The organism is Bacillus sp. 3255 (assembly GCF_031456485.1).
In the GTDB taxonomy this organism is placed as follows: Bacteria; Bacillota; Bacilli; order Paenibacillales; family NBRC-103111; genus Paenibacillus_E.
Genome location: NZ_JAVDUS010000031.1, coordinates 1 through 88,021, shown reverse-complemented (window position 1 = coordinate 88,021; position 88,021 = coordinate 1). Strand labels below are relative to the sequence as shown.

Here is an 88,021-nt window from a genome sequence, read left to right as displayed (position 1 = left end):
AGTTGAACGATTGCTCGCTCATTTATTGAAAGCTGAATAGCTCAATTGACTTGCTAGCGAGATTATTAATCTCATGTTTGAACGATTGCTCGTTCATGTATACTCACTCGTTGTTCAGTTTTCAAAGATCAATGTCTTCCTTATTAATCCATCGCCTTCAAAAGCGACTTGATCAATATACCACATCGGCCTACCCGATTGCAAGAACTTTTTTTAAATCATTTTGTTCTTTTGTTCGACCGCCGAAGCGACAAGAAATAATATAACAAAATCGCAAAGGCATTGCAAGCATTTCGCCTTTTGTAAAATATGGAATAGAAAAAAACTCCGGTGCCTCAACCTCAAGCACCGGAGCTTCAACGAATTAACCTTCACTTCCAATAAAGATGTAGCGCGCTAGGATCAGAACCGCCAGCACCCACATGAGCCAGTGAACCGAATAGCGTTTCTCGCTTTTGCCGCCCAGATTAGCAGCAGTAGCCAGAACAACGTAAGTTACGATGCCGAAGGAAATCCCGTTGGCAATGTTATACGTGAAAGGCATCAAGACAATAGTCAGGAACGCCGGAATCGCAATAACGAAGTCTTGGAAATCAATTTCACGAATCGATTGTACCATTAGAACGCCAACTACGATCAACGCTGCCGCTGTCGCGGAGCCAGGAATCAGCATCGCAATCGGAGCCAGGAACAGTGCCAGTAAGAAACATACGCCTGTCGTTACGGCTGTCAAACCTGTACGTCCGCCCTCAGCTACACCCGCAGCGCTTTCTACGAAAGCCGTAACAGTGCTTGTCCCTACCAGCGCACCGCCGCTAACGCCTACGGCATCAACGAACATGGCTTTACCTACGCGCTTGTTGCCTTCTTCCTTGTTCTTCATAATACCTGCACGGTTCGCTGTACCGACCATCGTTCCGAACGTATCGAACAGCTCAACGAATGTAAAGGTTGCGATAACCGAAACGATACCAGTCGTCATAATGCCCGCGAAATCGAAATCGGCAAAACGCAGCTTGGACAAATCCGGAACCCATGTCGTGTCTTTACTGGTCAGCGTGCCGAGATCAACCATACCCATGAAGTACCCGATCACCGTCGTGGCCAAAATTCCGAACAAGATAGCGCCGCGAACACGAAGCACCATGAGAATGGAGATAACCAAAATACCTACGATAGTTAAAATAACACCTTTATTTTCTAGCGATCCCATGTGAAACACAGTTTCAAATGAAAGAACGTCTGTAAACTGATGAGCTTTAATGTCTTGGCCGCTCTCAACCGCAACGGTCAAAATCCCGCTGTTCTTGAAGCCGATCATCGCGATAAACAATCCGATCCCGACCGTGATCGCATGCTTCAAGCCATCCGGAACGGCGACAAGGAGCATCTGACGAATTTTCGTAACGGTCAAAATAATAAAGATGATCCCCGAGATAAACACGGCAGTTAAAGCCATGGAGAACGTAAACTTGCCTTGCGAGGTTAAAATAATCGTTGCGAAATACGCGTTCAATCCCATTCCCGGCGCAAGCGCAACAGGAAAGTTAACGAATAATCCCATTGCGATCGTCATGACGCCCGCAGCAATGGCCGTTGCCAAGAAAATCGAAGTCCAGTCACCGCCGGTAGCCCCCGATTTGAACGCGCTCAGCACGTCCGGGTTAACCGCAAGGATGTAAGCCATCGTCATGAACGTCGTGATCCCCGCCATGATTTCCGTTCTTACTGTCGTGCCGTTTTGTTTCAACTTGAAAAAGCGATCCATTTTTCCTACTCCTCCTATTGAATGGTGGGGAACAGCAAAAAACCCGGAATCGATGTTGCCTGATTCCGGGTACGAAAAAGGAGCTTCCATATGAGAGGCCGCCCCTTCTATGCATAGCACAAAAAGTCGTAGTAACCCATATAGATTCCGTTCCTTTTTTTCGTAGCCAGATCATTTGCGGTGATCTCGTAGAAACTCTCGGGCCAATCCCCAAGATTATACGAAAAACTGTTATCCAACTCACATTTTAGTGCGGAACTAACCCTTTGTCAAATAAAAAAGACGAACATTAACGGGTTAAATTTTCCCATAATGTTCGTCTTTTCCATTTATGCTATTCCCACTCAATCGTAGCAGGCGGTTTAGACGTAATATCGTACACAATCCGGTTCACGTTCTCAACTTCATTGACGATACGAACGGAGATTTTCTCGAGCACATCCCACGGAATACGCGCCCAGTCGGCGGTCATGCCGTCGATGGAAGTAACCGCACGGATGCCGACGGTGTAGGAGTAAGTTCTTGCATCGCCCATTACGCCTACGCTTTTCATACCAGGCAGCGCCGTGAAGTACTGCCAAATTTCGCGGTCCAGACCGGCTTTGGCAATCTCGTCGCGAAGGATTGCATCGGATTCACGAACGATATGCAGCTTGTCCTCCGTCACTTCGCCCAATACGCGAATCGCCAGACCAGGACCTGGGAACGGCTGTCTCCATACGATAGCCGCAGGCAGTCCGCACTCCTCGCCGACTTTGCGCACTTCGTCCTTGAAGAGCGTTTTGAGCGGCTCCACGAGCTTGAACTTCATATCTTCCGGCAGACCGCCGACGTTGTGATGCGATTTGATCGTTTGCGCCGTCGCCGTACCGCTCTCTACGATATCCGTATAAAGCGTCCCTTGCGCCAGGAAAGTGAAATCATCGAACTTGCCGGACTCTTCTTCGAACACGCGAATGAATTCCGTGCCGATAATTTTCCGTTTTTGCTCCGGATCGTCCACACCGGCCAACTTGCCGAGGAAACGCTCGCGGGCATCGATTTTCACCACGTGCATATCGAATTTGCCGACGAAAGTATCCATGACGCTCTCCGCTTCGCCTTTGCGCAGCAAGCCGTGATCAATAAACATACAAGTAAGTTGATCTCCGATCGCTTTATGCAGCAGAATGGCAACCACGGAGGAATCTACGCCGCCGCTGAGTGCGCAAAGCACTTTCTTGTCGCCGACTTCTTCGCGAAGCTCCTTCACCATATCTTCAACGAAGGAAGACATCGTCCAGTCGCCGTGACAGCCGCACACACCGTAGATGAAGTTGTTGATCATTTCATTCCCTTGAACGGAATGGCGAACCTCCGGGTGGAACTGAACCGCATGGATATTGCGATCGCGATTGCTCATCGCAGCAATTTCCAGCGAATCGGTGCTTCCCTCGATGACGAAGCCTTCAGGCAGCACGGCAACGTGGTCGCCATGGCTCATCCATACCGTTTGTTTCGCGTCCAAGCCTTTGACAAGCGGGCTTTCATTCGTGAAGGAAAGATCAGCTTTCCCGTATTCACGCGTATGAGCGCGCTCTACTTTTCCGTTCAATTGGTGGGCAATCAACTGCATACCGTAGCAAATGCCCAAAATTGGAATACCCAAATCATAAATTTTCGGATCAACAGCTGGAGCTCCCTCACCGTACACGCTCGACGGACCGCCCGAGAACACAATACCTTTCGGCTGAAGCTCACGAATTTTCTCGACCGTCGTATTGAACGGCAGCAATTCGCTGTATACGCCCAAATCACGAATTCGTCTAGCAATCAGCTGGTTGTACTGGCCTCCAAAATCTAAAACGACGATCATTTCACTCGGTTTACTCATTATCCGACCTCCTAGTTTCATAGCGATTAAGGTGCTTAGGGGTCCCTTGTCCGCTTACCGCTATTTATAGGTACTAATTTTAAACATTAGGTACCTAGGATGTAAAGGGGTTTAATGTGTCTTTTGGATGGCTTTCCAAATCGCCGCAATTTCCCGCTTCGTGTAGGGTGCCGAACCCGCCGTGTCATAGCGGATGCTTTCATACATTAAGGCGAATTGAAGCAGCGCTTGTTTCTGGGCGTGCTGTCTGAGATTCAGTCCGGTCACGTAGTCCCGCACGGTTTGGTCTTTGGGCTTGGCGCCATGCTTGCGAAACAGCTGCAGCCACAGCCGGTCCATGTAAGGGACAAGCGGGTGTGCGTTGCGATCGCGGTAAAACGGTACCAGCGCAGTTCTAGCCATAAACCCTTTGCGTTTCAAATAGAGAAGAACACCGGCCGCCATAGCCATAATCCCTGCCAGAATTATCATAAGGTTGCGATTGGCCCGCGCATAGTCAAGCGCTTTGTCTTTCGCAGCCTGCAGCCACTCGCCGGTATGACCCGCAAAGCCGCCAGGCAGCGGGACGTTCATCAGCGAAGCCGTCATGGCGGATTGCTCCATCGCCGCCGTCGTCAAGGTTTCACGCGGATGGTCGGAAGAAATCCCCGAGAAACCCGGCGTTGGCTCGAACGGAACCCAGCCCATAGACGGGAAATAAACTTCAACCCACGAATGCGCATCCTGGTTGCGAACGAGCACTTCTTGCAGCGGCTCTATACCGCCGTCATCCGCTTGAAGCGTTCCCGGCGCGAACCCTTTCACCCACCGGGCCGGCACACCGACGGAACGCAGCATCACGACCATCGCCGTGGAGAAATGATCGCAGTAGCCGGTCTTATCCACGAACAGAAAGTGGCTGACGAAATCCTCGCTGCGGCTCGGACGCGTCGGCTTTTCCAGACTGTATGTATACGTATGGCTCAAATACTGCTCCACCGCGACCGCTTTGGCATAAGGCGTCGCCCGGTTCGCCGTCACCTGCTCAGCCAAGCTGCGGACAGAACGGGGCAATGCATCCGGCAGCTGCAAATAATCGCGGGCGATCTCCTCCGGGTAACCTCCCCTATCCGCATTCAGCAAGGCGGGATCTTCCTTGAGGGGTTGAACGGTGATTTTGTAATACGATAACGGATCTGCAATTTCGGGCAAAGTCAATTTGCCTGTGAACGGAGAGCCCAGCAGTTGACTGGGTGACAACGGTTTCCCTTTGTCCGTCAGAAGCGTGTCCACACCTATTAGATTTCCACCTGCAAACAGCTGCTTATTCGGAGATTTGTCATTCCATAAAACTTCTTGCGTAACCGTCGAGCCCGAAGGGTTCGACAGCGGAAGTACAAAAGGCTCCAGCGCTTGATTCGTCTGGGTCCAGCCTTTGCCGTCGTAGAAGTTTTTGGACTCTCCGCGCCAATAGGTCAGCTCGGAGGTCTTGGCCGTAAATGCAGGGGTCGTATCTACCTGGAGAGGACCTCCCAGGGCAGTGTCATTGTTGCCATAGCCTGATTTGGCCGCCCCTGCAACGGCACCTCCGCCGGAAGCATAATCTTCGTTATACAGCTCGAACAAGCGGTCGGACAAATAATCCCAGCTGACCGGTTTCATCAGCGGCTGCGGATCCGCCTCCTTGGCCGAATACCAGGCCGCCCCTGCCAATAAGCCCACCAGAGCGGCAGTTGCAGCCATCCACTGCACAGACCGGCCCGGGCGGACCGGCGCAAAGCCGTACGTTTGCTCGATGCGGGCAAGATTAAGCAGCGCCAGCAGCAGCAGCCCATATCCTAGTGTGCGTATGATCCCGTGTGCCGTATCCGCGCCCAACACCAGCTGCAGAACGACCAAATAGATCAGCGTAGCACCGACGAACCAGAGGCTGTGCTGCCTCTGCAGCATAAGTACCTGAATGACGGATATGAGCAGCGACCATCCCAACAGGAAGAACAGCGTCCTTAACTCGCCGCTGACGAGCTCGAAACGCCCCTGGGTCAGATGCCCCGCATCCTGAGCGAAGGCGCGCACCACGTCAAGGACCCATGCCCCGGACATGAAGCTCTCACGGTTAAACATGAACCCGATGAACAGCAGAATGAGCGCCGCTTTGGCGGACCAGCCCCATGCGTAAGGCACTTTGAAGCAATCGATCGCGATGCATATGGCGAAGACAACAAGAACAGGCCCTGTAGCAAGCGACGCGTCGGCCATCCAGGCCAGGGGATGAAGCCACTCGGAGACAAGCAGGAAGAGCAGAAGTGAAGTAAGGATGTCCCGGACAAAGGTCGTCTGCTGATGCAGCGATATCGATGACGGCGATAGCGGCGCCGCGCCGGATATCCTGCTTTTATGAATTACGAGGCCGGACGGGGGAACGCCACCGGACTCGGACGGTATCAACAAGCGCGATTCGCGCCTTGGTTCAAGCGGTTGCATCCGCAACACCTCCTTGCTTCGGCCACAGGCGAACGGGATGCGGCACCTCGGTGAAGCTGCATCCTGCGGCCTGCAGCTGCGATGCCCCCTCTCGTTCGGCGACCGAGAGAGAAGGCTTGGCGTGCACGTAGATCACGTGCACGGACCGGCGCCTGGTGCGCGCATCCGCGACCGCGCGCACCAGCGCCACATCCAGCGTCGATGTGATGCACAGCATCGACGCATCCGGCGGCAAGGCCGCCGCCTCTTTCCTGACGAGGTCAGGAAAGGTCATGGCGGGCTTGCCGCCCACGCTCGCGAGCACCTCGTACGCGAGCGTCAGATCAGGGCGAATCGTCGGAGCGATTCGCCTGCCGCCGGAGCTGCTGGCGAAGCCGCAGCTCTCGCGCCCGCCGGCGGCGGCTTCGAAGAAGCCGGCCGCGAGGGCGACGCCCTTCTCCAGCAGCGGCTGTGCCGCTTCGGCTGGGCCCGCCGCGGGCGCGGCGTCGAGCAGCACCATCCGCTTCGCGGAGACGGCCTGCTCGGGTTCCTTGGTCATCAGCCGGTTCAGCCGGGCGGATGATTTCCAATGGATGCGGTGATACGGATCGCCGCTGACATAGTCGCGGACTCCGCCGATAAGCGGAGTCTCGGTTCTCGGACCGCGGGCGGCTGAAATGTCTCCGTCGTCCGCGTGGAACGTCATGCCGGAGTGGCTGAGCGTATCCGGCTTCGGAAATACGACGCACCGGTGAAGCTCATCGCGATGCGTGCGGCGCACGGCGAAGCCGAAGAGATCCCCGGCAACCGCCTCGCAGCCGGCGAACCGGTACACGCCGCGGAGCAGTGCCGTGATTTTGTAATCAATAGCGATAGCGGATTTAAACCACGGGAACAACAGCTTGCTGTACACCAGCTTGGCACCGCTTCCTTCGTGAATCCACGTTTCTTTGAGCACCAGCCAGGGCAGGGGCAATCGGGCGGGATGGCTGACAGCCAAAGAGACCCTCAAGTCTTCTCCCGACACGAACACTTCGGCCGACAGCTGCCGGCTGATCGTCAGCCCCCGCAGCGCAAAAACATAAAACAATCCGGCTTGCAGCCAGATCAGAGTCAAACAAATGCCTAAATACCAAGCGGCATATCCGCCTTGCCGGTAGGCCAGCAGGACGGACAGCAAGCAGCCTGCGAAGAGCAGCGACGTTTTACCCCAGCTTTTCATGAGTAAGCCCCCTACTTCGTTGAAACATAACGGAGCACGGGAGTTTGCTGGGCGGCTAGCAAATCGGCCAAAAGCCGCTCCGCCGTCTTGCCGGTCATCCGGGCTTCGGATGTCAGGATGAGCCGGTGACTCCATACCGGGAGCACCAGATCTTTGATATCGTCCGGTACGACGAAGCTTCTGCCTTTTATGTAAGCCGAGGTTTGCGCAGCGCGCATAAGCGCGTGGGAAGCTCTCGGGCTGGCGCCGAGGTACAGATCGGGATGTTCCCGCGTCGCCAGGGCCAAGCGGACGATGAAATCCTTGAGCGTATTATCGACATGAATCATAGCGGCTTCCCTTTGCAATTGCACGAATTCGTCCTGCACGATGACGGGCTTCACCCCCTCGATCGGATGGCGCTCTTGCAGCCGGTCCAGCATCAAAATCTCTTGATCCGGCGTCGGGTAGCCCAGCGACAGCTTCATGAGGAACCGGTCCATCTGCGCTTCGGGCAGCGCGTACGTCCCCTCGTAATCCACCGGGTTTTGCGTAGCCAACAGAACGAACGGTTTAGGCAGCTCATAGCCTACGCCATCCACGGTCACCCGTTTCTCTTCCATCGCCTCCAGGAAGGCGGACTGTGTCTTGGGCGAAGTGCGGTTGCACTCGTCCGCCAAGACGATCGGGGTCATTAGCGGCCCGGGGCGAAACTCGAATTCGCCGGTTTTGGCATTATACACCGACACCCCCGTCACATCCGAAGGCAGCAAATCCGGCGTACACTGAATTCTTTTAAACTCGCAACCAATCGTTCTGGCCAAGGCGCGTACAAGCATCGTTTTCCCTACGCCCGGCACGTCTTCCAAAAGGAGATGACCACCGCTCAGCATCGCGATAAACGCCTGCTCGATCGTCTCTCTTTTGCCTACGATGACTTTCTCTACGTTCATGATCATCCGTTCCACGAGAGGCTGCGGCTGATCGAATATTCGCGTCTTCGACTGCATAGTCAAGAAGCCTCCTTATATAAGGGTATGCTTCTAGTTTTTCCATTCTTCTACTCTTTTAGACATTAACCTGCTAGGGCAAATAGAGAGTTTCTCAGGAGACTATTATTTTCCCGCAGCATATAGATCTGCTTGAACGCCATCGACACCTCGCGTCTGCCCGATTCCATGACGGAGGAGGTAATTCTACCGCCGAGTTCATCTACCGTTTTGCGCAGCGGAACGATCATCACGCCGTCATGCAGCTTCATGTCCGCCAAATGGTAGGTTGCAGTGCTTTGGCCTAAAGCATAAATGCGAATCGTTCTCGCAGCCAAATCATAGTCAATATCATAAATGCCGTAGTGTGCACTCGCCGTTTTGGTATTGTCCCGCCATTGCACTTGGCCGCCTATTCGCTCAATCAGGGAACGCAGCGGAAGCTCGATACGGCCCGCACGCAATTCGTAGTCCGCAGGCTGCAGCGTGAAGCTGCTTCCCGGAGCAACGTTCACCTGCAGCGGCACCGCCGGCTGCGCAGACAGAATCTGCACCTCTTCCTCTGCAGACGCCAGTTTATCCTGCTGCTTGTTGTCCTGCTGTTTGTCACCCTGCAGCTTATCCGGCTGATCGCTCGTATTCCCCGGCGCTTCCTCTTGAGCGGGCTGTACCAGGTGGTTGTGAGCCACAGCATATTGCTTCGTTTCAGCAAGTAAGCGCTGGAACTCTCCCTGGTTCATACTTCGGGACCATTTCGGTTTCCCCACCTTGAACTGACTGGGCTTCACCTCGGCCGTCAGAGGCGCGAACGTATAGCCTAAATTTTTGTAGTAGGCAATAACCTTCGGCAGCACTTCTACCGTCGATTCGTGCCCTGTGCCGTCATGAAACAGTACCGTTAGCTCATGCTCCAGACGCGAGCTTTTCACCGTTTGCCAAATCTCGTTCGCAGGCACATGAAGGCGCTTGGAGTCTCCGCTGTCGACATTCCAGTCCACGACCGTATAGCCGGCCTGCTCCAATAAGTAGTAGTAATAGGCGTCAAAGTTCGTATAGGTTCCTCCGGGAGCCCGCACCAGACCCGGACGTACGTCTGCGATTTCGGCAAACACATCCTCGCTGCGCTGTATTTGATCCCAGAACGTTTGGAAACTGCTATAAAGCTCTTTATAAACATGATTATAAGAATGATTGCCCAAAACATGGCCTTCCTTCACGATTCTTGCAACGAGCTCGGGATGCTCCTTGGCCTGCTCGCCAAGCGCAAAAAATGTAGCTTTCACGCCCTCTTCTGCTAAAATATCTAAAACCTTCGGGGTCAATTTGCTAGGACCGTCGTCAAAGGTCAAATACACGGTTGGCTGCTCAGGTGTCACATAGGTCTTCTCTTCCTGCAGACGCTGGCCGGACTTCAGCTTCTGATAGATGTCTTGCTCGTCTTGGGCGGAGGAGCTTCCGTCCTCCCCTGACGCATGGACGGGCATAGCAGAGAGGAATAGCGAAACTAGTAACAGGATGATCATGATCAGTCGGCTTATCTTCCGGTTGTGGGGTGCTGATTGAAGTTGAAAGCGCATGCTAATAATCCCTCCGCTTTGTTCTATCATTTTGTTGACTGATAGAGTATATGGGAGAAAGCGGCGGAGTATGTCACTTGCTTAGCGCCATTTTGAGAGGAGTTCCAACCACGGCCGCAGAATCCACACCTTACAGCAATCCGACAAAGTTCGGCATATCAGACGGGGGATGACGATGAATTTTTCGACAACGTTCAACAATCAGAACAAGAGCAGCGAGATGCAGGCTTCAATACGGGACAGAGATGTCATCCGGCGAAATTTCGTTGTGTTTCTAGCCATTTGTGCAACCGCTTTACTTATGTATTTGAGTGTGCTGGCTTTAGGCGTGGGTACGATGGACTCCAGCATGAAGTTTACGCTCATTTTCGAAACGACCATTTTGTTAACCTATGCCTACTTGCATTTCAGCAGAAAGTTCATTCATTATTTATGCTATTTCGCTGTCATCACCAGCGGAATCTCTACCACCGTACAGCTTATCGGCAAACCCGATATTACGAACGTATTCTCCGTGTACTACACGATGATTATGGCGCTTATTTTCATGAAAATGGTGCCTTGGCTCATCTCCGCCGCCTGGGGATTGTTCCAGATGGCCTATCTATTCTTCGTCCAGAAAGACGTACTTCAGCTGGATCCAAAAACAATGCCGACCTACATCATTTACTTTATCCTGATCAGCGTACTCATGTTCGCAGCTCTGAAAGTATCCGGTTATATGAACAAAAGCATGGCGGAAGCCCGCTCGCAAGCCGAGCAGTTCCTTGTCCTTCAGCAGGAGCAGCGCGAACTGGCCGCCAAGCAAATCACGCTGGTTACAGAGCACTTGAATTCCATTACGAAGTCCGGAGAAGAGGACAACGCCTCGTTCGATGAAATGAACAACGCCTTCCAGGATATTGCTACAGGCGCAGGCGATCAAGTCGACTCGACGCTGTCGATCAACGAGTCCGTCACTCATATGAATGATTTGATCAAACAGATGTCCGACTCCATCCACACCTTACTCGGCAAAACGACCGAGGCCGCCTCGCTATCCGATCAAGGACGCGGCCGTATGGAGCAGCTGTCGGATACGTTCACCGCTTTCACCAAAGATATCGAGGCGGTGTCGCAGGATACGGTCTCCCTGATCGAGCGCTTGAATGAAACGAGCCAGTTCAGCGACACGATTCAAGATATCGCCAACCAGACGAACCTCCTCTCCCTCAATGCCAGCATTGAAGCGGCAAGAGCAGGCGAGCACGGCAAGGGCTTCGCCGTCGTGGCGAACGAAATTCGCAAGCTCGCCGATATGACGGCGAAGTCCGCCATCCGCATCTCCGAGCAGCTGCAGGAATTCACGACGTTATCCAATCAGACACGCGCCCGGATGGATCAGGTTTCCCTGCGTATGCAGCAGAGCAATGAGATTACCGGCCAAACGAAGCAAGCCTTCGAATCCATCACCGACTCCGTCACGATGCTTAAGGTGCTCTCCACGAGCTACGGCGAGCTCATGGACCGGATCAGCTCCTCCTCGGTGACGATTAGCGATTCCACGAACAACCTGGCCGCCATCTCCGAAGAAGCATCCGCGACATTGGAAGAGCTGTCGGCTACGTTGCAATCTCTCCTGCTCAACAACCGCAAAAACTTGGAGCGCATTAAAGAAGCGGAGCAGAATTTGCGTATCGTGACGGAATAATGTGCAAAAAGCTATCCACCCGGATTAGGGGGATAGCTTTTTTCTTGGTCATGCGGCACGTGGTGAGCCCGCCTAAGCCTTAACGGACACAGCAGCCGTTAAAAGCGTTAGTTGCGCTGCTAATCGGTTCTAACGGTCACAGATAATTGGGCAATACTGGAAAACAAACCGCTAGAAGTATCCGGTAATGCGCCTCGCTCCCCTCGAAGCACCCCTTAGGTTCTATGCAAACCTACTGGTGTTTCGCAGCTCAATCAGCAAAATAACGCATCTTATTTCCGCTTCGGCGGCCATTAGCCCTCGTTATACTGAAATAAGGGCCTGTATTTCCGTCCGCTCCCCGCCGCCAAGCTTCCCACCCGAATCTACCTGCCAACACGGTAAGAACTCCCTCCTCGCACCCTTGAGAGCCTGTTCCTTCAATGTCGCCACATCCACCTAACAAGCTGCCGCGCCAGAATGACCTCGCTACTCCTTATTGCCTAATAACCGCACGTGTTCCCGCCTCGGAAAACTATGGCCAAAGGACCCTCACGCCAGCGGAAATACAGTTCGCTAATACGGCTGAATTAGCGGTTCTGGAAGGTAAAGCGGAAATACAATGCGTTATCCATGCTGAATTTGGTTGTTTCGCAGCTCAATCAGCATAATAACGCATCTTATTTCCGCTTCGGCGGCTATTGGCCCTCGTTATACTGAAATAAGGGCCTGTATTTCCGTTCCGCTCCCGCGCCGCGCCGCCAAGCTTCCCAATCGAAGCATGTCTAAGCCGGTTAGATTTTGGAGATTTTCGTACCGGGATACGAGACACCTATATTTAACGAATGTTAGGTTTTATGCAAACCTATTGACGAAATCAGCACAAAATGAGCAATTAACGGCGCTTGTGTCCATTGCATGCTCAAATCAACTTTATTTGACGCGCTAGCGAGGCAGAGGATGGATGCCAATTCCCCAGGCATAAGCCCGCCGGCCGTTCGGCCAAAGCAAATTTGCTCTTTGGTTGAACGGCTTCATGCGGCTCGGAACGCAGCCCGCTTCCGTCACGGCATTGCTGCTGCCGCATCCACCACCGATTGGACGTGGTTCTTAATCCGCACCTTGCTCCATTCCTTCACGATGTATCCTTCCTCATCGATCAGGAAGGTGGAACGCACGATGCCCATATACTCACGGCCGTAGAGCTTCTTAAGCGCCCACACGCCATACTTCTCCGCGACCTGATGGTCGGAGTCGGAGAGCAGCAGGAACGGCAGCTCATATTTCGCGATGAATTGATGATGCTTGTTCAACTCATCGGGGCTAATGCCGATCACTTCGACGCCGAGTTCGGCGAACTTGCCGTTATAGTCCCGGAAGTCGCAGGACTGCTGGGTACAAGTCGGTGTGTTGTCTTGCGGGTAGAAGTAGATGACGACCTTCTTCCCTCTATAATCACGGAGCGATACGGCGCTGCCGTTCGATGCGGGCAATGTGAAATCGGGGGCAAGCCGCCTGACCGTTTCCGGTTCTTTTTTCTTCGTCATACGAATGAACTCTCCTCTATCCAAGCTTCTATTCTCCCTATTATGAGGGATTTCGCGCAGTACATCAAACCACAATGACCAAAACTAGCAATCTAATGATAAAATATGGTAATTTTAATAGAGTCCTATAATTTCAAAGGAGTGAAGAACCGTCATGATACCTATCCAACGCAAAACGCTAATCTCCATTCTAGGATTAACCCTTGCTGTTCCAGCGCTTTCCGTCTCTGCCGCAACGCCGAATGACAGCGAGTTAATTACGCGAGGACAATTCATTCAACAAATCGCCGATGAATTGAAGCTGGTGCCGACGAATGCGCTGACCGAGCTGCCTGCGGATGTCGGTGCGGACTCTCCTTATGCCGATACCGTACGCGTCATGCGCGAACGCCAAATTATCGAAGGCTACTCCGACGGCACTTTCCGCCTGGACCAAACCGTCACCCCTGCCGAAGCGGCGCTCATTCTCGGACGCTTCCTCGGTGCTAGTGACAGCCAGGCCGCCAAAGCGCTGCAGAGCGATTTCGGTATCAATTTCAGCAGCCACAGCTCCGGCATTCCACGCCTAACTGCCGCTGATGCCATCAAGAAAGCGTTAGCTAACGATTCGTCCGTGACCGCTTGGTTGACGCCGGATCCGGCCTCCCCGCAGCTGCTGAATACATTCCGCGCCAAGATGGACATGAATATGCAGATTGCCTTCGCGCCAAGCGCCGGATTTCCAGGTAACAGTCTGCAATCAAGCCTTAGCTCCGACGTCGCCTTCAACAAGGCTCAAGGCATCCATCAATCGATTACGACGAAGACGCCGGGCTCGGATATGAAGGAAAGATCGATTACCGTAGAACAGTACATGGTCAAGCAAGGCATCTTCATGAGTATGCCTAATAGTACCGGAAACGGCCTAGAGTGGTACGATATGTCCAAACAAGTTCCTTTCACCTTCGAACAGCTGATAGAGCTGCAGGAGAAAAGTCTGGATCTTAACAAAACGTTGGTCACTCCGTATTTCTTCTATAAGGATCTCGGGACAACGGAGAGTGACGGGAAGAAGCTCCGTAAGCTATCCGTTCGCGGCAAGGTGACGAACACCGCCGATATCGTCAACATGTTGAGCGGACTTGGCAGCGGCCAAGATGCGTTCAAGGACGTTCTGAACTCCCCGGCGATCTCGGGAATGAGCGTTTCTCTGTCCGCCGTCCTGACGATAGACGAGCAGACGAAGCTGCCGGCCGGCATGAATGGCGAGTACCACATCCAGTATGGCGAAGATCCGAATGTGCCGATCGACCATATGGATATGAGTATGTCCATGACTTACAAGGATGTAAACCAACCGGTGGATATTATTCTGCCAGAGGATGCGAAGAAAGCGAAGCCGCTTACTATCCCCGCACTGCCTGCGGAACCCGCAGAACCTGCAATGCCTGCAGTGCCTCCAGTACATGCAACACCTGAAGTACCTGCAACACCACCTGCGGTACCTGCAGTACCAGCAACACCTGAAGTACCTGCGCAATCATAAGGAAGAGCCTTAATGCCCGCCTGCCGGCGGGTTTGAGGCTCTTTTCCATGCAGGACCGAAACCGGTCATTCGCACATGCCGCTCGAATCCATTACAATGGGTGTTAGATATATTTGATTTAAGCAGGTGAACCAGATGTTCAAATTACTATTGATCGAAGATGACGCGACACTCTTCGCCGAGGTCAAGGACCGTCTCTCGCAGTGGTCTTATGATGTCCATGGCATCACGGACTTCGGGCGGGTAATCGAAACATTCGCGGCGCTCAAACCGGATCTTGTCATTATTGACATTCAATTGCCCAAATTCGACGGCTTCCATTGGTGCCGCATGATTCGGGCTCACTCCAATGTGCCTATTGTCTTCCTGTCCTCGCGCGATCATCCGACCGACATGGTCATGTCGATGCAGTTGGGCGCGGATGACTTCATTCAGAAGCCGTTTCACTTCGAGGTCCTTATTGCCAAAATCCAGGCGATACTCCGCCGCGTCTATAACTACAGCACGGAGCCTCTCAAGCTGAAAACGTGGTGCGGAGCAACGATTGATTACGAGAAAAATACGGTGACGCACGAAGCCGGCACAATCGATTTGACGAAGAATGAAATGTTCATTCTGAAGCTGCTCATCGAACGCAAGAATACGATCGTGAGCCGGGAAGTCATCATCAACAGTCTGTGGGATGACGAAAGGTTCGTCAGCGACAACACGTTAACGGTCAATGTGAATCGGCTGCGCAAAAGACTGGACGAGCTCGGACTGGGCCGCTTCATCGAAACGAAGGTCGGACAAGGATATATGGCCGCAGAAGAGGCGCATTATCATGATTAGACGCTATCTCCTTGAGAGAAGGAGCTGGCTCCTCTTCGTTCTGTGCGTGCAGGCGCTTTTGCTGCTGGTCGCCTTGCTCGACCGGGCCATCCCCTTCACGCCGGTTCTCTATATCGTTTTTCTGTCCACCACTTTATTTCTTGTTTTTGTAGTTATGCGCTATCACAAAGAAACCCGCTTCTATAAGCAGCTCGAAGAACGGGATAACAACCTGGACCTCTCCACCATCGAGGGCGCGGACAGTCCCTTCGAGGAGATCGTGGAAACGAGTATGACGAATCTCGCTAATGAGCTTCGTCAGTCCGCCTCCACGCATCAGGTTGCACTGGAGCAGGAGAAGGACGATCTGCTGGCGTGGATTCATGAAGTGAAAACGCCGCTCACCGCGATGCGCCTCATGATCGACCGGCTGCAGGACGAGACGATGAAGTCATCGCTTACCTACGAATGGCTGCGGATTCATCTGCTTCTGGACCGGCAGCTTCATCAGAAGCGGCTGCCTTTCATGGAGACCGACCTGTATATTGAACAGGTTGATTTGGCATCCTTGACGTATGCGGAGATTAAGACGCTGAAGACGTGGTGTATTCAAAAAGGCATCGGCTTCGATGCCGACTTCGAAGTGGCGGAAGTGCTGAGCGACGCCAAGTGGCTCGCCTTCATCCTCCGGCAGCTGGTGACGAACGCCGTGAAGTACAGCGGCCAGCATGCCGCCGATATCATCATCCGCAGCCGCCGCTCCGGAGAGCGGACCGTGCTGGAAGTGATCGATCACGGCCGGGGGATCGATCCGCGGGATCTGCCGCGCATCTTCGACAGAGGCTTCACCTCCACCGCCTGGCATCAGGACAGCGCCGCTACAGGGATGGGCCTCTATTTGGCGAAGAAGGCCGCAGATAGCCTGCTCATTCAATTGGCTGCGGAATCCCGGCCGGGCGGCGGCGCCACCTTCACCCTTACCTTTCCCCTGCCGAATGAGGCCGTGCGCATCACGGGCATGTGACAACATTGTCACATGCCTTTCTTCTTTGTTCGCCCGATCGAGGGAAAAGCGGAGCGGAGCTTTTTATAATAGAGCTATCGAATAAAGGAGTGAGAACGCATGACAATTTTGGAAGCAGCCAAAATCCATAAAAGCTACGGCAACAAATTCAACAAACAAGAGGTGCTGAAAGGTCTCGATCTTTCCATTGCGAAGGGGGAGTTCGTCAGCATCATGGGCGCATCCGGCTCTGGCAAGACCACCCTGCTCAACGTGCTTTCCTCCATTGACAAGGTCAGCCAAGGCTCGATTCAAATCGAGGGCATGGAAATCACAGCCTTGAAAGAGAAGCAATTGGCCGAGTTTCGCAAGCGGCATTTGGGCTTTATTTTCCAAGATTACAATCTGCTCGATACGTTAACGGTGAAAGAAAACATCCTGCTCCCGCTGTCCATTACCCGAACCTCGCGGCCGGAAGCCGAGAGCAAGTTCCAAGCGGTGGCGAGCGAGCTCGGCATCTACGACATCAAGGACAAATATCCGAACGAAATATCCGGGGGCCAGAAGCAGCGGACCTCCGCAGCCCGGGCTTTCGTCCATGAGCCCGGCATCATCTTCGCCGACGAACCGACCGGGGCGCTCGACTCCAAGTCCGCCTCCGATCTGCTGCATAAGCTGAGCGAGATGAATCAGCAGCGGAAGGCGACCATCGTCATGGTCACCCACGATTCCGTCGCAGCCAGCTACGGCAGCCGGGTCATTTTCATCAAGGACGGGCAAATCTATACGCAGCTCTACAAAGGCCAGGAGTCCAGACAGACGTTCTTCCAGGACATCATGAAAACTCAGGCGGTTCTAGGCGGTGTGCAGAATGAGCGTTAACCAGCTGATCCTTCAAAATTTGAAGGCGAATCTCAAGCATTACTATCTCTACGTGTTCGCCTTAATGTTCAGTGTGGCGCTGTATTTCGCCTTCGTTACCTTGCAGTACGATCCGGCGCTGGACCCGACGAAAGGCTCGATCAAAGGCGCAGCCGCCCTCAGATCCGCTTCGGTGCTGCTGGTGGCGATCGTCGCCATTTTCAACCTGTACGCAAACAATATTTTCGTCAAAAGGCGCAGTAAAGAAATCGGCCTGTTGCAATTGATCGGGATGACGAAAACAGAAATATTCCGCATTCTAAGCGCGGAGAACTTCATGCTGTACTTCGGCTCCCTGCTGGCGGGAAGCTTCATCGGCTTCTCGGTCTCCAAGCTGATCCAGATGGTTTTGTTCCGCATTACGGGGGTTGGCGCTATTGCAACGCTGCACTTCTCCATGCCGGCAATGATCCAAACGTTCATCGTTTTCGGCGCCATCTATGTGTTCATCATGCTCGTCAATTATGTGTTCATCCGCAGGCAAACGATTCTCTCGCTATTCCGCGTTTCTTCTTCGACGGAGATCAAGGTCAAGCGCATGTCGCTCGCCGAAGCCGCTATCGGCTTCATCGGCATCGCCCTGATCCTGATGGGCTACTATGTGTCCTCGAAGCTGTTCAGCGGCGATTTCACAACGATGGTCGAGCTGTTCTCCGCCATGATCTTTATTCTGGCATCCGTCATCATCGGCTCTTATCTCTTTTATAAAGGGTCCGTCCGATTGATCCTTAACGTCATCCGCAAGAGAAAGAACGGCTATCTGCATGTACGCGAAGTACTCTCGCTTTCGTCCATCATGTTTCGCATGAAATCCAATGCGCTGCTGTTGACGGTTATTACGACCGTATCCGCGCTAGCCATCGGCCTGCTGTCGCTTTGCTACATTTCGTATTACTCGGCAGAGAAAATGGCGGAAAACGACGTTCCGGCCCATTTCTCCATCACGCAAGCGGCGGATGCCGATCAATTCAAGGCGGCACTGGATGCCCGGCACATCGCACATCAAGACACGACGATTGAAGTGCTGCAAATGGTTGTCAATATCAAGGGAATCCTTGCCTCCGATCTGAACGGGCTGCTGGTCGACCCGTCCAAGATGACAATTGCTGTAATCAGCGATAAAAATACGCCGGCATACGATTTAACGCCCGAGCAAACCTTGTTTGCAGGCACCAATGATCTGCTAATCAAATTTATGAAATTCAAAGATTCAGGCCGCGTCGCGTTCATCGGTAAACAGAACACCATCGAGCAAACTTATATAGGTTCGAAGAAGCAATCCTTCGTTTCCTCCTATTTCGCTGTTGGAACTGCGCCGGTGGCGATTGTCGACGACTCTGTCTTTGAACGGATGAAGCTGGATCTGGATCCTGCCCTTCGCAGGCAAGCCTCCACTTATCGGGGAATCGATATTGTAAAGCAAGAGGAGCTGCAAGCAGCCAATCTCATTTTCAAAGAATTGGGCTTTGACCGTAAAGATCAATATGACTCTAGGCTGGAAAGATCGTATACCCAAAAAAACAGAATGGGTCTCATCATGTTCATCGTCGGCTTCCTCGGACTTGCGTTCCTGATTACGTCGGGCTGCATTCTGTATTTCAAACAGATGGACGAGAGCGCCGATGAGAAGCCGACTTATACGATTCTGCGCAAGCTCGGCTATTCGCAGGACGATTTGATGAAAGGCATCCGGCGCAAGCAGCTCTTCAGCTTCGGCATTCCGCTTGTCGTCGGGCTGCTGCACAGCTACTTCGCCGTTCAATCCGGCTGGTTCTTGTTCGGGGCGGAGCTGTGGACGCCGATGATGCTGGTCATGGCGCTCTATACCGTCTTGTACTCGGTCTTCGGCTTCCTATCCGTCCAGCATTACAAGAAGGTCGTCCGCAGATCGCTTGGATGATTGCGAAGAAGAGCTGTCCCGCGGGGACAGCTCTTCTTATTGTTCTATATCGGCGATATGCCGCAGCTTATCCGGATTTACAACCAAATACACGGCCGCAATGCGTCCATCTGCAATATGAAAGGTCGTCACCGTGTTCGGATGTCCATCCTGATAGGACACGATGCCCAATTGTCCGTTGACCGTCGACAGCGTGTAGCTGAAGCCGGCCGGCGCTTTGGCCATCACCCCGAACAGGAACATCGCGATACGCTCCGCACCTTCTATTGGCCGTACGGCCGCTCTCACCTTGCCTCCGCCGTCCGAGTACAGCACGGCATCCGCTTTGACGATGCTGAGCAGCTTCGTCATATTGCCCGAAGCGAGCGCCTGCACGAATTGCTCGACGAGAGCGCCGGTCTGCTCACTGACTTGCGGCCTCTGCGGCAAATCCCCTGCGCTTTCTTCTCTGCCGCCGGAGCTAGCGCTGATTGCGCTCTTCGCTCTATGGAAGATTTGCCGGCAGTTCACGCTGTTTTTGCCCACGATATCGGCGATTTCCTCATATTCATATTGGAGCACCTCACGGAGCAGGAACACCGCGCGCTCCACCCAGGATAGCTGCTGCAGCAGCAGCAGATAGGCCGTAGACAGCGACTCCTTATGGGAATAGGAGTATTCCGGCGCGTCCTTTTGGCCCTCCCCCGGTTCCATCAGCGGTTCCGGCAGCCACGGACCGACATACACTTCGCGCGTTTTGCTCGCGGATCGCAGCTTGTCGATGCAGCGGTTCGTTACCATTTTGCATAAATATGCTTTAGGATGCATAATCCCCTGCGGGTTCTTCTCACTCATGTACAGGAACGCTTCCTGCACGATATCTTCCGCATCCATCACGCTTCCCAGCATTCGATAAGCTAAAGAAAACAACAGCGTTTTATACGCGGTATACACCTGTCCGGCATCTCCGGCTATGTCCATGGTCCGCACCTCCTACTCATTGCCATTTTACGCCAGACGGTCCGACTTGAAAATAGCGTCTGCCGCCCGTTTGGCGCTCGCCGCGGAAGCGTCTGCGAGCATTTCTCCGTGGGTGACCCAGTCCCCGGCCACATAGAGACCGCGAACCCCTTCGACGGTTGGGCCTGTGACACGGCTTGATCTGGCAATGTTCAAAGTGTCATGAACAACCGTTATATTGGGCAGGAACTGGCGGGCAACCACTTCCTGCTCCCATCCCGGATGCAGGGTGCTCATCGCTTCGGTCAGCAAGCGCTCGTCGGCCTGAGGGTCCCCCCCGCCGGGTCCGTTGTATTTGATCAGATGCACAACCAGCGTCCCATTATCGCTTAATCGCGCATTGACCGTATGGTGTGAGAAGAAGATCGGCTGATCCAGTCCGAGAGCGATGTCCCGCCCTTTGACCGGCAGCTTCCGAAGGCCCAGATCCAGACAAGCCGCCATGGCAGGCCGGGCTTCGTCCTTCCACCGCTTCAGGATCGTCCGCTCCGCCCCATCCACGAGCTTGTAGGTCTCGGCAGGGGAAGCCGTGCTGATAACGTGCGCTGTCTCGATATAGCCGTCGTCCGACAGCTTTAGCCCTCGCACGCGGCCCTCCTCTTGCACGATTTCCTTCACGTCCCGGCCGCTCACGATGTGCACGCCCGCTCGTACCGCTTGATCCTGGAGCTGGTCGACGATGCTCTGCCAGCCGCCGTGCAGATAGAGCACGCCCTTCAGAGAACGCTGCACCTGCGCCAGAACGTCCCCGGCCAGCTGGTAATCCGGATCCTTCGCATAGGACGCCGTACGGCACAGGGAATATAGCATGTGCCGCACCATCGGATCCGACAGCTCCGCCTCCGCCCATGCACGGAGGCTCATGTCCGGGATGCGGCTGGCGTCCATCTTCGCCAGCTTCATCATAACCTTCATCAGCTGCATTTTACCGGACCATGACAGCAGCTTTGAAGACATCATCGTGCCGAGCGTAGCCGGCATAGGCACGACCTGGTTGTTCCACAGCGCGCCAAATTTGGGGGATGGAGCGCCTCCCTCCAGCCGGAGCCCGAGCTCCTTCAGAATCGCGTACGCCGCTCCCGCACGATAGAGCGCATGCCCGCCCAAGTTGAGCAGCGCGCCGTTCTTGTTATTCGTTATGGCCCGGCCGCCCATGCGGCTCGACTTCTCCAAGAGGACCACCGACCGGGCCCCCCTTGCCAATTCAATGGCCGCGATAAGTCCCGCCAAGCCTCCGCCAATGATCGCTGCATCCCATTTGGTTCTCTCCATCCGTCATCGCCCTCCGTTATCTCATTTCACTGCATATGGCGAATGAGGTTCGCGTTCTGTGACAACAACGCACCAAAAAACGTCAGGAAAATCTTCCTGACGTTCGTTTGCATACACCGAACCCTTATGATCCGGCGCCGCGATACCGCTTCACGCCGATATTCCAGATCGTAATGCCGATAAAGCTGAAAACAATGCCCATCACCGGCGTCAGCAGCGCGAACCACTTCCAATTCTCCGGATCGATGAAATACGCTGCAGGGTAGAACCCGACGAACGCGAACGGTAAGATCCACGTCAAAATGCTGCGCAGCAGCTTGTTATAAATCGTCGCCGGATAACGCCCATAGTTCTGAATGTTCCAGATCAGCGGCAGAATCCCCGTCGGAGCATCGGAGAAGAAAGACAGCGCCGTCAACGAAATGTACACGCCCGCATAGATCAGGATGGAGCCTACGACCATCAAGATGAAGATGAGCGGATCGTGCCAGTGAAACGGAAGCTCCAGCTTCACCCACGAGTACACCATGACGATCATTCCCGCCAGCGCGCTAAAGAGCGAAGACGGACTGAGATTCTCGATCATCAGCTGCCATAAGTTGTAAGCCGGACGGGTCAGGATACGATCCATTTCCCCTTTGATAATATACCTTTCACTGAATCCCCACAGGTTAAAAAAAGTGATGAATATGCCGTACGGAATCATAAAATAACCGTAAATGAACAAGATTTGTTCTTGATTCCAGCCGCCGAGCGATTGCGTTTGCAAAAATACGACGAGAATGAAGAATAAGTTGAGCCCATTGAACATCAAATCGGACAGCACTTCAATCCAGAAGTCGGAACGGTAGGTGAGGCGGGTTTTCATGTAGTTTTTCAAATAGTCGACAACTAGGGAGACATAGAACATTGTGTGTTAACCCCCCTGTACGAATAAACGGGTTCTGGATTTAACCCAAAGGACAACCATCGGCAGCAGCAGAACCCCGAACCACAGCACTTGGACGCCAAGAGTTTGGTAAATCGCGGATCCCGTAATTTTCCCGGTAAATACGGCGCTGGGCAGATACGTGATCGCTTGGAACGGCAGCCATTGCAGAATACCTTCGGCCCATCCGGGGAAGAAGGAAATCGGAATGATCAGGCCGGAGAACAGATCGACGGCAACACGCTTCATGCGCATCAAGCCTTCGTTATTTTCCAGGAAGAACGCGAACAGTCCCGTAATGATATTCAACTGCGTATTTATTAAAAATGCGAAAAACAACATCACGAAGTAGATCAGCCATAGGCCCGGATCGCTTGGAAATTCAATCGGCAGCAGGAGCCAGATGAGAATCATGCCCGGCGTTGTAAACAGCAGCAAACGGAAGACTCCTTCGCCGAGACCTTGCATCATTTTCACAAAAACGTAATTATACGGGCGAATGAACTGAATCGCTACACTGCCGTCGCGAATTTCGTTGGCGATCTCCCTGTCCAAGTTATTAAAATAGAAGGCGCGGCCCATCCAGGAAACCGCCACATACGTCGTCATTTGTCCCAAGGTCATGCCGCTGATCATCGCTTGGCCGCCATAAATCGCTTTATAGACGAAGTAGTAAGAACCGATATTGAGCGCATAGATCAGAATGCCGCTGTAGTAATTCACCCGGTAAGCGAGCATCATGAGGAACCGCATGCGAATGACTTCCATATAAGCACTAAGCATGGGTGGCGACTCCCTCCGGCTGCTTCGCCTCTTCCGGATGTTTCACTTCGGCCGAACCTGCTTTATAAATTTCACGTACGATGTCATCCGTATTCGTCTCATTAATTTTGATGTCCTGAATCTGCTCCACACCGACGACGCGGCTCAGCACTTCCGACACATTCGCACGCTCGTAAGGGATGAATACCTTGGCGCACAGCTCGTTCTCCAGCTGCCAAGCTACATCAAGCCCCTGCGTGAGCTGCTGCAGACGCGGCAGCGTGATCGGATGCTCGAACTGAAGCACCACTTCCTTGCCCTTGCCCCACTTGGCTTTCAGCTCTTCCAAGCCGCCGTCATAAATAATCCGGCCGTCATCGAGCATAATAACACGCGAACATAGCGCCTCAATGTCCTGCAGGTCATGCGTCGTTAGCAGAATCGTCGTCTCGTACCGCTGATTGAGCGATTTGAGAAATTCGCGAATCTCGGTTTTCACGACAATATCCAGACCGATGGTCGGTTCGTCAAGGAACAGGATCGCCGGATTGTGAATGAGCGATGCCGCAAGCTCGCAGCGCATCCGCTGCCCCAAGCTTAACTTACGGACAGGTCGCGATAACAAATCAGACAGCTGCAGGCGATCGACAAGCTCGTCAAGGCGTTTCTTGTAGTCCGCTTCGGATACACGGTATACCTTCTTCAATAATTGAAAAGATTCGACGACACCGATATCCCACCAGAGCTGGCTGCGCTGGCCGAACACGACGCCGATCCCGGCGACGAATTTCTCCCGTTCCTTGAACGGAACGAACCCATTGACCTTGATATGGCCGGATGTCGGCACGAGAATGCCCGTCAGCATCTTGATCGTCGTCGATTTACCGGCGCCATTTTCACCGATATATCCGCAAATTTCGCCCTTTGGAATCTGAAAGCTGATGTCTTTCACGGCTGTAATTTGCTTGTACTCTCTATGAAATAAATCTTGGAAGGCACCTTTTAAGCCTCCGCGGCTCTGCTGAACTTGAAATTCCTTGCGAAGATTCTCTACATCAATGGCTAACATGAACTTCCCTCCTGTCCTTATAGACTCGGCTACATATAACGGCAAAATTCGCCGTAACTTGCTATCGAAGTTTCGTAGCATCTATAATATGGATCATAAAGCAGTAATGTAAAACTTTTGCACCAAACTATGATACATGAATTCTGTAAGAAAAAAAAGTACAGATTATCTTAAACAAAGAAAGGAGCGCTGAACCTTGAGAATTATTAAACGTACCTTGCTCCTGATCGGCTTGCTTCTGATGGTGGTAGCTGGTTATTATTCCTATTCCTTTTACCATTTCGCGAGTAATATTTCCAATAAATCGGACACGGCTCTGAATAATGGCAGCACATCTCTTATCGCCCAGACTGTGAAGGACAAGGGTGATAAATATACGCCGCCCAAATGGGAGGGCAAGCAGCGGGTCAACATTTTGCTCTTAGGCGGGGATTCCCGCGGCATGGCGAAGAACGAGCTTCCGCGGTCGGACAGCATTATGCTCGCTTCCATTGATCCGGTGACGAAGAAAGCTCACCTGTTCTCCATCCTTCGCGACACGTATGTCAAAATTCCCGGCGAAGGCGAAGACCGCATCAACACGGCCATCACGACGGGAGGTCCGAATCTGGCAATGAAAACGGTCAGCGACCTGCTCGGCATCCCCGTGCAGTACTACGTTTATACGGATTTCAAAGGCTTCATAGCCCTTATTGATGCGATTGGCGGAATTGAGATTGATGTCGAGAAAGACATGAAATATACCGATTCCGAAGATGACCATGTCTACGATATTAACTTGAAGAAAGGGCTCCAGCATCTCGACGGCAAAACCGCTCTGCAGTATGTGCGCTTCCGGCATGATGCCCTGTCCGACTTCTCGCGCACAGAGCGTCAGCGGAAATTCCTGACGGCCGTCGCTCAGAAGATGCAAACCACATCTTCCCTGATCAAGCTGCCCAAAATTTTGAATGCGATGGATCCTTACATCGATACGAATCTAAGCGTAACGGATATGCTGAAGCTCGCTTCCTTGGGCTTCGAGGCCAAAGCCGACGGCATCGTCTCCTCCCAACTGCCGCCGACCGATCTGCTGGTCGAACGCAATGTGCGCGGAGCCGCGGTCATCACCGCCGACAAGACGAAGCTGCAGAAATATGTGAAAGATTTATTTGCCGGCACCGCGGAAGCGGACACAGGGCCGACGAAGCCGTCGCCTTCTCCGACACCCAAGTCTTCGGTGAAAACAACCGCGAAGTAACATAACACGCCTCTGCTTGAAGGGTCTGCCCTGCAAGCAGAGGCTTTTTGTAAGACCAAGACCTGTACATACCAAATTCAGCACAAAGGACTGATTCTATCTATGGAACGTAAAAATTCCGAACAGCTCTATCAAGAAGCGCTGCAGCACATCGTCGGCGGGGTCAACTCCCCCTCCCGTTCCTTCAAGGCCGTCGGCGGCGGCGCCCCCGTCTTCATGAAGCGCGCGCAAGGCGCGCACTTCTGGGACGTGGACGACAACCGCTATATCGACTACCTCGCCGCCTACGGCCCGATCATTACCGGTCACGCGCATCCGCACGTGACCGAAGCGATTTGCCGCGCCGCACAGAACGGCACGCTGTACGGCACCCCGACCGAACTCGAGATCGAGTTCGCCAGAATGCTGAAGTCCGCGATTCCGTCGCTGGACAAAGTGCGCTTCGTCAACTCCGGCACCGAGGCCGTGATGACGACGATCCGCGTGGCGCGCGCCTACACCGGGCGCACCAAAATCATTAAGTTTGCCGGATGCTATCATGGCCACTCCGATCTCGTGCTCGTGGCGGCCGGCTCCGGGCCGTCCACGCTGGGCACGCCGGACAGCGCCGGCGTGCCGTCCAGCATCGCGCAAGAGGTCATCACCGTGCCGTTCAACGACATTCCGGCACTCGAGGACGCGCTTGCGCGTTGGGGTGAAGACATCGCCGCGGTGATGGTCGAGCCCATCGTCGGCAACTTCGGCATGGTCATGCCCCATGCCGGCTACCTCGAGCAGCTCTGCGCGGCTGCTCGCAGGTACGGGGCCCTCGTCATCTACGACGAGGTCATCACGGCGTTCCGCTTCCATTATGGAGCGGCACAGACGTACCCCGGCCTCCCGCTAGCGGAGGCCGCGGAAGCGGCGGCGCGCTTCGCCGCCGTCGAACCGGACCTGACGGCCCTGGGCAAGGTGATCGGCGGCGGTCTGCCGATCGGGGCCTATGGGGGCCGCAAAGCCGTGATGGAGCAGGTCGCTCCGCTCGGACCTGCGTATCAGGCCGGCACGATGGCGGGGAACCCCGCCTCCATCTCGGCCGGCATCGCCTGCCTGGAGGTGCTCCAGCAGGCAGGCGTTTATGCCAAGCTCGAGCAGCTTGGCGCGGCGCTTGCGGACGGCATTGCCGAGTCCGCCGCAAGGCACGGCATCGCCTTGACGCTGAACCGCATCGGCGGCGCTTTCTCCACTCACTTCTGCGATCATCCCGTCACGAACTATGACGAAGCGCAGGATACGGACGGCGAACGCTTCGCAGACTTCTTCCGGCTTATGCTGGAGCAAGGAATTAATCTTGCACCATCCAAATATGAGGCGTGGTTCATGACCATCGCGCATACGGAAGACGATGTTGCACGAACACTGGATGCGGTCGACAATGCCTTTCGAACGATGAAAACCCGTTAAAAATCATTAAAGCTGCCAAGCTGCATGGATTTGCCACGATTATATGTACACAAAGCTAACATCATTGACGGCTTGGCAGCTCATGATTTGCATTTCTTAAATTTTATCAAACCTCGCAACGGACGCGTCTTGTTCAAGGTTGGCGAATTTTTCAAAAAATACAGGCAATTTCGCCAAAAAAAGCAGCCATACCGCCTTTTTTCAATCGCTTTATTCTTCCAGTTCTTCTAATCGACTTGTCCTAGAAACGAACTATGATCCTATGATGATCTTAGTTCGTTCGTATTTTATGAGCCCCCCACCCACCAAAAGAATTACCTTTATTCACCATTATACACGAAAGGTAACGCTTACATTTTTGTTTTCGCTCCGCAACTATTGTCGGATGAACTTTTTCATGCTATTCTAAGATTACTTTTACCCTTTTCACGAAAAGTCTTGTTTTCGTAGTATTTTCCTAGAAAGTTAGGGCATGATTTACAAATTTGCGTTCGTTTTTTGTGTTTGATGCCTTACTTTATGACGGGTCGATTTTTGACTGATTTCAAGGGAGCCATGTCCTCGAAATTGGCATGCTATTCAGTTAAATTGCATTTTTATTCAGAAGCCTGCATATTTCGTTTTTGGCCGCTTTACGGTCATACATCGAAAATACTGTAGGTAACGGGATCATTAGTGCCGAAATGCAAGAGTGTAAGTAGGAAGAGGAGTTTAAATATGTATGGGAGGTGACGGTCAGGCGACTGACCTGAGCAATGAATGAAATTATGCGTAATGAAGGCCGTTTTCAAGATCTACTAGGCACCGAACACGACAGCTGCGGTATTATTTGTATTATTGAAAAGAACGGTCATCCTACCCGTGATAACATCCAAAAAACGATTGATGCCCTTGTAAAAATGGAACATCGTTCAGGTTTTATTAACGGTGAAGGCGACGGTTGCGGTATTTTAACTGACATTCCACGTGCTCTTTGGGAACAGAAATTAACGGACGCTGGTCTTGACGGCAAGCTTGCCTATGACAACCGTTTTTCTGTTGGACATATTTTTGTTCCACGCAAACTGGACCTGACCGTTACCGAGATTCAGAATGGCATCCGTGAGCTTTTTGCAGCCCACGACGTATCCATCATTCTCGAGCAAGAGAATCAAGTTGATAGTTCCGTTCTTGGTCCTAACGGATTGAACGATGAGCCGACGTTCTGGCAAATCGCCGGGATCAGCAACAAAACGGAAGGCCAAGTGGCCGATCACCTTTTTGAGCTGCATATCGCGATCGAAGACCGTTATAACGTTCACGTAGCGACCCTAAGCAATGTAACTTCCGCTTACAAGGTATTGGGTGCGGCAAGCATTCTGCCAAAATATTTTAACGACACACGGGATCCGCTCTTCGCTTCCCAAGTGACAATCGGTCACAACCGTTATTCCACGAACACGTTGTCCAGCTTCTTCCGTGTTCAACCGTTCTCCCTGCTGGGTCACAACGGCGAAATCAACACGGTTAAGAAGCTTCGCATCGAAGCTGACATGGTTGGCGTTCCGCTCGTTAGCGGCGGTTCTGACTCCCAAGACATGAATAGAACGATCGAAACGTTCATTCACCGTTTTGGCTTATCCCTTTTCGAAGCCATGGAAATGGTATTCCCTCCTATTATTAATGAAATGAAACAGTTCCGTCCGGAGCTGCAAGATCTGTATGTGTACTACCGTCAAGTATGGGGTCACTTCGCACAAGGTCCTGCAGGTATCGTTTCCCGTTACGGCAACGAATGTATTTTCAGCGTGGATGCGCTTGGTCTCCGTCCGGTATGGATGGTTGAGAGCGACTCATCCCTATACTTCTCTTCCGAGCAAGGTGTTATCACAGTAGGCGAAATGGTCGCTGATCCGAAGCCGATCGCTCCAGGCGAGAAAGTCGGCGTCGTGCTGACTCCAGGCGAACACGTCCAAGTTATTCCTTATCATGAAGTACAATCTCTCGTCTACGAGCGCGCAAGCAAGCGTCTGAATATTAGCGGTCTTCGCAAATATCTGAACCCTGTGAAAACAGATACGCAGGCTGAGCTTAACGAGAACATTGTGGCGACAGACCAACTATACAGCGCATTCGGTTGGGACCGCGACGGTATCTCCCATATCGAGACAATGTCCGAAACAGGCGCAGAGCCGATCCGTTCCTTGGGTCACGATTCCCCTCATGCCGCTATCGCATGGGAACGTCAAAATGTGCCTGACTTCATTAAAGAGAGCGTAGCGGTTGTTACGAACCCGGCGATCGACCGTGACCGTGAAATGGAACATTTCTCGACGCGTGTCATTGCAGGCTCCCGTACTCCGGTGTATGCACAGGTTGATGACAAACTGCGGATTGAGCTTCTGGCTCCGCTTGTACTGGAAGGTACGAACGGCGTAGACAGTGAAGAGCATTTGTCCCAGCCATCCCTTGAGCAATTAATTGCCTTGTTCCGTGCCCAAGGTGACAACAAAGTAGCCGTGCTCTCCGCGACATTCGCAAGAGGAACTTCCTTGAGCGCCGGGTTGGACGCTTTGGCTGCTGACGCTATTGCCGCTGCCCGCGCTGGTGCTTCCCTGATCGTCCTTGACGATGCGGAAGCTCACCAGAACGATCGCTTGTGGCTGGAGCCGCACCTGGCCGTATCCAAAATCGATATCGCGCTTCGTGCAGAAAAGCTTACATTCGGTGACAACCTGCGCCGTCATGTTACATTAATTCTGCGTTCCGCTGCCATTCGCAACCTGCATGACATCGCAGTTGCCTGCGGATTGGGCGCTGACGTGATCTCGCCTTACCTGTTGTTCTCCACAGCTTCCGACAAAGACGGCAGCGCGGCGGCAGCTCGTAAAGTATACGCAGCCCTGACCAAAGGTCTGGAGAAAGTCATCTCCACGATCGGTACGCATGAGCTTCGCGGCTATACACGCTTCTTCTCCTCCATCGGCTTCCATCCGGAAGTGGCAGAAGTGCTTGATATCGTGAACTACCTGGGTAGTGAGAAAGGTGGAACAGGCTTTGCTCAGCTCGAAGCTGAAGCAGAGGCTCGTTACAACGACTTCACCAACCCGAAAGCGAAAGCAGCGAAAAACTTCCGCTTCTTCCAACGCATGTGGAAGGCATTGGGCGATGCCGCATCCGGCGCTGCATCTTATGCCGACTACCGCGACAAACTGCGTGAAGAAGAGAAGAAGAACCCGATTTCCATTCGTCATATCGCTGGATTCAACGTGGAGAAAGCGCTGGCCGAAGGCCGCAAACCGCTTGACCCGTCGAAGGTTGATATCTCCATTGGCGGTCATTCCTTGCCGATGCTGATTTCCTCCATGTCCTTCGGTTCTCAGAACGAAACAGCTTTCCGTGCCTACGCTGAAGCCGGCGAACGCCTGAACATGGTAACCATGAACGGCGAGGGCGGAGAGATTAAAGATATGCTTGGCCGTTACAAAAAGACGCGCGGCGCGCAAGTAGCCTCCGGACGCTTCGGTGTGAACGTAGAGCTTGCTAACGCAGTAGCTTTCCTTGAGATCAAAATCGGTCAAGGCGCTAAACCGGGCGAAGGCGGTCACTTGCCAGGCTCCAAAGTAACAGCGAAAATCGCGGCTGCTCGTAATGCAACGATCGGCTCCGACCTGATCTCGCCATCCAACAACCACGATATCTACTCGATCGAGGATTTGGCGCAAATCATTTCCGAGTTGAAAGAAGCTAGCGGACGCAAAGCGAAAATTATTGTTAAAATCCCGGTTGTTCCGGGTATCGGTACAATTGCGGTTGGTGTAGCCAAAGCTGGCGCTGACGTTATTACCCTTTCCGGTTTTGACGGCGGTACAGGTGCGGCTCGTATCCACTCCTTGACACACGTAGGTCTTCCTACCGAGATCGGTACGAAACTTGCTCACGTCGCTCTGATTGAAGCTGGTCTTCGTCACCGCGTTGAGCTATGGTCTGATGGTGGTCTGAAATCAGGCGCCGACGTTGTTAAAATGGTTATGCTCGGTGCCAACCGTGCAGGCTTCGGAAGTATCGCCATGCAATCGATCGGTTGTACAACTTGCCGCGGCTGTCACTTGGACACTTGCCATGTAGGTATCGCAACCCAAATCGATTCCATGGAAGAAGCCGAAGAGAAAGGTCTTCGCCGCTTCGTGCCTCGTCAGTACGACGTTGCTGTAGACAGCTTGGTTCGTTTGTTCGGCGGTATTGGCGAAGAAGTGCGTGAAGTTGTCGCTTCCCTCGGATTCTCGAGCCTGCAAGACCTTGTAGGTCGTTCCGACCTGCTTGAGCAAGTCAGCCACTTGGATCGCATTGATCTGTCCGATATCCTTCGTCCGGCTCCGCTTCAGTTCGTATCCGATGCAGAGAGAGCGATGGAAGAAGCGGCCGTATCCTCCGACATCCGTATTGCGGCTGGCGCAGAAGGTCTGGAATTCTTCCCTGAGTCCGTGGCATTCGACGCTCCTGTCGTTCGCAACTGGTCCAAAGTGGATGCAGAGTCCCGTATTCTCGGAACTCGTTACTCCAGCCACCGCGTAAGAGACCGTTTCGACGGCAGCTACGATGAGCTTCCTGCGGTTGCTTTGAACCTTGTTGACGGTTCCGTTCCAGGTAACGGTCTGGCAGCCTTCAATGCCCGCGGCGTCGACATCACCGTTCAAGGTGGTGCCGAGGACGGTCTTGGTAAAATGGCGTTCGGCGGTAAAGTCGCCATCGTCAAAGCGCTTGGCAAAAACAACACCTTCATCAACGGCAGCGTGGGTAAATCCTTCGGTTACGGTGCTCAAAAAGGCTTGTTCTTGATCCAAGGCAGCGCAGATACTCGTGCATGTATCCGATTCTCCGGTGCAGACGTCGTATTCGGCGGCGAAATTACAACGCCATTGCAAGATGAGCTTGGCGGACTTGCGGCTCGTGCGAACCTCAAAGGCTTCGCGTTCGAGTACATGACGAACGGCCGTGCCGTTGTTATGGGAGATCCAGGTCCATGGATCTGCGCAGGTATGACAGGCGGCGTGATCTACCAACGCCTTGTACCTGAAATGGGTCTCGATCAAGCAGCAATCGAACGTCGTATCGCCAAAGGCGCGAAAGTAAAAATCGAGTCTGTCGGCGTTCAAAGCAAAAAAGATCTGAACGAATTGCTCACAGCTTACCGTACAGAGCTTGCGAACTCCGGCCAGCCGGAAGCAGCAGCCAAAATCGACGGTCTGCTCAGCAATCTGGAAGCTAACTTCATCCGTATCTCCCCGGTCAACATGCAAGCTGACCAATCCGTTGCAACGGAATAGTATAACGAAAGCTCCACAGGACTCTGCCGAGTCTTGTGGAGCTTTTTTGTCGCCTTGCATAAAACAGCCACGCAAATCACAATTTATTAAGGCAACACCAATCCGCATACCATAGGAGGTTTTCTGCTATGAGCCACTCGAAGCGCCGCGATGAAGCAGCATGGAAAAGCCGCAAACAAGCTAGACATCCACATGGTAAGGTGAAGTCTCTGGCCGAATTCGCCAGTGAGTACGACGCGGAACACAACCAATAACGCACCACCCCTCTCCTACATCAGTCGAGGGACCAACTCAAAGCAACCCGCCGATCCCGTCTCCCCCGAACATGGGATTGGCGGGTTCTTTGATTTAACGTACCATAAACGTTCGTACCGTACCTGCCCCCATATACCTGGTCACCGCGCCTTGAAGCACTATCCCCTTCGCTCAGTTCTTCCTCCTCGGCACTGCCTCTTGCGGCACTATCCCTTCCACTCAGTTCTTCCTCGGCCCTGCCTCTTATGGCACTATCCCTTTCGCTCAGTTCTTCCTCGGCCTTGCCTCTTGCCGCACTATCCCCTTCGCTCAGTTCTTCCTCTGTCCTGCCTCTTGCGGCACTATCCCTTTCGCTCAGTTCTTCCTCAGCCATGCCTCTTGCGGCACTATCCCTTTCCCTCAGTTCTTCCTCGGATCTGCCTCTTGCGGCACTTTCCCCTTCGCTCAGTTCCACCTCGGCACTGCCTCTTGCACTATCCCTTCCACTCAGTTCTTCCTCGGACCTACCTCTTGCAGCACTATCCCTTCTCCTCAGTTATCCAGACTCATGGGGATAATACTCATAGGCGAGCATTCCTCGCACCTCACACCCCTGAGCCTATGGGATAGTGGTCATAGGCAAGCTTTCCCCGCATCTCACACCCCTGAGCCTATGGGATAGTGGCCATAAGGCGAGCATTCCCCTGCATCTCACACCCTGAGCCAATGGGATAGTGGTCATAGGCGGGCATTCCTCGCATCTCACACCCTGAGCCTATGAGATAGTGGTCATAGGCGGACATTGCTCACATCTCACACCCTGAGCCAATGGGATAGTGGTCATAGGCGGACATTGCTCACATCTCACACCCTGAGCCAATGGGATAGTGGTCATAGGCGGGCATCCTCGCATCTCACACCCTGAGCCAATGGGATAGTGGTCATAAGGCGAGCATTCCCCGCATCTCACACCCTGAGCCAATGGGATAGTAGGCATAAAGCGGCCCGCACTGAGTTCTCCACCCCAATATGTCTGTCTCCTTCAAGTAGCGAGCCCTAGCACGTTATCCTTCCACATTGACATAAGTATCGCGTGGTTGACTCGTTATAAACTGGCTTGGTTCACCTAAAGTGAAGATGCACAATTCATGCATCGCCCGTGTGCAAGCCGTGTAAAACAGCTTGCGCTCATTCTCACGGCCGTACTGATGATGGGAACCATCATAGATGAGTACGGCATCGAATTCGACCCCCTTCGCAAGATACGAAGGGATGACGAGGACGCCAGGCTCAAAGGTCGGGCTGTCTTTGGTGATAAGCCCCGGCGCTGCCTGCAGCAGGGGCGTAAGGGCTTGATGCGCGAGTGCACTCTCGCTCGCGGTTTTGGTTATGATCGCGATTGAGGCATAGCCCTCCCCGAGCAGCCGGTTCACCTCGGCTGCGAGTCCGCTATGCAGCGATCCGCGATCGCTGGCGACCACCACCCGCGGCAAGGCGCCGTCGCGGGTGAATGGCTTTATGGCATCGCCGCCCGGCACGATGCCGCGGGTGAACTCCACGATCTCGCGCGTGGAGCGATAACTGCGGAACAAACGGATCACTTCCGTTTGTTCCGGCCCGTACAGGGCGGCGATCGGATCGATTTCGCTGTACGCGGAAGCGTGCGAGAAGATCGCCTGGTTGAGGTCGCCCAGCGCTGTCATGCGGCTGCGTGGAAAGAGCCGTTTCAGATAGGCCAACTGAAATGGAGAATAGTCCTGCGCTTCGTCGATGATGACGTGACGCACGGAGGCGTTCGTCCGGAAGCCGAGAACGGCTTCCATCATGTAAAGAAACGGCGTCGTGTCCTCGTACGGCAGTCTGGAATGCGCCAACTCCTCCAACGTCCGCTTGCAGATTTGCGGCCAGAAGGCCGGCATATCCGCCATCTCCGTTGTTGCTTCCACTTCCACTCTCGCTTCTGCTGCTGCATCTGCTTCCGCTCCTGCTTCTGTTCCTCCATCTACTCCTACTCTTGCTCCTGCTCCTACTCCTAGTCCTGTTCCTACTGCTCCCCCTTCTACTGCCTCTGCTTCCACTCCATCCTCCGCCCGAAGCCCGAAAAGCTGCCCGTACAGCCCGACCAGATCCACGAACTCAAGCCGCTTGACTGCGCTTCGTACGGGTTTTAAGTGCTCCTTCATGACGACTTGGGCCAGCAGATGTCTTTCCTGCTCATAATCATCGAATGAGGCGTTGAGGCCGCCTTCCATTTTGCGGAGCTTCATGTATGCTTTGTGATAGTCTTCGTTGCTGAGAAGCTCGATCTCCTCATCGATCCAGGGTTCTTCCATCTCCTGCTCGGCAAAGCTTTCCAACTGCTCCACAATCCATCCTTTCATCAATTCCAAACGGTTCGGCAGTCTAATCGACGGATCGAAGCTATAGAAACGTGCTGTCAGGCGATCTGCGCCCAGCACTTCCTTCTCCTGAAACCGAATAGGGTGAAACCGCATGCCGGCATGCTCCAAACGCTTTTTATAGGCTTCAATAACCTCCAGAAACGATGTGGAAGACTTATATTGTATTCCGCTTATCCTGGCTGCGTATGCCTCCTCCAGCAACTCCGGAGCCCCTTCGTAGTCAGCCCGCTCTTGCCCCTGCGTCAATACGTATTCCAGCTGCATGTACGCGTCTTCCACGTCGAACATAGCGCCCAGCCGGTGCTCCAGATAGGCTTGATAGGTCGTTTGCTGCATGTTCTCCTCCCCTAACTCCGGGAGTACGTTAGATACGTAATGGTTGAACAGCGGATTGGGTGAAAACAAAACCATCTGATCGGCACTGAGCGTTTCCCGATGTTTGTAGAGCAGGTAGGCCACTCTTTGCAGTGCCGCCGATGTTTTGCCGCTGCCGGCAGCGCCTTGCACGATCAGCATACGGGCTTGATCGTTGCGGATAATCCGGTTCTGCTCGCTTTGGATCGTAGCGACAATGGTTTTCATGTGCGCATCGGAGCTTTTGGAGAGCACCTGCTTCAGCAGCTCATCTCCAATGGTCACGCCGGTATCGAACATGAGACGTATTTGCCCGTCGCGGATGACGTACTGCCGCTTCAGCTCCATGCGGCCCTCAACGGTGCCCCCCGGTGTCGTAAACGCAACCTCTCCAGGCGCATAGTCGTAATACAAGCTCGAGATAGGTGCTCGCCAATCATACACGAGATACAGTCCCTCCTCCTCATCCAGAAAAGAAGCAATGCCCAAGTAGACCGCCTCCGCCGTCTGATCTCCCCGCTCGATAAAATCAATACGGCCAAAATAAGGCGAACTCACCAGCCGCTTCAAATTACCCAATGTCTTAGATGCTTGACGGTGCGTACGTTCCCGTTCAGCCAGCACCTCCGATTGCTGCCTCATGCTAGCAATGGATTCCATCGCATCTTCCGTCGTACTCATATCCATCGTCACTTCGTCCCAATAATGCTTGCGAATTTCTACGACATCGGATTGAACGAGACCGACCTGCTCCGTAAGTTCTGTTATTTTGACACTCATTTGTGCTGTTACTTCTTCCACTCTTCGCTTTTCTGCCGCCCAATCCTGATCTGTCAGACTCATAACAACGCCTCTTTTCTCGCTAAATGAATTGCGGTTTGACATTGATCTTGTCTTCATGCTATAATTATATTAGGATAATAATGTTATTTATCCTAAATATTGTATCACTCTATATCTTAGCAGATTAATCGCCCATAATCAATAAACCCTAGGTCACTTTTCTGACCTAGGGTTTTCTGTATGCTTATCCTGTTTGCCCAGTAATTATGTTACCTTCTTAACAATTATGCAGCTCGCGAATCCTCTGCACCGTTCGGATGTGATGCAGCGCGTGGCCTGCCATCATTTTCAACAGTTTCGCCACTGTTTCCTCGCGATCTTGAGTGATCACCGAGCGCTGTAAGGCGTCCGGCAAATGCTCGCACAAGCCCAGGATATGCTCCCGCATAGCTCGGAACAGCAGGAGCTCTGCACGGATCGGCCTGTTGCGGTAATCAAGCCCTGCGCACCAGTCGTCCTGGGAGAAGCTGTTGCCTTGGAACGTACGGCCTGGCTCAGCCAGGGCATATTTCACTTTATGCATGGCGACTTGCTCCAAGTCCACCACATGCAGCACATGCTCGCGTATCGTCCACTTACCCGGTTCGATGGATAAGCCCAACTGCCCGGCCGTCAAGCCGGCTACCACACGTTCCAGCTCTCCCGGTCCGTCTGCATACATAGCTGCTATTTCCTCATCCGTTGCGGCAAGTTCTTCCCAATACACCCATGTATACCCGTTGAGATCCGGTACGATTAGTTTGCGAATATGGCCGGGATCTTCTTCTTTTTTTAGCTCCCCGAAGTCCTTGTCTAGCAGGTCTCGCTCCACTTCGTTAACAGAAGGAACGCCCAGGTAGATCAAGTCGCCGGGCTTCGGAGCGGTATATTTAGGCAGCAGCCAGCTCCCGGCCGGTTGACCGCGTTCGATTAATACCGCTCGATAATCGTTAAGGATATGCATCAGCGCCGCATGGCCGGCCGCCCCGGTTTCCAACAGTGTCCAGCCAAGCCGGGCTGTATAATAAGCTATCGACGCTTGCAGGTCGTCCACTTGCAAAAGCAGTCTCGCCCCTTCATGACCCAATGCGATCCCTCCCACAAAAAAAAGCGCTCCGTCATCCATTCGACGGAGCGCATCCAAATCCTACTTCTTGGCCGCTTGGTAGGCCTCGATATATTGGGCAGCCTTCTTAGCGACAAGGCTGTAATTGCCGGTTTTGACCGCTTCGCTGGTCAAATCGGAGCCGATGCCGACGGCTACGGCGCCGGCTTGGATCCATTCGCCGAGGTTGCTCAGCGAGACCCCGCCGGTTGGCATAATGTTCGCCTGCGGCAGCGGACCTTTAATGGCTTTAATCATCGCCGGGGAATAGAGGTTACCCGGGAACAGCTTCACGATATCGACGCCAAGCTCCAGCGCCGTTTGAATTTCCTGGATCGTCATGCACCCTGGCATGACGGGCACGCGGTAACGGTTGCACAGTGCAACCGTGCCGGGGTTCAGCGACGGGCCGACGACGAACTCGGCACCGCTCAGAATCGCAGCACGCGCTGTTTCCGGGTCGAGGGCCGTGCCCACGCCGATGATCGCGTATTTGGATGCGTCCTGCGTAGTGCTCGAGTAGCGCTTCGCAAGCTCCTCGATGGCGCGCAGCGCGAATGGCACCGTCATTGTGACCTCGATGACTTTGATGCCCCCTGCAATAGCTTGATTCGCCATTTCTACGACTTCTTCCGGCGTTTCGCCACGGAGGACGGCTACGACGCCTTCATTTGATATTTGCTGAACAAGTTTCAATTTCTTCAACGGAATCTTCTCCTTCTTTTGCAAGCATGCATTTAGCGTTCTATATGTTTAACATCGTTAAGAATGGCATCCACTTGCTCCCAAGTAGGAGCGCCTTCCCAGTCGCCCTCGGTTTGCACGATCAGAGAGCCTACCAGATTGCCGATACGCACCGCTTCGGTGTACTCGTATCCTTTGGACAAGCCTACCAGAAACCCTGCACAAAAGCCATCTCCTGCGCCAACCGTATCGACCACTTGCTCCGCCTTGAAATAAGGGACGGCCGTGACGGCGTCCTTCGTGACGACATACGTTTCGTTCTCTCCGCCTTTGACTATGGAGATTGCCGACAGCTCACGCAGCTTGCTTACGATCACATCCCAGTCTTCCGTCTGGTACAGAAGCTTCAGCTCATCCAGCCCCGGCAGGAAAATATCGCACAGGCCGGCCAACTCCAGCAGCACAGGTCGCGCTTCGTCGATGCTCCATAGCTTCAGCCGCAGATTAGGGTCAAAGCTGACTTTGACGCCATGCTTGCGGGCGATGCGGACGGCTTCGAAAGCGGCCTCTTTGCAAGATTCGCTTAACGCCGGCGTGATGCCTGTCAGGTGCAGCATTTTCGCTCCGGCGATATAGGTCTCGTCCAGGTGCTGCACGCTCATACGGCTGGCGGCCGAATTTTTGCGGTAATAGTAGACGGACGTTTTGCCCATGATGACTTCGCGCATCATCAGGCCTGTGGGAGCTTCCGCCGTCAATTCAGCGCGGGAGACGTCGACGCCTTCGCCGCGGATTTTTTTGTAAATCAGACGGCCCATCGGATCTTTGCCTAGACGTCCGAACCAGCCCGCGCTGCCGCCCAGACGGGAGATACCGATCGCCACGTTGCTTTCCGCGCCGCCGAATAAACTGTGAAGCTCGGATGAATACTCGAGCCCCTTCCCGTTAGATGGCATGAGCAGCGCCATTGTTTCTCCGAAAGTGATAATGTCAGGTGACGCTAGCGATTGAGCTTGTGTGTTCATTGTCATGAATAGTCTCCATCCATTCTCTGAATGTTAATTGAAACGTTTAAACTATGATTATACCTCATATTATAGTGCATTAACGCCCTATTGCCAACAAAAAAGAGCCGCCATCGCGGCTCCTCTGTCACTATCTAAAACCCGGTCGCTTGCGCTTGCGCCAGCTCCTGCCGCAGCTCATCATGGATATGTCCATTCGTTGCCAGCACATTGCGCACGGCCAAATTGTATGGCCTTCCTTCCGTATCCGTCACTTGTCCGCCGGACTCCTGAATCAATAAGGCTCCCGCCGCGATATCCCAAGCGTTCAGGCCAACTTCCCAGAAGCCGCTCAGTCTGCCTGTCGCGACATAAGCCAGATGCAAGGCTGCCGAACCGGCTACGCGCAGGTTGCGCACTTTGGGCGCCAGCGCCTGCACGCCCTTCAGGTTAATCGGCAGAGCCCCGTTGCGGTCAGCCGGGAACCCTGTTGCCACCAGAGAGCTCGACAATCGGTCTTCCTCGGATACGAGCGCCTTTTTGCCGTGCATGTAAGCCCCTTTGCCTTTCTCGGCAACGAACAGTTCGTCACGGGAAGGGTCATACACGACGCCTACAATGATCTCGCCTTTGTGAGCCAGTGCGATCGAGACGGAGAAGAACGGAAAGCCGTGAACGAAGTTGGTCGTGCCGTCAATCGGATCCACGATCCAGAGGTATTCCTCTTCGATCATCGCTTGCAGCGCCCTTGCCGAAGCTTCCGGTCCCGGTTCTACGCCCTCTTCCCCCAGAATCGAATGATTCGGGAAATGCGTCATAATCAAATTGCGGATAAGCTTCTCAGAGCCCTTATCCACTTCCGTCACCAGGTCCTGCGGTGAGTATTTCGTGTCGATGCGATTGATATCTCCCATCTTGCTCTTAATCCATTCACCTGCTTTGGCCGCCGTGTTAATAGCCACTGCCGTGAAGCTTTTACTCCCGATTACATAAGGTTCCGCGCCACTATTTGCCATTTATATCAACTCTTTCTTATTAATTGAATTTATAAGTAAATTAAGTATAGTAAATTATACGTTTGTAATACTAGTACGTTTCATCCCAAAATATTCGTACAATCATACATATCGCAAAAATAAAAATCCGCACTGCCGGCTTAGGGCAATACGGACCGTTTCTTATATCAACGAATCTTATTAAACGCCGACGATATGGTATCCGCCGTCCACATAAATCACTTCGCCCGTGATGCCGCGGGACAGGTTGCTCATTAAGAACATCGCCGTGTCGCCTACTTCGGCTGTTTCGGTCGTTTTGCGCAGCGGGGCTTTCTCTTCCACTTGACGCAGGATGGAGTTGAAATCTTTGATGCCTTTGGCAGCCAGCGTACGGATCGGCCCTGCGGAAATGCCGTTCACGCGAATGCCGAATTGGCCGAGATCAGCCGCCAGGTAGCGTACGGAAGCTTCCAATGCCGCTTTGGCCACGCCCATGACGTTGTAGTTCTTCATCGCGCGTTCTGCGCCGAGGTAGGTCATCGTCATGATGCTGCCGCCTTCCGTCATCAGCGGATAAATGCGCTTGGACACCGCGACGAGCGAGTACGCGGAGATGTCGTGCGCCAAGGCGAAACCATCGCGGGAGGTGTCGACGAACAAGCCGTCCAGCTCTTCCGTTCTGGCAAAAGCAATGCTATGTACAAGTCCATGAACAACGCCGAGCTTGTCCTTCAGCGTCTCAGCCAGCGTATCGATCTCGGCATCCACCGTAACGTTGCAAGGCATCAGCGTAGCACCCGGGATCGTGTCGGCCAGCTTGCGCACGCGTTCCTCAACGCGCTCGTTCTCATACGTAAACACCAGATTAGCGCCTTGTGCCGCTAAGGATTGCGCAATCGCCCATGCGATGCTGCGGTCGTTGGCAACACCCATGACAAGTATATTTTTTCCTGCTAACAGTTGACTCATGGTCGCGGAAAACCCCTCTCAACATTGGATTATGCGTACTATTACCCATTCTCCAAAGTACCCCATTTTGCCAAACAATTCAAGAAATAAATACGGAATTACTACAGCTCGACGGATGCTTGGTCCCTGACCGTGACTCCTTCCTGGAGCTTGAAGTCCTCCATGAGGCGAAATAGCGCTTCGTCCTTCATTTTGGCTTCAATCATGATGTCCAATCTTGGTGTTGTCGGCGCTATGGCGCGAAGGAATGTCATCAGGGGACCGATCTCAACATAATCGGCATGGCTTCTCGGGTCGGATTCGCTCTTGGGACTGGAAACGTGTATTTTGGGCGGAAGCGCCTCTTCAGGCGAAGGCAGGCTGATCTCCGGTCTTAACCACGTGCGCTGAATGCGCGGCCACATCTCGGCGGCGTCCTCTCCCTCGTTATTGACGGCGTGGTGATGAACGTCCAGAACCATGGGCACTCCGACGGTTTCCGCAATCTCCAGCGTCTCTCCGGCGGTGAACGTCTTATCATCATTCTCGAGCGTAATTCTGTGCCGGATCTCGGGACGGAGCGCTGCGAAATTCTGAATAAACCGTTTCGCGGCCTTCTGCTTATCCCCGTACGAACCCCCGACATGAATGTTGTACATGGCTTCAGGGCCGAACCCCATCGCGTCCAGCATCGCATTATGCCGCTCCAGATCGGCGACGGACTTCTGCAGCACATCGGCCTTCGGCGTACTAAGCACGGTGAAGTGGTCCGGGTGAAAGCTCACGCGCATGCCCCACTGCCTGGCGTAGGCGCCAAGCTCTTCGAATTCGGCGGAGAGCACGGGTATCGGATCCCAGTCTCCGAGCATCTCATGCCCGATAAGGGGAATGAACCTGGAGGAGAAGCGGAAAACCATGATGTCATGCGCCCGGTTATGGCGCAGCAGCCGGAGCGTATTATGAAGGTTTTCCGCGCCTATGCGCTCCAGCTTCCGTATCGCGGCCTCACGGTCCGCCAGCTTGCTGAAGTTGGTGGCTGTCATTGTTTTGGACGGCGAGGCGTTCTTGACGACCGTCGACATCGCCACATACCCGAGGCGAATCATCATGCCTGTGAACCTCCAAGAAGTCATGGTAAAAAATACTGTCTTAGGTTACCCAGGGTTCAGAAGCGCCATACCTTGAAGGTTCGCTTCCTTCACGTGGTTAGCGCCATGATGATCTTGAAGCTGCAAAAAGCCGCGACGCCGATCGGCAAAGGGCTTAGCGCCAGCATCCCCAGCATGGTTCCGCGGTCCTCTTTGCGCAGGATGATTATATTCCCGATCAACCATACAAGAATATATAGGGTTAAGGCTGCCGCGGCGACATACTTATCCTGCGTCGAAGATGGCGACATGAAGCCGTAAAAGCCAAATATCAGAAAGATGACGACATAGGGCGTCGGGATACCGAAAAGGATATTAAAAAGCCAGTAGGCGCGAAATTTTCTCAATACACTCATTCCTTCCGTGTTGCTAAATGCATCTACAGACTATTGTAGCTCTGCCGGACCGGGAGAATAAGTACTAACTTCTTGTAGTACCGCTTGCAGTACCACGGTATAAAAAAGACACCGTCCATCCGGACGATGTCTTCTTCTATTAAGCTTGCTCTCCGAAAAACATTTCGTGGGCGAGCTTCGTTTGGACGGTTGCCTCTTCTTCCGTCAGCCGGCGAACCAGCTCCATCTCCACCTGCGTCACTTCTTCGCCTTGGAAGTTGATTTCCGCGATGGAGGCCAGAATTTTGACAATTGCGATCGCCTGATTGTCAGGAGTATACGCAATCACCTTCTGCCCTGTCGGGAAGACGCGGAAGCCGCTTTTGACCATTTTGCCGCGGCCGTATTCCAACAGCTCGAACAACTCCTGCGCGGACTTGAATTTACAGACCGAATTGAATTCCGTTTGAAATCCCATGAGCATCTACTCCACATCAAAAGTATATTGGATATTTTGCTTCGCCGTATGCCGGTCAATAGCCAGACGAATCAGATCGTCCAGCAGCTCTGCGTAGGGTTTGCCCGATTCCTGCCATAACAGCGGGTACATACTGAAAGGCGTAAAGCCAGGCATCGTATTGATTTCGTTGATATAAACCTTCTGATCGGCTTTGCCCAGGAAGAAGTCAACACGGGATAAGCCGCTGCCGTCGATCGCCTGGAAAGCTTTAATCGCCAGCTCTCTGATGCGCTCTGATATCTCCGTCGGAATCTCCGCCGGAATGACCATCGCCGATTTGCCGTCTACATATTTCGCTTTGTAATCGTAGAATTCGTTCGAGGACACGATTTCACCGGCAACGGAAGCTTGCGGCTCGTCATTGCCAAGAACAGCGACTTCGATCTCCCGGGCATCGATATTTTCTTCAATAATCACCTTGCGGTCGTATTGGAAGGCGAAATTAACCGCCTGAATAAGCTCCTCTTGATTTCTAGCTTTGGAAATTCCAACGCTGGAGCCCAGGTTCGCCGGCTTTACGAAGCAAGGGTAGCCGATCGCCGTCTCGAGTTCAACGAGGTGATAGGCACGATTTCTCTCCCACTCCGCCCGTGTGAAATGACGGAAAATACATTGCGGAAGCCCTTCTTGCGCAAAGATCTTCTTCATCATGACTTTATCCATGCCGACGGCGGAAGCAAGCACCCCTGCTCCTACGTAAGGAACGTTCGCCATTTCCAATAATCCTTGGATCGTCCCGTCTTCGCCGAACGTACCGTGCAGCAGCGGGAAAATCACATCCAACCCTGCATCTTTCGTTCCAGCCTGCGCCGCTGCAGCGATTGCGACATCGCCTTTTTGCTGGACAGCGCCGAAAATAGGTGCCAAAGCATTAGAAACAGGTGCGTTGGCAGCATCTCCGCTGCTGAAGGTCAGCACCTCTTTCGATGTTATGGGAGCGAGTAGTGGAGCGCCGCTTCTCCATTCGCCACTTTTGGAGATATAAAACGGGATCACTTCATATTTCGTGAAGTCCACGGCTTTCATAACGGCCATAGCTGTCTGCAAGGACACGTCATGCTCTCCTGATTTCCCCCCATAGATGAGTCCAACCTTAATTTTGCCGCTCATTGCGTACCTCCGTCTAGTCGTTCTATTCCTTCATTCTTCATTAAAAACAGATCACATTTCATCAGCAACCCGAACGAAAACGTACTTGGTGCGCTCCGTCCAGGCAGGCGAATCTTTATAAGCCCAATAACGATTGCGGCTGTTATAGGTGTGCGCGTTGACGAGCGGCATGCCGTTGGCATCCTTGCCCGTCACAATTACATTGTGCTGGTACCGGCCATCGCCGTCCCAGTCATAAGAGATCGTGTCGCCCGGCTCAAGCTCGCGGGGATCTTCGACAGCATGGCCCTGCAGCCCTTTGCGGCTGTGCGCGAGAAAGCTTTGCAAGCTGTTGGCGACCGCCCAGGAGAAGCTCCAGAGCTCTTGATTGCCTCTTCGGCCCGCATACCACCAGCCCAAATCCCTTTTCCCAGTATAGTCCATTGGAGCCCCGCCTGCAAAGAGGCATTGCGAGACAAAATTCGTGCAATCGACTTCAAATTCCTCATACTTCGGATTGGGCGTTTGCCACCACGTTTCCGCATATTGGACGGCTTTGGGACGGTTATAAATGATTTTGCGGGAAACGAATTCCTGAGCTCCGCTGTTGAGTATACTATGGTTGATATACGGGAGGGACGGCGCCCTCCGGACCCCCTCCGATAATTGTTCCTGCTCAGGCAAAAAGACGCCCCGCTTGCCCGGGAACGATCGTTCCCCTTGCAGGGACTCCGTCGTTCTAACGAGCCAACGATTCGCCGTACTGTCGATGACGACGCGTTCCGACTCCATCCGCTCTTCGAGATGCGCAGCCGATCCGATCCGGTAGTGCAGCTGCCGGTGAAGCTGGATGTCCGCTATGATCCCATACGCGGTTTCCCGGACACCGGTGAGACGCAGCTTGGTCTCTCCTCGCAGCAGCTTGGCATCGCGTTCCCGAAAGCTTTCCAGGAGCCTGCGGGCCCTGATATCCTGCTTTCTTACAGAAGCGCTATCTGAGATATAGGCTTCTAGCGGCGCTGCGGAGCCTTCGAGCTCCGCTTGATTTTTGGCATGAACATAATGATAGAGCGCTGTTTTCCAGGACATCGGGGTAACCCTCCCAAAAAGTTTTTTTGCATGACAAAATGGCTGCGCAGTCGCTTGCTGGATAGGAATCATTCATTTATGGAAATTACGCTATGCGGCAAAATAACTGTTATCGTAGGACGAGCCCGATTTGCTTTGAATTGATTCAATATATGACATTTAAACGGTAAAAATGATTGAAATAAATCTTTACTCAATCACAGCGAAACGCTATACTTGAGATAGGGGATTAATGAAATTGGATTTCACTAGATGAAACACAATGGATGAAGATATTTAAAGGAGGAATAACCCATGTCCAATAAGGACACTTTTTCTGTGCGTAAGCAGTTAACTGTTGGAACGAAATCATTCCAGTACTACAGTCTTCCTGACTTCGAAAGCCAAGGTCACGGAACGATCAGCAATCTTCCTGTTTCCATTCGCGTATTGCTCGAAGCTGCGATCCGTCAATTCGACGGCCGCGCGATTACAAGCGACCACGTCAAACAAATCGCTGGCTGGGCTGAAGGCCGCGATGACAACAAAGAAATTCCTTTCATTCCAGCTCGTATCGTTCTTCAGGACTTCACAGGCGTTCCTGTCGTCGTTGACCTTGCGGCAATGCGTGCGACAATGGCTCGTGAAGGCGGAGACCCTAAACGGATCAACCCGCTTGTTCCTGTAGACCTTGTTATCGACCACTCTGTCATGGTTGACGCTTTCGGATCCCCGGATGCGCTCGACACGAACATTAACTTAGAATTCGAAAGAAACGAAGAGCGTTACCGTTTCCTTCGTTGGGCGCAAACTGCGTTCGATAATTTCCGTGCGGTTCCTCCGTCAACAGGTATTGTTCACCAAGTAAACTTGGAGTACTTGGCATCTGTTGCAGCTACCAAAACAATCGACGGCGAAACTGTCGTATATCCGGATTCCTTGGTTGGTACGGACTCCCATACAACGATGATCAACGGTCTTGGCGTTGTAGGTTGGGGCGTCGGCGGTATCGAAGCTGAAGCCGGTATGCTTGGCCAACCGTTGTACTTCGTTGCACCGGACGTTGTAGGTTTCAAATTGACTGGCCACTTGGCAGAAGGCGCTACGGCAACGGACTTGGCTCTGACTGTAACGCAAATTTTGCGTAAAAAAGGCGTAGTCGGCAAATTCGTCGAGTTCTTCGGTCCTGGTCTGAGCAACATCTCCCTGGCTGACCGTGCAACTGTAGCGAACATGGCTCCTGAGTACGGCGCAACCATCGGCTTCTTCCCAGTTGACCAAGAAACGCTGAACTACCTCAGAGGCACTGGCCGCGACGAAGAGCAAATCGCCCTCGTAGAAGCTTATTACAAAGCGCAAGGCATGTTCCGTACGGACGCTACGCCAGATCCTGTGTTCACGGATGTCCTTGAGCTTGATCTCGGTTCCGTCGTACCAAGCTTGGCTGGTCCTAAGCGTCCGCAAGACCGCGTTGAGCTTACGAACATGAAGGAGTCCTTCAACTCCATCATCCGTACGCCAATCGACAAAGGCGGATACGGTCTGTCTGAAGAGAAAATCAACGAGCAAGTCGATGTGGTCTATCCGAACGGCGATACTGTGAAAATGACGACAGGTTCCGTTGTTATCGCAGCGATCACTTCCTGTACGAACACATCCAACCCAAGCGTTATGCTGGGTGCAGGTCTTGTGGCGAAGAAAGCCGTAGCTCGCGGTTTGAGAAAACCGGCATTCGTGAAAAGCTCCCTGACACCTGGTTCCTTGGTTGTTACCGAGTACCTGGTGAAAGCAGGCTTGCTTGAGCCGCTGGAAGCTCTGGGCTTCCACGTTGCAGGTTACGGCTGCGCAACTTGTATCGGTAACTCCGGTCCGCTTCCGGATGAAGTTAGCAAAGCGATCGCTGACAACGATATGACGGTAGCTGCTGTTATTTCCGGTAACCGTAACTTCGAAGGCCGCGTTCATGCTCAAGTGAAAGCGAACTACCTGGGATCCCCTCCACTCGTTGTTGCCTATGCTCTTGCAGGTACAGTGAACATTGATTTGGCTAACGATCCGATCGGCTACGACCAAAGCAATCAACCAGTTTACCTCAAAGACATCTGGCCAACGAACCAAGAGATTCAAGAAGCTCTTGGCGTAGCGATGAGCGCAGACATGTTCCGCGACAAATACAGCAACGTATTCCGTGCGAATGAGCGTTTCAACCAAATCGCTATTCCGGAAGGCGACCTGTACGAGTTCGACACGAACTCCACTTACATTCAAGAGCCTCCGTTCTTCACGGATCTGGGTACGGTTCTGGATGATATCGCTGATATCCGCGGCGCGAAAACTTTGGCACTCATGGGCGATTCCGTTACAACGGACCACATCTCCCCTGCAGGTAACATCAAAGTTGACAGCCCGGCTGGCAAATACTTGATCGATCATGGTGTAAAAAGAGAAGACTTCAACTCCTACGGTTCCCGCCGCGGTAACCACGAAGTGATGATGCGCGGAACGTTCGCGAACATCCGTATTCGTAACCAAGTGGCACCAGGAACAGAAGGCGGCGTAACGACTTACCTGCCAACTGGCGAAGTGGAGTCCATCTACGATGCATCCATGAAATATCAAGAGAACGGCCAGAACCTCGTCGTTATCGCTGGTAAAGAGTACGGAACCGGAAGCTCCCGTGACTGGGCGGCAAAAGGTACGTTCCTGCTCGGCGTGAAAGCCGTTATCGCTGAAAGCTTCGAGCGTATTCACCGCAGTAACCTTGTCGGTATGGGCGTTCTTCCGCTGCAGTTCCTTGACGGAACTAGCTGGAAAACACTCGGTATCACAGGCCGCGAAACGTTCGATATCACAGGTCTGAGCAACGACGTTCAACCAGGTTCGACTGTAAAAGTAACGGCAACTCGCGAAGACGGAACAACCTTCGACTTCAACGTGCTTGTTCGTCTGGACAGCTTGGTTGATGTGGACTACTACCGTAACGGCGGTATTCTGCAAACTGTTCTTCGCCAAATCTTGGCTGAGAAGAACTAATAGCATAAGGATAACCGACAGGGCGATTCGCTCTGTCGGTTTTTTTGCGTTTGGGGCGGGCGCAGCGGCCTGCACACATAACAAGCGTAGCAGCGGCTCTCTGCCTCGGTGCGGTTCAGCAAGCTCAACTGCTTCGTGTAGGGCTTGCTGGGTTCATCCGCGAGGCTGCATGCCAGTCTCGGTACACCATTACCGAACACGAACTCTCATCCGTTTCCGCGAGAATTGCCGAGCTCTCTTCGGCTAGGCTGCCGTAAATGGAAATACTCCAGCTATTCCATCGATTCTTCGGCTCCTGAGGCTAATAGCGGGAATAACTCCAGTTAAAATAACTGTTGAAACGGCTAGCACGCCACTTTTCTCAGAAATAACTGGAGTATTTCCCGTTATCATGCCCACAGGGGCCCTATCTCGCTGAATTAACTGGAGGAATTCCTGTTACGGCTTGCTCGAGAGGAGGTTTGCCCCGTTTCAGTACCGCGGCGGTGGAATCCTGCAAAAACGCCAAGCGTCAAATGGAATCTCAGGGGCGTATTTCCAGTCCCCCATCCATACGGACAGATTGCTTTCGGCCCCCCACACTTCCATCCATTCCCAAAAGAAGTGTTAACGAGCAACCATGAATCCGCTTTCAAAAAGTCCGATAAACCCAGTCGTACCGCATGTTTGGGACACATTTCCAATAAATGTGGGTTGAGCCCCCTACAATCCCGTGCCTATAATTAGGAAAGCGAAAGGAGAGATGATGATGAAATCATTACAAAAGTTCATCCTCGTCATGCTGTTCGCGGCAATTGGTGTTACTTCTGCACTTGGCAGTTATACGCAAACCACCTACGCGGCAACAGCGGTTTTAAAACGAGGAAGCCAAAATGGGGATGTATGGGATCTTCAATTCCGTCTGAAAATGCTCGGCTACTATTCCAAGCCGATGGATGGCATATATGGGGAAAGCACGACGCAAGCTGTTCGAAATTTCCAAAGCAACTACGGATTAACGCCGGATGGCATTACCGGTTTAGATACATGGAACGCCCTGTACGACTTCTCGGCGAACCGGGCAGAGCTTGATATTCTCGCGAAACTCATCTATAGCGAAGCACGCGGGGAATCTTATGAAGGGCAAGTTGCCGTCGGTGCCGTTATTATGAACCGGCTTCAATCTTCACAGTTTCCGAATACGATTAAGGAAATCGCTTTTCAACCTGGTGCCTTTACCGCGGTGGACGATGGCCAGTATTGGCTAACGCCGGACAGAACCGCTTACCTGGCAGCCCAGGACGCTGTGAGAGGCTGGGATCCGACCAAAGGCGCTCTGTACTACTTCAACCCGCAAACAGCGACAAGCTCGTGGATCTGGTCGCGTCCGCAGACCGTGCAGATCGGGAATCATATTTTCGCGAAATAAGACATCACATCAGCAATCCCCCCAAACCCCAAACAAAGAGGCAGCCTGATCTTCGGATCAGTGCAGCCTCTTTTCTTCGTCAGAGCCCTCCATGGCTGAGGAGGAAGCCGCAGAGTCGGGGTTGGAGCTTGGGCTGGACCTTGGATTGGGGCCGGGGCTGGAGCTTGGGCCGAGGCTTGGGCTGAGGCCGGGACCGGAGCCTGCTTGCGGATCACCATCCGCATACCAAGGATTGAAATGCACGAGCACCTCATCCACCTCGGAATGAGCGCTCATAATTTTGTGCTTGATCAGACGGGAAATATCATGCCCTTCCTGAATCGTCAGCCTGCCGGGGACGCCGAGTCTGGCATCGACCAGGATATAGTGACCGTGCTCGCGTGCCCGCAAACGGTCGATGCGCTTAATCTCCGGGACGGACCGAATCTGCGTCTCATACTGCCGGATTTGCTCCATATTCACGCTGCGCTCCATTAGAATATCGAACGATTCGCGGCCCATTTCGTACGCCAGCTTCAGCACCAGGAAGGACACGATAATCCCGGCGACAGGATCCCCGTAAGCCAGGAACCCGTACCCCCAGCGGTCGCCGATCAGCGCTAAGCCAATCCCGACCGAAGCAGCGATGGAGGCATACACATCGGCCAAATGATCGTAAGCCGTGGCGATTAATCCTTTGCTGTTAAGGCGGCGTCCGACGCGCATGGTGTACACATAAAGGATTTGCTTGGAGATAAGGGATATGAGAGCCGCGATAAATGCAATCAAATGCGCCTCGCCCGCAGGCTCGAAAAGCGCATGAATCGAATGATACCCCATATAAATCGCAGCCCCGGCCAAAATGATCGCCACGATGAAGGCGCCGAGCACCTCGGCTTTCCCGTGGCCGTAGGGATGCTCGACATCCGCCGGCTTATTCGATACGCGCATGGAGCTGTACGCCGTCGCCGTCGCGATGACGTCGCCGGCATTGTGAATGCCGTCAGCGACAAGCACCTGGCTGTTGAATAAAAGGCCTACCGCAATCTTGATCGCTGTAAGCACAATATTGCTGGCGAGACTAATCCAGATCGCCAGCATCGAGGCTGTCTTCTTCATACGCGCCACTCCCTTCCGTCTTCTAGTATGAGCCTCCGGGAAGCAAAAAATCCCCTATCCATGACCCGGATAGGGGTGATTCTGCAACGATGCTGCCCTAACGCAGCATCGTGCCCATGCGCCGCGCCGCCTCCATAATGAGAGGCGCCTGCGCTTGCATTTCCTCCAGCGTCAGCCGGTTCGCTGGACCGGAAACCGCGAGAGCGGCGACAAGCCGGCCGCCGTGGTCCAAGATCGGTGCGGCCACCGCCGCCGCACCGGGCTCGCGCTCTTCCACGCTCGTAGCGAAGCCGGCGCGTTTCGTTTCGCTGAGCTGCAGCAGGAACGCCTGCTGGTCAAGCCCGGTCGGCCAATCGGCCGAGGCCAGCAGCTGCTGCTGCAGCGAGGGTTCCGCGAAGGCGACGAGCACCTTGCTCGAGGCGCCGACGTAGAGCGGCATTCGCGCCCCGACAGGGGCGACGCGGCGAATGGCGTGCGTGCTCTGCACGGCTTGGATGCGAATCCGCTCCAGGCCGTCCTGCACATACAACGAGATCGTCTCGCCGAGGAGATCGCGCAGCCGTTCCATTTCCGGCAGCAGGATGATGCCGGGGTCGCCCTCCTTGGAGAGGTTGGCGGACAGCTCCCATAGACGATAACCGAGCCGGTACTTATCCGTGGCGGCGTCGCGCATCACGAAGCCCTTGCCTTCCAGCGAAGCCAAGAGGCGGTGCACCGTACTTTTATGTAACTCCACACGGCTTGCAATCTCCGTCAATGTCAGCTCGGTCGCCCCGGTAAAACAGAGCATAATATCTAAAGCACGCTCAACTGCACGTACGGTCAGCTTGCTATCTTCCATGACTACCACCACTTTCACTGTATGTTTCCAGCCATGTAAACCTATATGATGTTTCACTATATGAAACCCAGTTATATCTAGTATAACCAAACTACATACGGGCGTAAAGGTCAAACATCTGTTTCTTCCATTGTTACAGAACGATTACAAGGGCTTTACATTTCCCGCACCCTCATTGACTTGAAAGCGCATTCAGAATAAGATAAAGATAATACATTACTTATCTGAATTTTTAGATAATTTTAACATTCTCCCGATATCACCCCAGAGCAGCTGATTTAACCACACTAATTCTATGGAGGGAGGGTGCTGCGATGCCATCAACATCTCTATCCCCTGGCTCAATTCAACCTACATTAGATCAGGTCGTTACCCGTCCGATTGTACGCAAAAGAAGGCTGATTCTCACCATCCTGATCTCAATCTTAACCTTATGCATGTCGCTGCTGCTTGCCTTTCATGCCTATATTGCGTGGACGCTGGCGCGGCCGCATATCGATCCGCTGCATTCCGATCCGATGCGAGCTGTCGGGCTTCCGTACAGCAGTATCACGTTCCCTAGCTTGAACGGCACTTCCCATTTGGACGGTTGGTTTATTCCAGCCCAATCCAATAAGACCGTCATTTTCTCCCACGGTTACGGAGGCAATCGCGAAGAGCTATGGGTTCCGCTCTACAATTTGGCCCGCGAGCTTCATATGCAGAGCTATAATGTGCTCATGTTCGATTACGGCTATGTCCAGCCGGGCAACGAACGGATCATGACCGGCGGCATCCAGGAATCGCAAGAGCTGCTGGGCGCCATCCAATATGTGAAGCACTTATCCGACGGACCGATCTATATCTGGGGCTTCTCCATGGGAGCAGGAACTGCGCTTCAAGCCGCTCTCCAACAAGGATCCGATATTTCAGGGATGATTCTGGACAGCACCTTCATGCTGAATCCGGATACGCTCTATCACAATATGAAGCAAGTCGTGAACGTACCGAAATTCCCGTCTCTCCCGCTCGTTCGCTTATTCTTTCCGCTATTGAACGGCGTGAGCTTGCGCGAAGTTCCGTATAAGAAGGTGACATCAACCGATTACTCCATGCCCATCTATTTCATTCATGGGACCGAGGATTCCAAGGCTCCTTACGAAATGGTAGAGGACATTTTCAAAGTACAGCATGATGCGCAGTCGAAGCTGTGGATCATTCCCAAAGCGCAGCATGAGCTGCTGTACCGCGCAGAACCGAAGAAATATGTAAGCACGACGCTCAGCTTCCTGAACGGGTTATCGACGCCAGCCCCGGCTGCCGTCCATTCATCCGGTATTCCCTCCTCCCTATAAAATCGACCCCTTGCGGGGTCGATATTTTTTTGCGGACATCCGATTCCGCCCTTTAGTCCATTTCATAAATCGAACCCGACTTGCTCGCGAACAGCTCCGCATACACCTTCTCCGCATAGGCGTCAGTCATGCCGGAGATATAATCGGCGACGAAGCGCGGCCAGCTCCAACTGCCCTTACGGCGTTCGTAGCTGTCGATCCAATCCGGCGGAATGATCCACATGCCGCGATCCTGATCGATGAAGCTTTCCCATAAGCGTTCGACGATGATCTCGCTGCGTTTCTGCAGACGCAGGACTCGGAAATCCTTGATCAACGTAACCCACGCCAGCTTCTTCAAAATTTCCATCGTCCGCAGCAGATTCATATCCTCCGCACCGTCTTTCACGAGCGCGACCTTCTTCCAGCCCCGTTCGGCATCGTCGAGAATGTCCAGCCGGCTGGCGAAGGAGCTTACCCAGCGCGCCTTCATCTCCCTGCGCGTGCGGGACTCCTCCCGGTTGCACTCAGCAAAAATTTGCTGCCATTGCTCGAGGTAATCCGTCAGCACTTGCCGGACCATCTTCTCGATATCGATCTGTTCCCAACCGAATTTGTGCTTGTTGGGGTCGTTCAGAATTTCCATCACCAAATGCCGGATGAGCCTCTGATCCTCAAAGAATGTAGCGTTCATCTGGATTTTGCCCGCGCGGATCCCGTCTTCGATGTCATGCGTCGAGTATGCGATATCGTCGCATAAATCCATCAGCTGTGCTTCCAGCGTAGAGCAGCCCTCAGGCATCTGCCACTGGTGCCGAAGCTCGCGGATGATCTCCCATTCGGAAGCATAGACCCCCTTGAGCCTTCCTTCCTCTTCCAGCAGGAACGGATACTTGTTAATGCCGAGCAGCACGGCGGCCGTGAGATCGAGCCCGCTTTCGCTGCCCGCCCGCTTCTCGAGGAACATCAAGATGCGGAAGTTCTGCGCGTTGCCCTCATATTTCAATCCGTGGTCCTTCATCAGAATATGGTTGAGTACTTCTTCCCCTTTGTGCCCGAATGGCGGATGTCCGAAGTCGTGGGCAATGGACGCGCATTCCACCACGGTAGGGTCAATGATAAGTCCCGGATGCTCTCTCTTTTGCAGAAAAGGGTTCGTCCGCTCCAGTCGCTTCGCTACTTCCCTGGCAATTTGGGCCACCTCCAGCGAATGCGTCAGCCGTGTCCGGTAATAGTCGCCGGAGCCGGCGCCAAACACTTGCGACTTGCCTTGAAGACGCCGAAACGTCGGAGATTGGATCAGCCTGGCGTAATCCCGTTCAAATTCATCCCGTTCTTCGCTCACTTTAGAGGAAGCGGCCTCGCCGGGCCGGTATTTTCGTATGTTGTTCATTCGCTTGCCCCCTCATCGTGCTCTTGCTGGCTTCTTTGATTATGTATCGTATATAGCTGGTTAATAAGCCGCTGCATTCCTTCAGCCGTTATTATCAGTTTATGCTACAGCATGTACGCCAGTTACCAGCAGCATTTTTTATTTATAAAAGAATACTATAACTATCCATCCCTCAACAAGTCACCTTGCCGCTTTCCATGCAAAAAAGGGATGATGCACAAGACCTTTGTCTTCATGCACATCCCCTTAACAATGAACTCATCGATTGATCAAAGAAAGGAACTCGGAGCGAAGCGTTGAGTCTGTCCGGAACGAGCCGCGCACAGCCGAGGTGATCGTCTCGCTGCCGTACTTCTTGACTCCTCTGGAGCACATGCACATATGCTCTCCTTCGACGACAACCATCACGCCGTGCGGCTTCAGCACTTCATCCAGGATGTCGGCGATCTCCGAAGTAATTCTCTCCTGCACCTGCAGCTTGCGGGTCACGACGTCGACCAGACGGGCGAACTTGCTCAATCCCGCTACTTTGCCGCTGGGCAGGTACCCAACGTGCACTTTCCCGAAGAAGGGCGCCATATGGTGCTCGCACTGACTGTAATAAATGATATCTTTGATAATGACCAGCTCTTCATGCTGCTCGTCGAACGTAACGCCAAGCACGTCGCGAGGATTCGCTTCATAGCCGGCGAAGATTTCCTCATACATCCGTGTAACGCGCGCAGGCGTGTCCAGCAAGCCCTCCCGGTCCACATCCTCGCCGATCAACCGCAGAATCTCCCTCACATGATGCTCAATCTGTTCGCGATTCTCAGCAACTCTCGTATTTTTGTATTCAATAGATGCCATCTTCTCTCCACTCCTCTTCTCATATCCTCTTCTCATAAACCTCAGCCCATGCACACCGTTAACACCTTGATCCCGTCCCTCATCGCCTTGCTGTCCTTGTGCGTTTTGGCCAACAGCATGCCGCCTTCCAGCAAGGAAACGATCGGCGTCGCCAGCTCCACCGGGGTCAATCCCTGCAGCGACAGCTCCCCCTGCTTACGTCCTTCCTGCAGGCAAGCTTCCACCTCTGCCGCCAGCTCGCTGAAGAAACCGCTAAGCGGCTTACGCAGCTCCTCCGAGCTGTCGCTCAGCTCCAGCGCCAAGTTGCCGAAGAAGCAGCCTTTGCGGCATTCATGCTGCTCGCAGAAGGTGATCATACGTTCGAATAAGGCCAGCACGCGCTGCTTCGGCGAAAGCTTGCTATTCCCCAGGCTCGGCTCCATAACGGACTGTCTCATTTCTTGCACCTTGCGCTCAATGACCCTTATGCCCAGTTCTTCTTTGCTTTTGAAATGATAATAAAAATTACTTTTGCATACTCCGCTGCTCGACAAAATATCCTCTAGTCCCGTCCCCTGAAAGCCATGATCATGAAATAGTTCCATCGCGGCCTCCAAGATGCGGTCTTTGTTGCTTGCCATCGACTAGCCACCTCTGAATCGTACTGGTATGTCCTAATTTCATGCTGTCCGGCCATAATAGGAAGGGCTCGTACTGCCCGCCGGTCGAACGGTTGGTCAGCAAAGCCCTCTGGAGTAGTTATCGCTCTTGTATTATTTCCACTTTTGGTTTTTCATCATTTGCTGCGCCTTGTTGATTTGCTGTTTATTCATGTTATAGCCCATTTGCTTGGCCATCTTGGCCAGCATTTCCGGATTGCTTTGCATCGCTTCCAGCTGTCTCTTCAAATAGAAGACGCCGATGAAAAATCCGCCCACTAAGCCCACAATCAACGTGAGAATGGGAATGATGTAACTCCACATAAGTATGCCCCCTGCAAGTGTAAATGGTGTATAGATTGCTTGCTTTATCATATCATTTCTGCCGAATAGTTTACAAATGGCTTGGCTGCATTTTACAGCACTTGCTCAATGAACAACGTCGTATGCTTCGCCAGATCGAGCTCCTTGATTTCCAGCTGGTTATCCGACTGGTCCTGCTTCACAATGCGTACGATCGGACGGCTCGGCAGCCCGCGATGCTGGCCGACAACGACCCCGGTCTCCCGGTTCGACAACCGTACGGAAGCTCCCGTCGGGTAGATGGACACGGTTTTCAGAAATTGAATGAGAACCTCCCGGTCCAGCTTCGTGCCCGCCAAAGCCATCATATGCTCGCAAGCCTCATACGGCAGCAAACGCCGCCCTTCCGAATCTCCGGATAGCAGATTGTCGTACATATTCGCAACTGCCGTTATTTTCGCATAAAGATGAATCTCATCGCTGGTCAACCCTCTCGGTATGCCGCCGCCGTCTAACGCTTCATGATGTTGGAATGCGACATGGGCGATGAGCAGACTGAACTCGCGTTTGTTCTTCAGGAGCTCAAACCCCCGCCAAGTATGGTGCTTCCGCTCATCCGGCGATTCGTCGTCATAGGTTAATTCAACCTTGCCGATGTCGTGCAGGAGTGCGCCGATGGCCAGTTCTTTCAGCTGCGTCACGTTAAAGCCCATATTGATCCCTATGAGAACGGACATCATACAGACGTTCGTCGCATGAACGTACTTCTCGTTATCTTTCGTCCGGATATCGGTCAACTGGACGAGCACGTCACGGTTCTTCATCACTTCATCCAGCAGCGTGTCGATCGAAATGCTCATGGCACGGGAATTGAATTCCTTGCCCGAGCGGATCGCGGCGAAGGTCTGCCCCATCTGCTGCATGACGATGCGTTTCGTCTCCTCCGAAAGGAGCTCCGGAATCTCCACATCTTCCAGATTGGGATCCTTGATATACACCATCGTAATGCCGATCCGGTTCAACGTATTAATCATGAAGACCGTCAGCTGCACACCTTCGGAAAGCAGAATCGATCCATTGCCGGCGAAAATGGTGCGCCCCAAATATTGCCCCGGCTCCACGGTATCCAGATGTACGTATTTCATAGGCTCCCCCTGCCCGCTTCGGTCCTGGCCACAGGCCGTTCCAGATCCAACAGCTTCACTTTGATGTCCAGACCGCCGCCGTAACCGACCAGATCCCCGCCGGCGCCAATGATCCGGTGACACGGAATCATGACGGGAATCGGATTCTTATTGTTCGCACCGCCGACCGCTCGGACCGCTTTCGGAGATTGAATGGCTTCGGCAATATCTTTGTAGGAAGCCGTCGTACCGTAAGGAATATCGCACAAGGCCGCCCATACTTTTTTCTGAAAATCCGTCCCCCGCAAATCCATCTCCCCGTCAAAACGCAGGCGTTCCCCGCTGAAATATTGCTCCAGCTGCCGGACTGCCGGCGACAGCCGGGACGCTTGCTCTTGCAGCTCATAGCCGCCGTACCAGCGGTCCGCCCATTGCCACAGCTCGTCTTGGTTATCTGCGAATGATCCGAAAGCGATCCGGCAGAGCCCCTTGGAGCTTGCTACCAGCAGGAGCGTGCCTATCGGGGAATTAATCTCCGTATAGTAAAGGACGTTCGAATCCGCTTGCTGTCGTGATGTCATGTCGATTCCATCTCCCTTGAACTTGCTGCAACCGCTGCGATCGCTTTCTCAATATCTTCCCGTACGGCCGGCTCCCTCTCGTCCTGCTGCGCCTTCTCCAAGGCCGCAGCCGCGTCTTCGCCGCCGATCCGCCCGAGCGCCCATGCCGCCGTCGCTCGGATCTCAGGCCGCGGATCGGCCTGCAGCAGCTCGTTGAGGACCGGCACTGCCGTACGGTCCTTGAAATTCCCAAGCGCGATGATGGCGTTGCGCTGGATCGGCCTCTTGCCCCGCCAAGACGCCGCGATGCGGCCGTATTGTTCTTTGAAGTCCTTGTTGGACATTGTCAGCAAGGGGATCAAGAGCGGCTTGACCTTCTCCGGGTCAGGCTCGAATTCCGGATGATGCGTCCAGTTCATCCCCTTGTTCTTGGGGCAGACGATCTGGCACGTATCGCAGCCATAGAGGCGGTTGCCGATCTTCAGCTTGAACTCGTCCTCCACATATCCCTTCGTCTGCGTGATGAAGGAGATGCAGCGGGATGAGTTCAGCTGCCCTGGGCCGACGATCGCCCCGGTGGGACACGCATCGATACAGATCGTGCAATCGCCGCATTGGTCCATCATCGGGGTATCTGCTGCGAACGGGATATCTGTAATCATCTCGCCGAGATATACCCACGATCCCCACTCGGGGGTGATCACGGCGCAGTTCTTGCCGGACCAGCCGATCCCGGCCCGTTCGGCAACGGCCCGGTCGACCAGCGCGCCTGTGTCGACCATGCTCTGCAGCCTCGCGTCAGGCATCCGTTCCGCGATGAAAGCCTCCAGCTTCGCAAGCCGGTCGCGAAGCACATCGTGGTAATCTCGCCCCCATGAGGCGCGCGAGATGATCCCCCGGTACGCGCCGGGCTCCGAGCGCGGCGGGTTCGCCAGCTTCGACGGGTACGCCACCGCGATGGAGATGATCGACCGCGGCGCCTCCATGCTCAGCTCGGGGCGCACCCGCTTCTCTATATCCGGCTCTTCGAAGCCGGATTCAAACCCCTTCTCACGGTGACGGAGAAGGATGTCTTTCAATTCCGTGAACGGCTCCGCCGTTGTGAAGCCGATCTTATCAATACCGAGGGACGGCGCGGCTTCCACGATCTCTTGCTGTAGTCTGCTGATATCTGCTTTCGTTGCTGTCTCCATGGAAAGAGCCATTCGCCCCCACCTCTCTTCTATAGGTTTAATCCAGCTTGGCGGCCATGGCGAAGGGCCATAGCACGTACTCCGCACGGCCTTGAATCATGCTGGCCGGAACGTCCCCGAACCTGCGGCTGTCAGCGCTAGCCGACGCATGGCGGTTATCGCCCATCACGAAGACATGGCCGTCCCTGACACGCGCCGGACCGAAATCGCCGTCTTCGATAAGCGAGTTCGTGTACGGCTCTTCGAGCTTCCGTCCGTTCACATAGAGCGCCCCGTCGATGCCCTGCACTTCGTCGCCTCCGACGGCGACGACCCTTTTGACCAGGAAGGCATGCTGCGTGAAGGCATGCTCCTCGTTCTCTTTGAGGATCACAATCTCCCCGCGCCCAGGAGCTTTCAAGTACGTAACCGCCCGATTCACGAACAGCCATTCACCCTCCTGCAGCGTAGGGTCCATCGAGTGGCCGCGAACCGTGGACAGGTTGAATCCGTACTGATGCACGAGAATAACGACAAGAAGAGCTACGAGAATGGATTTCGTCCAATCCCACAGCTCATGGGTCAAGCTTCTGGTTTCCGTCTGCTTCCCGGTTCCAGAACTGGAAGCTGCTTTATTCGATTCATTGCGCCCTACAAAGAAGCTCATTCAGGCTCCTCCGTTCCTATGCTTTTCCCACTCTTCGTAGTAATGCATGACCCACTCGTCCTGAAAAGGCGGCTTGTCCGTGCCCGCCAGCGCCAGAATGGCAGCCAGCCCTTCCTTCACTTTGGATTCTACAAGCGCAGAATAGTGATAATTCAGTTTATGGCGCTCATATTCATCCTGATCCACAACGTGAACGGAACCGTCGGGCATTCGAATGACATCCAAATCGTAATCGATATAAGTCAGCACCTGCTGAGTCACGTACATGGGAGAGGCCACATTGCAGTAGTACCTCACCCCTGTTTCCTCAATGAGTGCAACAATGTTGAACCACATCTTGGGGATGAAAAAAGATACGCCCGGAATACGGCTGACCCATTCCTTGCCGTCCGCTTCTTGTATTTTGGTCTGGCTATTGATGAATACCATCATCCCTTGCTGGAGGTGCTCGGCATGCAGGATGCTCGGCGGTACCCGCCAATTCGTGAGCCACATCCGGTGTAGATGTCCGTCATGTTTGAAGCTTTTTATCACATAAGGCGTGAAAATATCCATGTCTCAAAGCTCCTCTGTTGATAGCTGCCGATAAGTTCCCCTATTATATAGAAAAGCATATCTGACCCCCAAATGCAATGGCGGCACCGATATGCTTTCCTCAACTTGCTTCTATGCAATTTCTTCCGTTCGAACAAGCTTATACGCTGATCTTTTTCACGATGCTCAGACGGTGCGCAGCACGGGAAAAATCGTTGGAGCTATAGCCTGCCGACTCGTATACAGGGAGTACAACTTCATTATGGACGTCGACCGTTACCATAATTTTGTTCACGTTCCGGTGGAGGAACCTTTGCTTCATTGCTTCGATCAATGCTTTGCCGATACCCTTGCGCTGATATTCTGCGGCAACTGCAATGCGATAGAAATAGCCGTTGTTGTTATCGATGGTGCCGATGATCATGCCCACGATTTCTGATTCTTCTTGTGCGACAAGCACAAGCTCCGTATCCCAAGAAAGCTGGCGAGCAAAAGCTTCCATCGTTTCTTCATAGCAAGTTTCCGACAAAACATCTTCTAAGAGTGCTGTCACCGAAGACGTATCACTAAGCTGAAATGAACGAACATGCATACGGTTCTCTCCCAATCCTCTATGAATTTGTTAGGACTTTTTTTGTGGTAAATTAGTAAATACGACAAAAAAGTACGGAATCCTGCTGAAAATGTGTTAAAATTCACAAAAATCTTTGTTTTTTTCTAAAATTCTCGTGAAAGCGCTTAAATGCAAGCGTTTTCAACAAATTGCGCGCGAAATAGCGTTTTCTTCGGCGATCATTTCCCCACCGACAAGGTCGCACTTGCTCCGGTCATACACTTGCTCCGCTCTCCGAATTCATCCCCCGCTCTGCTCACGCGTTGAATCCGCTCGTTGAAGCCGACGCCCCTGCCCGGTTCTAGCGGACACAGCGGACGCTATTTCCACGATAAGCGGCGACTTCCACTTCTTACGGACACCAGCGTACTTATTCGCCGATTTATCCGCTCAATCAAGCCCATTTGAGCAAAATAGCGGCTTCGGTGTCCGTTGCATTCATAAAGAGGCCCCTTTGCCTCAAATAAGGGCCTCCCTGTCTGTTAGCGCAGCGCGGACCTCGCTAACACCGCAAAGCTGGCATGCCCACAGAACGGAGTGGTGCATAACAAACTTGTTGCCGACGCCCTGCCCGGTTCTAACGGACACAGCGGACGCTATTTCCACGATAAGCGGCGACTTCCACTTCTTACGGACACCAGCGTACTTATTCGCCGATTTATCCGCTCAATCAAGCCCATTTGAGCAAAATAGCGGCTTCGGTGTCCGTTGCATTCATAAAGAGGCCCCTTTGCCTCAAATAAGGGCCTCCCTGTCCGTTAGCGCAGCGCGGAACTCGCTAACAACGCAAAGCTGGCATGCCCACAGAACGGAGTGGTGCATAACAAGCTTGTTGCCGACGCCCTGCCCGGTTCTAACGGACACAGCGGACGCTATTTCCACGATAAGCGGCGCCTTCCACTTCTAACGGACACCAGCGTCCTTATTCGCCGTATTCGACGCTCAATCAAGCCCGTTTGAGCAAAATAGCGGCTCCGGTGTCCGTTGCATTCATAAAGAGGCCCCTTTGCCTCAAATAAGGGCCTCCCTGTCCGTTACCGCAGCACGGACCTCGCTAACACAGCCTGCCTAACAAGCCGGCAGGCAGACGCAAAAAAAGAGTAAGCATCCGCTTACCCTTTTGCCGTAATAACATCCGCGACAGGCTGCTTAGGCCCGCGATATTTATAGTAGAAGGCCAGCCCGATCAGCGCCAGGCCATTCAACGCGAAAACCAATGGAATGCCGATCCACCCGCCCAGGAAGCCGCCGATCATCGGTCCGGTCATCGTGCCTAACTGCGTGGCGGATTGGTTCAATGAGAACGCCCTGCCTCGAAAGCCGGCATCCGTGAACTTCACGATAAGTGCGTTCAACGCCGGATACACAGCGGCAAAAAACAGCCCGTAGCTGAATCTCAAGATCCCGAACGCAATTAGACTATGCGTGGTAAGCTGCAGCAAGTTGCCGATCCCGCCGCCGATAAGTCCGATGAACAGCGTTCGGGAGTAGGTCAGCTTCTGCCCCAGCTTGCCCCACCTCGGCGCAGCAATGACCGTCGCTACGCCGACAGCCGAGAAGATGATCCCTGAGCTCAGCGACGCAGAGCTTTGGCTGCCGCCGAGCTGCAGCACATAGATCGTAAGCAGCGGCTCTACGATCATAACCGAAGTCGCCACCAGCATGGTGATGCCGAGGATGACCATGAAAGACCGGTTATGCCCGGCCGACTTCAAGTCTTCCCACACGCTGGACCGTTCCGCCGAACGGTTGAAGTTCTTCTCCTTGGCGCCGAACAGCCCGATGAAAGCGGCCACCAGAACGACACAGCCGGAGACGAGGAACGACTCCCTGTTTCCCACCCAGTGGGAGACGAACCCGCCCACCAGCGGTCCGATGACGCTGCCGGCAGCGCCGGCCGTGGACATGACGCCCAGCGCATACCCGACCTCTTTCTCCGGCGTGTTCGTGGCGACCAGCGCAATCGACGCGGGAACGAATCCCGCCAGCAGTCCCTGAAGAATACGCACGACCAGGAACAGATAAGGATCGTGAACGAAAAAGGTCGCAAAATAAAGAACGCTTAAACTGAACCCCGATCGAATGAGCATCGGTTTGCGACCGTATTTGTCGGCAAGCGATCCCCAATAGGGTGCAATTAAAGCGCTAGCTAGAAAGGTGATGCCGAATGTGATGCCTGACCAGGCTTCCAGCCCCTTCTCAATCCCAAGCTCCGTGTGCAGGAAGATTGGTAGAAAAGGAATTGAAATGGTATACGCCATCCCGCAAAAAAATACGCCGATCCACAATGTAACAAGATTTCGTTTCCATGAAAATTCCATGTGCTTCCCCTCCGTTGCCTTCCCATCACCTTATTTTATCATCTTTGCGGCTATTCGAGAAATTTTAAATCGCCTGCACGCCAAAAAGCCACCTCTCAGTGGCTTTCCAATGTTTCCTCATGCAGCAATTTCCGGGTCAAATGATAGACCAAGATGTACATCACAAATACGACAACATAGACAAAAGGGGAGTACCCCAGCTTCCAGCCCTTGAACTTGAAAACTCCGCATAACACAGCCAACCACTCGAAGAACACCGAAAGCCCCGAGTACAGAACCACATACAAGACGCGCCATACGCCTTTGAGCTGCCATTTGTCATAGAAATACATAAAGAAATACGTATAGGGCGGATAGTTGACGTAATAAATAACGGCATCGATGATTTCATATTTCGAACTGTCGCTGACATCATAGAGATCGAACGGTTTCACGGCAATCAGCGAATCCACGGATTGGGACAGGAACACGGTGAATACGCAGTAGACCGTTATAGCGGCCGGGGAGAACCGTTTCGGAAGCAGAAACGCAATGATTAAAGTAACCGCCAGTGAAATCAACGTGAACCACTCGTTCAGATCAAAACGCTCAGGTGGATAGAGGATCACGGGCATCACGCTTTCCAAGCAATTTTCTAAACACAAGACTGAAGCAGTAAGACTCCAACAGAACGGCGTACCACACGACGATCGCATAGCCGATATTCCAACCGGTCAGTTTCAGAACATGTAAGGCCTGAAAGAGGTGATACGAACCGGTAAGCGCTGAGAACCACAAGCAAATGTATAGCAATTTGAGCGGAAACTTTATATTCGGTTTATAAAACGAGACGAGCAGCCAAAGCGTAACGATCGGGTAAAGGATCATCTGGTTTATTTTGAAAAATACAAACGCTCCAAGTGTCGGAGTAAATTCAAGCAATTTTAAATTGTCTAGAACCGCTGAATGCAGCTGCTCAATGGCGACGACGATAGCCATATAATACACCAGCTTTTCGATGCTTCTGAAGCATGGGGGAATCCATCGGATGGAATATAGAGCCCATACGGATACAAGGCATGCGCAAGCATTGTATAAAAACACAAAACAGCCTCCTGCGGGGAAGAAGATTTTACCTTACTATGCCCCATTGGAGACTCCATATGCACTTATTAGCCGATCGTAATTTTACCCTCGGGGTAGCGGAAATGCTCTTTCTCCGGCGAAGGAATCAAAATGTAGGCTAGCGTAACGGGACCAAGCCGTCCGACGAACATGAGAACGACGAGGAACACTTTACCGAACTCCGTCAGCTGCGACGTTAATCCGAGTGACATCCCCGCCGTGGCGTAAGCCGAGGTCACTTCGAACAGCACTCCGAGGAAAGGATAGCTCTCCGAAATAGTGAGAGCGATGGTGGAGATGACGATCAAAATAAAGGACAGTAACGTAAACGTAATCGCCTTATAAATCCGGTCCTTCGAAATGCGTCGGCGGAACAGCACGATCTCTTCGTTCCCCCGCATCATGGCTATTACTGCGCCCACGAGGATAACGAACGTCGTCACTTTAATACCGCCGCCGGAAGAACCGGGCGCCGCTCCGATAAACATCATAATAATGATAAAAAATTGCGTAGCCTGCCGCATGGACGGAATATCGATCGTATTGACCCCGGCCGAACGGGCGGACACCGATTGAAGCAGCGCGCTGAGCGTTTTCCCTAAGGGAGACAGCGGCTGCAGCGTATTCGCATTCGTAAACTCGAATACGAGAATAACCAAGGCACCGACGAAAATCAACGCGCCGGATGCGCTGAGCACAACTTTGCTGTGTAGGGTAAGCTTCTTGTTCTTGGGATACGTCAGCAAGTCGGAAATCACGATAAACCCGATCCCGCCGAGAACGATCAGGATCATCGAGACCAGGTTCACGAACGGATCCTCGACATAATGCATCAGGGAGCCCGGCCGGTCAGGCAAGCTGCCGAACAGGTCGAACCCGGCATTGTTGAAGATCGAGATGCTGTGGAAAATGCCGAAATAGACGGCTTGTCCGACCGGCAGCTCGAAGGACCAGCGAACCGCGAGCAGCAGCGCTCCGGCGAGCTCGATACAAAGCGCGTAGATCAGAACTTTGCGGACAAGCCGGACGATCCCTTCCGTCGATTCATGGTTCATCGCCTCCTGCAGGATCAGACGTTCCTGGAACGAGATCCGGCGGCGCAGGACGAGCGCGATGAGCGTGGACATCGTCATGAAACCGAGTCCGCCGATTTGGACGAGCACAAGGAGCACGATTTCGCCGAAGGCGGAGAGATGTGCGCCTGTATTGACGACGGACAGGCCGGTCACACAGGTGGCGGAGGTCGCCATGAACAAGGCATCGATCCAGCTCAACTTGCCTTCCCCTGCTAAGGCGGCAGGCAGCGACAGCAGGAAGGATCCCGTCAGGATCATCAGGACGAAGCCGAGCGACAAGACCTTAGGCGGGCTTAGACGAAATTTTTTATTGGCATTCATTGGCATAATGGAAGCTCCGTGCGATTTATGATTTGCTGCAATTGTATAATTTCACTCTGGCAATGTAAAGAACTCACAATCTTTTTGAGCAACTGTTACAAATAGTCCTTTATACCTAACTAATAAGTTATTGCAGGCAGGAATACGGGAGCGTCTGGTAGAAAAGCAACCTCAAAGGAATCTTGGGTCCAGCCCACACCGGAGGTCATTCTGCAGCATGTCCATCGATCAGAGATTGGTAAATGAATCTTTATTTACACAAGCCTTCAAGTATGTGCCTATTGGAATGGTGCTCGTCGCACCGAACGGACACATTCTCAAAGCGAATCCTGCCTTCTGCACCTTTTTGGGATATTCAGAGACGGAATTGTCCGAGTTAAGCATTCAGCAGCTCACTCATCCGGAAGATCTGACATTTGACCTGCAGATGATGACCGATCTGCTGACACGTCAACGCGACTCCTATCAAATGGAGAAAAAATATTTTCATAAGAACGGGCATATCGTCTGGGCTTCTTTAGCTGTGTCACTTGTCCGTGGCGAAGACAATCAGACTTCCTTTTTTATTTCACAAGTTAGGGATATTACAGAGCGTGTTCATATTGAAGAGAAGCTGCGGGAATCCCAAGAGCTGTACCGCATTGTTTCGGATAATGTTCTGGAAATCATCACCGTCGCTACACCGGATGGCGTCACGCGCCATATTTCGCCGGCTGTCCGCACGCTGCTCGGTTATGAGATGGATGAAGTTATCGGTCATAAAATGATTGATCTATGGCACCCGGATGATGTAGCCCTTTTCAATGATAGCTGCCTTTTCCAGAATGCCCTCGACCATATTTTTACTTGCCGGGTGCGCCATAAACAGGGACACTACGTATGGTTCGAGACGACGGTTAAGATGATTCCCGAAGAGAACGGAGCCCTCGCCAAAGTCATCGCCGTCGGCCGGGACATTACGAAGCGCAAGCTGGCGGAAGACGAGCTGTATACGACCAAAGAGCGGTTGGAATCGTTTGTTACGAACAACGGTGACGCGATTTGGGTCATTGACCGGGAGGGCACCGTCCTGGAAGTCAACCCATCCTTCGAGAAGCTGTTCCAATGGCAAGCGGAGGAAATCATTCAGCGCGAGCTGCCGATCACCCCCCTCCATCTCACCTACCAGACGAGAGCCCTTCACGGGCAAGTGCTGTCCGGCAATTCGGTGACGGGCTATGAAACGGTCAGGCAGCGCAAAGACGGCAGCCTGGTCGATGTCAGCACAACGCTATCCCCTATCCGTGACAGAACGGGGGAGATCATCGGCATCGCCGGTACGTGCCACGACATCACCGAGAAGAAGCAGGCTCAGCGGAAGTTGAAGGCGAGCAAGGAACAGCTGGAATCGTTCATCGTGCATCATATCGATCCCGTCCTTATCATCGATACCGATTACCGGGTCGTTCGGATCAACCACGCGTTCGAAGAAACATTCGGTTGGAAATCTGCGGAGATCGTCGGAACCCCCGTGTTCGAGCTTTCGCTCATCCCGGGCAGCGATAAACTGAGCAGCATTACGGCGCTGGAGAAAATGGAACCCTATTCCGTAGAAGCAGTCGGCATGCACAAGGGCGGCATGGAGATGCCGGTCATCCTCTCGCTATTCACGCTCCGGGACGAGGCGGGGCAGCGTTCAGGCTGGGCATTGACAATGCGGGATCTCACCGCCTACAAGCAAGCCGAGCAATTGCTGATCAATTCGGAGAAATTAACGGTGGCCGGTCAATTGGCTGCAGGCATCGCACACGAGATCCGCAATCCGATCACAGCGATCAAAGGCTTCACACAGCTCATGCGCTCAGGCGCCTCCGAGAAAAAGCTGTATTACGATATCATGGCATCCGAGATCGAACGTATCGAAATGATTCTGAGCGAGCTGCTCATTCTGGCCAAGCCTCAGATGGTCCACACCGACCGCCAAGATATTCGCCACTTGCTCGCTCAGGTTATGCCTTTGCTGGAATCTCAAGCGATCTTGAACAATGTGGAGATTGTTACGGACTATGAGCCTGGCCTCTCCCCTATCGTGTGCGATGAGAACCAATTGAAGCAAGTGTGTATCAATTTCATCAAGAACGCCATCGAGGCTATGCCGCAAGGGGGAACACTCGTCATCCAAGCCAAGTGCGTCAATAGCCAGCAGCTGCTTCTGCGATTCATCGACCATGGCTGCGGCATCCCTGAGCATATTCTGAGCAGGCTTGGACAGCCTTTCTATACCACGAAGGAGAAAGGGACCGGGCTCGGATTCATGGTCAGCAAAAAAATTATTGAAAATCACAATGGCACCGTAAGCGTGTTCAGCAAAGAAAATGAAGGGACTACGATAGATGTTTACCTGCCTACTGTGGGGTAAATGCAGGAGTTACCGGTCGCTCTACCATTTGGTAGGGCGTTTTTTTGTTTTGAACCCCAAATAATGTCATCCATGTATAAAATCCAGCCATTTATCGGATTGTATAGAGGAATGCTTATCCCAACTGCGAGGTGAAACTATTGTCCGATCAAGAGAAACTCTACAAAGACTATCCGCGGCAAATTCGCGATTTCCAAGTGCTGAGCACCATGAAGCCCAGTGAATGGACGGAAATCGAGCTCCAGGCGAGTCACAGGCAAATGAGCGATTTAGCTCCTTGGCTGAACGAGCAAGGCACCCACATTCACAATCAGATCATTCAGGAAATCGAACGGCGCGGCGTCTGACTTAGTAAACATACATGTTGCTTTATTACGGCAATTCCTTCATAATGAAGAGGTTGAAACTACATAATTTTAGGAGGTATTTATCCATGGCACATCAACTACCAGCTCTGCCGTACGCTAACGACGCGCTTGAGCCGCACATCGACGCAAAAACAATGGAAATCCACCACGACCGTCACCACAACGCTTATGTGACGAACTTGAACGCAGCTTTGGACAAACATCCAGCTCTGCACGATAAATCCTTGAACGACCTGATCGCTGACCTGAACAGCCTTCCGGAAGACATCCGTACAGCTGTTCGCAACAACGGCGGCGGACACGCGAACCACTCCCTGTTCTGGGAAGTTATCGGGCCAAACGGCGGCGGAGCACCTACAGGCGCTCTTGCAGCAGCTATCGAGAGCGAGCTTGGCGGCTTCGAGAAATTCAAAGCTGACTTCTCCGCTGCAGCAACAACACGCTTCGGTTCCGGCTGGTCCTTCCTGGCTGTTGACAAAGCGGGCAAATTGAAAGTATACAGCTTGCCTAACCAAGACAGCCCGATCATGGAAGGCGAAACGCCGATCCTTGGTCTTGACGTTTGGGAGCATGCTTACTACCTGAACTACCAAAACAAACGCCCTGACTACATCGCAGCGTTCTGGAACGTTGTGAACTGGGCGGAAGTCGGCAAGCGTTACGACGCTGCGAAATAAGCTTCCTTGTATAGCAAGACATCCACACTGCCATGCAGTTTGGATGTCTTTTTCTTATTTCCGGGACTGCCGGCCCAGACCCGAACTTCATCTCCTTTTTATCAAATCTTTGCCGAAATTTTACTTCCAACTGTTACCTTTTTCACAGAAATTAGCGACCATAGTATGCCATAATGATCGACGTAGCACTAAATCATCCGTCCAATGACATGATTTCATGAGTCTCTAGACTCATTTTATATGTGCAAGTTAAAGAAAAAGGCAGGTCGTTATACGATGCGAATGATTCCAACAATGAAATGTCAGCCCGGGATGAGACTGGGCAAAGCCATTTTTAACAATGACGGGCAAGTGCTGGTCGGATACCGGGTGGAGCTTACCTCAACCATGCTGAAGAAGCTCAGTGGGCTGGGCATCGACCATTTATATATTGAAGATCCGAGGACCGATGACATTCACATTGAAGACCCGATTCAAGAAGAAACAAGGCTGCTGCTGCGCAGCTCGCTCGGCAAAGTGTTCGAGAGATTCAGTCCGACCGTTAAGCTCGGAACCGATAACCTCCTCCCGCTCAGCAAGCTGTTTCTGGAGGCGATGTCCCGGGTCATCCATGATCTTCAGTACCGCAGGAAGGATGCCGTCATGCTGACGACCCTGAACACGATGCCGGCGGCGAACATGGAGCAGCACTTCTGCCAGAACGCGATGAATGTCTGCATCTACGCCACGAAACTGGCGATCCAGCAAGGCACTTACACCTACGATGATCTGATGACGATCGGACTTGGCGCCCTCCTTCACGATGTCGGAAGCGTGCAAATTCCGCTGCAATTATTACAGAAACAAGCCCGGCTTACGCCGAACGAATTCTTGGAAATTCAGAAGCATGCGCTATACGGCTTTCAGATGCTGAAGGATGAAGCCGGAATCCCTCTTCTGTCCGCAAGGTGCGCCCTGCAGCACCACGAACGCCTCGACGGCAGTGGTTATCCATTCAATTTGAAAGGCGACCAAATTCATCCCTATGCCAGGTTGATCGGCATTCTCGATTCCTACGACGCTATGGTTCATACCCGCAATTACCGCAAAGCCATTCCACCGCATCATGCGTTAGAAGTTCTTTACGCCAACGCTGGAAAACTGTACGATATAGATATGGTCAAGCTGTTTCGCAATAACGTCGCCATTTATCCTCTAGGTCTAGGCGTTTCCCTCAGCACAGGAGAATCCGGAATCGTCTCCCGCTTAAACACCCACAGTATGCAGCGCCCCATTGTCCGCATACTTAGAACCGCATCAGGCATCGAGCTCAAAGACCCCTACGAAGTCGATCTGTCGCGCACTTTGAACGTGATGATCGAAGAAATCGGCGAACAGCTGGTCGTTTAATTATGACCGAAACGAGATGAACAACGATGAAAACCATCATTTCTTTACTCCACAATGTCCCCTTATTTCAACAGCTCACCGAAGAAGATTTGCAGGGCATCGCCCCTTTATTTACGGAGAAACGAGTGAAGAAAGGCAGCATATTGTTCCTCGAAGGCGATGAAGGCGGCGAGTTCTTCCTGATCAAATCCGGTGTGGTCAAAATATACAGATTGGACGAGTCCAAAGAAATCATCCTGGCCTTATTCCGCGACGGCGATTTCTTCGGCGAAATGTCTCTGATCGGTAACAGTCAGACCCGTTCGGCAACCGCAGAGACGCTGGATCCCTGTACGCTGTATGTGTTGAAGCGATCCGTGTTCAGCCAGTACTTGGAGAAGAGCCCGAAGCTGCTGCTCAAGCTGCTGGAAACGACGATGGATCGGCTCCGCCAGGCGAACGAGCAAATCTATGACCTGACGTTCCTGGGCGTCCGCTCCCGGATCATCAAGACGATCATCCGGTTGTCCGAGCAGCACGGTATTCCTACGCAGGACGGCCTGCTGATCAACGTCAAATTGACCCATCAACAAATCGCTAATATGGTCGGCACCGTGCGCGAATCTGTCACCAAGGTTCTGCAGGAGCTGCTCGACGATGAATATATTCAAATTGAGAAAAAGCTGATTACACTACGCAACATAGAAGCTATTAAAGGCGAAATTCGGTGAAAACACGAAAAGCTGCCGGCCATGTATGTCCCCCATACAGGCCGGCAGCTTATTTTATTGCGGCAGCTGGTCCTGCCACTCGTTCATAATCCGAATGAACACATTCGGGAAAGCATACTGCCCAAGCTCCTCCGGCCCAACCCAGCGATAATGAAACGGAACCCATTCGCCTCCGCCGTCCGGACGGTTCATATCGCCCAGCTTGGCGCGAAACACCTTCATTTTCCACACGATATGGCTGAAAACGTGCTCCGTATCCATGAACCACTCGCCGGGCCGGATCGCGATCTGCTCCTGTTCGGCGAGCGCCCGGCGCAAGAGCGCCTTGCCGTCCTCGTCGGCGGGCCACTCCGCTGCTTCATACGCGACATGCGGCAGCTCCCACATCCGGGCGAGCAAGCCTTCCTGCGGACGCTGCCGGATGAGCCATTTCCCCTCTTGTTCGCCCGTGCCCTCGATCAAAGCGACGGCCCGCAGCTCGGGACGAGGCGGCTTCGCTTTCTTCTTGACGGGCAGCGCTTCCTCCATGCCGGCTTCCCGTGCGGAGCAATGTGCCATCACCGGGCACGTCAAGCAGTGCGGAGACCGTGGCGTGCACACCATAGCGCCAAGCTCCATGAGCGCCTGATTGAAATCGCTCGCCGTCCCTTCCAGAATGAGCTCGCGCGCGAGCTTCTCCATGCGAGTCCGGGTTGCGGGCTTCATAATATCCTCTTCGATGAGGAAATAACGCGATAGCACCCGCATAACATTGCCGTCTACCGCCGGTTCGGGCTTATTATAGGCGATGCTGAGCACAGCTCCGGACGTATAAGGTCCGACACCCTTCAACGACGAGATCTCTTCCTTCGTCTGCGGAACAATGCCGCCATAACGCTCGTGCACTTCTCTTACGGCGCTTTGGAGATTCCTCGCACGCGAATAATAACCGAGTCCTTCCCATGCCTTCAGGACGTTCTCCTCCGGAGCCGTCGCCAGCGCCTCGACCGTCGGGAACTGCTCGATGAACCGGTGGAAATACGGAATCACCGTATCCACGCGGGTTTGCTGCAGCATAACTTCGGAAATCCATATATAATAAGGGTTTTTGCTCCTGCGCCAGGGCAGGTCTCTCTTATGCGTATGATACCAATCCAGCAAATTTCGGGAAAAATATAGCATTTGTTCTTGGCTGTACATGAGCTCTCCTTCTCTACGGGGCAGGTTCCAGTTATAATGAATGAATGGACATCCTCCATTATACGAGAAGTATGGAACATAAAACTAGAGGTGAAAGTATGCAAAAAGGCAATAGGGATAATAGAGAATTGCTGAATTCCAAGAATACGGAGCTCGCTCATAAAAGAAAAATGTGGATCGACCAGGCCCGCCCGCTCCTTCCCCTGCTCTTCATATGGGGCGCGGAGTGGATCTTCAGCGCGTTGGTCGATGTCGCCGTCTATTGGCGCGATTTGGAATGGCTGAAACAAGCCGCGCTTATCACCGCCGTCGTGGCGAGCTTGATTCAGCTCTGGAGCCTGCGGAAAGGTTTCAGCGCTGCGGATGAGAACGCGGGCCGGGGCTTGGCGGACCGCAGCGGCTGGGGGCATCCGGCGCTTCTGCTGCTGCCGGGCATGATGCTCATTGCCGCCGTCGCCACGCTCGAGGCTATCGGCGCCATCGGGCCTTTGTTCATCCCTGTGCTGCGAGCGTTCCTCCTTGCGGTCGGCTTCGTGCAGGTCGGGCTGCTGCTTGGCCGCCCTATGATGTACTTAGGGCTCTGGCTGTTCGTATTTACTGCCATCATGAGCGTATGGTACCTGGGGTACTCCGGCGTCGTGCTGGAAGGCATGGGTGGGCTTAGCCTTATGGCCGGCGGGTATATGCTGCGGGTTTGGGGACGAGAGGGCTGAGGGCTCTCCAAGAATCAGCCCCGCAATAGCTCGAATAGGGAATTGGCCGAATAATCGGTAATGAAACAAAACACGACGCAAGTGCATAGTGTTGGATGTACTTTCTAGAGGAGGAGGAAACACGTTATGAGGCCACAACCACAAGCCATGCTGCGTCCAGCATGGCGAAGAACGATCTGCGCGCTCATCGCAGCGCCGGCGGTGCTCGCACTCGCGGCGTGCGGCGGGGCATCCGGCGGCGGAACCGCCTCGAAGCCTCCGGCCGCTACTGCGGCTGCCGAGACCGCGCCTGCTTACGTGAAGGCGCAGGAGCTTTTCACAGCGAACAAGTGCATCTCCTGCCACGGTGTAGATCTGTCCGGTAAAGTTGGCGCCAAGACGAACTTGCAGAAGGTCGGCGCCAAAATGACCGAAGAGCAGATTGCCAAACAGATCCGAGACGGCGGAGGCGGCATGCCCGCGTATGGAACCAAGCTGTCCGAAGAAGACATCGGACTGTTGAGCAACTGGCTCAGCTCCAAGAAATGAGCAGCCTACAGCTGCTCTACAATGGCATAAGCAGCAGCCATCGATTCCGTATGCGTGATAGAGATATGGATGCGGGGGCTGCCTGTTAAGCCTGCCCGCTGCAGCGCTTCTTCGCGCACCGTGCACACCGGCTTGCCCCATGCGTCCGGCAGCACCTCCACATCTTGAAAGCCGATCTGCTTGCCAATCCCGCAGCCGATCGCTTTGACAATCGCTTCCTTCGCCGCAAAACGCCCGGCTGCGAATTCCGCCAGCCTCCCCCGGCGCTGCTGCGCCAACTCCCGCTCACGGGGCGTCAAGATCCGCTCCAGAAACCGCTCGCTCGTTGACCCTTCGAGCATCTTGCGCAGTCGCGCAATCTCCACCAAGTCCGTTCCAACACCAATAATCATCGTCGTTTGCCAGCCCCGCTTCTCTTGAGCATTTTGCGTTCAATGTACACGATTCGGAGGTTACGGTCAAGCGAGCTCGCTTGCCTTCGCTTACTTCCAGGTAAGTAAGTTACCCTATTTTCAGCTCTTCTGCCTGGTCCGAACAAGGGGTATACTGGACATAGACCAAATGCAGGGAGGCAATCATACATGAGAATTATGCCACTGGAGAAACGTGGAATATCGAACAGCCGCGTCGTTTTCGGATGCATGGGACTAGGAGGAGATTGGACCGCTGCGCCAATTACCAAAGAAGACGCTGTCATCGCCGAGAAGGCCGTCGAAGCAGCTCTTTCCATCGGCATCACGATGTTCGACCATGCGGACATTTATAAAAGAGGCAAGGCCGAGACCGTTTTTGGCGATATCCTCAAAAAAAGACCGGATCTGCGCGACCAGATCATCCTGCAATCCAAAGTGGGCATCCGCTTCCAGGACGATGTGAACCCGCAGCGTTTCGATTTCAGCAAAAGCCATATCATCCCGTCTGTCGACGGTATCCTTAGCCGTCTCGGTGTCGAGCACCTGGACGTTCTGCTGCTTCACCGCCCGGACCCGCTTATGGAGCCGGAGGAAATTGCTGAAGCTTTCAACATTTTGCGTTCGGCCGGCAAAGTGCGCCACTTCGGCGTATCCAACATGACCGCCGCTCAAATGCGCTTCATTCAGAATTCCTTGCCGGAGCCGCTCGTCGTGAACCAGCTGGAGATGAGTCTGGCCCGCCTCGATTGGATCGAACAGGGCATCCTGGTCAATCAAAAGGCAGGCGTAGGCGTTAACTTTGCAGACGGCATCCTGGAGCACTGCCAGATGGCGGACATTCAGATCCAAGCTTGGGGCCCTCTGGCTCAAGGCAAATTCTCCGGGCGCGCCATCCCCGATGCGCCGGACAATATCGTCAAGACGGCGGCCCTCGTGCAGAAGCTGGCCGCCGAGCAAGAAACGACGCCGGAGGCCATCGTCCTCGGCTGGTTGATGAAGCATCCGGCTCGTATTCAGCCGGTTATCGGCACTTCCTCGGCGGAGCGCGTGCTCGCATGCCGGGATGCCGTGCGCGTCTCGGAGAACCTGACGCGCGAAGAGTGGTACACGCTGCTCGAGAGCTCTCGCGGCGTGCGTGTGCCCTAGGTTTTTGCAATGTAGAAAGGTTGAGGATAGGTGTCCTCAACCTTTCTTGCGTTATTATGCAAATCCATCGTCCCAAAAGTTAGCGGTAGTTCTTTGGTTATACCGTTGCTCCACACAGTATTACGGGTGCGGAAGCAGCTCAAGCGAAAGCGCGGGAGTTGGTTTAACTGGAATTCTTCCTTTTATTTGTGCTGCTCAATCAACTTGCGGAAGGAATAACAGGAATTACTCCCGTTAAAACGGCGAAGATCGGCCTCGTGCGGCACTTTTGCTCTGAATTAACAGGAGATTTTCCAGTTATCCCGTTCACATGGGCTCCATACAACAGAATTAACAGGAGTAATTCCTGTTACCGGCGCTAATCGTTCCAGAATCTTCTCCTGCCAAGCCAAAACCAACTCACCTTAGCCTGGTTTCGATGCGCTTCTAGGCTAATATTTCATTGCAATGCTCGTTCCCTGACCCCTCCGCGTTTCGCAGCGCTGCCTGTCGAACTCCCACCTCAGACGCCCATAATTAAAAGGAAAAACTCCCGCTATTCCAACGGTCAATCCGCCTATGGAAGAATAACAGGAATTACTCCCGTTAAAACGGCGAAGAACAGCCTCGTGCGGCACTTTTGCTCTGAATTAACAGGAGGTTTTCCAGCTATCCTGTCCGCATGTGCTTCATTCAACAGAATTAACAGGAGAAATTCCTGTTATCGTGCACTTTAGGCTAAGAAGCTCCCACGCTCCTTCGGCCAGTCACTCCCGCTCCTTAGCCCATAACCGCCTCCGCCTCCCGCCCCCCCCTCACACGCACAAAATACCCCCAACCACATCAGGTCGGGGGGATTTTTTATATACCCGGAATCGGGATCCGTTTATGCTCCGTTTTGAGATACTGCTTCTCCAATTTCTCTTGGACCGCAGGATCGATTTGCTTGCCTTCCAGGTAGTCGCTGTTGTCGCCGTATGTAATGCCAAGCTCGTTCTCGTCCGTCTGTCCGTCCCACAGGCCGGCCGTCGGCGCCTTATCGAGCACGCTCTGCGGTACGCCGAGCTTCGCTGCAAGCGCACGCACTTGCCGCTTGTTCAGCGTGCTAAGCGGCGTAATGTCGACCGCACCGTCGCCATACTTGGTGAAGAAGCCCGTGATCGCCTCGGAGGCATGGTCGGTGCCCACTACGATCAAGCCCAGTTCGAACGCAAGCGCATACTGCATCACCATGCGCGTCCGCGCCTTGATGTTGCCTTTGCCGCCGCGGCTTACATGCTGGTGAACGCCGATATGCTTGAGTCCGTACTCAACTTCAATCGCGATTTCGTCGACAGCCTCTTCGATATTGTTCTCGATTTGGTATTTCAAGTCGAACGCTTTGGCTACCGCATAGCTGTCTTCGATGTCCACTTGCTGGCCATAAGGCTGGAACACGCCGACTGTCTTGTACTCGGTGCCCTTCTCTGCGGTCAGCTCATCCGTCGCTTGCTTGCATAACCCCGTCGCTACGGCGCTGTCGATCCCGCCGCTTATCGCAATCAGCAGGCCGTTCGCTTTGGCGCCGAGCACATAATCTTTCAAGAAATCCACGCGCTTGCGAATTTCCTGATCAACATCGATTTCCGGCTTCACGCCGAGCTTTGCGATAATTTCCGCTTGCAAACTCATGCCTCTCTCCACCTTTTCTCTTTAAGTAGTGAACCAAACCTCTTTGAAATCTAGTATAGACGCTTGACCATCAAAATTAAAGGACAACCGCAACATTTTCGCCCACAAAAAGGAAAAGACCCGCATTGCCAAATGCGCAATCGCGAGTCGTACCGATAGGTTTATGCCGTTAATTATTTGCAATATTGATTGAAAGCACCGATCAAATCGCCGGCGATCATATCAGCGGAGCGGTCTTCAATTTGGTGACGTTGGATGAAATGCGCCAGCTCACCGTTCTTGAACAAAGCGATGGATGGGGAAGAAGGCGGGTAAGGCGCCAAATATTCGCGCGCTTTGGCCGTTGCTTCTTTCTCTTGACCTGCGAACACTGTATATGTGTAAGTCGGCAGCGTATCGTTCTGCAGCGCTTTAGCCACGCCCGGACGGCATTGACCTGCTGCGCAGCCGCACACCGAGTTGATGACGAGCAGCATCGTGCCGTCTTTGGACTTCTCCATTGCTTCCTCGACTTGCTCCGGAGTCAGAAGCTCCGTAACGCCCAGACGAGTCAAATCTTCTCTCATCGGTTTAACCATATCTTTCATGTAGGAATCAAAAGACATTGCCATATGTGCCACCCCTTAGGATTTAATAGTTACTCTCAAAACGTAATCGTTACAGCTTATATTATACATCCGAATACGATGAATGCAAAGTCTTTTAGCCTTGCCTGTCCCAACAGAAATAAAGCGAAAGCTATTAAGCTTCCGCCTCATCCTTCCTGCGAGTACTCGAAATTTCACCCGGCTCGTACGAAACATCTTTGTCCGGATGCGTATAAATACCGCTTTGCGGCACGATTCCTTTTTCAAAGTAATCGCGATTCTCAGCGCTATGGAACCCAATATCCTTATACGGATGAACCCATTCGTCTCCGGCCATGACCGTAGGGTCGGTCTCCTCCGTCCACTGTTCCAGCGGAGAGTTCGGGGACGAATATTCATGGTCGCCGATAACGACGCCGTGTTCGTTGACGAACGCTTCTCGCGGGCCGCGTCCCTGCTCGAATTGCGGCAGGAAATTAATCTCGAACGGGTCAAGATTGTCCGATTTCGCAGCGGCCTTAGCCGGTTTCTTCGGATCTTGACTCATGTCGATGGCCGGTTAGGTCCGTCCAGCTTTTTATCGACGAACCCCTCTTTACCGGAAGATGCGTTCTTTTCGCGCTCTTTGTTTTGCTGTTCTTGCTGGATTTGGGTTTTGGAATCGTTCTGATTCATTGCACTCAGCTCCCTTCTGCCTGTATTATGTGCCAAAGCAGGGAGGAGCATTCCAACGGTAAGCATGAAAAGAAAGACGAGCTGCGCCAAACTCAAATACATCGCCACCGGTTTAACCGCCGCAAAGAAGCTGGCCAGCATCCCGGCAGCCCCGCCATAGATCAGCGAGTACTTCCATAGGAGACCGCTCCCGAAACTCACCTTCCTAGCGGCATAAACAAGCTGCCACACAAGCAATGGCACCAGCAGCAGCGCCGCATAAACCCCATAAGGATGAAAGCGGGAGACGGTACCCTGTGCGCCGACTCCCCAAGGCAGCTCCGTCGGCAATCCGTATGCCGGAACCAACGCATTGTACAGCAAGATTGAAGCCGTCGCACCGGCCGCACATAAATCAAGAAATAAGTATACCGGGATACGAAGTTTCCGCAAATGAACGTACATGTAGCCGCCTGCCAGCAGGCCTCCCCAGATGATTTCCGTTCCGGAGCCCGTCACCATCAGCAGCTTCAGCGGACTTGTCCATAGGAGCCAAGGCTGCGAGAGAAAAACCCCGAACTTCCAGGTTAGAAGCACGATCATGCCCCCGTTGAAGACGATATCGTCAATTGACTTCGTCCTCAGGATTTCTTCCCGGTCCTTCCCATTCTCTTGCACCCGGAACAGCCTTCCCGAGCGCCTTATGAGCCATAAGCCCAGTGCGCACGCCAGCAGCAGCGCAGCCAGTTTGCCTTGCAACTGTAACGGTCCTAACTGTAATACATCCGGCATCATGACGGGTCCCACCTCTCTTCTACTCCTATCGTAGCGAGAGGAACCGGCATCCGCAACAGTTATGGCTTAAGGAATTGAAACGTGAACGAAGATTTGTCCAACTTATCGAAGCGGAATCCCGCCATCTTCAGCTTGCGGATCACGACAGGCAGCGCCTCAACCGTCGTTCTCTTGTATGTGTTGTCGTGCATAAGGACGATGACTTGATTCTTCCCTCGGCTCGCGTTGGAAACGGATTCGATAATCATTTCTTTATCCTGAACAGGAGCGGCGGCGTCCGTCGAGCTGACGTTCCAGTCAAAATACTGATACCCTTCCTCCTGCACCCTGCCGGCCAGCCTGCTCATGATTCCTTTGCCGCCGGACTTCCTGCCCAAATGATTATTGGATCCTCCAGGAAACCGCAGAATATCAGGCCGGTAGCCGATCGTCTCCTCCAGCAGTTGATCCAGCTTGCGCACGTCCTTCATGAAAGCCTCCGCGGATTGGTAAATACGGTGATAATCGTGCGAATAGGTATGATTGCCAAGCGCGTGCCCCTCAGCGGCGATTTCTCGATAAAGCGACTTCCCTTCCGGGGACTGCGTTCCTACGACGAAGAAGGTTGCCGGCACACCGTAGCCTTTCAAAATGCGAAGAATTTCTCTTGTGCTCTTGGAGGGCCCGTCATCGAAGGTCAAGTACGCGACTTTGTCCCGAGAAGATGGCGCATGCGGAGGTCCGGAGTAGAAATGTCTCGTCTCGACAACCGGGACATCCTGCTCATCTTGCCGACCTCCCTGTTCCGATACCGGTTCAGGACTGCTTCCCAGCATCAGACCCGGCACACTTGCTCCCACCTGTCCGGGCCCTTGTCCTGCTTGCTCGGTATGGATATGCATCGCTGTCCATCCGGCTGCCCCAACGAAGATTATGAAACCTATTGCATAAAAGCCAGCCAACCGTTTTCTATCGGCCATCCTAATCTCCCCCGTTCACTCAAATCTGGAACAGAGTTAGTATGGCTTTCCTCCCTTTCGACATTAAACCCAATATTTCCCGGGAAATCTGACAATAAGAACGAAGATCCCCTTGTCTTCCTTCCGAAAAAACGCAAAAAAAGGCCATCCCAGGCACAAAATCTACCTAAGGATGGCCATGCACACCGGCAGCTTACTCTGCAGCGTTGCCGTTCAGCTTCTCTTTCAACAGGCTCAACTGCTCGTCGACCTTCGCTTGTTTCGCCACATCGACCGGCGTGTAGCTGCTTACTGTACCTGCGGATACGTAAGGCTTGCGGGCGATTTCCGCTTCGACTTCCATCTGGATGATCTTCTCTTCCATGCGTTGGAAGCCGCGGGATGCGTTGCCGCTCTCGATAACGCCGTTGTAGGATACTTGCGCCATTTGCTTCTTGGCTTTTGCAAGCTGAGCGCGGGATACGAGCTCGTTGCGTTTATTGCGCATTTTGTAGAATTCGTCTTTCATTTCATGCAGCTGCTGTGTCAGCTCATCCGCATGGGCCTTAGCGGCAGCGTGCAGATCCGTGTACTCGACAATTTTATCTTCGTGATACAGCTTCTCTTCAACGGCTTGGCGGGCAATAGCTTCTTGGCCGTTCTTGATCGCTGCGGAAGCTTTGGCTTCACGGTCCGCAGCCAAGCGGACGGACTCCTCGAGGCGTTGTTTCAATTTGCGCTCGGAAGCGATTTGTCTGGCTACCGTGACTTCAGCCTGAGCGATTTCTTGCTCCATGTCACGCAGATACTGATTCAGCATCACGATCGGATCCTCAATTTTGTCCAATACCTCGTGAATCGATGCTACTGTCATATCTTTCATTCTTGTAAATACTCCCATGGTTTACACGTCTCCTTTTTTAATATCAATTGGTTGTTTTTGTTCGAAACGAGCGACTTTGGCTCTCAGTTCTTCAACTTCTCTTTGCAAAGCTTTCTTCTCGATATCTTTCATCATTTCATCAATGTTGTTCGTTGGGCCGGCCGCATGCGGACCGCCGAAGCCAGCTTGCTGCTGATGCGGAGGCACTTGACCCGGATAAGGCTTGTGCGCGTTCCAGCCGCCGCCATTGTACGGACGGTACGAACCGGCGTAGGGGTCATACGGCGGGTGGTCGTAGCCAGGCTCTTTCGGAATGACGATTGCAGCGATGAAATAGATGAAGAGGACGGTTCCTCCGGTGAAAAATGTCGTGATGACCACGAGCAACCGCAGCAGCGTCGCGTCGACATTCATGGCCTCGGCGAGTCCGCCGCACAGGCCGGTCACTTTCTTATCTCTTCGTGAGCGGTACAATTTGCTCATGATTGGTTGTTCCCTCCTGATTCAGTCTGTTTCGCAGAGCCTCGAGCTCAGCGTCTACAGCCGGGTTGCCCCCGCCGTAAAAGCTTTCGCGGCCCATACGTCTTACATCGCGGAGCGTTCTTGCGTGAAGCTCCATATCGGATACGCGCTCTTCCAACCGGCCGAACATCCGCGGTGACGCATCCTGCGACACGCTGCTGCGGGCATGCATTCTTTGCTGCAGCCTGGCGGATTCCATACGGGCCAAGTAGTAGCTGCGTTTGTCGGCAACTTCTTTGTAATCGGCTTTGAGCTGCTGGAGCTCCTCATCCAATTCAAGGATGGATTGCTTCGCTTGCTCATACAATTCACGGTACTGCTCGCTTTTCTCTTCCGCTTGTAACTTCTCTTGCAGCACGATTCGTGCCATATGTTCTTCGCCGGCCTTGAGAGCCAAGAGCGCTTGATGCTCGCGCTTCTCTTTGGTTTCCAGCGCCGTCAGATAATGCTGCCGGAGCGAAGCTGCGTGCGTTACGCATTGCTGGTACAGCCTCTCGGACTGTTGAAGCTGTTCGCGCTGAGCAGCTAAGTACTGGTCAATCAACCGAACCGGATCTTCGGCTCGTTCCAAATGTTCATTCAGGGATGCTACGGTAATGTCTCTCATGCGCCGAAATAGGCTCATCTCTCATACCACCTTTTTCACTCTCTGTTTTGCCAACCTTATTTACACGGTTCTTCTAGTCAACATCGAAACCCCGTAACCAATCAATCCAATCGCCAGGAGAATAATGATCCATCCGGCCAATTTGCCAAGCAGGATGACACCGCCAATCCCTGCAATGATCCATCCGAATTTATTGCCGTTCTGGATGCCGATGTAGCCCAGACCGACCATGGCGATCGGAATGAGGTATTCCATCACCGAACCGATGAACGGTCCCAAGTGAATGCCCAGCTTGTTTAGCAGAATCAATGCGCCGAATGCGATTAGCAGAGCGGCTAAGCCCGTATTTCTTTTCATGATTTTGTCACCGCCTTTCGTTATGTGCTGTGCTCTTGTTCATGTCTTTATTCTAGGTAAAATCGCGTCTGGCCAAAACGGACCGCGGACGGTATTTGATCCTAGACCTTAGTCGGGGCGTTTCTACGACCTATGAGTGGCAGATGGGCTTCTGTGTACATACAATAGTTAGGGATCGGGAAGGAGGGCGAACCAATGCCTTCAGTTGTGTACGGAGGTATCAAAATTCTTAGTGTGAACTCGGGTTCGAATGTCCAGATCGGCGATACCGCCTTAATTCGGCTATCGAGCAATTCCAAGATATATGCGGGTGCCAACTCATTTTCCCCAGGGGATAGCTTCGGCAGTGTCCAGAATGTTCTGAACGGCAGTGCGAACACTAGTGATCCGGATCTGATCGATACCAATACGAACAATGTGGTGTAACACCAAAAGACCTAGCCTGCGGCTAGGTCTTTGTTTTGCTTTTGCTTCGTTTCGCGAACGTTCCACAACTATCAGCCGTTCCTGAGCCAACGGGAGAGTGTCCTGTAGCTCCTTAAGCATTATACGCGGGGAATTCTCCCTCCCTCTGCCGGGCTTCCCTTACTAAACAGCCGCCCTGCGCAGCAGGCCATACGATACCGCTAAATAAAAGGCTACGACAGGAACCATCCACCAAAAAAGCTCCAAATAATGATGCGCCATCCAGGCAAACATGAGGCCCCACAGCGCAAAATGGCTGAACAGCAAGGCACCTGTTGTCGTTAGCAGCGCTGCGGCAATGAAGAAGATCAGCAATCCCGCACCGCCGTAACGCCGGTGAACGCTGGAGATGGCAAACCCCATAAAGTACATATGCAGAAGGATGATGAAATAAATGCCGCAAGCTACGATCGGCGAGAAGTCGCTCAGGAAAGCGACTTTGAAAATGTGCAGACGCACACCCCACCCTCCCGTGACGTCTTCCAACAGGGACACCACCGTCAACAGCACCGATGTGAACAGGCTGACCAGCGAAGCCATCGCCACGGTTCCGAGGAAATAGTCCTTCCTGCGAATGCTAAGCCCCAACGCGAACGGGAACGTATCCTTCAACGTCACCGAACCGGTCACCAGCATGTAAATAAAGACGGAGAATAGTCCCCCCGTATTCATCGTCTCATCCTCATTCAGCGACAACGCTATAACGAAGCTGATGACGAAATTCAAGCCCAGAATCATCCAGGGCACCCAAATCCATGACATTTTGTTCTTCATATGAAGCTTAATAACGTTGCGTACTCGATTCATGCTTACTCCGTCCCCTTTCCAGAAACCGGTGTACGTGTCAGATGAACAATAAGCTGCTGCAGCGAAACCGGCGTAAAATCAAGCCCCAGCGACTCTGCTTCCTTCCAGTCCCGCTCGTTCAGGGCACCTAGTACCGTCGCTGTCGCCGCGGCGCCGATGGATTGCCGGTCCAGTACTTCCCTGCCCCGCGAGAAAGCGTCTACTGCTGAGGCCAAGCCCGAGACTGTGCAGGCACGGCCGCGCAGCGCGTCCGCATCCTCATTCAGGATCAGCTTGCCGTTATCGATCACGAGCACATGCTCCAGCAGGCGGCTGACTTCGTCGATCAGATGCGTCGAAAGAATAACCGTTCGCGGGTATTCGGCATAGTCTTCAAGCAGCCGGTCGTAGAATAGCGCTCTGGCGACGGCATCCAAGCCCAGATAGGGCTCATCGAAGATGGTCAGCGGAGCGCGGCTGGCCAACCCGACAACAATTCCGACCGACGAGAGCATACCTCTCGAGAGCTTCTTGACCTTCCTCTTGAGCGGAAGCCGGAAATCCTCCAGCAGCGCATTGGCGAACGCGTCGTCCCAATCCGGATACAGGGATTTGGCCACCTCGAGCACATCGACGACCCGGTACGTTTCCGGGTATTTCTGGCTCTCTTTGATGAAACAAATTTGATTCAGCACACGGCAGTTCTCGAAAGGCGCCTCGCCGAATACCCTTAGCTCCCCGCTAGTGGCAAATTGCTGGGCCGTAAGCATGTGCATGATCGTTGTTTTACCGGCGCCGTTTCTGCCCAATAAACCATAAATTTTATGCTCATCCAGTTTGAAGCTGACATTGTCAACCGCCGTGACATGCCCATATGACTTCGTCAATCCGTTAACTTCCACAATACCCGCCATTACGCTTTCCCTCCTCTGCGCACCATTTCCGTCAACTGCTCCACCGTGATGCCAAGCTTCTCCGCCTCTTTCACCATCGTCACCACGTACTGCTCATAAAACAATTCCTTCCGCTTCTCCATCAGCTTCGCTCGCGCTCCTTCCGCTACAAACATGCCAATTCCGCGTTTCTTGTACAAAATCCCTTGATCCACTAACAAATTAACGCCTTTCGCCGCGGTCGCCGGATTGATTTGATAGAAAGCCGCAAACTGGTTCGTAGAAGGCACCTGCGACTCCTCCGGCATTCTTGACTCGATAATGTCATCTTCGATACGCTCCGCGATCTGTACGAAAATCGGGCGGCTGTCGTCCATCATGATTCTCATTCCCTCACCACCACATTGGTTAGTTACTCATGTAATTAACCATACAACCAATGAACATAAAAGTCAACAGGCGACGCTCGATTTGGGCGTCCCCGAACATAAATCCCCTCGAAATTGGGAATACCACTAGAACCAAATACCATTCCATTACTTCCATGAGAGGTTAGATCGCTATGTTTTCATCCAAACTACGACTGGCCTTGGTGACCCTGCTGCTCGTTTCGGCGCCGGTTACGGCGTACAGCGCAGGGATTGAGGCCAATGAACGCATCGTGCCGGGCACGAGATTATCGGCTGCCTTAGGAGCAGCATCCAGCGACGTCAGTGGTGTGCCGAATTCCCGCACCGTCGGGCTTGGCGCTGTTTCCGGCGCAGGAACCGCGGGCAGCGCATTGGGAGATCCGCCGGCGCTTGCGCCGCTGTTCTCCTTCTCAGTGCTCAGCGACATTCATATCACCGCCGGAGACCAAGTGTCCGAGCTGCTGCTCACCCGCGCGCTGGCCGACCACCACAAGGTGCGCCCGGACAGCAAGCTGCTCGTTCTGAACGGCGACCTCACAGGCGGCAGCGAAGCCGACTACCGGAGCCTGCTGTGGCTGCTGAGCCGTCAGCCGCATGCCCCTGTGCACGCAACCATGGGCAACCACGACTACTACGGCGTCTGGCGGACGCCGAACGGCGGGATGGATACATCGAGGATGAATCCATCCTGGTCGAGCCAGAAGGCGGTCGCGTTATTCGACCGCATGTGGGGCTACGATAAGCCTTATCACGAGCTTATCGTGGAGGGCTACCGCTTCCTCTTCCTCAGCGGGGAAGCGTACCGCGACGTGAACGCAGCCTACAAGGAGGATGCGTTCCTCTCCCCCGAGCAGCTTGCATGGCTGCGCGAACGGCTTGCGGCTGCGGACGCCGCGGATGGCGGCAAGCCGGTGTTCGTGTTCCTGCACCAGCCGCTGCCGCAGACGCTGGATGGGACAGACCGGGAGCTGGGCGTCGTCCAGCACCAGGAGCTCCGGGCGCTGCTGGATGCGCATCCGAACGTTATTATGTTCAGCGGCCATACGCACTGGAACCTTGAGACGACCAACCAGGTCAAGCAGCTGAAGTTCTTGGCCGCTTCCAGTGCGTCGATCCGTGAAGTATGGAACGCGCAGAACGAACCGGAGACGATCGGCGTAAGCCAGAGTCTCGTCGTGGATGTGTATAAGGACCGCGTGGTTATTCACCGCCGCGAACATACGACGAAGCGATGGATCGAACCTTCCATTGCCAAAGGGTACGATGTGAAATAAACAAAAAAACTGCCGGACAGAAGGCTCACAATGGGCCTGGTGTCTGGCAGTTTTTATTTGTTTCAGCCGGGGGACGGCCGATTAATTTGCGGCCGCAGGCGTCTGCGCAGTCGGCGCTGGTTGGGCTGCGCCTCTAGGACCTTTTGGCGCGAAGCCCTTTTGCTCCACATGCTGCTTGATGCTGTCGGTCATGGACTCTTTGATTTTGCTGATGAGATCGTCTTCGCTGATGCCCTTCGCTGCAGCTACGTCAGCGATGGATTTGCCTGCTTCCAGCTCGGTTCTCAGCTCGTCTTGCGTGATGCCCAGAATGGTCGTTACCGCATCCGGGTTACCGAAGAATCCGCCAGGACCTCCGTGGCCGCCGAATCCGCGCCCTTCTCCGCCTACTGGACGTGTGTTTTGCACTTGCTTGGTAATGCGGTCGGAAAGATCTTGCAGTCTGCTGTCCGCCTGCTCTTGCGTCAGCTTGCCGGCTGTAACGTCAGCATGGATAGCTGCCGTTTCGGCGGCAACCAGTTTCGCTACGAAATCGGCTTCCGTCAGCCCTTTTTCCACTGCGAAGGCGGACAAGGTTTTGCCTGCTTGCAAAGCTTCCTGCACGGCACTTGGCTCTACGCCTAGAACGGTTGCCGCTTCTTGCACGAGGTTTCCGCCGCCGTACCCCTTACCCTTACCGCCGCGATCGCCGCCAGGGAAGCCGCCTTTGGTGCCGTCAATTTGCTTCGTTAATTGATCGGAGAGCCCTGTCAAGATTTTATCCGCCTGCTCTTGCGTCAATTTGCCTGCCGTCACCTGGTCGTTGATGGCAGTCGTCTCTGCGGCAACCAGCTTAGCCAGGTAATCCGCTTTCGCGATGCCTTGCTCCTCTGCGAAGGCAGCCAACGTTTTGCCCGCTTTGAGCGCTTCCTGCACCGCGCTTTCCTCAACGCCAAGGATCGTCGCCGTTTCCTTCAGGACACTGCCGCCACGGAAGCCGCCGCGGTCGCCGAAATCTTTGCCGCCTTTACCAAAGCCCGCTTTCTGCGCCGGTGCAGCTGTCGTGCTGCTCGCCGCGGTATCTGTTGCTGCAAATGCTTGATTATGTAGAGCTCCAACAAAACCAACACCAAGTACGAAAGATGCGATCAGCGAACCTGTAAGAATTTTTCTGGAGATAGTTTTCATGTTTGTTTCCACCTTTTTCTTTTAATTTTTGTTTGTTTGTTCCTTACAAAACCTAGTATAGATGCCTAACCTGAAACCCATCTGAGTATAAACTGAGAGTTGGTTGAGAGGTTTCTGAGCATTGGCTGAAAATGGGAATGGCTGCGCAAGCTGCATTTTAACAGGAGAAACTCCCGGTATGGACGGGTATCCCGATACGGGAGCTGATCTTTCTTGATCTGCCGCAGGGTGTAACTGGAATTTCTCCCGTTATTCCTGAGAATATTAGCCCATTAGTACGAATAAAGGGATTTCCTCCCCTTAATTTATCACCATTCCACGTAAAGACTGCGGGGACTGGCCGATTAACAGGAGCTTTTCCAGTTATCCAGCATTTGAGGATCCTTCTGGCTGCATTTAACAGGAGAAACTCCCGGTATGGGCGGGTATCCCGTTAGGGGAGCTGATCTTTCTTGATCTGCCGCAGGGCGTAACTGGAATTTCTCCCGTTATTCCCGTGAATATTAGCCCGTTTGTTAGATTAAAGGGATTTCCTCCCGTTAATTTATCCCCATTCCGCGTAAAGACAGCGGGGACTGGCCGATTAACAGGAGCTTTTCCAGTTATCCAGTTAACAGGAGAAACTCCCGGTATGGGCGGGTATCCCGATAAGGGAGCTGATCTTTCTTGATCTGCCGCAGGGCGTAACTGGAATTTCCCAAAGCCCACTGTTAATCCATGAAAAGTAACGGTTATCCCTCTATCGATGTTTTTTACTGGAACGTTTCCTGCTAGGTTCTCACAAGTAGAGATTTTCTGACTGTTGAGAAGTCCCCTGGACTTTTCGGCATTTTGATTTTTAAATGGGGTTTTTTTATGAAAGTTTGTCGATAGGTTTGAAGCATTCCGACCTCCCGCTAGTAAAGTCTTCATTTCACGGAAAAAAGCGGAGTGACGGTGGGCTTGTATTGCCCATCAAAAAAAGCCCTCCCCCGGCTTCTAATGTGCACCCCTTAGAATAGACATTGGAACCCCCCCTGGTTAATCCGATGAATTCTAAGGGGTGTTTTTTATGGGGATTAAGGGACAAACGTACAATACTTATCCAGAGGAATCGAAGCTTGAGGCGATACGTCTGCATCTAGTGGAAAAATGGACGTACCGACAAATCACGGAGCATCTAGCCATTCAAGATAAAGATCGTGTAAAG

At 53.2% G+C, this 88,021-nt stretch carries 80 protein-coding genes and 1 riboswitch; of the genes, 23 read left to right on the top strand and 57 right to left on the bottom strand.

The window, feature by feature from the left end; translation table 11 throughout:
• Positions 1-190 precede the first annotated feature (190 nt).
• From J2X61_RS34065 to J2X61_RS34035, 7 genes are all read right to left on the bottom strand, one after another.
• Positions 191-349: a hypothetical protein gene (locus tag J2X61_RS34065; RefSeq protein WP_310194712.1), complete on the bottom strand. Its 159-nt coding sequence runs from the start codon at positions 347-349 to the stop codon at positions 191-193.
• A 15-nt stretch (positions 350-364) separates the two neighbouring features.
• Positions 365-1,768 (bottom strand): NCS2 family permease, encoded by a 1,404-nt coding sequence (locus J2X61_RS34060; RefSeq protein WP_274472277.1) that lies wholly within the window; start codon positions 1,766-1,768, stop codon positions 365-367.
• A gap of 143 nt (positions 1,769-1,911) precedes the next feature.
• Positions 1,912-2,012: riboswitch (purine riboswitch) on the bottom strand.
• A 90-nt stretch (positions 2,013-2,102) separates the two neighbouring features.
• Positions 2,103-3,641, bottom strand: coding sequence for a glutamine-hydrolyzing GMP synthase (gene guaA, locus J2X61_RS34055; RefSeq protein WP_274472276.1), 1,539 nt, complete (start codon positions 3,639-3,641; stop codon positions 2,103-2,105).
• A gap of 111 nt (positions 3,642-3,752) precedes the next feature.
• Positions 3,753-6,104, bottom strand: coding sequence for a transglutaminase-like domain-containing protein (locus J2X61_RS34050; protein WP_310194708.1), 2,352 nt, complete (start codon positions 6,102-6,104; stop codon positions 3,753-3,755).
• A complete protein-coding gene (locus J2X61_RS34045; RefSeq protein WP_310194705.1) occupies positions 6,091-7,305 on the bottom strand; it encodes a DUF58 domain-containing protein in 1,215 nt (404 codons plus the stop codon). The genes J2X61_RS34050 and J2X61_RS34045 overlap by 14 nt, the downstream gene beginning before the upstream one ends.
• An 11-nt stretch (positions 7,306-7,316) precedes the next feature.
• A complete protein-coding gene (locus J2X61_RS34040) occupies positions 7,317-8,294 on the bottom strand; it encodes an AAA family ATPase (protein WP_274472274.1) in 978 nt (325 codons plus the stop codon).
• A gap of 65 nt (positions 8,295-8,359) precedes the next feature.
• On the bottom strand, positions 8,360-9,796 hold the full coding sequence (locus tag J2X61_RS34035) for a polysaccharide deacetylase family protein (RefSeq protein WP_310194700.1): 1,437 nt from the start codon (positions 9,794-9,796) through the stop codon (positions 8,360-8,362).
• 223 nt (positions 9,797-10,019) lie between these two features.
• Here J2X61_RS34035 and J2X61_RS34030 point away from each other — a divergent pair, with 223 nt between their 5' ends.
• A complete protein-coding gene (locus J2X61_RS34030; RefSeq protein WP_396135535.1) occupies positions 10,020-11,540 on the top strand; it encodes a methyl-accepting chemotaxis protein in 1,521 nt (506 codons plus the stop codon).
• Between the two features lie 1,043 nt (positions 11,541-12,583).
• On the opposite strand, the gene bcp is transcribed toward J2X61_RS34030, so the two are convergent.
• Positions 12,584-13,066: a thioredoxin-dependent thiol peroxidase gene (gene bcp / locus J2X61_RS34025; RefSeq protein ID WP_274472271.1), complete on the bottom strand. Its 483-nt coding sequence runs from the start codon at positions 13,064-13,066 to the stop codon at positions 12,584-12,586.
• Positions 13,067-13,220: 154 nt separating this feature from the next.
• Between bcp and J2X61_RS34020 the strand changes: the two genes are divergently transcribed.
• The 5 genes from J2X61_RS34020 (at position 13,221) to J2X61_RS34000 (ending at position 19,225) form a co-directional block, all read left to right on the top strand.
• A complete protein-coding gene (locus J2X61_RS34020) occupies positions 13,221-14,591 on the top strand; it encodes a DUF6612 family protein (protein ID WP_310194693.1) in 1,371 nt (456 codons plus the stop codon).
• Positions 14,592-14,726: 135 nt separating this feature from the next.
• Positions 14,727-15,422, top strand: coding sequence for a response regulator transcription factor (locus J2X61_RS34015; protein ID WP_274472269.1), 696 nt, complete (start codon positions 14,727-14,729; stop codon positions 15,420-15,422).
• A complete protein-coding gene (locus J2X61_RS34010; RefSeq protein WP_310194689.1) occupies positions 15,415-16,425 on the top strand; it encodes a sensor histidine kinase in 1,011 nt (336 codons plus the stop codon). The genes J2X61_RS34015 and J2X61_RS34010 overlap by 8 nt, the downstream gene beginning before the upstream one ends.
• A gap of 99 nt (positions 16,426-16,524) precedes the next feature.
• Positions 16,525-17,286, top strand: coding sequence for an ABC transporter ATP-binding protein (locus tag J2X61_RS34005; RefSeq protein WP_310194687.1), 762 nt, complete (start codon positions 16,525-16,527; stop codon positions 17,284-17,286).
• Complete coding sequence (locus J2X61_RS34000) at positions 17,276-19,225, top strand: FtsX-like permease family protein (RefSeq protein ID WP_274472266.1); 1,950 nt, start codon at positions 17,276-17,278, stop codon at positions 19,223-19,225. The genes J2X61_RS34005 and J2X61_RS34000 overlap by 11 nt, the downstream gene beginning before the upstream one ends.
• Before the next feature lie 36 nt (positions 19,226-19,261).
• Here the strand turns inward: J2X61_RS34000 and J2X61_RS33995 are convergent, their stop codons facing one another.
• The 5 genes from J2X61_RS33995 to J2X61_RS33975 form a co-directional block, all read right to left on the bottom strand.
• The gene (locus J2X61_RS33995) at positions 19,262-20,185 is read right to left on the bottom strand and encodes an RNA polymerase sigma-70 factor (protein ID WP_274472265.1); all 924 of its coding nucleotides are present in this window, start codon (positions 20,183-20,185) and stop codon (positions 19,262-19,264) included.
• A 27-nt stretch (positions 20,186-20,212) separates the two neighbouring features.
• Positions 20,213-21,496, bottom strand: coding sequence for a phytoene desaturase family protein (locus J2X61_RS33990; RefSeq protein WP_274472264.1), 1,284 nt, complete (start codon positions 21,494-21,496; stop codon positions 20,213-20,215).
• 124 nt (positions 21,497-21,620) lie between these two features.
• Entirely contained in the window at positions 21,621-22,406 is a 786-nt protein-coding gene (locus J2X61_RS33985; RefSeq protein ID WP_274472263.1) for an ABC transporter permease, read from the bottom strand.
• A gap of 6 nt (positions 22,407-22,412) precedes the next feature.
• Positions 22,413-23,207, bottom strand: coding sequence for an ABC transporter permease (locus tag J2X61_RS33980; protein ID WP_274472262.1), 795 nt, complete (start codon positions 23,205-23,207; stop codon positions 22,413-22,415).
• Complete coding sequence (locus J2X61_RS33975; protein WP_310194681.1) at positions 23,200-24,255, bottom strand: ABC transporter ATP-binding protein; 1,056 nt, start codon at positions 24,253-24,255, stop codon at positions 23,200-23,202. The genes J2X61_RS33980 and J2X61_RS33975 overlap by 8 nt, the downstream gene beginning before the upstream one ends.
• A gap of 241 nt (positions 24,256-24,496) precedes the next feature.
• Between J2X61_RS33975 and J2X61_RS33970 the strand changes: the two genes are divergently transcribed.
• From J2X61_RS33970 to J2X61_RS33955, 4 genes are all read left to right on the top strand, one after another.
• Positions 24,497-25,495, top strand: a complete 999-nt coding sequence (locus tag J2X61_RS33970) for an LCP family protein (protein WP_274472286.1) — start codon at positions 24,497-24,499, stop codon at positions 25,493-25,495.
• 102 nt (positions 25,496-25,597) lie between these two features.
• Positions 25,598-26,938: a glutamate-1-semialdehyde 2,1-aminomutase gene (locus J2X61_RS33965; RefSeq protein WP_310194678.1), complete on the top strand. Its 1,341-nt coding sequence runs from the start codon at positions 25,598-25,600 to the stop codon at positions 26,936-26,938.
• Positions 26,939-27,693: 755 nt separating this feature from the next.
• Positions 27,694-32,244 (top strand): glutamate synthase-related protein, encoded by a 4,551-nt coding sequence (locus tag J2X61_RS33960; protein ID WP_310194675.1) that lies wholly within the window; start codon positions 27,694-27,696, stop codon positions 32,242-32,244.
• A 128-nt stretch (positions 32,245-32,372) separates the two neighbouring features.
• Entirely contained in the window at positions 32,373-32,498 is a 126-nt protein-coding gene (locus tag J2X61_RS33955) for a DUF6254 family protein (RefSeq protein ID WP_274472258.1), read from the top strand.
• Positions 32,499-32,518: 20 nt separating this feature from the next.
• Here the strand turns inward: J2X61_RS33955 and J2X61_RS33950 are convergent, their stop codons facing one another.
• The 12 genes from J2X61_RS33950 to J2X61_RS33895 form a co-directional block, all read right to left on the bottom strand.
• Positions 32,519-32,953 carry a hypothetical protein gene (locus J2X61_RS33950; RefSeq protein WP_310194671.1) on the bottom strand — a complete coding sequence of 145 codons (435 nt, stop codon included), beginning with the start codon at positions 32,951-32,953 and terminating at the stop codon, positions 32,519-32,521.
• A gap of 589 nt (positions 32,954-33,542) precedes the next feature.
• Complete coding sequence (gene helD / locus J2X61_RS33945; RefSeq protein WP_310194670.1) at positions 33,543-36,077, bottom strand: RNA polymerase recycling motor HelD; 2,535 nt, start codon at positions 36,075-36,077, stop codon at positions 33,543-33,545.
• A gap of 217 nt (positions 36,078-36,294) precedes the next feature.
• Positions 36,295-37,143: a VOC family protein gene (locus tag J2X61_RS33940; RefSeq protein WP_310194668.1), complete on the bottom strand. Its 849-nt coding sequence runs from the start codon at positions 37,141-37,143 to the stop codon at positions 36,295-36,297.
• Positions 37,144-37,203: 60 nt separating this feature from the next.
• The gene (locus tag J2X61_RS33935) at positions 37,204-37,866 is read right to left on the bottom strand and encodes a bifunctional 2-keto-4-hydroxyglutarate aldolase/2-keto-3-deoxy-6-phosphogluconate aldolase (RefSeq protein ID WP_274472255.1); all 663 of its coding nucleotides are present in this window, start codon (positions 37,864-37,866) and stop codon (positions 37,204-37,206) included.
• Between the two features lie 32 nt (positions 37,867-37,898).
• Positions 37,899-38,876 carry a sugar kinase gene (locus J2X61_RS33930; RefSeq protein ID WP_310194665.1) on the bottom strand — a complete coding sequence of 326 codons (978 nt, stop codon included), beginning with the start codon at positions 38,874-38,876 and terminating at the stop codon, positions 37,899-37,901.
• 128 nt (positions 38,877-39,004) lie between these two features.
• Positions 39,005-39,865: an inositol monophosphatase family protein gene (locus J2X61_RS33925; RefSeq protein ID WP_310194663.1), complete on the bottom strand. Its 861-nt coding sequence runs from the start codon at positions 39,863-39,865 to the stop codon at positions 39,005-39,007.
• 180 nt (positions 39,866-40,045) lie between these two features.
• Entirely contained in the window at positions 40,046-40,816 is a 771-nt protein-coding gene (gene fabI, locus J2X61_RS33920; RefSeq protein ID WP_274472252.1) for an enoyl-ACP reductase FabI, read from the bottom strand.
• Positions 40,817-40,917: 101 nt separating this feature from the next.
• Positions 40,918-41,904, bottom strand: coding sequence for a UV DNA damage repair endonuclease UvsE (gene uvsE, locus J2X61_RS33915; protein WP_310194661.1), 987 nt, complete (start codon positions 41,902-41,904; stop codon positions 40,918-40,920).
• A gap of 89 nt (positions 41,905-41,993) precedes the next feature.
• On the bottom strand, positions 41,994-42,290 hold the full coding sequence (locus tag J2X61_RS33910; RefSeq protein WP_310194657.1) for a hypothetical protein: 297 nt from the start codon (positions 42,288-42,290) through the stop codon (positions 41,994-41,996).
• A 148-nt stretch (positions 42,291-42,438) separates the two neighbouring features.
• The gene (locus J2X61_RS33905) at positions 42,439-42,756 is read right to left on the bottom strand and encodes a hypothetical protein (protein WP_274472249.1); all 318 of its coding nucleotides are present in this window, start codon (positions 42,754-42,756) and stop codon (positions 42,439-42,441) included.
• Between the two features lie 6 nt (positions 42,757-42,762).
• Entirely contained in the window at positions 42,763-43,908 is a 1,146-nt protein-coding gene (locus tag J2X61_RS33900) for a D-alanine--D-alanine ligase (RefSeq protein ID WP_310194655.1), read from the bottom strand.
• Positions 43,909-43,959: 51 nt separating this feature from the next.
• On the bottom strand, positions 43,960-44,976 hold the full coding sequence (locus J2X61_RS33895) for an amidase domain-containing protein (RefSeq protein ID WP_274472247.1): 1,017 nt from the start codon (positions 44,974-44,976) through the stop codon (positions 43,960-43,962).
• Between the two features lie 294 nt (positions 44,977-45,270).
• Between J2X61_RS33895 and acnA the strand changes: the two genes are divergently transcribed.
• Together acnA and sleB are read left to right on the top strand one after the other, a co-directional pair.
• A complete protein-coding gene (gene acnA, locus J2X61_RS33890; protein WP_274472246.1) occupies positions 45,271-47,988 on the top strand; it encodes an aconitate hydratase AcnA in 2,718 nt (905 codons plus the stop codon).
• A gap of 748 nt (positions 47,989-48,736) precedes the next feature.
• Positions 48,737-49,396 (top strand): spore cortex-lytic enzyme, encoded by a 660-nt coding sequence (sleB, locus tag J2X61_RS33885; protein ID WP_310194649.1) that lies wholly within the window; start codon positions 48,737-48,739, stop codon positions 49,394-49,396.
• Positions 49,397-49,453: 57 nt separating this feature from the next.
• Here the strand turns inward: sleB and J2X61_RS33880 are convergent, their stop codons facing one another.
• Positions 49,454-50,494: a cation diffusion facilitator family transporter gene (locus J2X61_RS33880; RefSeq protein WP_310194646.1), complete on the bottom strand. Its 1,041-nt coding sequence runs from the start codon at positions 50,492-50,494 to the stop codon at positions 49,454-49,456.
• Between the two features lie 97 nt (positions 50,495-50,591).
• Complete coding sequence (locus J2X61_RS33875; protein WP_310194714.1) at positions 50,592-51,335, bottom strand: IclR family transcriptional regulator; 744 nt, start codon at positions 51,333-51,335, stop codon at positions 50,592-50,594.
• Between the two features lie 314 nt (positions 51,336-51,649).
• Between J2X61_RS33875 and J2X61_RS33870 the strand changes: the two genes are divergently transcribed.
• Entirely contained in the window at positions 51,650-52,669 is a 1,020-nt protein-coding gene (locus tag J2X61_RS33870) for an alpha/beta hydrolase (RefSeq protein ID WP_274472243.1), read from the top strand.
• Between the two features lie 52 nt (positions 52,670-52,721).
• On the opposite strand, the gene J2X61_RS33865 is transcribed toward J2X61_RS33870, so the two are convergent.
• From J2X61_RS33865 to J2X61_RS33795, 15 genes are all read right to left on the bottom strand, one after another.
• On the bottom strand, positions 52,722-54,041 hold the full coding sequence (locus J2X61_RS33865; RefSeq protein WP_274472242.1) for a deoxyguanosinetriphosphate triphosphohydrolase family protein: 1,320 nt from the start codon (positions 54,039-54,041) through the stop codon (positions 52,722-52,724).
• Positions 54,042-54,299: 258 nt separating this feature from the next.
• Positions 54,300-54,890: a GTP cyclohydrolase I FolE gene (gene folE, locus J2X61_RS33860; protein WP_274472241.1), complete on the bottom strand. Its 591-nt coding sequence runs from the start codon at positions 54,888-54,890 to the stop codon at positions 54,300-54,302.
• A 41-nt stretch (positions 54,891-54,931) separates the two neighbouring features.
• Entirely contained in the window at positions 54,932-55,510 is a 579-nt protein-coding gene (locus J2X61_RS33855; protein WP_274472240.1) for a TetR/AcrR family transcriptional regulator, read from the bottom strand.
• Positions 55,511-55,642: 132 nt separating this feature from the next.
• Complete coding sequence (locus J2X61_RS33850; RefSeq protein ID WP_274472239.1) at positions 55,643-55,852, bottom strand: YneF family protein; 210 nt, start codon at positions 55,850-55,852, stop codon at positions 55,643-55,645.
• 92 nt (positions 55,853-55,944) lie between these two features.
• Positions 55,945-56,976: an HD-GYP domain-containing protein gene (locus J2X61_RS33845; RefSeq protein WP_310194642.1), complete on the bottom strand. Its 1,032-nt coding sequence runs from the start codon at positions 56,974-56,976 to the stop codon at positions 55,945-55,947.
• The gene (locus J2X61_RS33840) at positions 56,973-57,536 is read right to left on the bottom strand and encodes a methylated-DNA--[protein]-cysteine S-methyltransferase (RefSeq protein WP_310194640.1); all 564 of its coding nucleotides are present in this window, start codon (positions 57,534-57,536) and stop codon (positions 56,973-56,975) included. The genes J2X61_RS33845 and J2X61_RS33840 overlap by 4 nt, the downstream gene beginning before the upstream one ends.
• Positions 57,533-58,720: a tRNA epoxyqueuosine(34) reductase QueG gene (gene queG, locus J2X61_RS33835; protein ID WP_310194637.1), complete on the bottom strand. Its 1,188-nt coding sequence runs from the start codon at positions 58,718-58,720 to the stop codon at positions 57,533-57,535. The genes J2X61_RS33840 and queG overlap by 4 nt, the downstream gene beginning before the upstream one ends.
• A 25-nt stretch (positions 58,721-58,745) precedes the next feature.
• On the bottom strand, positions 58,746-59,354 hold the full coding sequence (lepB, locus tag J2X61_RS33830) for a signal peptidase I (protein ID WP_310194634.1): 609 nt from the start codon (positions 59,352-59,354) through the stop codon (positions 58,746-58,748).
• Complete coding sequence (locus J2X61_RS33825) at positions 59,355-59,909, bottom strand: DUF402 domain-containing protein (RefSeq protein ID WP_274472234.1); 555 nt, start codon at positions 59,907-59,909, stop codon at positions 59,355-59,357.
• A 139-nt stretch (positions 59,910-60,048) separates the two neighbouring features.
• Positions 60,049-60,480 carry a GNAT family N-acetyltransferase gene (locus tag J2X61_RS33820; RefSeq protein ID WP_274472233.1) on the bottom strand — a complete coding sequence of 144 codons (432 nt, stop codon included), beginning with the start codon at positions 60,478-60,480 and terminating at the stop codon, positions 60,049-60,051.
• 756 nt (positions 60,481-61,236) lie between these two features.
• Positions 61,237-61,365, bottom strand: coding sequence for a hypothetical protein (locus J2X61_RS33815; RefSeq protein WP_310194631.1), 129 nt, complete (start codon positions 61,363-61,365; stop codon positions 61,237-61,239).
• A gap of 248 nt (positions 61,366-61,613) precedes the next feature.
• Complete coding sequence (locus J2X61_RS33810; RefSeq protein ID WP_310194629.1) at positions 61,614-62,822, bottom strand: MFS transporter; 1,209 nt, start codon at positions 62,820-62,822, stop codon at positions 61,614-61,616.
• Positions 62,823-62,917: 95 nt separating this feature from the next.
• Positions 62,918-63,430, bottom strand: coding sequence for a hypothetical protein (locus J2X61_RS33805; RefSeq protein ID WP_274472231.1), 513 nt, complete (start codon positions 63,428-63,430; stop codon positions 62,918-62,920).
• Positions 63,411-63,905 (bottom strand): hypothetical protein, encoded by a 495-nt coding sequence (locus tag J2X61_RS33800; RefSeq protein WP_310194625.1) that lies wholly within the window; start codon positions 63,903-63,905, stop codon positions 63,411-63,413. The genes J2X61_RS33805 and J2X61_RS33800 overlap by 20 nt, the downstream gene beginning before the upstream one ends.
• 68 nt (positions 63,906-63,973) lie before the next feature.
• Positions 63,974-65,323, bottom strand: coding sequence for a TrkH family potassium uptake protein (locus tag J2X61_RS33795; RefSeq protein WP_310194622.1), 1,350 nt, complete (start codon positions 65,321-65,323; stop codon positions 63,974-63,976).
• A gap of 217 nt (positions 65,324-65,540) precedes the next feature.
• Between J2X61_RS33795 and J2X61_RS33790 the strand changes: the two genes are divergently transcribed.
• The 5 genes from J2X61_RS33790 to J2X61_RS33770 all read left to right on the top strand — a co-directional run bounded on the left by J2X61_RS33790 (position 65,541) and on the right by J2X61_RS33770 (position 70,865).
• Positions 65,541-67,721: a PAS domain S-box protein gene (locus tag J2X61_RS33790; protein WP_310194619.1), complete on the top strand. Its 2,181-nt coding sequence runs from the start codon at positions 65,541-65,543 to the stop codon at positions 67,719-67,721.
• A 140-nt stretch (positions 67,722-67,861) separates the two neighbouring features.
• Positions 67,862-68,068: a hypothetical protein gene (locus tag J2X61_RS33785; protein ID WP_274472227.1), complete on the top strand. Its 207-nt coding sequence runs from the start codon at positions 67,862-67,864 to the stop codon at positions 68,066-68,068.
• Positions 68,069-68,154: 86 nt separating this feature from the next.
• A complete protein-coding gene (locus J2X61_RS33780; protein ID WP_310194614.1) occupies positions 68,155-68,766 on the top strand; it encodes a superoxide dismutase in 612 nt (203 codons plus the stop codon).
• 312 nt (positions 68,767-69,078) lie between these two features.
• Complete coding sequence (locus tag J2X61_RS33775; RefSeq protein ID WP_310194611.1) at positions 69,079-70,155, top strand: HD-GYP domain-containing protein; 1,077 nt, start codon at positions 69,079-69,081, stop codon at positions 70,153-70,155.
• 26 nt (positions 70,156-70,181) lie between these two features.
• Positions 70,182-70,865: a Crp/Fnr family transcriptional regulator gene (locus J2X61_RS33770; protein ID WP_274472224.1), complete on the top strand. Its 684-nt coding sequence runs from the start codon at positions 70,182-70,184 to the stop codon at positions 70,863-70,865.
• Positions 70,866-70,919: 54 nt separating this feature from the next.
• Here the strand turns inward: J2X61_RS33770 and mutY are convergent, their stop codons facing one another.
• Complete coding sequence (gene mutY / locus J2X61_RS33765; RefSeq protein ID WP_274472223.1) at positions 70,920-72,044, bottom strand: A/G-specific adenine glycosylase; 1,125 nt, start codon at positions 72,042-72,044, stop codon at positions 70,920-70,922.
• Positions 72,045-72,142: 98 nt separating this feature from the next.
• On the opposite strand from mutY, the gene J2X61_RS33760 reads away from it, so the two are divergent.
• The gene (locus J2X61_RS33760) at positions 72,143-72,757 is read left to right on the top strand and encodes a hypothetical protein (protein WP_274472222.1); all 615 of its coding nucleotides are present in this window, start codon (positions 72,143-72,145) and stop codon (positions 72,755-72,757) included.
• Positions 72,758-72,883: 126 nt separating this feature from the next.
• Positions 72,884-73,285, top strand: a complete 402-nt coding sequence (locus J2X61_RS33755) for a c-type cytochrome (protein ID WP_310194608.1) — start codon at positions 72,884-72,886, stop codon at positions 73,283-73,285.
• A 5-nt stretch (positions 73,286-73,290) separates the two neighbouring features.
• Here the strand turns inward: J2X61_RS33755 and acpS are convergent, their stop codons facing one another.
• Positions 73,291-73,677 carry a holo-ACP synthase gene (gene acpS / locus J2X61_RS33750; RefSeq protein ID WP_274472220.1) on the bottom strand — a complete coding sequence of 129 codons (387 nt, stop codon included), beginning with the start codon at positions 73,675-73,677 and terminating at the stop codon, positions 73,291-73,293.
• Positions 73,678-73,866: 189 nt separating this feature from the next.
• Between acpS and J2X61_RS33745 the strand changes: the two genes are divergently transcribed.
• Positions 73,867-74,844, top strand: coding sequence for an aldo/keto reductase (locus tag J2X61_RS33745; RefSeq protein WP_310194605.1), 978 nt, complete (start codon positions 73,867-73,869; stop codon positions 74,842-74,844).
• Positions 74,845-75,684: 840 nt separating this feature from the next.
• On the opposite strand, the gene nadE is transcribed toward J2X61_RS33745, so the two are convergent.
• The 9 genes from nadE to J2X61_RS33700 all read right to left on the bottom strand — a co-directional run bounded on the left by nadE (position 75,685) and on the right by J2X61_RS33700 (position 81,837).
• A complete protein-coding gene (gene nadE / locus J2X61_RS33740) occupies positions 75,685-76,494 on the bottom strand; it encodes an ammonia-dependent NAD(+) synthetase (RefSeq protein ID WP_274472218.1) in 810 nt (269 codons plus the stop codon).
• Between the two features lie 173 nt (positions 76,495-76,667).
• The gene (locus J2X61_RS33735; RefSeq protein WP_274472217.1) at positions 76,668-77,105 is read right to left on the bottom strand and encodes a BrxA/BrxB family bacilliredoxin; all 438 of its coding nucleotides are present in this window, start codon (positions 77,103-77,105) and stop codon (positions 76,668-76,670) included.
• A 130-nt stretch (positions 77,106-77,235) separates the two neighbouring features.
• Positions 77,236-77,628, bottom strand: a complete 393-nt coding sequence (locus tag J2X61_RS33730) for a DUF3905 domain-containing protein (RefSeq protein WP_274472216.1) — start codon at positions 77,626-77,628, stop codon at positions 77,236-77,238.
• A complete protein-coding gene (locus J2X61_RS33725; protein WP_274472215.1) occupies positions 77,625-78,530 on the bottom strand; it encodes a prolipoprotein diacylglyceryl transferase in 906 nt (301 codons plus the stop codon). Before J2X61_RS33725 ends, J2X61_RS33730 begins: the two co-directional genes overlap by 4 nt.
• Positions 78,531-78,589: 59 nt before the next feature.
• Positions 78,590-79,489 carry a polysaccharide deacetylase family protein gene (locus J2X61_RS33720; RefSeq protein WP_274472214.1) on the bottom strand — a complete coding sequence of 300 codons (900 nt, stop codon included), beginning with the start codon at positions 79,487-79,489 and terminating at the stop codon, positions 78,590-78,592.
• Positions 79,490-79,682: 193 nt separating this feature from the next.
• Complete coding sequence (locus J2X61_RS33715) at positions 79,683-80,369, bottom strand: PspA/IM30 family protein (RefSeq protein WP_274472213.1); 687 nt, start codon at positions 80,367-80,369, stop codon at positions 79,683-79,685.
• A gap of 3 nt (positions 80,370-80,372) precedes the next feature.
• Positions 80,373-80,834 carry a PspC domain-containing protein gene (locus tag J2X61_RS33710; protein WP_274472212.1) on the bottom strand — a complete coding sequence of 154 codons (462 nt, stop codon included), beginning with the start codon at positions 80,832-80,834 and terminating at the stop codon, positions 80,373-80,375.
• Positions 80,803-81,498 (bottom strand): PspA/IM30 family protein, encoded by a 696-nt coding sequence (locus J2X61_RS33705; RefSeq protein ID WP_310194598.1) that lies wholly within the window; start codon positions 81,496-81,498, stop codon positions 80,803-80,805. Before J2X61_RS33705 ends, J2X61_RS33710 begins: the two co-directional genes overlap by 32 nt.
• A gap of 42 nt (positions 81,499-81,540) precedes the next feature.
• Entirely contained in the window at positions 81,541-81,837 is a 297-nt protein-coding gene (locus J2X61_RS33700; protein WP_274472210.1) for a LiaF transmembrane domain-containing protein, read from the bottom strand.
• 195 nt (positions 81,838-82,032) lie between these two features.
• Between J2X61_RS33700 and J2X61_RS33695 the strand changes: the two genes are divergently transcribed.
• Entirely contained in the window at positions 82,033-82,263 is a 231-nt protein-coding gene (locus J2X61_RS33695; RefSeq protein ID WP_274472209.1) for a spore germination protein, read from the top strand.
• A 162-nt stretch (positions 82,264-82,425) separates the two neighbouring features.
• On the opposite strand, the gene J2X61_RS33690 is transcribed toward J2X61_RS33695, so the two are convergent.
• From J2X61_RS33690 to J2X61_RS33680, 3 genes are read right to left on the bottom strand one after another with little or no spacing between them, the layout of a single operon-like run.
• Complete coding sequence (locus J2X61_RS33690) at positions 82,426-83,109, bottom strand: hypothetical protein (RefSeq protein WP_274472208.1); 684 nt, start codon at positions 83,107-83,109, stop codon at positions 82,426-82,428.
• Between the two features lie 2 nt (positions 83,110-83,111).
• The gene (locus J2X61_RS33685; protein WP_274472207.1) at positions 83,112-84,002 is read right to left on the bottom strand and encodes an ABC transporter ATP-binding protein; all 891 of its coding nucleotides are present in this window, start codon (positions 84,000-84,002) and stop codon (positions 83,112-83,114) included.
• Positions 84,002-84,370 (bottom strand): GntR family transcriptional regulator, encoded by a 369-nt coding sequence (locus J2X61_RS33680; protein ID WP_274472206.1) that lies wholly within the window; start codon positions 84,368-84,370, stop codon positions 84,002-84,004. The genes J2X61_RS33685 and J2X61_RS33680 overlap by 1 nt, the downstream gene beginning before the upstream one ends.
• 173 nt (positions 84,371-84,543) lie before the next feature.
• Here J2X61_RS33680 and J2X61_RS33675 point away from each other — a divergent pair, with 173 nt between their 5' ends.
• Complete coding sequence (locus tag J2X61_RS33675; protein WP_310194595.1) at positions 84,544-85,665, top strand: metallophosphoesterase family protein; 1,122 nt, start codon at positions 84,544-84,546, stop codon at positions 85,663-85,665.
• 81 nt (positions 85,666-85,746) lie between these two features.
• Here J2X61_RS33675 and J2X61_RS33670 read toward each other — a convergent pair whose 3' ends face one another.
• On the bottom strand, positions 85,747-86,832 hold the full coding sequence (locus J2X61_RS33670; protein ID WP_310194592.1) for a hypothetical protein: 1,086 nt from the start codon (positions 86,830-86,832) through the stop codon (positions 85,747-85,749).
• Between the last annotated feature and the right edge of the window lie 1,189 nt (positions 86,833-88,021).

Excerpts from the sequence above, each read along its gene's own strand:
- J2X61_RS33850 (WP_274472239.1), bottom strand. The coding sequence starts at position 55,852 with ATGTGGAGTTACATCATTCCCATTCTCACGTTGATTGTGGGCTTAGTG.
- J2X61_RS33745 (WP_310194605.1), top strand. The coding sequence starts at position 73,867 with ATGAGAATTATGCCACTGGAGAAACGTGGAATATCGAACAGCCGCGTC.
- J2X61_RS33975 (WP_310194681.1), bottom strand. The coding sequence starts at position 24,255 with ATGTTAGCCATTGATGTAGAGAATCTTCGCAAGGAATTTCAAGTTCAG.
- J2X61_RS33675 (WP_310194595.1), top strand. The coding sequence starts at position 84,544 with ATGTTTTCATCCAAACTACGACTGGCCTTGGTGACCCTGCTGCTCGTT.
- J2X61_RS33810 (WP_310194629.1), bottom strand. The coding sequence starts at position 62,822 with ATGGAATTTTCATGGAAACGAAATCTTGTTACATTGTGGATCGGCGTA.
- J2X61_RS33880 (WP_310194646.1), bottom strand. The coding sequence starts at position 50,494 with ATGAAGAAGACAGCCTCGATGCTGGCGATCTGGATTAGTCTCGCCAGC.
- J2X61_RS33695 (WP_274472209.1), top strand. The coding sequence starts at position 82,033 with ATGCCTTCAGTTGTGTACGGAGGTATCAAAATTCTTAGTGTGAACTCG.
- J2X61_RS33900 (WP_310194655.1), bottom strand. The coding sequence starts at position 43,908 with ATGAGCGGCAAAATTAAGGTTGGACTCATCTATGGGGGGAAATCAGGA.
- J2X61_RS34005 (WP_310194687.1), top strand. The coding sequence starts at position 16,525 with ATGACAATTTTGGAAGCAGCCAAAATCCATAAAAGCTACGGCAACAAA.
- J2X61_RS33905 (WP_274472249.1), bottom strand. The coding sequence starts at position 42,756 with ATGGGATTTCAAACGGAATTCAATTCGGTCTGTAAATTCAAGTCCGCG.
- nadE (WP_274472218.1), bottom strand. The coding sequence starts at position 76,494 with ATGAGTTTGCAAGCGGAAATTATCGCAAAGCTCGGCGTGAAGCCGGAA.
- J2X61_RS33755 (WP_310194608.1), top strand. The coding sequence starts at position 72,884 with ATGAGGCCACAACCACAAGCCATGCTGCGTCCAGCATGGCGAAGAACG.
- J2X61_RS33730 (WP_274472216.1), bottom strand. The coding sequence starts at position 77,628 with ATGAGTCAAGATCCGAAGAAACCGGCTAAGGCCGCTGCGAAATCGGAC.
- J2X61_RS33845 (WP_310194642.1), bottom strand. The coding sequence starts at position 56,976 with ATGAAATACGTACATCTGGATACCGTGGAGCCGGGGCAATATTTGGGG.
- J2X61_RS33930 (WP_310194665.1), bottom strand. The coding sequence starts at position 38,876 with ATGACAATGAACACACAAGCTCAATCGCTAGCGTCACCTGACATTATC.
- J2X61_RS33715 (WP_274472213.1), bottom strand. The coding sequence starts at position 80,369 with ATGGGAGTATTTACAAGAATGAAAGATATGACAGTAGCATCGATTCAC.
- uvsE (WP_310194661.1), bottom strand. The coding sequence starts at position 41,904 with ATGATGATTCGCCTCGGGTATGTGGCGATGTCGACGGTCGTCAAGAAC.
- J2X61_RS34040 (WP_274472274.1), bottom strand. The coding sequence starts at position 8,294 with ATGCAGTCGAAGACGCGAATATTCGATCAGCCGCAGCCTCTCGTGGAA.
- J2X61_RS33960 (WP_310194675.1), top strand. The coding sequence starts at position 27,694 with ATGAATGAAATTATGCGTAATGAAGGCCGTTTTCAAGATCTACTAGGC.
- queG (WP_310194637.1), bottom strand. The coding sequence starts at position 58,720 with ATGGCTCTTTCCATGGAGACAGCAACGAAAGCAGATATCAGCAGACTA.
- J2X61_RS33775 (WP_310194611.1), top strand. The coding sequence starts at position 69,079 with ATGAGACTGGGCAAAGCCATTTTTAACAATGACGGGCAAGTGCTGGTC.
- J2X61_RS34035 (WP_310194700.1), bottom strand. The coding sequence starts at position 9,796 with ATGATCATCCTGTTACTAGTTTCGCTATTCCTCTCTGCTATGCCCGTC.
- J2X61_RS33790 (WP_310194619.1), top strand. The coding sequence starts at position 65,541 with ATGTCCATCGATCAGAGATTGGTAAATGAATCTTTATTTACACAAGCC.
- J2X61_RS33985 (WP_274472263.1), bottom strand. The coding sequence starts at position 22,406 with ATGTTCTATGTCTCCCTAGTTGTCGACTATTTGAAAAACTACATGAAA.
- folE (WP_274472241.1), bottom strand. The coding sequence starts at position 54,890 with ATGGCATCTATTGAATACAAAAATACGAGAGTTGCTGAGAATCGCGAA.
- J2X61_RS33795 (WP_310194622.1), bottom strand. The coding sequence starts at position 65,323 with ATGAATGCCAATAAAAAATTTCGTCTAAGCCCGCCTAAGGTCTTGTCG.
- J2X61_RS33855 (WP_274472240.1), bottom strand. The coding sequence starts at position 55,510 with ATGGCAAGCAACAAAGACCGCATCTTGGAGGCCGCGATGGAACTATTT.
- bcp (WP_274472271.1), bottom strand. The coding sequence starts at position 13,066 with ATGACGAAGAAAAAAGAACCGGAAACGGTCAGGCGGCTTGCCCCCGAT.
- J2X61_RS33925 (WP_310194663.1), bottom strand. The coding sequence starts at position 39,865 with ATGGCAAATAGTGGCGCGGAACCTTATGTAATCGGGAGTAAAAGCTTC.
- J2X61_RS33825 (WP_274472234.1), bottom strand. The coding sequence starts at position 59,909 with ATGGATATTTTCACGCCTTATGTGATAAAAAGCTTCAAACATGACGGA.
- J2X61_RS33690 (WP_274472208.1), bottom strand. The coding sequence starts at position 83,109 with ATGAATCGAGTACGCAACGTTATTAAGCTTCATATGAAGAACAAAATG.
- J2X61_RS33670 (WP_310194592.1), bottom strand. The coding sequence starts at position 86,832 with ATGAAAACTATCTCCAGAAAAATTCTTACAGGTTCGCTGATCGCATCT.
- J2X61_RS34020 (WP_310194693.1), top strand. The coding sequence starts at position 13,221 with ATGATACCTATCCAACGCAAAACGCTAATCTCCATTCTAGGATTAACC.
- J2X61_RS34000 (WP_274472266.1), top strand. The coding sequence starts at position 17,276 with ATGAGCGTTAACCAGCTGATCCTTCAAAATTTGAAGGCGAATCTCAAG.
- J2X61_RS33680 (WP_274472206.1), bottom strand. The coding sequence starts at position 84,370 with ATGAGAATCATGATGGACGACAGCCGCCCGATTTTCGTACAGATCGCG.
- helD (WP_310194670.1), bottom strand. The coding sequence starts at position 36,077 with ATGAGTCTGACAGATCAGGATTGGGCGGCAGAAAAGCGAAGAGTGGAA.
- J2X61_RS33840 (WP_310194640.1), bottom strand. The coding sequence starts at position 57,536 with ATGACATCACGACAGCAAGCGGATTCGAACGTCCTTTACTATACGGAG.
- acpS (WP_274472220.1), bottom strand. The coding sequence starts at position 73,677 with ATGATTATTGGTGTTGGAACGGACTTGGTGGAGATTGCGCGACTGCGC.
- J2X61_RS34010 (WP_310194689.1), top strand. The coding sequence starts at position 15,415 with ATGATTAGACGCTATCTCCTTGAGAGAAGGAGCTGGCTCCTCTTCGTT.
- sleB (WP_310194649.1), top strand. The coding sequence starts at position 48,737 with ATGAAATCATTACAAAAGTTCATCCTCGTCATGCTGTTCGCGGCAATT.
- J2X61_RS33720 (WP_274472214.1), bottom strand. The coding sequence starts at position 79,489 with ATGGCCGATAGAAAACGGTTGGCTGGCTTTTATGCAATAGGTTTCATA.
- J2X61_RS34015 (WP_274472269.1), top strand. The coding sequence starts at position 14,727 with ATGTTCAAATTACTATTGATCGAAGATGACGCGACACTCTTCGCCGAG.
- J2X61_RS34060 (WP_274472277.1), bottom strand. The coding sequence starts at position 1,768 with ATGGATCGCTTTTTCAAGTTGAAACAAAACGGCACGACAGTAAGAACG.
- J2X61_RS33705 (WP_310194598.1), bottom strand. The coding sequence starts at position 81,498 with ATGAGCCTATTTCGGCGCATGAGAGACATTACCGTAGCATCCCTGAAT.
- J2X61_RS33970 (WP_274472286.1), top strand. The coding sequence starts at position 24,497 with ATGGTGGTAGCTGGTTATTATTCCTATTCCTTTTACCATTTCGCGAGT.
- J2X61_RS33700 (WP_274472210.1), bottom strand. The coding sequence starts at position 81,837 with ATGAAAAGAAATACGGGCTTAGCCGCTCTGCTAATCGCATTCGGCGCA.
- J2X61_RS33955 (WP_274472258.1), top strand. The coding sequence starts at position 32,373 with ATGAGCCACTCGAAGCGCCGCGATGAAGCAGCATGGAAAAGCCGCAAA.
- J2X61_RS33895 (WP_274472247.1), bottom strand. The coding sequence starts at position 44,976 with ATGTCCTGGAAAACAGCGCTCTATCATTATGTTCATGCCAAAAATCAA.
- J2X61_RS33965 (WP_310194678.1), top strand. The coding sequence starts at position 25,598 with ATGGAACGTAAAAATTCCGAACAGCTCTATCAAGAAGCGCTGCAGCAC.
- J2X61_RS33990 (WP_274472264.1), bottom strand. The coding sequence starts at position 21,496 with ATGGAGAGAACCAAATGGGATGCAGCGATCATTGGCGGAGGCTTGGCG.
- J2X61_RS33995 (WP_274472265.1), bottom strand. The coding sequence starts at position 20,185 with ATGGACATAGCCGGAGATGCCGGACAGGTGTATACCGCGTATAAAACG.
- J2X61_RS33710 (WP_274472212.1), bottom strand. The coding sequence starts at position 80,834 with ATGAGCAAATTGTACCGCTCACGAAGAGATAAGAAAGTGACCGGCCTG.
- J2X61_RS33760 (WP_274472222.1), top strand. The coding sequence starts at position 72,143 with ATGCAAAAAGGCAATAGGGATAATAGAGAATTGCTGAATTCCAAGAAT.
- acnA (WP_274472246.1), top strand. The coding sequence starts at position 45,271 with ATGTCCAATAAGGACACTTTTTCTGTGCGTAAGCAGTTAACTGTTGGA.
- J2X61_RS33980 (WP_274472262.1), bottom strand. The coding sequence starts at position 23,207 with ATGCTTAGTGCTTATATGGAAGTCATTCGCATGCGGTTCCTCATGATG.
- J2X61_RS34050 (WP_310194708.1), bottom strand. The coding sequence starts at position 6,104 with ATGCAACCGCTTGAACCAAGGCGCGAATCGCGCTTGTTGATACCGTCC.
- guaA (WP_274472276.1), bottom strand. The coding sequence starts at position 3,641 with ATGAGTAAACCGAGTGAAATGATCGTCGTTTTAGATTTTGGAGGCCAG.
- lepB (WP_310194634.1), bottom strand. The coding sequence starts at position 59,354 with ATGAGCTTCTTTGTAGGGCGCAATGAATCGAATAAAGCAGCTTCCAGT.
- J2X61_RS33870 (WP_274472243.1), top strand. The coding sequence starts at position 51,650 with ATGCCATCAACATCTCTATCCCCTGGCTCAATTCAACCTACATTAGAT.
- fabI (WP_274472252.1), bottom strand. The coding sequence starts at position 40,816 with ATGAGTCAACTGTTAGCAGGAAAAAATATACTTGTCATGGGTGTTGCC.
- J2X61_RS33685 (WP_274472207.1), bottom strand. The coding sequence starts at position 84,002 with ATGGCGGGTATTGTGGAAGTTAACGGATTGACGAAGTCATATGGGCAT.
- J2X61_RS33770 (WP_274472224.1), top strand. The coding sequence starts at position 70,182 with ATGAAAACCATCATTTCTTTACTCCACAATGTCCCCTTATTTCAACAG.
- J2X61_RS33875 (WP_310194714.1), bottom strand. The coding sequence starts at position 51,335 with ATGGAAGATAGCAAGCTGACCGTACGTGCAGTTGAGCGTGCTTTAGAT.
- J2X61_RS33865 (WP_274472242.1), bottom strand. The coding sequence starts at position 54,041 with ATGAACAACATACGAAAATACCGGCCCGGCGAGGCCGCTTCCTCTAAA.
- J2X61_RS33735 (WP_274472217.1), bottom strand. The coding sequence starts at position 77,105 with ATGGCAATGTCTTTTGATTCCTACATGAAAGATATGGTTAAACCGATG.
- J2X61_RS34030 (WP_396135535.1), top strand. The coding sequence starts at position 10,020 with ATGACGATGAATTTTTCGACAACGTTCAACAATCAGAACAAGAGCAGC.
- J2X61_RS33725 (WP_274472215.1), bottom strand. The coding sequence starts at position 78,530 with ATGATGCCGGATGTATTACAGTTAGGACCGTTACAGTTGCAAGGCAAA.
- J2X61_RS34045 (WP_310194705.1), bottom strand. The coding sequence starts at position 7,305 with ATGAAAAGCTGGGGTAAAACGTCGCTGCTCTTCGCAGGCTGCTTGCTG.
- mutY (WP_274472223.1), bottom strand. The coding sequence starts at position 72,044 with ATGTACAGCCAAGAACAAATGCTATATTTTTCCCGAAATTTGCTGGAT.
- J2X61_RS33780 (WP_310194614.1), top strand. The coding sequence starts at position 68,155 with ATGGCACATCAACTACCAGCTCTGCCGTACGCTAACGACGCGCTTGAG.
- J2X61_RS33820 (WP_274472233.1), bottom strand. The coding sequence starts at position 60,480 with ATGCATGTTCGTTCATTTCAGCTTAGTGATACGTCTTCGGTGACAGCA.